This is a genomic window from Bradyrhizobium sediminis (assembly GCF_018736105.1).
Lineage (GTDB): Bacteria > Pseudomonadota > Alphaproteobacteria > Rhizobiales > Xanthobacteraceae > Bradyrhizobium.
In genome coordinates this window covers 560,956-673,880 of the sequence record NZ_CP076135.1, presented here as the reverse complement: position 1 = coordinate 673,880, position 112,925 = coordinate 560,956, and the positions used below count along the sequence as shown (strand labels likewise).

The following is a 112,925-nucleotide window of genomic DNA, read 5'->3' as shown; positions in this document are numbered from 1 at the left end:
CCTCGCGTGCCCGACGGCCCGATCGAGAGTCGGACAGGATTTTCGATGCTCAACCTCGTTCTCGCCTTGCTCGCCGGCGTCGTCACCATCGCCGCGCCCTGCACGCTGCCGGTGCTGCCGATCCTGCTCGGCGCCTCCGTCGGCCAGACCGGCCGGGTGCGCCCGGCGATGATCGCGGCGGGATTTGTCATGTCGTTTTCGGCGACCGCGCTGGCGCTCAGCGCGATCACCCGCGTCCTCGACTTCGATCCCAACAGCCTGCGCACCGCCGCGACCGTGCTGCTGCTCGGGTTCGGCCTGCTGATGATCTGGCCCGGGCCGTTCGAATGGCTGTCGATCCGGCTCAATGGACGGCTTAATTCCGGCGCGGCCGGCAGCACGGCGTCCCGCCAGGGCAATTTCGGCGGTTTTGTGCTCGGCACCACGCTCGGCCTGGTCTGGACGCCCTGCGCCGGTCCGGTGCTCGGCTCGATCCTCACCGTGGTTGCGACCTCGCCGGACACCGCATGGGCGAGCCTGCTGCTGATCGTTTACGCGATCGGCGCCGCGATCCCGATGCTGGCGATCGCCTATGGCGGCCAGGCCGTCACCACCCGCGTCCGCAGCGTCGCAATGATTTCGCCAAGACTGCAGCAGGGCTTCGGCGTCGTCGTGATCGCCTTCGCGGTCGCGTCCTACTTCCAGTACGACACGCTGATCGTGTCGTGGCTGACGGCATTTTATCCGAACGGCCAGATCGGCCTTTAATCAACCCGCGCGAAGGAGACCTCCATGACCCCAAGATCGCTCGCCACCTGCGCCTCGGCGCTCGTCCTCTGCCTGATCGGCGCAGCCAGCCCCGGCGTCAGCGGCGAGGCGGCGCGCGACCAAGCCGCGCCGTTCGCGGTCGCCGCCGTGCAGGGCAGCGCGCCGAACTTCACCGGCATCAACAACTGGTTCAATTCCGCGCCGCTCAACATCGCCGACTTGCGCGGCAAGGTGGTGCTGGTGGATTTCTGGACCTATGGCTGCGTCAACTGCGTCAACACCCTGCCGCACGTCGTCGAGCTCTATGCGAAATACAAGGACCGCGGCCTCGTCGTGGTCGGCGTCCATACCCCCGAATTCCCGTTCGAGCGGTCGGCCTCCAACGTGCAGGCCGCAATGAAGCGGCACCGCATCACCTATCCGGTGGCGCAGGACAATGATTCGAAGACCTGGAACGCGTACCGCAACCAGTATTGGCCGGCGCAGTACATCGTCGACCAGAGCGGCAAGATCGTGTTCCAGCACGACGGCGAAGGCCAGTACGAGCAGATCGACCGCACCATCGCGCGGCTGCTCAGCGCCAATAGCGGTCGTTCCATCAAATTCCGCAGCTGATCTTGTTTTCTAACGCGAGTATGTCGGATATGGGAGGCAGAGCGGAAGTGAAAGTTATCGCTCGCCGCCCGTGCGTCGTCGGAGAGGTGGAGGAGCGCAGCAACCACTTGGCGCAGTTCCAAATGTGAAGCTACCAGTGTGCGGCTCCGGCAATGCGCGCGTCGCTCACATGCCGCCGGGACGCCGCAGAGAATGCGCCCTAAGGCCAGGCGGGCAGTGTCGTCGTCGTGCCGCCGTTGCGCCTCGTCCAACCTGTCATGTCGATCGCGAACATTCGTTCCGGCTCGACCAGCGTATGGGATGCTCCGCGCGGACCAAGAACCCATTCGAGATAACCAGGGCGGGGAAAGGTCCCGCGCCGCGCCAGCGGGTTCTTAATATCGACCATCGCGGTCGCCGGCGCCCACACAATATCCATGCCGCGATGACGATGCTTCCGATACACGTGCTTGTGCCCGCATGCGATCACCTTGACGCCGGCGCTCGCGCAAACATTGAGAAACGTCGCTCTGGCCCTCAAAGGAATGTAGGAAGTGGGGTTCGCCGCTGACAAATGATCGCGTTCGAAGGGAGGCATGTGGACGAAGACCATCGCGTGCAGCGCACCGCGCGCCGCCAAGGCATGTTGCAGAAACTCGCCCTGTTCGGCCTCTTCGGGCAGATTTGATCCCATCAGCGCGGTATCGAGACCGATCAGTCTCCAATGCGGAACATCGCAGTGCCACCACTGAGCTCCGACATGGCCTCGCCAGGCATCAATTCTCTCGCGATTGATCGGCTGGTTGAGGCGGGAATAATCCGGCGCCTCACCGATATCGTGATTGCCTGGAATGGCGTGCCACGGCAGTCCAAGCGCCGCGATTTCTTCAACAGCATAGGCAAGATCATGCGATTCCGACGGACCGTTGAACGCAAGATCACCGCCGTGAATCAAGATATGCGGCGGCGACGCCGACACTGCTTCGCGAAAACATGACCAATTCACTTCGAAATAGCGGTGTGTGCGCGATAGATGCGTGTCGCTGACATGGATCAGCCGGAAGCCAGACCGCTCATCAGTTGAACGAGAGATTGTCATTACGAAGATCCATGAAGTAAAATGTATAGGGACGCCACGCGATGTTGCGCTTCAGGGCATAGAATTCCGCGGGCTGATAGAGCACTGTGCCCGGAGCTTCGTCCTCCCATGCGTCCAGCAGCGCCTTGAATAACGCCTTGCGCTTCGCAGCGTCGGTTTCAGCTTCAAGTGCGCGACCGGCGACGTTGAACGCCCCGACGCTACGAAACGCCCCAGATTTCTGGAAGGCGGAGTCCGGCCCCCATGAAATCCAGAGTGCGCCAAGCGGATCGGGAAGCCTTGTGGAGTTGGAGTTGTTGCCGATCTGCTGGCCCTCAGCGCGCATCTGCGTGAAGTTCTCGACAACCTGAAGGCGCGCGTTGATGCCCACGGCTTTCCACATTTCGATAAGCACCTGCGCTGCACGCAGTGCGTTGGTGTAATAGTTTGGCATCGTCCGATAGACGATCTCCTCGCCGCGATATCCGGCTTCACGCAGCAGGCGCTTGGCGGCATCGGGATCATAGCGAAGGCTGCGCCCTTCAAGGTACATCTGACCGTATTCGGGATAGTTGTGTCCGCCAGGCACAACCGCCGAGCCGTCCCAAAGCGTATCAACAAGCAGTTTTCGATCGATCGCGAGCCCGAGCGCCTGCCGCACACGCTTGTCGCCGAGGCCCGGGCCTCGCTCATCGAATGTCAGAACATGCACATTGGCGAGCACGACGTTGCGGACGTCGATTCCCGGGCTCTTTCTCAGAACGCTTACCTGATCCGGCGGGATGTTCGTGATCATATCTACATCCCCCGCCTGCAGGGCCGCTACCCGTGATGCCAATTCCGGCATCTGCCGGAATTCGACGCTCTCCGCGTTTGGACGTCCCATCCAATATTGGTCGAAGGCGTCAAGAACGATTTTCTGATCCCGTTGATGCGACCGGTATTTGTAGGGCCCGGTGCCGATCGGCTCACGGGAGAAGCCGTCGAAGCCGCGTTCCTCATAGGCACGCTTGCTGACAATCCAGCTGCACCAGGACGCCAGGCGCTGTTCGAGCAACACATCGGGGACCTTTGTGCGGAACCGGACTGTCAGCGGCGCCGGCGAGTCTACGGATGCGAGCGTTGCGAAATACGATCGCGCTTCGGGTATCAGGGCCTTTTCTCCAAACATGCGCGGTGACATGAAAGTATAGACAACGTCTTCAGCGGTCAGACGATCGCCATTGTGAAACAAGACGTCGTCGCGCAGTTTCAGGACCAGCTCTTGTGCGTTCCGCGTCCATGATGTGGCGAGGTGCGGCTTCAGCCTCGAACCACCGCCGTCAGGCGATCCCAGAAAATCACGCCGGATCAATGTGTCGAACATCGAGTAGGTTACACGCGTCCCCACGTTGGAGAGTTCGCGGGCAGGCTCTAGGGTGGGAGGCACTTCCGCAACTGCTATGCGAAGCGGCAGTCGCGTCTTCCCTTGTTCCTTGGGCTGCGCGTAAGCCGTTGGTGCAAGCGCGAGAGCCGCTCCACCAGCCAGAAGGTTACGACGCGATATCGTCATTGCCAGTCCCCTTGCCAGATTGCTTGCCGCTGATAGGCGGCAGTCGATGCGGGTTTTCAACCGCGTGAAGGCGAGCGCAGTATCTGTTCGACGTCGCGCCACGCATAGGTCATTTCAAGGTCGGGTCGAGCCGGTCGCGCAACCAGTCGCCGATCACGGAAACGGCCAGCGTCGTGAGAACGATCGTCGCAGCGGGACACAGCATGATCCAGGGAGCACGCGTCAGATATTCTCTGCCATACCCAACCATATTCCCGAGGCTCGTCATCGGAGGTTGCACGCCCAAGCCGAGAAACGACAGGCCGGACTCCAGCAGGATCACTTCCGGAAACACGAGGGTCATCGAGACGATCAACGTAGAGGCGATGTTCGGCAGGATGTGCCTGAAATAGATCCGCGCCGGTCGCGCGCCCAGCTGGCGAATGGCTGCGGCATAGCCTTGGGCGTTCGCCGAAATGGCGAGTCCGCGCGAAATACGCGCGTAACGCTCCCAGCCAAAAAGGCCCATCAGCCCCACGAGCAGTGGGAGGGAGTTGCCGAAGAATGCCAGCACAGACAGGGCCAGAATCAGAAATGGCATGCTGGCCTGGAAATCCGCCAACATGAGGACGATCTGTTCAACCCAGCGGCGGAAATGCGCCGCGAGAAACCCCAGGATGGTACCTACCGTCGCAGAGATAAGGGTCGCGCCAAATGCAAGGAGCAGAGAAATCCGGATCGAGAACACAAGTCTCGACAGAACGTCGCGGCCGAGCTCATCCGTCCCAAGCCAGTGGTCCATCGAACCGGGTGGCGCTAGCCGGTTTCTGAGGTCCAGCTTCGTGAAGCCATAGGGAGCGATCACTTCGGAAAGGCACGCGAGCAGCAGCATCAATGCGATCCAGCACAACGCGACATTGACGCTTGCCGGCAGCGTCGGCCAAAGCGTCTTCGGCGGCCTCGCCTCCTCATCAGCGACGACGATCTGGGTCATTCGGAGCCCATGCGCGTTTTCAACCTCGGATCAAGAAAGCCATAGAGAAAATCGACGATGAGATTGGATGTGACCATCGTCAGCGCAACAAGAAGCAGGATGCACTGAACAACGGCGAGATCGCGATTTGCGACAGCAACGACGAGGAGCCGTCCGACACCCGGCCAGGAAAATACGCTTTCGACGACGACGGCGCCCGCTATCAGCGAGCCAACCATGAATCCTATGATGGTCACCGTGGGAATTGCGGCGTTCGGCAGAGCGTGGTTCGTGACTACGGCGCGCCAAGGCACGCCTTTGGCGGACGCCGTGCGAATGTAGTGCTGGCCCAGAATCTCCAGCATCGCGCTTCGCGTGAACCGCGCGAGGACAGCCGCCCCCCCCACACCAAGTGTGAAGATCGGAAGGATGGCATGGCGCCAGGAGTCCTGGCCTCCGGAAGGCAGCCAGCCGAGCTGGACCGCGAAGACCAATACCAATAGTAGCGCCAGCACAAAGCTCGGGACGGTAAAGCCGGCAACGGCGGCGATCATCACCGCCCTGTCGATCGCCGAGCCGCGATGCAGCGCCGCGTAAATCCCGGCGGGAATCCCAATTCCGAGCTTGATCAGAAGCGCCGGAACAGTGAGCACGAGCGTAGCCGGAATACGCTCGGCGACAAGAGTCAGGGCGGGGCGGCCGTCTCGCATGGAACGGCCGAGTTCGCCCTGGGCGATCGCGCCGAAGTAGTCGAAGTATTGCATCAAGATCGGGTCATCGAGGCCCCACGCCTTGCGGAATGCCGCGATCACCTCCGGCGGAGCTTCCGGTCCCATGATCATCAAGGCTGGATCACCCGACAATCGCAGAACCACGAAGGCGAACGTGACGACAAGTGCGATCGTCAGCAACGCGCGGCCAATTCTCAGCGCAAAATAGCGGAGCATCAGGCCGCGCTCCTTCCCGACTGTTCACCTGCATAGAGGTGGCAGGCAACGCTGCGTGTCGCGCTCGGCCGCGACAGCGTAGGCTGCGCGATGCGACACTCCGGCAGCGCGCTCGGACAGCGCGGATGAAATGCGCAGCCCGACGGGCGATGGGTGGGATTTGGTGGATCGCCCTGAAGCACAATTCGGCCGGCGCTGCGCCGGCCAGGCGCAGGCGACGCAGAAACAAGCGCACGTGTGTAGGGATGAAACGGCGTCGCAAAGAGATCGTCGGCCGATCCGGTTTCGACGATCTGGCCCAGATACATCACCGCAACACGGCGACTGACCTGACGAACAACCCGCAGATCGTGACTGATGAAGAGCATCGTCAATCCGAGCCGGCCTTGAAGGTCACAAAGCAGGTTGACGACCTGCGCCTGAATAGACACATCGAGAGCGCTGACAGGCTCATCGCAAACAAGGAATTCCGGTCGCGTGGCGAGCGCCCGCGCAAGTACCGCGCGCTGGCGCTGTCCACCGGAAAGCTCGCCGGGATGGCGGCGGCCATGGTCGGCCGACAAATCCACCGACCGAAGAAGTTCAATCGCCATCTGCTCGCGCTCAGACCGTTCGCCGACGCCATGAATGTCCAGCGGCTCGCGAACCTGATCGAGAATGGTCAAACGCCTGTCGAGTGCGCCGAGCGGGTCCTGATAGATCATCTGCGCGCGTGCGCGGTGAGACCGCCAGCCTTCCGACCCGATTGCGGGCATTGGCGCGCCGCCGAACCGGACCTCTCCAGCATCCGTTTCCTCAAGACCGAGCACGAGACGTCCTGTCGTTGATTTTCCGGACCCGGATTCGCCGACAAGGCCCAGGGTCTCCCCCTTCGCAATCTCAAGAGAAACATTGTCGACGGCACAAGTATTCGAGACGCGGCCGAAAATACCACGTCGAACGACGTAGACTTTCCTCAAAGCCCGCGCCTCCACCAGCGGCTCGGTCATTCCGCCGCCTGCCCGACCTGAAACCGGCGCTCCGACGAAACGACATGACAGGCCACGTCACGGCCGTGTCCAACCGGAACGAGCGGAGGAGGTGCAACCTTACACAAGGCGGCTTCGAACGTGCATCTGGGTGCGAATGCGCAGCCGGCGGGCATGCTGCGCGGATCAGGAACCGTGCCGCTGATCGCTGTCAGACGCCGGCGCTCCCCATCGAGCGGTGGCAGCGCACCGATAAGCCCGTTTGAATAGGGATGACAGGGATCGTCGAACAGCTCTCCCGCCTGGGCATTTTCCACCACCCGGCCGGCATACATGACGGCCACGCGGTCGCAATTTTCCGAGACGACGCCGAGATCGTGGCTGATGAGCACCATCGCCATCCCGGTTTCAGCGCGCACCCTCGCAAGCAACTCCAGGATTTGCGCCTGAATCGTCACATCGAGCGCGGTCGTTGGCTCATCGGCGATCAGGAGATCGGGATTTCCCGAAAGAGCCATCGCGATCATGATGCGCTGGTTCTGTCCTCCTGAAAATTCATGCGGATAGGCCGACAGCCTCCGTTCGGCGTCGGGAATTCCGACGAGATCAAGCAGCCTCTTGCATTCGCTCTGCAACGAGCGGCCCGACAGACCGCGATGCAGAGCCAGCGTTTCGGACAACTGGCGGCGGATGGTGAGAACAGGATTCAGCGCGCTGGCCGGATCCTGAAAGATCATCGCAATGCGGCGGCCGCGCACGCTGTCTAGCGTATGCACCGGCGCGCCCAGAATGTCTTGCCCCTCAAGGACGACCTTCCCATCGACTTTCGCCGAACTGGGCAGCAGGCCGAGCGCGGCAAGCCATGTGACGGACTTGCCGGAACCCGACTCGCCGACCAGTCCCAGCGCTTGTCCTTTGCAAATCGAGAAGTTGACGCCGTGGAGAACGCGCGTCTCTCCAAACGAGACCGTCAGGTTCTCGATTGCAAGGAGCGGAAACATCGTCAGGCTCCGAAGCTGCCGGGACGAAAATCCATGGCAAAGGCCGGGGAGGCCTTCCACTTGATAGCCTTGGGCTTCGCCGTGAACGTCGCATTCTGATGCAGCACCGTGTAGGCTGGGTCTTCACGCTCTGCGATTTCGAGCATCCTGCGGAATGCCTTGCGGCGAGCATCGCGGTCCGTCGATGTTTCGAGAAACTCCGAAAGCTGGTTCAGTTCGGCGTTCGTCCACTCGCCGATCTGCTGTTGCTGTCCATTTGGACCATGCTGTGCAACCAGCGACGAGACGGGATCATTGTAAGCGGCTGAATTGGACCAATCGCGCACGCCGCGGGTGTCGTTGCGCTCCATGATCTGGGACCAGTTTTCCTTGGTCTCGATCTGGACGTTCAGCCCAACGGCTTTCCACATCTCGACGAGAACCTGAGCCGTCGCAACCTGGTTGGTGTAGTAGTTGTTCAACAGGCGATACGGGATCTGATCACCCTTGTAGTTGGCCTGCCGAAGCAGCTCCTGAGCGAGCTTAGGATTGAACTCGGGGACATTCCAGTCGCCCTGGAACATGTCCCCGTAGAACTCCCATTGCAGACCGCGCGGCACGCGGGTGCGGCCCGCCCACAAACTGTCGACGATGGCCTGGCGATCAATGGCGTGCGTGAATGCCCGCCGAACCAGAGGATTCGCAAGCTGCGCATGGTTCTTGTCGAATACGGTCAGGCGATGGTTGAGAATGGTTCCGCCCTGAACCTCGAATGCAGCGTTCTTCTCGATTGGCGCAATCTGGTCCGGCGTAATGTCACAAGCGAACTGATACTCGCCGGAAAGAAGACCGTTGATGCGGCTGGCCACTTCCGGAACTTCGACAAAACGAATGCGCTTGAGCGGAGGCCGGCCACCCCAATACTCATCATGCGACTCGAGCGTCAGCGACACATCCGGGCGCATCTCGACAACTTTGTACGGACCCGTCGTGACCGGCTTGCGCGCCCAGTCGAGATAGCTTGCCGCCTCTTCCCACGCACGCCGGTTCATGATGTTGGAGCCGTAACGCGACAGGCGTCCTTCAATCGTGAGGTCCGGCGTCGCGTTGTAGAAACGCACCGTGTACTTGTCGACGGCATCCACACGCAATAGATCCGGCCAGATCCGCCGTGCAACCGCCGGAACCTCGGGTGGAAGTTCCTTGCCCGGACGCGGCGTCGGAATTTTCTCGAATGCCTTGATCGTCGACCTGCCCTTGGCTTCAGTGGCGCCGAACATGCGCTCCCGTCCGAAGCTGAACACAACGTCCTCGGCCGTCAGTTCGTCGCCATTGTGAAACTTGACGCCTTGGCGGATTTTCAGCTCGACCGTCTGGCCATCAATCCGCTTCCATTCAGTCGCCAATCCCGGGACAGCCTCCAGGTTTCCGCGCCAGTTTTTCGCGATCAACCCTTCCCAGAGCGACGAGAAAAAGATGCGTTCTCCGACATTCGACTGTTCACGAAGGACGTCGAGAACGTTTGAGTTCGTCACCTTCTGAACGGCAACCGTAATCGACGGACGGTTGTCGGCTTGGGCGATGGCGAACCGGGGAGCGATCATTGCGCCTGCTGAGGCGGCGCCCATCCGGAGAACGTGGCGGCGGGAATGTCCAGTCATGTTTATTTCCTTGCTGTTCTCAAATCCGATCGTGCCGACCGAAAGGATACCGTTGTTCGGTTAGCCGGCTTTCACGCGGGCTCCTGCAGAGACTACTCAGCCACACCAAGCTCAGTCAGATACTTTGCGCCGGCGAACACCGCCGCGTGGTCGCGCAACTCGATGATGAGCCGCGGATTCGAATTCAACCGGCCCAGCGCACGAAACAATGCGACCCAGGGCATGGCACCCTCGCCCGGCGCCCAATGCCGGTCGGCATATCCATCGCTGTCTTGAAGATGGACGTGCGTCAGCATGTCGCCCGCGGCATCGACGTAGTAATCGACCGGCGGCGCACCGGTCGAACTGTGCGCGTAAAGGGCATGCCCGGTATCGAGTGAGATACGAACGTTCTTGCTGTCCAAGGCCCTGGCGAGGCGCACTCGTTCGTGCGGATCCTTATCCTCGATATTCTCGATGACGATCTCGCAGCCGATCTGCTCGGCTCGGCGGATGACATCCGACAAGGTCGACTGAACGCGCTCGACTACCGCCTCCCTGTTTCCGGGATAGAGATCGAGATTGTTGTGGTCCCACGTCGTGTAAGGCGAATGGACAACCATCTGGGTTGCCCCAACATATTCGGCGGCTTCCAGCGCCTGCAGCAGGCGGGTCGTGACGGCTTTCCTGACGAGCGGATCGTGACTGTCGATCTTGAACCCCCAGAAAGGTCCATGAATTCCAAGCCGTCCTTTGAAACCATCGAGAAGCTGCTTGACCCGGTCGGCGACACCTCGCCAGTCGCCCTCCAGCGCCTCTGCACGGAAGAAATCCTGCAACTCCAGATCGCGCTGCCGCAACAGCAACCACTCGCGATAGGCCGGCAGCGAGTTGATCGACAACGCCGCTCCAAGAACTGGTTTCGCGTAGGCGGGCATCACAAACTCCAGGGGGGGGGGACATGTCCGCGACAAGTAGCGATGTGACGTGACGACCATGTGAACGTCGGCCGCAACCGGCAGTGAATCCTACGGAGAATCACGGATATGCTCGTCCACAAGGTGCTGATGGCAAAGCAAGAGGCCATGGCGGCGCTGGTGGCTTCGTTTCCTCTCATGGTGAGGAGCGATGCGCAGCATCGCGTCTCGAACCATGAGGCCAAGACCGTGCCTATCATCCCTTGAGACGCCTGCTTTGCAGGCTCAGGATGAGGAGGTAGTCATTAGCGGTCTCACTCTATTTCCTTAGCAGACGTCAGCGTTTCGCCGAAATAGCTGACCAAAGCGCTTTCAAAGAAACCGCGTCAGAACAGAAAATTGGGCCTCGATTCCGATCCAGTCGGGATCGAGGCTCAGCCGCGCGAACGGCGCGGTACTCCCGTCGCATCCGGCGTGATATACTTTATAAGAGATCAGCAGCGACGGATGGCTTCGCGATGTTCGAGGGCTGGGATGCCGTGGTACTGGCCCGGGCGCAGTTCGCCTTCACGATGTCGTTTCACATCGTGCTTCCCGCCTTCTCGATCGGGCTGGCCAGCTATCTCGCGGTGCTGGAAGCGCTCTGGCTCGCGACCGGGCGCGAGGTCTTCATCAACCTGTTCAACTACTGGCTGAAGATCTTCGCGGTCGCGTTCGGCATGGGCGTGGTGTCGGGCATCGTGATGTCCTACCAGTTCGGCACCAACTGGTCGGTGTTTTCCGACAAGACCGGCCCGGTGATCGGCCCCCTGATGGCCTATGAGGTGCTGACCGCCTTCTTCCTCGAGGCGGGCTTCCTCGGCGTCATGCTGTTCGGCCTGGAGCGGGTCGGCCACCGGCTGCATTTCATCGCCACCCTGATGGTGGCGGTGGGCACGCTGATCTCGGCGTTCTGGATCCTGTCGGCCAATTCCTGGATGCAGACGCCGGCCGGCTACGCCGTCAATGCCGACGGCCAGTTCGTCGCCGCCGACTGGCTCAAGGTGATTTTCAATCCGTCGTTTCCCTACCGTCTCGTGCACATGGTGCTGGCGGCCTACCTGACGACCGCGCTGGTGGTCGGCGCGGTCGGCGCGTTTCATCTGCTGCGCGACCGGCATCTTGCGGGTCCGCGGGTAATGTTCTCGATGGCGATGTGGATGGCGACCTTGGTGGCGCCGATCCAGATCGTCGCCGGCGACCAGCACGGCCTCAACACGCTGGAGCACCAGCCGGTGAAGATCATGGCGATGGAAGGCCATTTCGAGAGCCACAAGCACGGCGCGCCGCTGGTGCTGTTCGGACTGCCCGACCAGGCCGCGGGCAAGGTGAAATACGCGGTCGAGGTGCCCAAACTCGGCTCGCTGATCCTCAAGCACTCGCTCGATGCGCCGCTCGCCGGCCTCGACACCGTGCCGCGCAAAGACTGGCCGCCGGTGCCGATCGCCTTCTGGTCGTTCCGGATCATGGTCGGCATGGGATTCCTGATGATGGGGCTCGGCCTGCTCAGCCTGTGGGCGCGCTGGCGCGGCACGCTCTATCAATCCCGCCTGCTGCACGTGTTCGCGCTGGCGATGGCGCCTTCGGGCTTCATCGCCGTGCTGGCGGGCTGGGTCACCACCGAGACCGGGCGCCAGCCGTTCACGGTGTACGGGCTGTTGCGGACGGTTGACGCCGCTTCCCCGCTGGCCGCGCCTGCGGTCGCATCCTCCCTGATCGCATTCATCATCGTCTATTTCGCGGTGTTCTCCGCCGGCGTCATCTATCTTCTGCGATTGATGGCGGCGCCGCCGCATCACGGCGAACGGGGACCGGGCGAGGATGCGCCGGCGCGCGCCGCCGGCATCACGCCCGCCGCCGGCGCTACCGCGCGGGGGACCGCCTGATGACCGGCGCCATCGACCTTGCGACCGTCTGGGCCTTCATCATCGCGTTTGCGGTGTTCGTCTATGTGGTCATGGACGGCTTTGACCTCGGGCTCGGCATCCTGTTTCCGCTGTTTCCGAAACGAGAAGATCGCGACGTGATCATGAACAGCGTCGCCCCGGTCTGGGACGGCAACGAAACCTGGCTGGTGCTCGGCGGCGGCGGCATGATGGCGGCGTTTCCGCTGGCCTATGCGGTGCTGATGCCGGCGCTGTACACGCCGATGATCGCGATGCTGATCGGCCTGATCTTTCGCGGCGTCGCCTTCGAGTTTCGCTGGCGCGTAACACAGGGCAAGCGCAATCGCTGGGACATTGCCTTTGCCGGCGGATCGCTGCTGGCGACGCTGGCGCAGGGCATCGCGCTCGGCGCCATCCTGCAGGGCGTGCATGTCGAGGGACGGCATTATGCCGGCGGCTGGTGGGACTGGCTGACGCCGTTCAGCGTCCTGACCGGGATCGCGCTGGCGATCGGCTACGCGCTGTTGGGCGCGGCGTGGCTGGTCATGAAGACCGAAGGCCCCTTGCGCGACAAGGCCTATCATCTCTGCTGGTTTCTGTTGTTCGCGATGATCGGCGCCATCGGCGCGGTCAGCGTCGCCACGCCGTTCCTGCATATCCAGTACACGCAGCGCTGGTTCGGATGGCCGAACGTCATCCTGACCGCGCCGGTACCGATCGCGGTCGCCGCCGTGACCGTTCTGCTGCTGCGCAGCCTCGCCAACAAATGGGACTACCAGCCGTTCTTCCTGACGCTGGCGCTGTTCGCGCTGTCCTATGCCGGGTTGGGCATCAGCATGTGGCCCTATATCGTGCCGCAGAGCATCACCATCTGGCAGGCGGCTTCGCCCGAGAACAGCCAGATCTTCATGCTGTTCGGCGTCGCGGCGCTGGTGCCGCTGATCCTCGGCTATACCGGCTGGGCCTATTGGGTATTCCGCGGCAAGGTCAGGGCCGGGAGCGGTTATCATTGACGCCCGGGGAGCAACAGCCGCGGCCGCTGGCCCGGCGCCTGATGTGGTTTGCCGCGCTCTGGCTCGGCGGCGTCGGCGCCGTGACCCTGCTCTCTTATGGTCTGAGGCTGTGGATTGCACCGAAATAAGGCCGTTCGCCCGAGCTCCGGCGCGGCATCCGCGACAAAAAACCGAAATATCGAAAACAACCCCATGCAAAGTAGCAAGGGATCGCTGGCATGGGTGCTTTACCCGGGAAGAACGCCGGAAAGACCAAGTATATGGGATGTGCCTGCCCAAAACTTGCCATTAAGTTGCCACTGAGATTTGATGGTTCCATGACTTGGCGAAGGCGCCGCGAGGGAGACCGCAAAATGACGAAGTTTCGGTACCTGATCTGGACGATGGCCGCAGCGGCCGGACTGACGTTTTCGGCCGCGCCTAGCTTTGCGCAGAAGCCCGATGTCGGCGACCAGCCGGGCCTCATCGCCGATGACAGCGTCGAACTGGATCCGCAATTCCGGCGCACGGCGGTGCTCTATCGCACCTCGGAAGCCCCCGGCACCATCATCATCGCGACCGCGGAGCGCCATCTCTATTTGATTCAGGGTAACGGCCGCGCGCTGCGCTACGGCATCGGCGTCGGCCGCGAAGGCTTCCAGTGGCAGGGATTGCTGAACATCACCCGCAAGGCGGAATGGCCGGACTGGACCCCGCCGCCGGAGATGATCGCGCGCCAGCCCTATCTGCCGCGCTTCATGGCCGGCGGTCCGGGCAATCCGCTCGGGGCGCGTGCGATGTATCTCGGCACCACCGTCTATCGCATCCACGGCACCAACCGGCCGGATACGATCGGCACCGCCGTTTCCTCGGGCTGCTTCCGGCTGGTCAATGCCGACGTCAGCGACCTCTACGAGCGCGTCCCGGTCGGCACCAAGGTGATCGTGCGGCAGAAGCCGGAATTGTAAGCCACAGCGGCTCGTTTCACGACCGTCCCATTTCCCTGACATTGGTGAGAAAAAATGTTTCGCACTTTTCGAGGCGGCCTCCTGATTGGATTGGCGGTCGCAATCGCGGTCGCGGCTGCCGCCATTACCTACGAGCGCTATGACACCAAGACCCTGAAGCGGACCATCCGTCGCGGCGACGTGCTGTGCGGCGTCAACAAGGGCCTGCCCGGCTTCTCGATTCCGGACGACAAGGGCAACTGGACCGGCTTCGACGTGGATTTCTGCCGCGCGGTCGCGGCGGCGATCTTCGACGATCCCAGGAAGACGAAGTTCGTTGCGCTCGACGCCAGCGAGCGCTTCAAGGAGCTGCAGAGCCGGAAAGTGGATATCCTGTCGCGCAACTCGACCTGGAGCATGTCGCGCGAGACCTCGTATGACCTGTATTTCCCGGCGGTCGCCTATTACGACGGCGAGGGATTCATGCTGCCGGCGAGCCGCAAGATCGATTCCGCGCTCGATTTGAACAACAGCAAGGTCTGCGTCCAGGATGGAACGACGACGCGGCTCAACCTTGCGGACTATTTCCGCGCCAACAACATGAAATACGAGGAAGTGAAGTTCGCCCAACTGGACGAGGTCGTCAAAGCCTACAACGAGGGCAAGTGCGACACCTTCACTGCCGACGTCTCGCAGCTTTATGCGCTGCGGCTCAACCTCGCCAGGCCCAACGATCACGTCATCCTGCCCGACGTCATCTCCAAGGAGCCGCTCGCGCCCGTGGTGCGCCAGCGCGACGACGACTGGATGATGATCGTGAAGTGGACGCTGTATGCGATGATCAACGCCGAGGAGCTCGGCATCACCTCGAAGAACATCGACGAGGCGCTGAAGTCGAAGAAGCCGGACGTGATGCGCCTGGTCGGCACCGAAGGCGCTTACGGCGAGGAGCTCGGCCTGCCCAGGGACTGGGCCGCACGCATCATTCGCCACGTCGGCAATTACGGCGAGGTCTACGAGCGCAACGTCGGCGCCGAATCCAAGCTGAAGATTCCGCGCGGCCTCAACCAGCTCTGGAGCGCCGGCGGCATCCAGTACGCCCCGCCGATCCGGTGAACTTGCGAGACGAACCCGCCAGCGGCGCCACATCCCAACTTGTCGTCGCCCGCGAAAGCGGGCGATCCAGTATTCCAGAGACGGTAGCGATCAACCGATAGGCCGCGGCGTACTGGGTCGCCCGGTCAAGCCGGGCGATGACACCTGTTGTCGTGAGGCGCCCGTGGCTTTCCCTCAATAACTCTTCATCCGCGCCAATTGATCGGCGTGGAAATTGGCGTCGCCGAACAGTTCCTGGCAGACCCGCGCGCGCTTCATGAAGAAGCCGATGTCGAACTGGTCGGTCATGCCCATGCCGCCATGCATCTGCACGCCCTCCTGCACGGCCTGCGTCGCCGTCGCGCCGGCGCGCGCCTTGGCGACCGCGACCGCGGCGGCGGCATTGGCAAAGTCGCCGTCGAGCGTCTGCAGGGCCTTCAGCACCGCGGCGCGGGTGATCTCGATCTCGATATAGAGTTGGGCGGCGCGGTGCTGCAGCGCCTGGAATTCGCCGATCAATTTGCCGAACTGCTTGCGTTCCTTGAGATAGGTGACGGTGCGGCCGAACACTTCCTCGCTTAAGCCAACCATTTCGGAAGCCACCGCGCCGCGGCCGATGTTGAGCACGCCGTCCAGCAAACCATAGCCCTGATCGACCTCGCCGAGCACGCCGTCGGCGTTGACCTCGACGTTATCGAATACAATGCGCGCCGCGTTGTGCGAATCGACCATCGCGGTGCGCTCGGTCGCGATGCCTTTTGTCTTGGGATCGACCAGAAACAACGTCAGTCCCTCGCGCTCGCCGGCTTTGCCGGCGCTGCGCGCCGCCACGATCAAGAGGTCGGCGACATGGCCATCGACCACGAAGGCCTTGTCGCCCGAGAGCCTGAAGCCGTTGCCGGAACGAACGGCCTGCAATCTGGTTTGCAGCGGGCGATGCTTGGCGCCCTCGTCGATCGCCAGCGCCGCCAGCAGCGAGCCGTCGGATATCTTCGGCAGATACTGCGACTTCTGCGCACCGCTGCCGCCGCGCGACAGCGCCGACGCGGCGAGCACCGCGGTTGACAAAAACGGCGACGGCATCAGGGTGCGGCCGATTTCCTCCATCACGATGCCAGCCTCGACGCAGCCGAGCCCGCTGCCGCCGAAATTCTCCGGCACCAGGAGGCCGGAAAACCCCATCTCGGCGAACGCCTTCCACAGCTCGCGGGAAAACCCCGTGGCGTCCTTGGCGTCGCGCAGCTGCCGCAGATGCGACACCGGCGCCTTATCGCTGATGAGCCCGCGCGCGCTGTCGCGCAGCATCGATTGTTCTTCGTTGAGGACGAGTGCCATGAGGGATTCCGGTAGAGTTGGTGTGAGCGACTAAATGAGTTTGAATTCGTCATGCCCGGCCTTGTGCCGGGCATCCACGTCTTGGACTAGCAAGAAAGACGTGGATGGCCGGGACGGGCCCGGCCATGACGGTGTGGAGACATCAAGCCCCCGGCAGATCGAGAATGCGTTTGGCGACGATGCCGAGCATCACCTCGCTCGTGCCGCCCTCGATCGAGTTGGCCTTGGTGCGCAGCCAGGCGCGCGGGCGGGCACCGCCTTTGGAGCGCTCGCTTTCCCATTCCAGCGCGTCGACGCCGCCCGCCGACATCAGGATCTCGTGGCGGCGCTTGTTGAGCTCGGTGCCGTAATACTTCATGGCGGAAGAAAACGCCGGATGCGCTTGCCCGGCCTTGGCGAGATCGACCGCGCGCTCGGCGGCAGCGGCCAGCGCCGCCTCGTCGATCTCGAAGGTCGCGATCTGCCCGCGCAGCATCGCATCCTCCAGCCGGCCCTGCTCGTCGCTGCCGATCGAATCGGCGGCGACCTGGCCGAGCGGCCGGCCGACGCCGCGCTCGCCCATGCCGGAGATCATCGCGCGCTCGTGCTGCAGCAGATACTTGGCGACGTCCCAGCCGCGGTTGACGGTGCCGACGACGTGAGACTTCGGCACCCGCACATTGTCGAAGAAGGTTTCGCAGAACGGCGAGTAGCCGGAGATCAACAGGATCGGCTTGGTCGATACCCCCTTCGAGGTCATGTCGAACAGAATGAAGCTGATGCCATCATGCTTCTTCGCCGTGGGATCGGTGCGCACCAGACAGAAGATCCAGTCGGCGTAATTGGCGTAGGAGGTCCAGATCTTCTGGCCGTTGATGACGTAATCGTCGCCGTCGCTCTCGGCGCGGGTCTGCAGGGAGGCGAGATCCGATCCGGCGTTCGGCTCGGAATAGCCCTGGCACCAGCGGATCAGGCCGGCGGTGATCTTCGGCAGATGCTCCTTCTTCTGCGCGTCGGTGCCGTATTTCAGCAGCGCCGGTCCGAGCATGGAAATGCCGAACGAGACCAGCGGCTGGCGCGCGCCGATCGCCGCCATTTCCTGGCGCACGATCTTTGCCTGCTCCGCGTCGAGACCTCCGCCGCCGTATTCCTTCGGCCAATGCGGCACGGTCCAGCCCTTGTCGCGCATCCGCTCGAACCAGACGCGCTGCGGTTCGGAAGAAAATTTGGCGTTGCGGCCGCCCCAGAACGTATCGGCCTCCGAAGTCATCGGCCGCCGCATCTCCGGCGGACAATTGGCCTCCAGCCAGGCGCGGGTTTCCAGGCGAAATTTTTCCAGATCGGACATGATGGCGTTTCCATATGAGAATGTTGGATCGACCTTAGCCGTCGCCTCGCGGAATTCAATATGTCCGAAGACCGCGCCATGCGGTCGGCGCGGTGGTCACCGGTGGCGATCAGGTGTATTCGCAAAGCGCGTAACGATTGAAAAACAAGAGGAAACGGACATGCGGCTGAAGTTGCTTTCGCCTAGCGAAATGAGCCCCGCACAAAAAGAAACCTACGACGAGTCGATCGCGGGCAAGCGCGGCGCCCCGCCGGCGCCGATGATGGCCTGGCTCAACAGCCCGGAAATGGCCAGGCATGCCACGCGGCTGGGCGAGGTGCTGCGCTTCGACACGATGTTTCCGGCGAAACTGTCGGAGATCGCGATCCTGGTCACGGCGCGGCACTGGACCGCGCATTACGAATGGTATGCGCACAAGCGGCTCGCCCTGAAGGGCGGCATGGATCCCGGGATCATCGACGATATCCGCAACCGCCGCACGCCGACCTTCGACGATCCAAGGGGCCAGTTGATCTACGACGTCGCCAAGTCGCTGCACGAAGGCCGCGGCGTTTCGCAGGCGCTGTATGACGAGGCCGTCAAGGTCCTCACCGTGCGCGGCGTGACCGAGATCATCGGGCTCTGTGGTTACTACACGATGGTGTCGATGACGCTGAACACATTCGACTTCGAACTGCCGGCGGGGGAAGTGTCGGAGCTTGCGTAGCCGATGCGCGATGGGGTAACGGGCCCCGAAGCCCCTCATGGTGAGGAGGCGCGCTTGCGCCGTCTCCGGACGATGCTTGCCATCGCCGGGAGAACCATGAGGCCGTTGCCCATCCTTCGAGACGCGGCCTAACGGCCGCTCCTCAGGATGAGGTCTTCCCGCGCCGCCCGCGGACCATGATCAGTACCGCCGCCACCAGCTCCAGCCCGATGCAGCCGTAGAACGGCAGCGCGTAGCTGCCGGAGGCGTCGCGCAAGAGGCCGATCACGCCGGGGCCGAACGCGTAGGTGATCTGATTGATCGCCGTGATCAGGCTGATCAGGACGCCGAACGAACGCGGGTCGAATTCGCGCTGCACGATCAGCGCCGGCAGCGTGATCAGGTTGCCGACCGAGAAGCCGAACAGCGCGCAGGATCCGATCAACGCGATGTCGTTCTGCACATTGATGATGATGGCGAGCGCGACGGCCTGGCTGACGAACGAGATCGCCGAGGCCAGCCGCTGGTTGAGCCGGTCGATCACGAAGGAGAACAGCACCCGGCCGACCACCGCCATCGCGGTCATCAGCGCAACCGCGAACGCCGCGCGTTCCCGCCCCACCACCGAATCCAGGAACGAGATCAGGTGAACGATGAAGCCGACCTGGGCGAACAGCACCAGCGCGAAGGAGGCCGAGACCGAGAGGAAGCCGACGTCGCGCAAGGCTTGCGCCCGCACCTGCGTCGCCGACGGCGCATCCGCACGGGCCGCAGCGACCGCGGCACTCGGATGCAGCGGCGGCCGTCCGACGAAGACCAGAATGACGGGAACCATCAGCACGACCATCGCAATCGCGGCAACTACCATCGCGCCGGGAAATCCGATACTGCCGATCGCGGCCACCAGCAGCGGCACGCCAGCAATGCCGCCGAAGCTGGCGCCATTCAGCGCCAGGCTGATCGCCATGCCGCGCTTCCTGTCGAACCAGAGCCCGAGCGTGTTGGTGATGATGCCGAGGCTGGTGCCGGCCCAGCCGAATGCCAGCACCGCATTGGCGGCATAGAGCTGCCAGGGTTTTGTCACTTGGCCGATCAGGAAGGCGGCCGCGGCAAGTGCAAAAATCCCCGCGAGCAGGCAGTTGCGCGGACCGACGGACCGGATCGCCTCGCTGACGAAGACAACCAGCAGCGCGCCGAACAGATAAAAGAAGGTGGTACCGCCTGAGATCAGCGACGCCGGCCAGCCGTGCAGCCGATGCAGCTCGGCGACATAGACGCTCTGGCCATAGAAGCCGAGCCCCCAGCCGAACGTCGCCACCAGGAAGCAGACCGCGACGATCCGCCAGCCCTCGTAGCGCGCCGAGGTTTCGTCGATGGATGTTTGCTCGGGAGCGTTCAATGCCCGTCTCTCGTTTCCGTCATGGCCGGGCTCGTCCCGGCCATCCACGTCTTGATGCTTGCTGGGAAGAAAGACGTGGATGCCCGGCATGAGGCCGGGCATGACGATAGCAACTAGCAGATCGGCAAGACCAAGGCTTCGATCGCCGACGAAGTGTCAGCAGTTGTCATCAGGTCTTCGGTCGATGAATTCATCGACACCGGCACGCGACGGCATGAAACCTCCAAGCTTTCCGGCCAGCAAAGGCAATAGCCGGTCAAATACCCGGATCGGCAAATTCCGCCACGGTCCGCGACCTTCGCCGCCTCGCGAACGATGCGAAGGCCAGCACCGCCAATCCCAGCAGCACCGGCGGGAATACCACCATGTTGACCGTGGACCAGCCGTAATTCGCCAGCAACTGGCCCGACGCAAACGATCCCACCGCCATCATCCCGAACACCAGGAAATCGTTGAACGCCTGCACCTTGTTGCGCTCCTGCGGCCGGTGCGTCTCCAGCACCAGCGCGGAGGCGCCGACGAAGGAGAGGTTCCAGCCGACCCCGAGCACGATCAGCGTGGTCCAGAAATGCATCGCAGTGATGCCAGACAATCCGATCGCCGAGCCGACGCCTTCCAGTATCAGCCCGAGCGCGACAATCTTCGGCGCGCCGAAGCGCGTGATCAGCGAGCCGGTAAAGAAGCTCGGCCCGTACATCGCGACGATATGCCATTGAATGCCGAAATTGGAATCGCTGACGCTCAACCCGCACAACTTCATCGCCAGCGGCGCCGAGGTCATCACCAGATTCATCATGGGATAGGAGACGATGCCGCAAAGTGCCGCGGCGATGAACCGCGGCTGCCGCGCGATCTCCAGCAATGGCCGGCCGCCATGCAGATCGGACGGGGCCGGCTTCGGCGCATCGACGCCAGCCAGGATCGCCATTGCCACCAGCGCCACCGCCGCCTGCACCATGAAGCTGAAGGCGAACAGATAGGGCGGCCAGATATCCATCGTCCACTGCACGAGCTGCGGGCCGAGCACGCCGGCGAACACGCCGCCGGCCATCACCCACGACACCGCCTTGGGACGAAACGCCGCGCTGGCGCCATCGGCGGCGGCAAAGCGGTAGGACTGCGAGACCGCGCCGTAGAGGCCGCCGAGGAACGTGGCGAGGCAGAACAGCGCGAACGAACCGCGCAGGATGGCGAAGGCGCCGAGCAGGCCGGTCAGCATGCCGCAGCCGGTGCCGATGATGAAGGCTGTGCGGCGGCCATAGGCCCGCGAGATCGCCCCGGTCGGCAAGGTACCGGCCGCGAGCCCGACCACATACATCGAGAGCGGCACGGTCGCGAGCGAGATATCGGGCGCCAGCGTCGCGCCGACGATCGAACCGGTGGCGAAGATGACAGCCGAATTGGCCCCGGTCAGCGCCTGCGCCGCCGCCAGCCGCGCCACGTTGGATCGCGCGCGGGCATCGTCGGCAATTTCCTCGGCTGCAGTCACGTCGATCATCCGGCAATTCCGCTGATGCGGCCGGATCGATTCCGGCGTCATTGATTCCGTTACTATGGAGGGGGGCGTTCGTTCAATCAACCGATGCAAACGGGCGCAGGCCATGCATCGTTGTTCAGGCTTTCGCGCGCCCGAACACCAGCACCAGATTATTGGCGGGCATCTCGGCGATTTCCATCAGTGCGAGGCCGACGCTTGCCGCCAGCTTTTCCAGATCGCCGATGTCGCGCACGCCCCATTCGGCATTGCCTTCGCGAAGACTGGTGTCGAATATGGCATTGCTGAGCGCGGTGTGTTTGCCGCCGCGCTTGAACGGGCCGTAGAGTAACAGCCGTCCGTCCTCTCGAAGGTAGCGCGCCGCGCCCGCGAACAAGCCCTCGGCCACCCGCCACGGCGCGATGTGGATCACATTGGCGCAGAACACCGCGAGCAATTTTCCCGGCCCGCGCCCGTCGTGCAGCTCGGGGCACCAGTCGGGATCGGATAAATCGATCCGCAGCGGCGGGCGGATATTCGCCAGCGCCGCATGCGCCCGCCACGCCGCGATGCTCTTCAGATGCTGCTCGTTGAAATCGCTCGGCCACCACACGATGTCGGGAAAATGCCGGGCGAAATCCACCACGTGCTGGCCGGTGCCGCTGCCGGCTTCCAGCACGTCGCCGGATTTCCCGGCGAGGAATCGCTGCAGCACGGTGCGGATCGCCTGATGATTGCGGTGGAACGCCGGTGCGTCGAGACGGCCGTCCGGTTCGACCGGCCGGCCATCCCTGCCGAATTCCACGACATACTCAGCCATATCGCTTCACGCCTTGATCGAAACCAGTCCGGATCAAGGCTTATCAGCTTTGAACTGGGATTGCTCCAGTTCCAGGAAGATCCGATAGGCATTGCCGCGATTGTTACTGGCGAAGGCCGGCATGTCCCGGTATTTCGACCAGTCCGCCTGGCTATAGGCGGCATCGAAATCGGTCCAGTTTTGCACGGCCGCGGTCATCGTTTTACGCAAATATCGAATGTAATCCCGCGTGAAGGCGATGGCCTGCTTGGCCCCGGTCGACGGGCTGCCGTGACCGGGAATGATGAATTTCGGGTCGAGTTTTTCGACTTCTCCGAGCGCATCCAGCCATTGCGCGGTGGAGACGTCATCGCTGTTCATGAAGGGGATGCGGCTGTTCTGCACGATATCGCCGGCGAACAGCACGCCATCAGGCTCGACCATCATCATCATGTCGCTGGAGGAATGCGCCGGCCCGGCAAAGAACAGCGTCAGCCGCCGGTCGCCGAGCGCGATCGTCATGCGCTCCCTGAAAGCAATGTCCGGCGGCACCACGCGGGTATTGCCGTCAACCCAGGGAAACAGCGCGCCGCGCCGCTGATCGAGACGCTGGCTCGCCTTCTCGTCGGCGATCCCCTCATTGTCCTTGTATTCGCCGGAGCGTTCCTGCGCGACGATCAGCGCATCGGTATGATCGCGGAACGCCTGCATTCCATAGATGTGATCGGCATGATAATGGCTCGCGACCACGTAGCGGATTTTCTTGTCGGTGAGTTTGCGGATTTGCTGCAACAGCGCCCATCCGAGGCTCGGGGTTCCCAGCGCGTCGAACACCACGACACCGTCGGAGGTGACGACAAATCCGGCATTGGAGGTGTTGCCTTCATTATCCTTGCCGGGAATGCCGGGATTGCCGGTCGAGTACCAGACCGGCTTGCCCGGCACCTGATCGAGCTTCAGGGGGAGAGTGATCGGCGGATAAGGCGGCGCGGTTTGTGCGCCCGAGGTCGAGACCATGCATGCGGCGATCCCCGCCGCTGCCAACAGTCGTTTCATTTGATGGTCCCGCAGAAGATCTCCTTGAGCACCTGCAGCACGCGCAGCGCCCGCTTGTCGACGACGCTGTAGTGCAGCGTCTGCGACGTCCGGCGGAACGTCACCAGCCCGTCGGCGCGCAGCCGCGCCAGATGCTGCGACAGCGCGGACTGGCTGAGCTTCGCCACATCGACCAGTTCCCCCACCGTCATTTCCCCGCGCGCGGCGAGGAAACAGAGGATCAACAGCCGCTTTTCATTGCCCAGCAGCTTCAACAGCCGCGACGCCTGGCCTGCCTGTTTTGCCAGCATTTTCAATGCCGCCACATCGGCAGCATTGATCCCGGCGGACTTGTTTCTTGCGGCAACCGCAACTGCTCTCATGACTTGATGTCCCGATCAGGTAGAGTGCGTATGGAACTCTCATATATCACACTACCGCGCTTTCCATTGTTTAGCATTGACTAAATTAGCGTATGTAGATACGGCTGGGGAAACGATAAAGCTGCGGCCGTCGAGAGCCGCGAGGTGAGGAAACGTGCGGCCACCCCTGGGACGCAATATGCCAGCGGCATCGAAGCCAGCGGATTCATCCGATCCGCGGTTCGCCCGGCGTTCATTTCTCGGCATGGGCGCGGCGCTGACCGGCGGCCTCGCGCTCGGCGCCAGACCCGGCCACGCGGAACCTCAGCCTGCTTCGCCGCCCGCGGACGCGCCGTGGTCGCAATCGATCGGGGCCGGCGTGGTCGACCGGCCGTATGGCCGGCCCGCCGACACCGAGGCCGGCGTGATCCGGCGCAACGTGCCATGGCTTACCGCCGGAACCGAATCCTCCATCAGTTTTTCGCCGCTGCAGAACCTGCACGGCATCATCACGCCGAACGGCCTGTTTTTCGAGCGCTATCATGCGGGCCGGCCGGACGTCGATCCGGATCAGCACCGGCTGATGATCCATGGCCTGGTCGAACGGCCGTTGATCCTGACCATGCAGGACATCGTGCGTTTCCCGTCGGTGTCGCGCATCCATTTCATCGAATGCCCGGCCAATGGCGGCATGGAGTGGCGCGCGGCGCAGCTGAATTCGCTGCAGTTCAACCATGGCATGATCTCCTGCGCGGAATGGACCGGGGTGCGGCTCTCGACCCTGCTGGAAGAGGTCGGCGTCAAGAAAGAGGCGCAGTGGGCCATGGTCGAGGGCGCCGATGGCGCACATATGAACCGCAGCCTGCCGCTCAACAAATGCCTGGACGATTGCCTGGTGGTCTACGCGCAGAACGGCGAGGCGCTGCGGCCCGAGCAGGGTTACCCGTTGCGGCTGGTGGTGCCGGGCTGGGAGGGCAATGTCAGCATCAAATGGCTGCGCCGCATCAAGCTCGGCGACAAACCCTGGCATTCCCGCGAGGAAACCTCGAAATACACCGACCTGATGCCGGACGGCACCAGCCGCGGATTCACCTGGCTGATCGACGCCAAGTCCGTGATCACCTTCCCCTGCCCCGAAAAGCCGCTCAGTGGACCCGGTCTCTACGAAATCCGGGGCCTGGCGTGGACCGGCAACGGCAAGGTCAAGCGGGTCGACGTTTCCGTGGATGGCGGCATCAACTGGCAGACCGCGCGGCTGCACGAGCCGGTACTGTCGAAAGCGCTGACCAAATTCACGCTGCCATGGCGCTGGGACGGCACGCCGGCGCTGCTCGAATCCCGCGTCATCGACGAGACCGGCTATGTCCAGCCGACGATTGCGCAACTGCGAAAGAGCCGCGGGATGAATTCGGTCTATCACAACAATTCGATCCAGACCTGGCAGGTCAAGCCTGACGGAAGCGTGTTCGATGTCCAGCTCGGTTAGGCGATTCCTGCTGCTCGGCGCCGCCGCCATGATCGCCGCCACGGCGGCGGGCGCGGCGGAAACCGGCACTTTCGGCTACGGCAAGCCAGCCTCGCCGGCGGAGATCGCCGGCTGGAACATCGATGTGCGGGGCGAGGATGGCGCCGGCCTGCCGCCGGGAAGCGGCAGCGTCAACAAGGGCGCCGACGTGTTTTCCGAGCAATGCGCCGCATGCCACGGCACTTTCGGTGAAGGCGAGGGCCGCTTTCCCAAGCTGGTCGGCGGCAAGGGAACGCTGAAGGACGACCGGCCGGAACTGACGGTGGGCAGCTACTGGCCGTTCGCGCCGACGCTGTGGGACTATATCAACCGCGCCATGCCGATGCCCGCACCGCACACATTGTCAGCCGATGACGTTTATGCTTTGACCGCCTATATTCTGAACCTGAACGACATCGTTCCAGGCGAATTCGTTGCCGACCGGGACAGCCTGCCCAAAGTCAAGATGCCCAATCGCGACAGTTTTATCTGGACCGACCCAAGACCTGATACGATGGCCAAGCCGTGCATGAGCGCATGTGCCAACCCTGCGGACGTCAAGATCTCGTCCACGGCGGAAGGCAGGGATCTCACGCCGCGCACGACCGGACCGCTCGACACGATGCAACCCAAGTGAACTAATCCAAGTGAACTAGCCGAAGTGAACTAATCCAAGTGATGCAACCCAAACAACGCAAACGGGAAACGCGCCCTTGAAGATCACACATCCGAGGAAGTCCGTCCTGATTCCGGCCTGTGCGTTGGCATTGCTGTTCGGCACGCTCGCATCTTCGCTGCCCGCGGCCGCCCAGTCGGCGGTGGCGGAGGGGCAGAAACTGGCATTCGACCGCAGCAAGGGCAATTGCCTGACCTGCCACGTCATCAAGGGCGGCGATCTTCCCGGCACCATCGGGCCGGCCCTGACCGACATCAAGAGCAAGTATCCCGACCGTAACGATCTCGTCGCCATCGTTTACGACGAAACCAAGCGTAACCCGCTGACCGTGATGCCTCCGTTCGGACGAAACCGGATCTTGACCGACAAGGAGATCAACGCGGTCGTGGATTTCCTGCAGACCCTATGATCGCTGCATCGCAGCCGCGCGCGACCCAAGGAGACTTCGAATGACAAAGACGAACGATGGATTTGCGCTTCCCCGGCGCGTGATCCTGCAAGGCGTGGCATCGGTCGCGCTGGTCGGCCTCGGCAAGCTTGCGCTCGGCGTTGCGCCTGCCTTCGCCGCCAACGACAAATATCCGGAGGAGGCGTTCAAGCAGAAGAACGTCGACGACGCGATCAAGCTGCTGTACGGCAAGACCGCCGAGAAATCCGACAAGGTGAAGCTCGACGCGCCCGAGATCGCCGAGAACGGCGCGGTGGTGCCGATTGCGGCGAGTTCGGCGCTCGCCGACGTGACCTCGATCTCGTTTCTGGTCGCCGAGAATCCGAACGCGCTGGTGGCGTCGTACAGGATCCCCGCGGGGACCGTGCCGAGCGTCGCCAATCGCATCAAGATGGCCAAGACCAGCAATGTGATTGTCGTCGTGGAAGCCGGCGGCAAGCTCTACAGCGCCACCAAGGAAGTCAAAGTCACCGTCGGCGGCTGCGGCGGCTAACGAGATACACAGGGAACATCCTCATGGCATCGACCATTCGCGTACGCGCCACCTCGTCAGGCGATACCACCGAAGTCCAGGCGCTGATCCAGCACCCGATGGATTCCGGCTTCGTCAAGAACGCCAAGGGCGAGATCATTCCGCCGCACTTCATCCAGCAACTGACCTTCGAATATGACGGCAAGGCCGTGTTCGCCGCGAACTGGGGCGGCGGCGTTTCCAAGGACCCCTACGTCAAGTTCGCCTTCAAGGGCGGCAAGAAGGGCGACGAGCTGAAGATCAGCTGGGTCGACAGCAAGGGCGCGACCGATACGACCACGGCGAAGATCCAGTAACGGCTCTTTTGTTTCGACGCGTTTTCTTCACGCGAACCGGTATCCACTTCGCTTGAAAACGCCAATGGTGGAGAAGTGAACGTGCGACCTGCGATCCAATTTGCCTCGGCCGCTCTCGCGTTGGCAGCGCTGACGTTTGCCGCCGCGCCTGCTGCCGTCGCTGCCGACACCCCCGATCCGGTGGCCGACGCCAAGGCGTTCAAGAAATACTTCACCGACAAGTTCCCCAAGGTGAAGCTGGAAGACTTCGTCAACGGTCCCTACTCGATGGACGAGGGCCTGCACAGGCAGTGGCAAGAGAAGGAACAATTCCCGCCTTACGAATTTGCCCTTGAAACGGGCAAGGAGATGTTCTCCAAGCCGTTCAAGAACGGCAAGAGCTACCAAGACTGCTTCCCCAACAAGGGCATCGGCATCCGGCAGAACTATCCCTATTTCGACGAGAAGGAAGGCAAGGTCGTCACGCTCGAGCTGGCGCTGAACCGCTGCCGCGAGGCCAATGGCGAGCCGCCATTCTCCTATGTGAAGGACGAGATGGCCGCGCTGACCGCCTATATGGCGTTCACCTCGCGCGGCAAGCCGTTCGACATCAAGATCCCGAACGATCCGCGCGCGCTACAGGCCTACCAGGCCGGCAAGGAATATTTCTACACGCGGCGCGGCCAGCTTAACTTCTCCTGCGCGACCTGCCATGTGCAGAGCGGCGGCGAGCGGATTCGCGCCGAGGTGCTGGCGCCCGCGCTCGGCATTCTCAATGCGATGCCGATCTATCGTTCCGAATGGAGCGGCATGGGCACCACCAGCCGGCGGTTCACCACCTGTAACAGCCAGATCCGCGGCGTGCCGCTCAGTCCGCAGGACGATGAATACCGCAATGTCGAGTACTACCTGTCCTATGTCAGCAACGGGTTGCCGATATCCGGTCCGGGAGCGCGGCCATGAGCAACAAGATGCTGAAGTCCATCCTGACCGCCGCCCTGCTGATGTCAGGCGCATCATCCGCGCTCGCCGCATCCGAGGCCGACTACAAGGCGGCCTTTGCCGCCGCAGAAGCCGCCAACAAGGAAGCGGCCGGCCTGCGCAACCAATGGACCACGACGGCCGCGACGCTCAACGCCGCCAAGAAGGCCGCCGAGGCCGGCGACTTCGACAAGGCCGTCGCGTCGGCGAAGGAAGCCGAGGCGCTGGCCAAAGCTTCGGTCTTCCAGGCCACCAGCGAGAAGATGCGCTGGAAAGATATGGAAATTCGCTGAGCCTTTTCGAAGGTTGACCGCAAGGGCAGCCTGTTTGAAATCGTCATTGCGAGCGCAGCGAAGCAATTCAGAAGCCTCGCCGGGAGAAGAACTGGATTGCTTCGTCGCTTCGCAATGACGAGGTGAGGACTCCAGTTCTGTTGACAGGAATAGACATCGCATGACCATCCGCCGCCGGGATTTTCTTTCGCTTGCGGGCGCCGCCGCGCTTACCGGCGGGCTGCCGCGGTTCGCGCGCAGCGCCGAGGGCGCCGCAAACTACGATCTCGAGCACTTCGGCAATGCCCGCATCCTGCACATGACCGACACCCATGCGCAGTTGCTGCCGCTGTATTTCCGCGAACCGAGCGTCAATCTCGGGATCGGCGCGATGGCCGGAAAGCCGCCGCATCTGGTCGGCCGCGCCTTTCTCGACCGCTTCGGCATCAAGCCCGACAGCGCCGACGCTTACGCCTTCACTTTTCTCGATTTCGAGAAGGCAGCCGTTCGATTCGGCAAGCTCGGCGGCTTCGCACATCTGAAGACGCTGATCGATCGCCTGCGCAGCGACGTCGGCCCCGGCCGTTCGCTGCTGCTCGACGGCGGCGATCTGTGGCAGGGCTCGGGTCTTTCCAACACCATGCAGGGCGCCGACATGGTCGAGGCCGCCAATCTGCTCGGCATCGAGGCAATGACCGGCCATTGGGAATTCACCTATGGCGAAAAGGCGCTGCGCAGCAACCTCGACCGCTTCAAGGGCGAGTTCCTGGCGCAGAACGTCTTCCTTACCGAGGAAGCCGCCTTCAACGACGCCAAGGCGTTCGATCCGGCCTCGGGGCGGGTGTTCAAGCCGGCCACCATCAAGGAGATCGGCGGCAGCCGCGTCGCCGTGATCGGGCAGGCATTCCCCTATGTGCCAATCGCGCATCCGAAGCGGTTCACGCCGGACTGGAAGTTCGGCATTCGCGACGCCGAATTGCAGAAGCTGGTCGATAGCTTGCGCAACACCGACAAGGTCGACGCCGTGGTGCTGTTGTCGCATAACGGCATGGACGTCGACCTCAAGCTGGCGAGCCGCGTCACCGGCATCGACGTCATCCTCGGCGGCCATACCCACGACGCCGTTCCGCAGCCGATCCCGGTGACCAATGCCGGCGGCACCACGCTCGTGACCAATGCCGGTTCGAGCGGAAAATTCCTCGGCGTGCTCGATCTCGATATCGCCAAGGGCAAGGTCGCCGGCGTGCGCTACCGGCTGCTGCCGGTGTTTTCGGAGCTGCTGAAGCCGGATCCGGCGATGCAGGCGCTGATCGCGAAAATTCGCGAGCCGCATGCCGCCGCTTACGCCGCCAAGGTCGCGACATCGGATCGCCTGCTCTACCGCCGCGGCAATTTCGGCGGCACCGTGGACCAGTTGATCTGCGACGCGCTGCTCGCCGAATTCGACGCCGAAATTGCGCTGTCGCCGGGCTTCCGCTGGGGCAACAGCGTGCTGCCCGGCCAGCCGGTGACCATGGAAGACGTGCTGTCGGAAACGGCCATTGCCTATCCCGAGACCTACGCGCTGAGCATGACCGGCGGCCAGATCAAGGACATCCTCGAAGACGTCTGCGACAATCTCTTCAACGTCGACCCCTATTATCAGCAGGGCGGCGACATGGTTCGCGTCGGCGGCCTCGCCTATTCCTGCGCCCCGACCGAGAGCGTCGGTCGCCGGATTTCCGACCTGAAACTCGGCAACGGCAAGCCGCTCGAAGCCGGCAAGAGCTACAAGGTTGCGGGATGGGCTTCCGTCAACGAGCAGCAAGGCGTGCCGGTGTGGGATGTATTCGCAAAACATCTGCGCTCGGGGAAAACGTCGGCCCAGCGCGGCACCGGCGTTACCCTGAAGGGCGTTGAAGGCAATCCAGGCATTACGGAACAGGGATGAGAACTATCCCGGCACATGGACGATCGGTCGCTCGCGCCTTCGGCAGCGCGGTAATAGCGGCGTCGATGCTGGCAACGATCTCGCCTGCCGCCCCTGCGGAGCAGACGCCGCTCCCGGACAAGCCGTTCGCCGAGCATCGAATCGTGCTGCAGCTTTCGGATAACGACCCGAAGAAACAGGGCCTCGTCATCAGCGTCGCCTATAACCTTCTGAAACTCTACGATCCCGACAAGGTCGCGGTCGAAGTGGTGACCTTCGGCCCCGGCATCGAATTGCTGTTCCCCGGCAACAGCAACCGCAAGCTGGTCGAGAGCCTGGTCGCGCAGGGCGTGCGTTTCGATGTCTGCCTGAATACCGTCGATACGGTCGAGCGCGACACCGGCAAGCGGCCGGAATTCATCGCCGCCGCGACGCCGGTGCAGGTCGGCGTCGGGCAAATCCTGTCGCTCACGGAAAATGGATATACTTTGGTTCGGCCTTAGGGAGTTCTCATCATGCGGAATCTCGTTCGTCGCTTGAGCGTTGCGGTCGTCATGTCACTGTCGCTTGTCACGGCCGGGCTTGCCGCCGATGCCAAGCCGCATCGCCTCGCCCTGCACGTGGATCAGAATGATCCCGCCGTCATCAATCTTGCCCTGAACAATGTGACCAACGTCATCGAGTACTATCGGGCGAAGGGGGAAAGCGTTGATATCGATCTGGTCGCGTATGGCCCCGGACTGAACATGCTGCGCACGGATAAATCCACCGTGCGGGACCGCATCAAGCAGCTCAAGGAACTCGCCTTCCCCGGCAAGATCCAGTTTTCGGCCTGCAACAACACCAAGGTGAACATGGAAAAAGCCGAGGGGCATGCCGTCACCCTGGTGCCTGAGGCAACCATCGTCGACGCCGGGGTGGTTCAGTTGATGGAGTTGCAGGAACAGGGCTGGAGCTATGTCCGGCCATGACGATGAAACACGCAAGACCTGAAAGACCGAAGCTGCGATATCCGGCCATGATCGGCGGGATGATGCTTGCGCTCGGCGCGGCGCCGGCCGCAGCGAGCGACGATGCGCTGGTGGTCTATAAATCGCTGACGCCGGAAGTCGCGCTGGAGGCGGCGCAGGCGGCGCTGAAGAAGTGCCGCGACAACGGCTTTCAGATCGCGGTCGCGGTGGTGGATCGCTTCGGCCAACCGCAAGTGATGCTGCGCGACCGCTTTGCCGGCTTGCACGCCCCGGATACCGCCGTCAGAAAAGCCTATACTTCAGTGAGTTTTCGTACCGCCACCGGCGATCTGGCGAAGTCAGTCCGATCCGGTCAGTTGGACCCCGGCCTCGCCCAATTGCCTCACGTCGCCATGCTCGGTGGCGGGCTGATGATCGAAGCCGCCGGCAGCCTGCTCGGCGGCATCGGCGTCTCCGGCGCGCCCGGCGGCGACAGGGACGACGAATGCGCCAAAGCGGGGCTCGATGCTATCCGCGACAAGCTCGATTTCTGATATGATGCCAAACCACAACGGTAACAGGCGACCATGATCTTCCGGCAATTGTTCGACAGCGTTTCCGGCACCTACAGCTATCTGCTGGCCAGCCGCGCCGGCGGCGAGGCGCTGATCCTCGATCCCGTGCTGGAGAAGGTCGATCGCTATTGCCAGTTGCTCAGGGAGCTCGATCTCCGGCTGGTCAAGGCGGTCGACACCCATCTGCACGCCGACCACGTCACCGGGCTGGGCGAGCTGCGCGACCGCACCCACTGCGTCACCATCATGGGCGAGCAGAGCAAGGCCGACGTGGTGGCGATGCGGGTCGGCGACGGCGACAAGGTGATGATCGAGGGTCTCGGCCTCGACGTGATGTACACGCCCGGCCATACCGACGATTCCTACAGCTTCCTGATGGGCGACCGCGTCTTCACCGGCGATACGCTCCTGATCCGCGGCACCGGCCGCACCGATTTCCAGAACGGCAGCGCGCGGGCGCAATACGATTCTATTTTCAACCGGCTGCTCAAGCTGCCCGACGAGACGATGGTTTTCCCCGCCCATGACTACAAGGGCGATACCGTCTCCACCATCGGCGAGGAAAAGCGCTTCAATCCGCGGCTGCAGGTGCGCTCGGTCGAGGAATACATCGAGCTGATGGGCAATCTGAAATTACCCAACCCGAAATTGATGGACGTGGCGGTGCCGGCCAACATGCATGTCGGCCTGCATCAGGACGATCTGGCCAAGCAGGGCCAGTCGCTGACCGCGCGCGAGGGAATCGACAGCCTCGGCCGGCCGGATATCCTCCTGGTCGACCTCCGCGAAACCAGCGAACGCGCCAAGCATGGCACCTTGCCGGGCGCGCTGCACGCGCCCTATCCCGGCATCGGCGAAGCCTTGAGGCCCGGCGGCATGCTGCGCGAGGTGGCGGCGGCGACCGGACGCCGCATCGTGTTCTTCTGCGCCTTCGGCGAGCGCTCCGCGATGGCTGTGACTGCGGCCAAGGAAGCGGGCCTCGCCAACACCGCGCACATCGCCGGCGGCATCGACGCCTGGAAGAAGGCGGGCGGTCCGGTGCTGACGGGGTAGGGATCGAACGGTTTCCCTCGTCCTGAGGAGCGCGCCCTTGCGCGCGTCTCGAAGGACGTGCGGCCACCCTTCGAGACGCGGTCCTTTGGACCGCTCCTCAGGGTGAGGACCGTACTACCGCCCCACCCGCCTCAACTCCTTGACCAGCACGTCCAGCGCTTCGGCCAGCATCACGCCGCCGCATTCGGTCAGCCGTTCCGGGATGACGATGCGTTTGGCCGCCGGATAGAACCGCTCGAGCGCCGGGTGCAGCAGGAAGGCCTGGCCGTCATCGCGCGCGACGTCGCCGGCCTGCGACACCAGCAGCAGATCGGGCTTCAGCTTCACGATTTCCTCGAGCGAGGCGAAACCACCAGAAGCAAAACCGAATTCGCCGGCGGTGTTCAACAGTCCGGTCTCGGCCAGCAGCGAGCCGACAAAGCTGTCGCGGCCCGCCACCCAGCCGCGCCGCGACAGCGGCAGCACCCGGTAATGCCTGTCGGCGACGGCCTGGCGCGCACGGGCGAGCGCCGCATCGAGCCGGGCGATCTGTTGCGCGGCGCGGTCGGGATGTCCGGCGATGTCGCCGAGCTCGCGAATCTGGCCTTTCACTTCGTCGAGGGTGCGCGGCACGGCAAGCTCGGCGAGACGCAGCCCGTTCGCCTTCAACAGTTCCCGTGTCGAGCGCTTGTCGAACAGGCTGGCGACCACCACGTCGGGCTTCAGCACCAGCACATCCTCGGCGCCGCCCGACAGCGTCGGATAACGGTTGGCATCGCCGGCCACCCAGGCATCCCTGGAAAACCGGCTGAGGCCGAGGATCTGCTCGGGATCGGCCAGCGTCAGCAGCACCTGGTCGGTGCAGACGTTCATCGACACGATGCGTGGGCCCACGGCGGACGCGGGCGGCACAGCGCCGAACGTCGCGAACGAAGCGATGGCGACCGCAACGGCCAACGATCCGAGGCGCGCCGGCATCAGATTTCCGCCCACGGCACGATCACGGGCTCTCGCTGGTATTCCGCGCGATAGGCGCTGATCCTGAACACATCGGCCATCACCTGTTCCGACAGCGCCGCGGCGGGCGTGCCTTGCGCGACCAGGCGGCCCTCGCAGAGCACCAGGACATGATCTGCGAATCGCGCGGCGAGGCCGAGATCGTGGGTCACCACGATCACCAGCACGCCGCGGTCGGCGGCGGCGCGCAGGCCTTTCATGACGTCGAACTGGTGACGCGGATCGAGCGAGGCGGTCGGCTCGTCGGCCAGGATCGCCGGCGCTTCCACCGCCAGCACGCGCGCCAGCGCAACGCGGCTGCGTTCGCCGCCGGACAGCTCGGTGACGCGGCGATCGCCGAAGGCAACGACGTCGGCGGCCTGCATCGCCCGCTGCACCGCCTCGACATCCCCGGGGCTCAATCGCGCCGGATCGGTCGCACCATGCGGATAGCGGCCGAGCGCCACGATATCGCGCGCCGGCAGCGGCCAGTGCACGATGTGGCCCTGCGGCAGATAGCCGAAGCGCCGGGCGCGCTGGCGCAGCGACAGCGACGACAAGGCCTCGCCGCCGATGGAGATGGCGCCGTCCGACGGCAGCAGCCCTGCCAATGCGCGCAACAGCGTGGTCTTGCCGGCGCCGTTCGGCCCGACCAGCGCGACCAGATGCCCCGGCGAAAGCGACAGCGAGATATCGTTGAGCACCGCGCGGCCGGCTAGCTTAACGTTCACACCCTGCGCGGTGAGGAAGGCGGAAGCGGTCATGTGACGCCTCCGCCGAGCGCGCGGCGTTCGCGCATGATCAGATAGAGGAAGAACGGCACGCCGATGATCGAGGTCAAGACGCCGACCTTGATGTCGCTGGTCGATGGAATGATGCGCACCGCGATATCGGCGGCCAACAGCAACGCAGCTCCGGTGAGCGCGCTCGGAACCAGCAGCCGCGTCGGATCGTGCCCGATCAGGGGCCGCATCAGATGCGGCGCGACCAGGCCGATGAAGCCGATGGTGCCTGACACCGCGACCGCGCCGCCGACGCCGAGCGCGACGCCTGCGATCACCACCAGCCGTAGCCGGCCGACATCGACGCCGAGGCTTTGGGCGGTCTCCTCGCCGAGGCTGAGCGCGCGGAAGGCGTTGCGCTGGCTCATCAGGATGAGCGCGCCCGCGGCGATGAACGGGAGCGCCAGCGCAACATGCTGAAAACTGCGGTCCTCCAGCGAGCCGAGCAGCCAGAACGCAATTTCGAGCACCACGAAGGGATTGCTGGAGAGGTTCATCACCAATGCCGTCGCGGCTCCCGCAAGACTCGAGATCGCGAGGCCGGCGAGAATCAGGATCAAGAGGCCGGCATTGCGGCCGGCGATCGCGAGCAGCACGAAAACGGAAGCGAATGCCGCCAGGATCGCCGCGACAGGGAGCGCGTAGGAGCGCACATCGGCGAGCCCGAGCGCGATCACCAGCACCGCCCCGAAGGCCGCCGATTGCGGCGCGCCGAACAACGACGGCGAGGCCAGCGGATTGCGCAGCAATCCCTGCAATGCGGCGCCGGACAGTCCGAGTATCGCGCCGATCGCGAATCCCAAAATCGTACGCGGCAGCCGGATCTCGCGCACGATCACCTGTGCCACATCGCTGCCGCCGCCGAACAGCGCCTCAGCCACGGCCGGCGGCGACAGCCACACTGGACCGGTTCCGAGCGAGATCAGCACCAGCAGCACGACCAGCATCGCGAGCGCGGCCATCACGCCGGCGCGCCGCCGCGCCGCGGTGTCCGCCATCGCCATGACGTTCTGAATGCTCATCAATTCATTCCCGGGGCGGCGAGCCGCGCCGCTTTCCCATGCTCTTACAATGATTGAGGTCGGGCACAAGCGGGGCCACGAACAAAATGCGTGCCCGATCCCGGCTCAGGCGGCGGCCTGAACGATGAGCATTGACTCCGCGCCCGGCAAACTTCTAGATATCCGCGACGGTTCCCTCGTTTGGGGATCAAAAGGGAATGCGGTGCGGGGAGACCTCCCCAATGCCGCGGCTGCCCCCGCAACTGTAAGCGGTGAATCTTTCGTCCTATGCCACTGGGAATCTCGGTCCTGGGAAGGCGACGAAGGGTTACGACCCGCGAGCCAGGAGACCTGCCGTCAACCGTGGTCACACGCGAAGATGTCGGTCGGGGAGTACAGACATTAGCTTCACCAGAAGTGCTTGGAGCACAAAGGTGAGACTTCGTTCGCTGTGACGTGCCACTGACGTCATACCGAGGTCCAACCATGTCTTCCATCTCTCTGGCCGCACAGCGGCGCCGCAGCTGTTGGCTTGCCACCACTTTCCTTGTGCCCGTTCTTTCTCTCGGCGTTTCCGCTGCCCGCGCGCAGCAGGTCGCGGCCGCCCTGCCGCCGATCGAAATCAGCGCCCCCAATGACGAGAACCGGGCCAGGCCCAGGACCGATCAGGAACAGGGTTCGCGCCGCATAGCGCCCGCGCCAACCAACCGGCGCAATGCCGCGCCGTCCGCCGGCGGAACCGCAACCGGCGCCACGGCTATCAGGCAATTCAATGGCATCGTCGGCGCATCCGCGACCGTGATCACCGCGGAGGAGATCGCGCATTCGCCGGCAGCGACGTTGCAGGAAATCATCGCGCAGACGCCGGGCGTGCAGCTGACCAGCCTGTATGGCGGCGTCAACGGCGTGAAGACCAGCGTCGATCTGCGCGGATTCGGCGCCTTTGCCAGCTCCAATACCCTGCTCCTGATCAACGGACGCAGGGTCAGCGACGTCGACATGCAGGGCGTCGACTTCTCCACCATTCCGCGCGATTCGATCGAGCGCATCGAGATCACCCGGGGCAACAGCGGCGCGGTGCTCTACGGCGACAACGCGATCGGCGGCGTCATCAACATCGTGCTGAAAAACGGCGTCGGCGGCCCGCCGGCCGCGATCCGCGCCGAGGCCGGCGCCGGATCCTTCAACGCCCGCATGGTTTCGTTCTCGGCCGCGACCAATTACGGCCCGTGGTCGGCGTCGTTCTACGGCAACGGCATCAAGTCCGACGGCTACCGGGTCAACAATGCGCTGGACCAGCGCAACGGCATCGGCAACCTCAACTACACCACGTCCGATCTCACCGCGTTCCTGACCCTGTCCGGCGACGACCAGAAGCTGGGTTTCCCGGGCGGTCGCACGGTCGATCCGTCGATCGGCCTCGACCAGCTCACCACCAATCGCCGCGGCACCAGCACGCCGTTCGACTACGGCAACCAGCAGGGCGCCAACGCCACCGCCGGCTTCACCAAGACCTTGATGAACGGCGTCGACCTGATCGTCGACGGCGGCGTGCGGGACAAGAAGCAGCAGGCCGGGTTCTTCAATCCCTTCGGCAACAGTTACGTCGACAGCCATCTGCAGACCTGGTCGATCACGCCGCGCCTGAGCATCAAGAACGTGATGTTCGGGCTGCCGTCGTCGATCCTGACCGGCGTCGACTACTACGACGCATCCTTTCACCAGGAGCGCCCGGTAAACAAGGGCACGCCGCCGATCCACACCTATGATCTCCAGCAGCAGACGCTGGCCGGTTACTGGCAGCAGACCATCGGGCTGTTGCCGACGACCGATTTTTCGTATGGCGCGCGTGTGCAGCAAACGACGCTGAAAGCCAGGGATATTCTCAACAACGATCCGAATTGCGCTTTCTTCTTTAGCTGCAGTGCGCAAAACCTGCCGCTGGATAGTCAGGAAGGCCAATATGCCCTGCATATCGGCCTCGAACATCGCTTCAACAATGTCTTCTCGGTATTCGGCCGCGCCGCCCGCGCGTTCCGCACGCCGAATGTCGATGAGAGATTATCCTCCGGCCCCGCTTTCGATCCGTTCTTCAACGCGCTCCCCGGCGACTTCAGGCTGAAGACCCAGACCTCGCACGACATCGAAGGCGGTTTCCGCGTCAAGTCGGGCAGGTTCCAGATGCAATCCAGCATCTACGGCATGGACCTCGAGAACGAGATCCATTTCATCCCGGCGCTGTTCTACAACGTCAATCTCGATCCGACCCGCCGTTACGGCTCGGAGACCAGCGCATCACTGCGCGTCAGCGACGAAGTGCTGCTGCGAGGCGGCATGGCCTATACCCGCGCGGTGTTCCGCGAAGGCCAGTTTGCCGGCAACGACGTTCCGCTGGTGTCCCGCTACACCGCCAGCGGCGGCGTGACCTGGAACATCTGGCAGAAATATCTGGTTGCGGACGCCACCGTGCGCGGCTGGAGCGAACGCTTCATGGACAACGACCAGGCCAACACCCAGCGGCGGATTCCGGCCAGCGCCACCATCGACTTCAAGCTGAGCGGCGAATACGAGCATTTCTTCTGGTCGCTCTCCGTGAACAACATCCTCGACGCGCTGTATTACGACTACGCGGTGGCGAGCAGCTTCACTGCCGGCCGCTTCAGCGCCTACCCGCTGCCGGGCCGTACCTACATGGTGAAGGCCGGCGCGACGTTCTGAGACACCATAGCCGGTCCGGGCTCTGCCCGGACCGGCTTGTACTGATCGAACCAGACGATATTCTGCCGGCCTAAATGCCGGGAGAATATCGAGCGATGACGGCTGCGACGATCGATCTGCTGCACAGGGCGATCGCCGATTCCGATACGCAATGGAGCCTCGGCACCTTCGGCGCCATCGCCGAGTTCGCGCGCGCCCGCGATGAGCCGGTCGCACTGCGGCAGGCCGACGACGCCGTGTCGGCCGTCACGCCGCGCGGCGGCATCATCATCAGGCATCATCCGCGCAACCGGCCGCTCGCCTCCGAGAGCATCACCAAATCGGGCTGGAATCAGCGGATCGCGCTGTGCCTGGCCGACGACGATGGCGCGATGGGCGGCCGGACCGTGCTGACCGAACTCGGCGCCGACCGCGACGCCCTGCGCGCGGAGGATCGCGAATCGGTTCTGTTCGATCTCGGCCTCGGCGCGCCACATGCGGATTTCTGCGTCCGCGTCGGCGATAGCGACACCGCGGCACAATTGCGCCGGCACGCCGGCCGGGCGGTGTTCGAGCCCGGCAATCCCGCGATGGGATTGATTCTGGCCTCCAATCCGTACCGCGTCTTCATCAGCCGGCTCGGCCGGATCGAGGTCTATCAGCCGATTCCGCACGCTTCGGGAAAAAGCCCCGACGGGCCGCACACCCATGTCCTGCCGAAGCTGTTGAAGAGCGGCCGGACCCATCCCGCGACCGAGCCGATCCCCGAGGGCTGGGTTCCCTGCGCGCATCTCTATCCGCCGCATCCGGCGCGCGATGGGTTGGGCGAGCCCCGGCCGTTCGACGCGGCCCGCCATGATTCGTTTCAGGAAATGATCGAGCGGTTCGGACAGCCCGAGACCTCGGCGATCAAGCGGCGCATCGTGGAAGCGATCGATGCCAACGAGCCGCCATCGGCGCTGGCGCAGGACCGCCATGGCCGCACCACGATCCGGATCGCCTTGCGGCAGATGAAGGCCGCCGGACACCTCTCGCCGGCCTTGCAGTCCTGGATCGAGAACTTCGATCCGGCTGGCCTCGAGAGCGACGCGGACGAAGCCGAGCTTCACCACGATCGCTGATTTGGGCCGAAAAGCGGCTCTTTTGCTCCGAAAGGCGGCCTAAACTTGCCCTGTCCAGATGCATATATAGTGTATTGGACAGGTTGCTGCACCCATGCTGGGCGCCGTGAATTTGAGGCACCCGATGAACGACGAACCGAAAACGCCGGCCGAACTGAGAGAGATCAGACTGAGCCGAAAGGCCGCCCAGAATGCCGAAGGCATCAAGGCGATGGCCGATATCGCGGCGGCCGACATCGCGATTCGGAAGCGGACGGCGGACCTGCGCGCGCTGCGACTGGCAAAGGAAGCCGCCGACCGAGAGAACCCGCCGGAGCCGAAGGTAAAGGCCAAGGCCAAACCCAAGAAAAAGAAAACGAGCTAGATGACCAAAGAAGATCGCGACCGCGCCGATGCGCGTTTCAACAAGGCTACGCGCGCAGCAAGCCAGGCCAGGGCCGGCGGCACCGAGCGCGACGCCGCAACGAAAGCCGTGCTCGACAACATGGCCAGGCTGAAAGCACTGCGGCTCGCCCGCGAAGCCGCCGAGCCGCCGCGACCTCCCGCCGCGAAAACGACGCGCGCCAAATCACCGAAGAAGTCGGGCGAAAAAGCCCCGGCGCTGTCGGATTGGCTGGCGAGCCAGCAGAGCGGCGGACGCCGCACTTAAACCACGAGAGCAGATTGCCTGGTCGCACCTGCCCGGCCTCATGGTTCGAGACGCGCGGCGTTGCCGCGCTCCTCACCATGAGGGTCTGGTAGACCTCATCCTGAGGAGGCGCGACGCGCCGTCTCGAAGGATGAGCCCAGCACAGTGCAATGCACTACGCCGGCACCGGCCATTGCACCATCGACCGCGTCTTGGTCGCGGCATCGTAGACCTGCACCTGGAGCATCGGGAACTTGTTCTTCAGTGCCATGCCCGCTTCTTCGGCGGCCTCGACGGTGTCGTGGTGCGACTTGAAGTGACCGTCCACGACCAGCGAGTACCCGGTGGTCGGCGCTTTATCGGCGCGCAGGATCTTGCGAGGCTGCTGTTCTTCGACGGCTTCGATCTTCGGCTTTTTCATCTTGGCTCCAAATCATGATCCGATTGAACGGGATCATGATCTCATCTGTTGTTTGAGCATGCCCGGGGCAAACGCTACGCGTTTGTCCTGAGGGTCTCCATTTTCTGGATCATGCTCGGGGTTATGCCTCCGTTTACACCTAACAACGGAAAAAGGCAGGAAAAATTTGTCGGATTGGGGCTAATATGCCCAGCAAAAGGCGGTGACATTGAGGTCGATCCGCCGATGTGACCGACCCGATCAAAGGGAATGACATGGGTGGAATCGGGAAAATGGGTGGAATCAAGAAAAAGACCGAACGTCCGAACAAGGACGACGGCAAATCGAAGAAGAAGCCACCGCCGGCGCCGGCCGACGATGACGACTTCGAGGATGGCGACATCGCCACGCCGAAGCGCGACCGCAGCGGCGACGACGACGAGCCGTTGTAGAGAAGCCTCCTTAAGTCCGAAATCGGAGGGCGCGGCGAATTTCGATCGCAGCTCAAGCGGCTTAGTCTTCCCGAATTTCGCCGTTCCCGTGCCCCTCGCGAGGGCTGCCATGCAGCCATATTCATGGACAAATAACCGGCCCAGCCGATAATTTGCCCTGCCTTGCCGGGCCGTTCATCTCAAACGGGGTTTCAGTTCAAGATGGCCGACATTCTGGCCGCACCGCAACAAGCGAAGTCGGACACCTCGCTGCGCACGCTGGTGGCGATCTCGATCGCCCATTGGGTCAGCCATTTTCATCTGTTCGTGCTGCCGATGCTGTTCCCGTTCCTCAAGGAGCAGCTCGGCGTCGGCTATATCGAGCTCGGTTTCGCGCTCACCGTGTTCGGCGTCGTCTCCGGCCTGACGCAGGCGCCGACCGGATACCTCGCCGACCATATCGGCGCCCGCAAGGTCCTGCTGATGGGCCTCACGCTCGGCGGCTGCGCACTGATCATGCTCGGCCTGCAGTTGAGCTATTTCTGGCTGATCGTCAGCGCCGCGCTGCTCGGCCTCGCCAACAGCGTCTATCATCCGGCCGATTACGCGATCCTGTCGGCGCATATGGACGAGGCACGTATGGGACGCGCCTTTTCGATCCACACCTTTGCGGGATTCTTGGGCGGCGCGGTGGCGCCCGCCATCATCGCCGCACTGGTGGCGACCGTCGGCGGGCTCGGCGCGCTGATCGTAGCCGGCGCGGTGGGGCCGCTGGCGGCGCTACTGCTGATCGCGATGGGCCTGCCCGACGCCAGCGCCGCCGACCGCAAGATCGATGGCGTGCATGCGCCGAAGCAGAACATCATCACGCCTGCTATCATCGTGCTGACGATCTTCTTCATGCTGCTTGGCCTGTCCAACGCCGGCATCAGCAATTTCGGCGTGGTCGCGCTGATGAGCGGCTATGGCGCGTCGTTCTCGGCAGCCAATATGGCGCTCACCGCCTATCTCGCCGCCAGCGCCATCGGCGTACTGGCCGGCGGCTATCTCGCCGACCGCACGAGGCGTCACGGTCAGGTTGCCGCCGGCTGTTTCGCCATCAATGCGATGATCGTGCTGATCATCGCGACGGTCACGCTGCCGTCGCTGCTGCTGACGGCGATGATGGCGATCGCCGGATTCCTCGGCGGCGTGATCGCGCCGTCGCGCGACATGATGGTCCGCGACGCGGCGCCGCCCGGCGCGGCCGGCCGCGCCTTCGGCATCGTCTCCACCGGCTTCAACTTCAGCGGCATCCTCGGTCCGCTGCTGTTCGGCTGGATCATGGACCAGAGCATGCCGCACTGGGTGTTCGGCGCTTCCGTCGTCTTCATGATCCTGACGGTGCTGCTGGCGCTGGCCACCGGCCGCAAACCGCAGGCCCGCCCCGCCTGACGCATTCCTGAACCTCATCCCGTGCGGTTGACAGCATCGAGCGACAACCCATGATGCGGCAATAACAATTCAAATCCGGGATGAAACGCATGGCCTCCGATCCAGACCTCGTGATTCGTGGCGGCAATATCGCCGACGGCCTCGGCGGCGACCTGTTCGAGGCGGATGTCGCCGTCACCGGCGGCCGCATCACCGAGGTCGGCAAGGTCGCAGGCCGGGGCAAGGAAGAGATCGACGCCCGCGGCAAACTGGTGACGCCGGGCTTCGTCGACGTTCACACCCATTATGACGGGCAGGTCACCTGGAGCCAGGACATCACGCCGTCGTCGCAGAACGGCGTCACGTCAGCGATCATGGGCAATTGCGGCGTCGGCTTCGCGCCGTGCAGACCGTCGGATCATCAGCGGCTGATCCAGCTGATGGAAGGCGTCGAGGACATTCCCGAGCCGGTCTTGAGCGCCGGCATCCCCTGGGCCTGGGAGAGTTTTCCGGACTACATGGACTGGCTGTCGCAGCGCCGCTTCGACATGGATATCGGCGCGCAACTGCCGCACGCCGCGTTGCGCGTCTATGTGATGGGCGAACGCGGCGCACGCCGCGATCCGGCGACCGCCGAAGACAACGCCGCCATGGCGGCGCTGGCCGGCGATGCCGTGCGCGCCGGCGCGCTGGGATTTTCGACCTCGCGCACCCTCAACCACCGCACCTCCACCGGCGACTTCACCCCGACGCTGAAGGCCGGCGAGGACGAACTGACGGCGATCGCCGGCGCCATGCAGAAGACCGGCCGCAGTGTGTTCCAGTTCGTGCTCGATCTGTCGACCATCCATGAAGACCTGCCGATGATGCTGCGGGTGGCCGAGAACACCGGGATCCCGGTGTCGTTTTCCATCACCCAGAACGACAGGGCGCCGCGGCGCTGGCGCCAGACGCTCGACACCATCAACGAGGCTTCCGCGCGCGGGCTGTCGATCACCGCACAGATCGCCGCGCGCCCGGTCGGGCTGCTGCTTGGCCTCGAACTGTCGCGCAACCCGTTCCAGACCCATCTGAGCTATCGCGCGATTGCGAACCTGCCGCTGGCGGAGCGATTGAAGCGCCTGCATCAGCCCGACGTCCGCGCCGCGATCCTGAGCGAGACGCCGACCTCGACCGACGACCCGCTGTTCTTCCGGCCGAACTACGACAAGATGTATCTGCTCGGCGATCCCCCGGATTACGAGCAGCCGCCGGAAAACGCGCTGGGCGCACGGGCCCGCCGCGAGGGCCGTCAGCCGGAAGAACTGGCCTATGAGGCCATGCTGTCGGACGACGGCCGCGGCATGCTCTATGTGCCGTTCCTGAATTACGCCGACGGCAATCTTGATGCCACCCGCGAGATGCTGACCGATCCGAATGCAGTGCCGGGCCTCTCCGACGGCGGCGCGCATTGCGGCATCATCTGCGACGCCAGCTTCCCGACCTATCTGTTGACGCACTGGACGCGAGATCGCAGCCGCGGTGAAAAACTGTCGATCCCGTTCGTGGTGGCCGCGCAGTCGCGCAAGACCGCGCTGTCGGTCGGCCTCACCGACCGCGGCGTGATCGCACCCGGCTACAAGGCCGATCTCAACGTCATCGATTACGACAAACTGCATCTGCATCCGCCGAAGGTGCATTACGACTTGCCCGTCGGCGGCCGCCGTTTGCTGCAGCAGGTCGACGGCTATGACGCCACCATCGTGTCAGGCGTGGTGACGCAACGCGGAGGTGCTGCCACCGGCGCGCGGCCGGGCCGGCTGGTGCGCGGCGCGCAGGGCGGATTGCAGTAGGACGCACACTCGGTGTCGTCCCTGCGAACGCAGGGACGACGCTGTTATGTTCGTGGCCTCAAGCGAACTTCGGCTGCGCGGCCAGGGCCATCAGCCGCGCGCGCTCGGTGTTGGGCCATAGCAGCAGCAGGCCGAGCAATCCCGAGACCACGAGGACCACGGCGTTGATCCTGAAGCCGATCATATAGCCGTCGAGCGGCACCGCGGCGTGCTGGATCACGCTACCCATTACGAACGGCGCCAGGATGCCCGCCAGCGTATAGATCGCGCCGTAGATCGCGATCACGGCGCCGCGCTGCTGCACCGGCGTGAACTCGCCGAGCATCGGCGGACAGACCACATAGATCGAGCCGCAGAGCCCGGAGCCGATCACCAGAAAGGCAATCTGCAGGCCGGCGCCGTTGACATGCGGGAGAGCCGCGAGGATCACGCCGCCGACGATCAGCGGCACCGAACCGAGCACGCCGCGGGCGCCGCGGGTGGTGAAGCCGCGCGTCAGCATCACCTGCGAAATCCACCCCGTCAGCAGCACGACGACGGCGCCGAACACCCATGGCAGCACCGAAATCCACCCGGCGTCCTTCTGCGAGAAGCCGAGGCCCTTGACGATGAAGGGCGTAAACCAGGTCAGCCCGAGCGACAGCGCCCAATAGGCGCCGAAGGTCGCGGCGCAGCAGCCGATGAAGGTGCGCGAGGTCAGGAGCTGGAAATAGGGCACGCGGGGATCGGCCGCCGCCATCGCCACGGTCTGCACCAGCGGGCCTTCCTTGCCCATGACCATCCACGCCACCACCCACATCAGGCCGACGACGCCAAGCGCGCCGAAGGCATAGTGCCAGCTGTGATTGACGATGATCCAGTTCAGCGCCGGCACTGCGAGGATCACGCCGAACGCGGAGCCCTGCGACAGGATCGCGGTCGGCAGCGTGCGCTTCTCGTCGGGAAACCACTTGTAGACCGCATGCGCCGCCACCGAAAACGCCGGCCCCTCGCCGGCGCCGAGGATTACGCGGCAGATCAACAGCGTGGTGAAACTAACGGTGCCGACCATCGGGAACTGTGCCAGCGACCATATCACCGCCATCGCCAGCAGCACCCAGCGGGTGGCAACGCGGTTGACGATGAAGCCGACCACGATCGCCGAAATCGAGAACAGCAGGAAGAACGAGGAGCCGAGCAGGCCGAACTGCTCCGGCTGCAGTTTCAATTCGTCCATGATCGGCGCGCCGGCGAGGCCGACCACGATCTTGTCGGCGAAATTGACCAGCATGAACAGAAACAGGAGAAACGTGATCTTCCAGGCGCCCTTGGGCGTCGTTTGCTCGGTCATGCCTTCTCCCCGATTTTCATTTGCTGGCCTGTTGATCGGCCTGCTGCAATGCTACCTGTGGGACATACGGCAATGCAACCCGGCTTTTTCTGGAGGGATCGCGGGCCCTGGGCGCCTGCCATGCGCGGCACCCCGGCATCGGTTTGCCGGATGCCGCCTGACGCTGTCTCGGACCCGCCCCGCAACCGGATCACGATCGCGTCGCCGCCGCGATTGAGCCCGTGATCTCCCGGCAGGGGCTTGGTATGCTGGATCGTAACCTGGGTATGGACTTTCGAGAGGCTTCGCATCCGCTTGGCATGGCAACCGGCAACCCCATCGTGCTGAGCGTCAGGAACCTGACCAAGACCTATCGCTCTGCCGGCGAGGAGGTGGTGGTGTTGCGCGGGGTCAATCTCACTGTTGCGGCAGGCGAGCGCGTCGCCCTGACCGGCGAATCCGGCAGCGGCAAGAGCACGCTGTTGCACTTGATTGCCGGGCTCGATGCAGCCGACGGCGGCGAGATCACGCTCGCTGATATCTCCGTCTCCGGCCTCGGCGATGCCGGCCGGGCGGCATTGCGGCGCGACCGGCTCGGACTGGTGTTCCAGCAGTTCAACCTGATCCCGAGTCTCAGCGTCGAAGACAACCTCGTGTTTCAGTCCCGCATTGCCGGCCGTCATGATCCGGCCTGGCATGCCGAACTGGTGGAGCGGCTCGGGCTCGGCGCGCTGCTGAAGCGCTATCCCGAGCAATTGTCCGGCGGCCAGCAGCAACGCGTCGCGATCGGCCGCGCGCTCGCCGTCAAGCCGCTGCTGCTGCTCGCCGACGAGCCCACCGGCAACCTCGACGAGGTGACGGCGGATGATGTGCTGGCGCTGACGCGCGACCTGGTGACGCGAACCGGCTGCGGCTTCCTGATGGTGACGCACAGCGAGCGTCTCGCCGCCACGCTCGACCGCCGGATTCATCTCCATGCCGGACTAGTCGCATGAAGCGCGCGGTCTGGACGCTCGCGGTTCTCCTGAGCCACTGGCGGCGGCATCCGATGCAGCTTGCGACCTTGCTGATCGGGCTGATTTCCGCGACCGCGTTGTGGAGCGGCGTGCAGGCGTTGAACGCGCAGGCGCGCATCAGTTACGACCGCGCCGCCGCAACCTTCGGCGGCGCCCGAACCGCCATGCTGGTCGGCCGCGACCGCGCGAATTTCCCGCAGGCGCTGTTCGTCAGCCTGCGCCGCGCCGGCTGGCCGGTGTCGCCGGTGCTCGAAGGCCGTATCCAGATCGGCGGGCGCTCGTTCCGCCTGTTGGGCATCGAGCCGATTACGCTGCCCGCCGAGGTCGGCAATACGCCGGCGATCGGGCGCGCAGGCCTGCAATCCTTTGTCACGCCGCCGGGAGAAATGCTGGTGGCGCCGGAAGTGCTTTCCGATCTCCATCTGCCGGAAGGCGCGCGGCCGTTGGCGAGCGGCGGCACCGAGCTGCCGCCGCTGCGCGTGCAGGCGCAGCTTGCTCCCGGCGTGCTGGTGGTCGATATCGGCGTCGCGCAGCGGCTGTTGAACATGCCGGACCAGCTCTCCCGCCTCGTGGTCGGCAAGATCAAGGGCAAACCCGCGCCGCTGGAGAACGTCGTCGGCGACAGGCTTCACTTGATCAAGGCCGATGCGGAAAGCGACCTCGAACGCCTCACCGACAGTTTTCACCTCAACCTGACGGCGTTCGGCCTCTTGTCCTTCGTGGTCGGACTGTTCATCGTCAATTCGGCGGTCGGCCTTGCCTTCGAGCAGCGCCGGCCGATGCTGCGAACCCTGCGCGCCTGCGGGGTGTCCGCCCGCATGCTGAACGCGGTGCTGGTGATCGAACTGGTATCGCTGGCGCTGGTGGCCGGCGCCATCGGCCTGGTCTGCGGCTACGGCATTGCGGCGTCGCTGCTGCCCGATGTCGCAGCATCGCTGCGCGGACTCTATGGCGCGCAGATCCCCGGCCAATTGACGCTGAAAAGCGAATGGTGGGTTGCCGGCCTCGCCATCAGCGTGCTCGGCGCGCTGGCGGCGGCAACCGCGACCCTGACGAAGGCGATCCGCCTTCCGGTGCTGGTGGCAGCGCAGCCCCAGGCCTGGCAACAGGCGCAGCAGCGCTGGCTGATCGTGCAGAGTGCGGTCGCGCTCGCCGTGTTCGCCGCTGCCGGAGGCTTTCTGTGGTTCGGCGATTCCCTGGTATCGGGATTTGCCGTGCTGGCGGCGTTGATGCTGGCGGCCGCGCTGCTGCTGCCAACGATTCTGGAGCGCGTGCTCACACTCGGCCAGCGCAACGCCCATCGCCCGCTCGCGGTCTGGTTCTGGGCCGACAGCCGCCAGCAGCTTTCCGGATTGTCGCTGGCGCTGATGGCGCTGTTGCTCGCGCTCGCGGTCAATGTCGGTGTCGGCACCATGGTCGAAAGTTTCAGCCGGACTTTTGTCAGCTGGCTCGACGGACGGCTGGCGGCGGATGTCTATGTCAACGCGGCCAGCGACGCCCAGGCCACCGAGATCAAGGCATGGCTGCGGAACCGGCCTGAAGTGCAGGCGATCCTGCCCGGCGGCCGCGCCGAATCGCAAATGGCCGGCGCGCCGATCGAGATATTGGGCCTGCCCGATCATCCCACCTATAGCGAGCACTGGCCGTTGCTGGAATCAACCGCGAATGCCTGGGTTCGCCTCCGCGCAGGCGATGCCGGCCTCGTCAGCGAGCAACTGGCGCGGCGCCTGAAACTTGGAATCGGCGACCGCATCGAAGTGCCCGCCCCCGGAGGCAGCTGGCCGCTCGAGGTGATCGGCATCTACGCCGACTACGGCAACCCGAAGGGCCAGATCGCCGTCAATTACGCGGCGCTGACGCGGCGATTCCCCGCCATCCCCGCCACCCGGTTTGGCCTGCGGGTTCTGCCTGCGGAAATTCCGGCGCTGATCTCCGGCCTGCGCGAACGATTTGGCCTCGACGATCGCAACCTCGCCGATCAGGCCACGATGAAGGCGGAGTCGAAGCGGATCTTCAACCGGACCTTCGCGGTGACGGCAGCGCTCAATACGTTCACCCTCGGCGTCGCCGGCATCGCGCTGCTCACCAGCCTCTTGACCCTGAGCAACTCGCGGCTGCCGCAGCTGGCGCCGTTGTGGGCGATCGGAATCACGCGGCGAGAGCTGGCGTCGATCGAGCTTGTCAAAACCCTGTCGGTGGCGCTGATCACCGCCCTGCTGGCGCTGCCGCTCGGCCTGCTGGTGGCGTGGTGCCTGATCGCGGTGGTGAATGTGAAGGCGTTCGGCTGGCGGCTGCCGTTTCACGTGTTCCCGCTGCAATTGCTGCAACTGCTTGGCGTGGCGATGGCGGCTTCGCTGCTGGCCGCGCTGCTGCCGGTTCTCAAGCTGGCGCGGATGCAGCCGACCAGCCTGATCAAGATCTTTGCCGATGAACGATAGTGTCAGGATATCCCGCCGCGCCTTTGCGGGCGGCCTTGTCTTTCTCGGGCTCGGCCGGGTGCCGGCGCTGGCGCAGGGCTTTGCCGGTCTCGGCGAGAGCGCGGATGGGTTCGCGCCCGTGGTGCCCGGCAAGACCTTCGCGTTTCCCGCCGATCACGGTCCGCATCCGGAGTTTCGCATCGAGTGGTGGTACGTGACGGCCAATCTCAAGGACTCGACCGGCGCGGCCTATGGCGCGCAGTGGACCTTGTTTCGCCAGGCATCGCGGCCGGGCGCGCAACAAGAGGGCTGGGCCAGCCAGCAGATCTGGATGGGCCACGCCGCCGTCACCCGCGCCGACACCCACCGCAGCAGTGAAACCTTCGCCCGCGGCGGCGTCGGCCAGGCCGGTGTCGAACCAAAACCGTTTCAAGCCTGGATCGATTCCTGGGCAATGCGCGGGGGCGAGGCGATGCGCGACACCATGCTGGCGCCGCTCGAACTCACCGCATCGGGCGCCGATTTCAGCTACACGCTGCGGCTCGATGCCGACCGGCCGCTGGTGCTGCAGGGCAACGCCGGCTACAGCCGCAAATCCGAGCGCGGGCAGGCCTCGTATTATTACAGCCAGCCCTTCTTCAAGGCGACCGGCCGCATCGGCATCGGCGACAAAGCCGCCGAGGTCACCGGCCTTGCCTGGATGGACCGCGAATGGAGCAGCCAGCCGCTCGCCCCGGATCAGACCGGCTGGGACTGGTTCTCGCTGCATCTCGACTCCGGTGAAAAGCTCATGCTGTACCGGCTGCGTCAGAAGGACGGCCGCGCCGATCTGTTCGGCAACTGGATCCAGCCCGACGGCCGCTCCAGCGAAATCGCATCCAGCGATAACACGATGACGCCGACGGCATCGACCGAGATCGAAGGCCGCAAGATCCCGACCGCATGGCGCATCGTCATCCCCGCGCGCGGCCTCGCGATCGAGACCACGCCTCTGAACGCGAAGAGCTGGATGGGTACCAGCTTCCCTTACTGGGAGGGACCGATCAGCTTTGCCGGCAGCCACGCCGGACTAGGATATCTGGAACTGACCGGCTATTGAGACGAATCCGTCATTCCGGGGCGCATCGAAGATGCGAACCCGGAATGACTTCGAAAATGGGGAATATGCGATGTACCATTTCACCGCCCTCATCACCTGCCTCGCCATCCTGTTCTACTTGTTCACCGGCATTCAGGTATCGAAGGCGCGCGTTGCATTGGGCGTGAAGGCGCCGGCCACGTCGGGCCATCCCGATTTCGAGCGGGTGTTCCGGGTGCAGATGAACACGCTGGAATGGATGCCGGTTTTCCTGCCCTCGCTCTGGCTGTTTGCGGTCTACATCAGCGATGCCGCCGCGGCCTTATTGGGCCTGGTGTGGATCGCCGGCCGCATCCTCTACTTGGCCGGCTATTCGCGGGCCGCGGCCAAGCGCGGGCCGGGCTTTGCGGTTCAGGGGCTCGCGGCCGGCGTGCTCTGGCTGGGCGCGCTCGGCGCCATCGTCTGGCGTCTCGTTCACACCTGACAGTGGACGCCGCCTGATCAGCGGCGGGTCCGGGCAATGGTCTCGGAGGGGAGTTCGCCAAAGGCCTCGCGATAGTCCCTGGCGAAATGACCCGGGCTTGCAAAATTGCATTTGAATGCGGTCGCCGTCACGCTGATGCCGGGTTCGCCCGACATCAGCGCCTCTCTTGCACGCCGGAGCCGGACCGACTTGGCGAAGGCCATCGGCGAATAACCCCGGCTGCGATCGAAGGCCCTGAAGATCGATCGCGCGCTGACGCCGGCCTCGGCGACCAGCCGGTCGATCGTGATCGCCTCCTGCCAGTTGGCTTCGATGAAATCCTCCAGCCGCCGGACCACGCCGGGCGCCGGTTGCTTTTCCTGACGTTCCAGCAAATGGCTGAAGGTGTGGCGGCTGGCCCACAGAAAGGCGATCTGCACCGCCTGCTCCAGTTCGTGGCAAGCGGCCGCGGGCAAACTGGATGCCGTCGAATCCAGTTGCCGCGACAGAAACTGCAGCAGCTGGCAAAGGCCCTGCGCATGGGGCTGGTCTGCGCCGATCGCGGACTGGAAGACCAATTCGCCCCTCGGCTTGACGCCGATGAGCGCGGTCATCTTCTGCAGCAATGCGCCCTGGTTGAGGCGAAGCGTCAGGCGTTCATGCCCCGCTTCGCAAACCGTCCGCGAGGCGGCGCCGGACGGGGTGATCGCGAGCTGGCGTTGGCTGATATCGGTCGTCAGCCCCGCGGCTGCGGTGGTGGCGTGGCCCTTCAGCGCGATCTGCAGCCGAATGAAGTCGGCCGCCAAATGATCCGCTGCAAGGTCACAGCTGGTGGCGCCAAAGGCCAGGCCGATTTCCGGAAGCGTAATGAGATTGACGCGCGCCTCGAACCTGTCGGTTTCGCCAAGATCGATCCGGGCCGCCCCGAACAATGTCGACCCGAAATGCCTGAGCTCCTCGGGATCGGATGTCCGAAACACCGGAAATCGGTGTAGAGGCTCGGTTCCGGCATCAGTCATCGTGTCCGCCCGCGGGTCAATGAACGCAACGTGTGCCCGGGGGCGCCGCCGCCGAACTGATCTATGTCAAGGGACTGCGGCTTTAACGCACATTCGGGCGGCAAGAGGATGTTCCGTCTCCCCGACGGAACAAGCCTAATCGCGCAATTCAACGTAGAAATATTCTGGCAGGTTCGCGCTCCAAAGAACGGCCGCGGAGGACCGGCGTCATTTTGTGGTTCCCCTCCCCGCGGACTCCGCTAGATTATTCCCCAAGGCCGCAACAAGGCCAAGACGTCCGGGAGGACAGCGTGTACAAGGGCCGCGTCGTTTTCGGCGCCATGGACGAGGTGGTTTTCGGCACTGCCGCCGCCGGGGCCGTGGTCGCGCAGATGAACCGCCTGGGCACGACCCGCGCCTTCCTGATGGTCAGCGGCACGCTCAACCGCCAGACCGACGAGATCGAGAAGATTCGCAGAAGCCTCGGCGCGCGTTGCGTGGGCACTTTCGATGCGATGCCCGCGCACACGCCGCGCCACGCCGTGATTGCCGCTTCCGAACAGGCCCGCGCCGCCAATGCCGATCTCATCGTCACGGTGGGCGGCGGCTCGATCACCGACGGCGCCAAGGCGGTGCAGATCTGCCTCGCCAACGATGTTCGCAGCGTCGAGGATATCGACAGGGTCCGGGCCCACAAGGGCGTCGCGCCGCCGATCAATCCGCCTGTCGTGCGCCAGGTCAGCGTGCCGACCACGATTGCCGGCGGCGAATTCAGCGCAATCGCCGGGGTCACCAACGAGCGCACCAAGGTCAAGGAAATGCTGCGCCACGACCTGGTGATGCCGCGCGCGGCGATCCTCGATCCCGCGTTGACCGTACACACGCCGGAATGGCTGTTTCTTTCGACCGGCATCCGCGCCGTCGACCATTGCGTCGAAGGCCTGTGTTCGCGCGAGGCGCATCCCTACGCCGACGCCCAGGCGATCAAGGGATTGTCGATGCTGGCCGAAGGCCTGCCGCGCGTGAAGGCCGACGCCCGCGATCTCGACGCGCGGATGGACTGCCAGATCGGCACCTGGCTCTCGATGGGCCCGCTGTCTTCGGGGGTGCCGATGGGGGCGAGCCACGGCATCGGCTATGTGCTCGGCGCCGTCTACGACGTGCCGCACGGATATACTTCCTGCGTGATGCTGCCGTCGGTGCTGCGCTGGAACAAATCCGCCAATGCCGGGCGGCAGGCACTGGTCGCCGCAGCAATGGGGCAGCCCGGCAAGGACGCCGGCGACGTGCTGGAGGCCTTCATCCGCGGCCTCGGCATGCCCTGCAGCCTGCAGGACGTCAGAATCGGCCCCGAGCATTTCGACCGCATCGCGGAGCAGGCGATGGGCACACCGTGGATCCCGCGCAACCCGCGCAAGATCGATTCGCCGGCGCAGGTGCGCGAAATTCTTCTTCTGGCCGCATAAGAAAAATTGGAGACACGATGTACACCGGCAAGCATGCTCATCTTCGTCCGCTGCAGCCCGCCTTCATCATGGCGAGTACCGGCGAGGCCGTGACCTATCGGGAGCTCGAGGCGCGCTGCAATCGCCTGGCGCACCTGTTGCGCCAGCGCGGCCTGAAGCGGCTCGACCATTATGCCGTATTCATGGAGAACAACGGCCGCTACCTCGAAGCCTGCGGCGCCGGCGAACGGTCCGGACTGTATTACACTTGCGTCAATTCATATCTGACGCCGGGCGAACTCGCCTACATCGTCAACAACAGTGAATCCCGCATCCTCATCACCTCGGTTGCAAAGCTCGACGTGGCCCGCGAAGCGCTCAAGGAATGCCCCAAGGTCGAACTCTGCATCGTCGCCGATGGTCCGGGCGAGAGCGAGCGCATCGTCGGCCTGCAGGAAGCAACCCGCGGGATGCCGAAGACGCCGATACCGGACGAATGCATCGGCACCGCGATGCTCTATTCGTCGGGCACCACCGGCCGGCCGAAGGGCATTCTGCGCCCGCTGCCGGAACAGCCGGCGACCCAGCAACTGCCGATCTTCGATTTTCTGCAAAAGCTCTGGCAGTACCGCGAAGGCATGATCTACCTGTCGCCGGCGCCGCTCTATCACTCGGCGCCGCAGGCCGCGGTCAATCTCACGATCCGCAGCGGCGGCACCGCCATCATCATGGAGCACTTCGATCCCGAGCGTTACCTCGAGCTGGTCGAGAAATGGGGCGTCACCCATACCCAGCTGGTGCCGACGATGTTCTCGCGGATGCTGAAGCTGCCGGAGGCCGCGCGCAAGCGCCACGATTTGTCGTCGCTCGAAATCGCGATCCATGCGGCGGCGCCGTGTCCGGCGGCGGTGAAGGAAGACATGATCAAGTGGTGGGGGCCGATCATCCACGAATATTACGGCGCCACCGAAGGGCTCGGCTTTACCGCCTGCGACAGCGCGGAATGGCTCGCCCACCGCGGCAGCGTCGGCAAGGTGCTGCTCGGCGACCTGCACATCCTCGACGAAGACATGAAGCCGTGCCCGATAGGTACGCCGGGCACGGTCTGGTTCAAGACCGCCACCCCGTTCGAATATTTCAACGATCCGAACAAGACCAGGGAAGCCCGCTCGCCTGACGGCACCATGAGCACGGTCGGCGACGTCGGTTATGTCGACAGCGACGGCTTTCTCTATCTGACCGACCGCTCGACCTTCATGATCATCTCCGGCGGCGTCAACATTTACCCGCAGGAATGCGAGAACCTCCTGATCACCCATCCCAAGATCGCGGATGCCGCGGTGTTCGGCGTGCCCAATGCCGATCTCGGCGAGGAGGTGAAGGCGGTGGTGCAGCCGATGCCGGGCATTCAGCCGGGCCCCGAGCTTGCCGAGGAACTGATCCAGTTCTGCAGCCAGTCGCTGTCGCGCCAGAAGGTGCCCCGCTCGATCGACTTCGAAGCGGAACTGCCGCGGCTGCCGACCGGCAAGCTCTACAAGCGGCTGCTGCGCGATCGCTACTGGGGCGACAAGACGACGCGGATCGTGTGACGGCGCGGAAGTGACAGGGCCCCTGCCCGTCATTCGCCAATCGGGCAGGCGCCGGGATTGGCGCAGGGCGCGGGCACCGGCCGCGTCGCGGCCGCGGCCTCATCGGAAGCCGGACCTTCGACCCCGTTCACGATCGCCGCGATGCGCCAGCGATAGGCGGTTTTTGGCGTCAGGCCGGAATCGGCGAAACTGGGCCCGGCCACCACCGCCACCGCTGTAAATGGGCCGCCGGCTCCGGCCCGAAAGACGCGGTAGGCTGTCGCCCCAGCCACCGGAACCCATGCCAGATCGGCGCCGGTGTCCGACCGGTCGATGACCCTGAGCATGATCGAAGCCCCGGCGGGTGCAGGTGAGGACGCCGCCGGTGTCGCGCGCGCGGTCAATGCGTCGAGCATCGCCTTGATCGTCCTGACCTGCGCCCCGGACTTGGTGACATAGCTGTCGTCGTAATCGACGTAACCCCACCAGTCCCAGCAAGCGTGGGGATTGTAGGGATACCATTTCGCGGTGGTTTGCGGATAGAGCACGATCAGACGATTGGCATCTGCCCAGGCATTGTATCCGCTACGCTCGATGAAACGCCGCCCGATTTCGGAGCCTACCTGCTGGTTGCAACCGTGCAAGGCGATATGGACGCGGCACGCCTCGCCATTCTCGCATTCCTTGGGCACGAACACGTAGCCGGTCTTGCCCAGGCTCAGCGAACCGGCGCTGCCGGGCTTGGTGTAAAGCGACTGATCGAACGGCTTGATCGTCCCGCTCAACGGACCGGCCTTCGGGCTACTCAACGCACCGTAAATGTGCTGGAGAATGATTCCGGCCTGGTCATAGCCGCATTGATCGATGAACGGGCTGATACTTGCCCTGCATTCATTGAGGTCGGCGCGGGGCGGATCCTGCGCGACCACCAGCGAATGCCCGGCTCCGATCGTGGTCTGGTAGTAGAGGTTGCCGCGGTTGGCCTCGCCGAGATAGTGGCGATAGAAATCCGCAGCCGCATCGGCGACCGATCGTGCCACCACCTTGTCGTTATAGCCGTGGAACAGATAAATTTTCTGCCGCCGCACGAACTGCAGCGAGTCGATCGCGCCGGAAGCCGACTTGGCGTCGGCCTTGGCGAAGAAGTTGCTCATTCCGGGAAGCGGCCCGGACAAGCATGGGCCCGTCGCGTTGGTAATCGAAGACCAGTAGCTGAAGAACCCGTTGGCCTTCGCACACCAATACGGCCCGCCGGCGACCACGCCGACACCCTTGATCACCGAAGACCAGGCGGTGGCGAACTGGACCGCCATGAACGCGCCGGAGGAGATGCCGGATATCGAGCTTTCGCCGATGGCGGCATTGTAGCCGGGGAGCGCCGCGGGCGCTTGAGCCAGCGCCGGCCCGGCGACAAACGCCACGCAGCCAATCGCGATGGAAGTCCGGCGCAACGCTGCAACGACCATGGGGACGCTCCCGTTGAATGGCATGCTATCAGAAGAAGCCTGCCTCAGGGCTCCTGCGGGTTTCATGCCAATTTCATCAAGGGGCCGCGGAACCCGCCTTCAAGGCCGCGTCGCGAACCAGATGACATGGCGCGCGCCGCTGCGCCTGGCGGTGGCGCGCACGGCAACCTCGTTCACCGCGAAGCCGGCGTCGCGAAGCCGTTTGGAGAAGGCCGGATGCGGCCCCGACGACCAGACCGCGAGCACGCCGCCCGGCCGTAGCGCCCGGCGGATCGCCTTCAATCCGCCGGGGTCGTAGAGCGCATCGTTCGCTTTCCGGATCAATCCCTCCGGGCCGTTGTCGACATCGAGCAGGATGGCATCGAACGTGGCGGGGTGAGACTGAATCACCTCGATGACGTCAGCGCACAGAATGGTGGCGCGCGGATCGCTGAGGCTGTCACCAAAAATCTCCGCCATCGGGCCTTTCGCCCAGGCGATCACGGCCGGCACCAGTTCGGCCACCGTGATCCGCGCCTTCGATCCCAGCACGGCGAGCGCGGCGCGCAGCGTGAAGCCCATGCCGAGGCCGCCGATCAACAGGTGCGGCGCCTTGACCGCTTCCAGCCTTCGGCAAGCGAGCGTGGCCAGCGCCTCCTCCGAACCGCTGAGACGGCTGTTCATCAGTTCGTTCGGCCCGATCTTCATGGAGAATTCGGCGCCGCGCTGCATCAGGCGAAGTTCGACCTCGGCGCCGGGCACGCGAGCGGTATCGATCTGCTTCCATGGAATCATGCGATGCTTTTAGCTGCTTTGGCTATCTCGCGCGAGGTGGCCGGCAGAACTCTCTCGCTCAAGCCGTTCGCCGGAAAATGCAAAACTGGAAACGCTGCGTTTGCGTCTACGACCATTTGGTGACATCAGCGACGGCAAATCGATCCCGGCATCGATGCATTATGCTAAAGGCTGAAAGATGATCGCCACAGCCACCGCAATCCCATGAACGCCGACCGGATCTGGAGAACCACGCTTGCCGGACTATGCGGAAGCGTTGCTCACTCCGGCCTCATGTTCCTGAAGTCCGGAATGGGCTGGCTGCCGTCGTTTCAACCCTATGACGAACTGCAGCAGGCCCTGAGCCAGTTGGCAGGAAGCTCGGTTCATCCGTCGATACTATGGGCGCTTTCGTTCCTGAACGGTTCTGTCGTACTCGGCTTCCTGTTCGGCCACGCCTACCCGTTGTTGCCGGGTCAAAGCGGCGCCGCCAAGGGATTCGTCTTCGGTGTGCTCGGCTGGATCTTGATGGGCCTGGTGTTCTTTCCGATGCTGGGGCGCGGCCTGTTCGCCACGCAGGCCGGCCTCGGCTTTCAGCCGGCCGTGTTTTCGCTGCTGATGGTGCTGTCCTACAGCGTGATCCTGGGCCTGATCTATTCCGCACTCAACGCAGGCGGCGCGGCGGAGCAGGACAGCCGCTAGCCGGCCAATATCCTCTCTCGCTCATCCCAGCATCTGGGTATCGCCGCAGACCGAGATCGCCTGCCCGGAAATCGTCTTGCCGCGCGGGCTGCACATGAACAGGATCTGGTCGGCGATCTGCTCCGGCGTCACGTAGTCCTTGATCGAGGTGTAAGAAAACGCCGTGCGTTCCATTTCGGCGTAGGAAATCCCGCGCTGCTGCGCCTTGGCTTCCAGCACCCGGCGCTGCCGGTCGCCGGCGACCAGGCCGGGCAGAATCGCATTGACGCGGATGTTGTCCGGTCCGAGTTCGATCGACAGCGATTTGGTGAAGCCGATCACGCCCCATTTCGCCGCGGCATAGGGCGTGCGCATGGCAAAGCCGAGCCGGCCGGCGGCCGAGGAGATATTGACGATCGATGCGTTCCTGCTCTTGCGCAAATGCGGTACCGCAAGCCTGACGCAGTTGAATTGCCCGGTCAGGCAGATTTCCAGGCAACGGTCCCAGTCTTCCGGATTCATCTCCTCGACCTTGGCGGTCGGGCCGGCGACGCCGGCGTTGTTGACCAGCACGTCGAGGCCGCCGAGCTTTGCCGTCGCTTCCGCGAACAGCTTCTGAACCGCCGCGCGGTCGGAGACGTCGCAGGGTGTCGACGTGATCGCGGGATCGCTGGCGGCCAGCGCCGACAGCGCCATTTCATCGACATCGCAGGTGTGAACCCTGGCGCCTTCGGCTGCGAAACGCCGCGCGATGGCAAGCCCGATGCCGTTGGCGCCGGCGGTTACCAGCACGCGCAAAGCCTTGAGTTCGAGATCCATGGTCGCTCCGAGATGTCGTTTGAAAGAGGGTCAGTCGGCAAGGCCGCCGCGCGACAGGATGAAGTCCGCAGCACTTCTTATGTCGCCGGCAATTCCGGCCTGCGCGGCCTCGCCGTTGCCGGCGGCGATGGCGTTGCGCACATTGGCGTGAAACCGGATCGCATCGCCCTTGGCGAGCCGCTCGGGGTTGGCTCGCAGATCGAGATTGATCACCGGTCCCGCCTTGAGCCAGAGCGCGCGGATGATTTCCACCAGGATCGGCGAATGCGCCGCTTCGTAAACCGCAAAGTGAAAGGTCTTGTTGAGTTCGACCGCGCGCGGCAGGTCGGGCGCGGACGACTCGCTCTCCGTCCGCATCGCTTCTTCCGCGCGGGCGATCGAGTTGAGGTCATCGGCGTCACGATGCAGCGCGGCCTGCGCCGCCGCGTGGCCCTCGATGGCGATCCGCACTTTGGTCAGGTCGCTGAACTGCGCCGCCGACATCAGGGGAACGCGGACCGCGCGGTTCGGCGTTACCTCCAGCGCCTTGTCGGCAACCAGCCGCGACACCGCCTCGCGCACGGGCATGATGGAGACGCCGAGCACATCCGCCGCTGCGCGCAGCGATAATTTCTCGCCCGGCGCGAGCCGGCCGGAAATCAGGAGATCGGCCAGTTTGGCATAGGCGCGCTCGCCCAAGGTCTGACGGTCGAGCGGTTCCACCAGGTTGAGGGCGGTGGGCAAATTCAACGCGGATCTCCCATGCGGCCACGATCTCCCGAGGGGACTCGACAACGGCCCCGACTTTTGCAACTCTAACTGTGATCACAGATCACGGCAAGCGACACAAGGCCGCTTCTCAGGGCGAACCATGCGGCGCCGGCCGAAAGAAGAAACTGCCGCAGCCCACGCGGCCGTACCAGGGAGATGAAGGCCGATGTCCAATAATAATCAATTCACGCGCCGCAGCCTGTTGAAGACCGCCGGCGGCATTGCCCTGATGTCGGGCATCTCAGCGCCGGCGATCCTGCGCGCGCAGACAGCCGAGGTCATCAGGATCGGCCATCTGACGCCGCGCACCGGCTTTCTCGGACCGCTCGGCGAATACGCCGCGATGGCGGCCGATCTTGCGGTCGAGGAGATCAACGCCGCGGGCGGCATGATGGGCCGCAAGGTGGAGCTGTTGAAGGAGGATTCGGTCAATCCGCAGACCGCATCCACCAAGGCCGAGCGCATGATCGAGCGCGACAAGGTGGCCTGCATCATCGGCGAGATTTCATCCGCCTCGTGCCTGACCATCGCGCAGGTCGCCTCGCGCACCAAGACCCTTTACATCAACACCGGCGGCAATTCGGACGCGCTGCGCGGCAAGGATTGCCAGCGCTATATGTTCCATGTCGAGTCGCAGAATTCTATGTATGTGAAGACCGTCGGCCGCTCGTTCCTGCGCGACGGCCTGGTCAAGGGCAAGAAGTGGTACTCGCTGACGGCGGATTATTCCTTCGGCCATGACCTGCTGAAAGTTTCAAAGCGCTTCATGGAAGCCAATGGCGGCCAATTCGCCGGTGACGATCTGGTGCCGACCGACGCCGCCGATTTCTCCGCCTATCTGTTGAAGATCCGCGAAGCCAAGCCCGACCTGGTCGCGATCAATCTCGCGGGCAACCAGACCACCAACTTCCTCAAGCAGTATGCCGAGTTCGGCCTCACCATCCCGGTCGGCGGCTTTGGTTTCGACACCGCATTGGCCTGGGCCGCCGGCAAGGGCAACTTCGTCGGCACCTGGCCGGTGGTCTGGCATCACCTCATCGACACCCCCGGCAGCAAGGCGTTCGTGGCGGCCTTCACCAAGAAATACAACAAGCCGCCGGAGAACCAGGCCTGGGGCGACTACGTCGCCATCAAGATCGTGGCGCAGACCATCAATGAGCTGAAATCGGCGGAATCGCCCAAGATCATCCAGCACTTCGAGAAGGGTGCGAAGTACGACCTGCTGAAGACCCGGCCGGGCTATTTCCGCGCATCGGATCATCAATTGATGCACGAAATGTACGCGGTCACCGCGCTTCCCGCCGACAAGATCAAGAACCAGTGGGACATCTTCGCTTCCAGCCCGGCGGTGCCCGGCCCCAACGAAGATCTCGAAGTGATCGCCGCTACCAAGGAAGAGAACAGCTGCACGTTCCCGAGCTAACCGACTGATATCAGCGTCTCTCCGGGATACCGGGGAGACGCTGTTTTTCTTCCGCCTTCCCCTCGCAGATCTCCCTGGCGCGCAGCCCGCGCTTATTCCAGCAGCGGGACCACAGCCATGTCCGCCATGTTGTTAGCCCAGCAAATCCTCAACGGCCTGCTCGACGGCGTCTATTACCTCCTGATCGCGCTCGGCCTGTCGCTGATCTTCTCGCTCGGCGGCATCGTCAATCTCGCGCACGGCGCGTTCTACGCGCTCGGCGCCTATCTCACGCTGGTGCTGTCGCCCTGGCTCGGCTTCGGCGGCTCGTTCGTGGCAGCGCCCGTGGCGGTGGCGATGCTCGGCATCGTGATCGAGCGCACGCTGTTCCGCCGCTTCTATCGTTCCGACCCGATCCTCTCGCTGCTGATGACATTCGGCCTCGCCATGGTGGCGGAGCAGGCGCTGCGGATGATCTTCGGCGCCCCGCCTCTGTCCTATTCGATCCCGCCATGGCTGCGCGGACAGGTCGCGATCGGCAGCTTCATCTATTCGTTCTATCGCGTGGTGCTGCTCGGCATCGCCGCGACCTGCATCGCCGGACTGTGGCTGCTGCTGCAGAAGACTTCCTTCGGCCGCGTGGTGCGCGCCGGCGTGCAGAATCCCGACATGGTCGGCGCGCTCGGCATTTCGCTGCAGCCTTATATGTCCGCGGTGGCGGCGCTCGGCATCGGGCTTGCCGGCCTCGCCGGCGTGCTGCTGGCGCCGATCTATTCGATCCATCCGGCGATGGGCCAGGAGATCATCACGCCGGCCTTCGTCGTCGTGGTGATCGGCGGGCTGGGATCATTCTGGGGCGTGGTTGCCGCGGCGCTGCTGGTCGGCCTCGTCAAGGGTCTGATGGTCGGCATCGGCTATTCCGCGGCATCGACCGCGGCGATCTATTTGCTGATGCTGCTGGTGTTGCTGTTCCGGCCGCGCGGCCTGTTCGGCGAACGCATCACGCGGTTCGAGTGAGGCGCCGATCATGATGAAGCGCCTGCCCGTTCCGCTGTTGATCGCCGCCCTCGGACTCCTTGTGCTGCCGCCGCTGCTGCTCGCGCTCGGCCTCACCATGACCTCGGCGACCGAGGTCGTCACCTACGCGCTGGCCTGCATGGCGCTGAACATCCTGGTCGGCCATACCGGCCTGGTGTCGTTCGGCCATGGCGCCTGGTTCGGCCTCGCCGCCTATGCGGCGGCGCTGGTCCAGCGCAATGTGATGCCGGGCTCGTTCTTCGGTCCCACCATCGCCGGCGTCCTGATCGTCACCGCCATTGCGGGCACGTTCGGGTTCCTGATCCTGCGGCGGCGCGGGGTATATTTCTCGCTGCTGACGCTGGCGCTGGCGGCGATGCTGTATGCGGTCGCGTTCCGCTGGACCGACGTCACCGGCGGCGAGAACGGCCTCGGCGGCATCACGCGGCCGACGCTGCTCGGCGTCGATCTGGAATCTTCCACCAACTACTACTGGTTCGTCGCTACGATCGCCTTCCTGGTGCTGATCCTGCTATGGCGCTTCCATAACTCGACGGTCGGCAGCGTGCTGGTGGCGATCCGCGAGAACGAGCAACGCGCGCGTTTCCTCGGCTATCCGACCAACCGCTACAAGCTCGCCGCCTTCGTGCTGTCGGCCGGGATCACCGGGCTTGCCGGCATCCTGCTGCTCTACCAGAACCGCATGACCTCGGCCGATCCGATCTCGGTCTCGTTCTCCGGCGATCTCCTGGCCATGGTCGTGATCGGCGGCATGCGCAGTTTCCTGGGGCCGGCCCTCGGCGCGCTGTTCTTCATCCTGTTCCGCGAGTTCCTCGGCATCTACACCGAGAACTGGCTGTTCTGGTTCGGCCTGATATTCGTCAGCTTCATCGTGTTTTCGCCGACCGGCCTGGTCGGCGTCGGCGAACGGCTGATCGCGCCGTTCCGCAAGAAGACGACCGAAGACGCCGCGATGTCGGCGCGCCGCATCGAAGCGCTGCCGCTGCCGGAATTCCTGCGGCCGCAATCCCACATCGCAGGGCCGGTGCTGTCGGCCCGACACATCGTCAAGAATTTCGGCGGCATCAGGGCGGTGCAGGGGATCGATATCTCGATTGCCGACCGCACCCTGCATGCGCTGATCGGGCCCAATGGCGCGGGCAAGACCACCGCGTTCAACCTGTTGTCCGGCATGTTCCCGCCGGACCAGGGCACGGTGTCGCTGATGGGCCAGCCGATCGCCGGCGAGACGCCGGAGGAGATCGCCCGCGCCGGCATCGGCCGCTCGTTCCAGATCACCAACCTGTTTCCGGCCCTGAGCGTCGGCGAAAACATCAGGCTTGCGGTGCAGGCGCGGCACCCCCGCCGCTTCGATCCCATCACGTCAGCGCTTTCGATCGATGCGATCAATGCCGAGACGGACGCCACCATCCGCTATCTCGGCCTTGCCGGCATCGAGAAGGCCGAGGCGGGCAACTTGTCCTATGGCGGCCAGCGGCTGCTCGACATGGGCGTGGCGCTTGCGACCGCGCCGCGCGTGCTGCTGCTCGACGAGCCCCTCGCCGGGCTTGCCGCTGCCGAGCGTGAGCGGATCGGCGCCATCATCAAGCGGATCTCGTCGGATCTGCCGGTGCTGCTGGTCGAACACGACATCGACCGGGTGTTCCAGCTCGCCGACCATGTCACGGTCATGAATGAAGGCCGGGTACTGCTCGACGGCACCGTCGAGCAAGCCCGCACCAGCCCGAAGGTGCAGGAGGTCTATATCGGCTCCGGCGCGACGGAAATTGCCGCGCGTCCGCGCGAAACCGCCGCCCGCGTCAACGCGCTGCTGACGGTCGGCAACGTCGATACCTTTTACGGCAAGAGCCACATCCTCAACGACGTCAATTTCACGCTGCACGAGAACGAGATCATTGCGCTGTTGGGCCGCAACGGCGCCGGCAAGTCGACGCTGCTGAAGACGCTGGTCGGCATCGCGCCGGCATCGAACGGGTCGATCAAACTCGCCGACAGCGAGCTGATCGGCCATTCGTCGGCGCAGAACGCCCGGCTCGGTATCGGCTACGTGCCGCAGGGCCGCGGCCTGTTCGCCGGCATGAGCGTGGAACAGAACCTCGAGCTGGGCGGGCTGAAGCGCCAGACCGGCAACGGCGTGCACTGGACGCGGGAACGCATCTACGAATATTTTCCGCGGATTCGCGAACGGCTCGACAGCCCCGCCGACTATCTTTCCGGCGGCGAGCAGCAGATGGTCGCGGTCGCCCGCGCGCTGTCGGGCGACGTCCGGGTATTGCTGCTCGACGAGCCCTTCGAGGGCCTGGCGCCGACCGTGGTGGAGCAATTGTTCGAGACCTTCGACCGGCTGCGCAGGGAAATCGCCATCATCATCGTCGATCACCATCTCGATCTGGCGCTGGCGCTGTCCGATACCACGGTGGCGCTGGAGCGCGGCCGGGTGATCCACCAGGGGCCGTCGAAAGACCTGCGCGACGATCTCGACTTGCGCCGCAAGGTGCTCTGGCTGTGAGATGAAGGTTACGGGAACAGGAAATGGCAAGCACTGAACGCAACGTCGCCATCGTCGGAAGCGGTCTGATCGGACGCGCCTGGGCCGCCATCTTCGCGCGTGCGGGGTGGAACGTGCGGCTCACCGATCCGCATATTCCGACACTGAAGGCGGCGTCCCGCCTGATCCGCGACGAGTTGCAGGCATTGGCCCGCCATGGGCTGGCCGACGACCCCGACGGCGCCGTGGCGCGGGTCTCGATTGCAGGGAGCCTGCAGGAAGCGCTGCTGGACGTCGAATTCGTCCAGGAAAACGGGCCGGAGATCGTCGAGGACAAGAAGACCATCTTTGCCCAGCTCGACAAGCTCGCGCCATCAGACGCGCTGCTGGTGTCGTCGACCTCGGCGATCACGGCATCGCGCTTCACCGAGACGCTGCCGGGCCGGGCGCGTTGCCTGGTCGGCCATCCCGTCAATCCGCCGCATCTGGTGCCGCTGGTCGAATTGTGCGGCGCGCCGTGGACCTCGCCCGACGCCATCGACCGCGCGCGAAAAATCTATCGCGAGATCGGCCAGGTGCCGGTCACGATCAACCGCGAGATATCGGGCTTTGTGCTGAACCGGCTGCAGGGCGCGCTGCTGGCGGAAGCCTTTCGTCTGGTCGGCGAAGGCTACATCTCCGCGGAAGACCTCGATCACACCGTCAAGGACGGCCTCGGGCTGCGCTGGTCGTTTCTCGGACCGTTCGAGACCATCGAGCTCAATGCGCCCGGCGGCATTCCCGATTATTGCGCGCGCTATACCGGATTCTACAAGGAGCTGGCCTCGGCCTGCGCCGGTCCCGAAGTCTACCAAAGCCCGAATGTGGACCGGGTGATCGCGGCATGGCCGCATCAGCCGACGCCGGAGCGCATCGCCGCGCTGACGCAGCGGCGCAACGAACGCCTGGCGGCGCTGGCCGCGCACAAGGCCAGACAGAACGACGAATCCTGAAGTATCGACTGCCAAGAAAGTGAGCAAGACATGAGCCGCAAAGTCATCATCACCTGTGCCGTGACCGGCGCGATCCACACCCCCTCGATGTCGAAGGCTCTGCCGGTGACGCCGCAGGAAATCGCCGACGCCGCGGTCGATGCCGCCGAAGCGGGTGCGGCCATCGTGCATCTGCACGCGCGCAATCCCAAGACCGGCCAGCCCGACCAGAGCCCCGAGGCCTTTGCGCCGTTCCTGAAAATCATCAAGCAGCGCTCGAACTGCGTGATCAACCTCACCACCGGCGGCGCGCCGACCATGACGGTGGACGAGCGCGTTCGTCCCGCCGCGGTCTACAAGCCGGAAGTCGCGTCGCTGAACATGGGCTCGATGAATTTCGCCTTTTTCGGCATGCTGAACCGTTTCAAAAAGTTCGAGCACGACTGGGAACTGAAGCATCTGCAGAACAAGGACATCGTGTTCCGCAACACCTTCCAGGACATCGAATATGTGCTGAAGACGCTGTCGGAGACCGGCACCCGCTTCGAATTCGAGTGCTACGACACCGCGCATCTCTACAACCTCAACTACTTCCTCGAGCAGGGCATGGTGAAGCCGCCTTTGTTCGTGCAGACCGTGTTCGGCCTGCAGGGCGGCACCGGCGCGCATCCGGAAGATGTGCTGCACATGAAGCGCACCGCCGACCGGCTGTTCGGCGACAAGATGGTGTGGTCGGTGCTGGGCGCGGGCCGCAACCAGTTGCCGATCGCGGCGATGGCCGCCGCCATGGGCGGCAACATCCGCGTCGGGCTCGAGGATTCGCTGTGGGCGGCGCCCGGACGGATGGCGGCCTCGAACGCCGAGCAGGTCGCGCTCGCGCGCAAGATCATCGAGGGGCTCGGCCTTGAGGTGGCGACCCCGGACGAGGCCCGCGAGATTCTCGACCTGAAGGGCGGCGACAAACTGGAGGTTTGACCGGTTCAGTCAAGCCTGCAGCACCAACCCAGCACCCGACGTCTGCGGAAGTGGCCGCTGCTGCATGTGTTCGTGACCGGCATATATTGAGTGCAGATCGAGAGGCGCGGCGTTGAGCCCCGCCTTTCGACGCGATACGCAATTTTGTCAGAAGGCAACCCCAAGGCGGCGGCCGCAGTTCCAGACAATCCGGCAACGTTTCTTGGTGCCGCCGAATAGCAGCTCAAATCGATTGGGCAATCTGGGCTGTCCGAACACTTCGAGGCACGCGCCGCCAGGTGAATAGTCTATGACCCTGCAATCAATGACGGGATCCTTCGGGCCAACGATCAATTTGGCCACATCGGCATTTCTGCCTGTCGGCCGAACTCGTGTGAAGCGTCTCGGGTGCATCGATGCTTCCTGTGACTGAATCTCACACAGAGTTTCGCAGAATGGTCTAAACGCTTCGTGGAGCTTTATGGTTAGGAAAATGCATAGGGTGCACTTGCCTTCTTATCCTGGGATAACACGTCCCACGACAAGTCTCATCGCCCGAGGCAGGTGATCGCAGCCTCATTGCACGGCTTCAAGATGACCAGCTTGATCGAGGAATCACTGGCGGCCAGGAAGGTTGTTTGACGAAATTTCAGCAGGCCCCACTGGGGATGATTGTATGACTTTTCGATCCCGTCCGAAGACAGAACCCGCTGTTCTTGCCACAATTTCCGAAAGTGATCCGACTCCTCGCTTAGCTTGCTGACCAGATCAAGCATCTTCTGATCATCAATATACTTGCCGAAATCAACCCGGAACTGTGCCAGGAGGCTGCGCGCCCGAGGCTCCCAATCGACGACAAGCGTTCTCGCATTCAAATTGAGAAACATAAGTCGCAGCAAATTCCTTTCCGGATCGTTCAGCCATGGCGGGAACAGTTCCGCCAATTCGTCATTCCAGAACAGCATCGTCCAATATCTGTCGAGCACAAAGGCCGGGTACGCGATGGAACGGACACAGCTCTCGATTGTTTTGCCGACGAGATCATCGGCGAAGTTCGAAGCATCGTTCGGATCAACTCGTCGGCCCAATTCGAAAAGGTAAGCCCGCTCTGCGGGTGCCAACTGCAGCACGTCGGCAATGCGTCCGAGCGCAGCGCTGGAAGGTGCTACTTCTTTTCCCTGCTCCAGCCGCGTGTACCAGGTGGAACTGATCGCGGCCATCTCGGCAACTTCTTCGCGGCGAAGCCCGACCGTTCTTCGTCTCCTTTCGCCGGCGTGTTTGTCATCAACCGGCTTGCTGATTGACTCCCGATGCTTGCGCAGGAAATCGGCGAGGGCCTGCTGCCGCATCGAAGCGTGTATCCTAGGATATTTTGTACCCGGATGATTTTTCGGAGAGCATGTCATGCCTAAATTCTCCGGGAGCAAACCAAATTACTTCTCACAATTCGCGCGACTGTAATCGATATGATCCAGGCGATTTACTGAACGTTGTATTTTAGAGAGCATTCTACAGAGATTGTCGAGTTCTAGTTGTGAATACGGCTCCGGCTGGAGCTGCATAGCGTAGCGAGGGCAACGATGCCCCCCGCTGACAATTTTGGATAGCAGTGCTGCAAGGCGGCCATTGGAAAGACGCGAGGCCATACTGCGCTAAGTAGCTGACCCGCCCGCGACCGCTGCGAGTTTTCGCAGGTCCGCAAAGTAAATCCAAGGAGCGCCTGACCAGGAGATTTTATCGATCGGATTTTGCAGATGGCTTTTGGAGACAGAAAGAGCGAGCGCGTCAATTTCGAACGCGGCATCCATGTTTATGTCATGGGAATTGACGGCACTTGGCGGCGAGACTGCGTGATGATCGACGTTTCGCAGACCGGCGCGCGCCTGTGCATCGATGGGTCCATCGAAGGATTGGACCTCAAGGAATTTTTCCTGCTGCTTTCGTCCACGGGCAGCGCGTTCCGCCGCTGCAAACTGGTGCGGGTCGCCGGTGACCAGATCGGTGTCGAATTCCTGGAGCGGGACAAGCTTGCCAAGAAGAGACCTCTGAAACCCCAAACAACCAAAGAGTCAGCCTGAGATGAGCGACCCACACAAGATTACTGAGATCTTCGTCTTGACCAAATCGACCCAACCGCTTTGCGGCATCGTGCAGGTCAATACCGCCGACGAAGAAATACGGTTCGAAATCACGGAAGATCTGGCCCACCGGATATGCACCGAACTCGAGCGTTTTCTTACACGATGACTGCAATCATCGTCACCTTGGATGACGACAGACAGAAGTGAGATCTGACGTTCCATGCCCGTCCATGTTGTCGCAGATACCGTTAGCAAGCTTACGGACCTCCGCGCCGTGCTGGAGCAACATTACGCCGTGACATCCGAATTGCTGAGCGACGCCAACACCCGCTGCAGCGAATCCGACGCTGTCGTCGTCACGGCGGATTTGCGGGCCGTTGACAATATTGCGGCCCTCAAGGGAATGCTTGGAAGATCAAGTCACCTGCGCAAGCGCATCTTCATCATCGATCACAAGGCGCGCTTGTTCACCGTTCAGGCATATGCGCTTGGGGCGACACGCGTACTTGTCAATCCCGTCGATCAGGCAAGCTTGTTGGCCGCACTGATCGATGGCAATCATTCCCCGACGATCTCCATCGAGGCTTTGCCGGGTGCCCACGAAGCCGCAATGGCCGGTGCGACCGCCCTGTCTTCGATGTTCTCGGCGGTGTTGAGCGGCAAGGCCATCGATATCAGAGGCGCGAAAGGCGCCGCCGGCAAGATTGCCGACAGCATCGCCGAGGATGGGCTGTCCAGCTGGCTCGAGACGGTTCGCCGTCATCACGAGGGCACATATCAACACTGCCTCCTGGTTACGGGCATAGCTGTCGATTTCGGACTGAGCCTGGGCGTGCCGAGAGCGGACATCGAGCGGCTGTATTCGGCCGCGATGTTTCATGACATTGGCAAGGCCAAGATTCCGCTCGCGGTCCTGGACAAGCCTGGGCGCCTCGACGATCAGGAGCGTGCGCTGGTCGAAACCCATCCCGCAGCTGGATACGACGTGTTGAAGGGGAATGCCGGTATTTCCCCGGAGATCCTTGATGCAGTGCGGCATCACCACGAGTATCTCGATGGAAGCGGTTATCCCGACGCGCTTTGTAGCAGCAGCATTTCCGACATCGTTCGGATATTGACCATTTCCGATATCTTTGCGGCATTGATCGAACACCGCAGCTACAAGCCGACCATGCCCCGGGAACAGGCCTATGAAATCCTTCGCAGCATGGAAGGAAAGCTGGAGAGGCCGCTCGTAACCGCCTTCAGGGAAGTAGCGCTCAACCGCTGAAGAGATCGGGTCGGATCGCAAGTGGCGCCCCCGGACGACGCCCGCGAGATTCTCGACCTCAAGGGCGGCGACAAACTGGAGGTTTGACCGGCTCCGGCAGGTCAACCCCGCTTGCGCGCTGCACCAATGGCCCCGCCATCGATTTAGCCGCCGCGCGGAATTACATCTAATCCGAAGGATCGATGCCCGCCCCGGCCTTGCCGGTTGCGTGGACGCACCGTCATGGGTAACCTCCCGCGCAATCGGCCCGATGAGGCTGAAATATGAGGGAGGGGAACATGCGGAGCGTGCGTGCGCTTGCTGCCGTCGTGACGTCGTTGCTGACTGTCTCTGGTTCTGCGCTCGCTGGAGAGCCGAAGCAGGGCGGCATCCTGAAGGTCTATCACCGCGACAGTCCGGCCAGCGCCTCGATCCACGAGGAGGCTACCTACTCAGTCAACATTCCCTTTATGCCCATTTTCAACAACCTCGTCATGTACAAGCAGGACGTGAAGCAGAACAGCCTGGAGTCGATCGTCCCCGATCTCGCGGAGAGTTGGGCCTGGGTCAACGGCGGCAAGACGCTCAATTTCAAGCTCAGGCAGGGCGTCAAATGGCACGACGGCAAGCCTTTCACGTCCGCCGACGTCAAATGCACATTCGACATGCTGATGGGCAAGTCCGAGCAGAAGTTCCGCAAGAACCCCCGCAAATCCTGGTACAATCAGGTTGCCGACATCACGCCGAACGGCGACTTCGAGGTCGCGTTCAACCTGAAGCGGCCGCAACCGGCGCTGCTGGCGTTGCTGGCCTCGGGCTATACGCCGGTTTATCCCTGCCATGTTTCGCCCGGCGACATGCGCACCAAGCCTATCGGCACCGGTCCGTTCAAGTTCGTCGAGTTCAAGGCCAACGAATCGATCAAGATCACCCGCAATCCGGATTACTGGAAGAAGGGCCTGCCGCATCTCGACGGCATCGAGTACACCATCATTACCAACCGGTCGACCGCCATTCTCGCCTTCATTGCCGGGAAGTTCGATATGACATTTCCGACCGGGATATCGATCCCGCTTCTCAAGGACGTCAAAACGCAGGCGCCGAACGCGGTATGCGTGGTCGAGCCGGTCAATGTCAGCACCAATATCATTGTCAACTCGTCGTCGCCGCCGTTCGACAATCTGGACATTCGGCGTGCGATGGCGCTGGCACTCGATCGCAAGGCGTTCATTTCGATCATGTTCCAGGGTCAGGCCGATATCGGCGGCACCATGCTTCCCGCGCCGGGGGGGTTGTGGGGCATGCCGAAGGAAATGCTGGAGACGATACCGGGCTACGGCCCCGACGTGAACGCCAACCGCGAGGAAGCCCGAAAACTGATGCAAAAGGCGGGCTACGGCCCGGACAAGCATCTCGCGGTCAAGGTCTCGACGCGCAATATAGCCGAGTATCGCGACCCCGCCGTGATCCTGATCGATCAGCTCAAGGGCATCTATATCGATGGCGAGCTTGACGTGGTCGAGACCGCCAACTGGTTCTCGAAAGTCGCGCGCAAGGACTATTCGCTCGGCCTCAACCTGACCGGCAATGCCGTCGACGATCCCGACCAGTCGTTCTACGAGAACTATTCCTGCGGTTCGGAGCGGAACTACACCAACTATTGCAACAAGGACATCGAGAAGCTGATCGACCAGCAATCCCAGGAGGCCGACGCCGCCAAGCGCAAGAAACTGGTCTGGGAAATCGACAAGAAGCTTCAGGAGGACGTCGCCCGTCCCATTGTCTACCACAGCCACGCCGGTTCGTGCTGGCAGCCCTATGTCAAGGGCATCACCATCATGGTGAACAGCTCCTACAATGGCTACCGCTACGAGGATGTGTGGATGGACAAGTAGCATCCGCCGTCAGCGGAAGAAGCTGGCAGCCACTCATACGCGTTAACAGGAGCAGCCAGGTTGTTTGCTTATATCGTGCGGCGCCTCGCCTTGATGCTCGTGACCCTGTTCGGGATCTCGGTCATCATCTTCGTGCTGCTGCGCGTCGTGCCGGGCAATATCGTCGACATCCTGTTTGACGCCGCGGGATTCGTCGACCAGGCCGACAAGGCCAACCTGGAAAAAGAGCTCGGCCTCAGCCAGCCGATTGCAGTGCAGTATCTGCAGTGGATCGGCGGGCTTCTGCATGGCGACCTCGGCTACTCCTACGTTTCCGAGAAGCCGGCGCTGCAGGAGATCCTGCCGCGAATTCCGATCACCGCGCGGCTGGCCGGCCTCGCGCTGTTGTTCTCCGCCTCGATCGGCATTCCCTTGGGCGTCATCAGCGCGGTCCATCAGGGCACGCGGCTCGATTATGCCCTGCGCGTCGTCAGCCTGAGCGGCCTGTCGCTGCCGTCATTCTGGCTCGGCCTGTTGATCCTGATGGCGTCGGTCTCGCTGTTCGGATCGATGCCGATCTTCAACCCGAACCCGGCAACGTGGACCGAGGCCTTCGCGATCTATTGCGTGCCGGCGATGGCGGTCGGCTTTCGCAGCGCCGCGCTGACCATGCGAATTACCCGCTCCTCGATGCTCGAAATCCTGCGGCAGGATTACATCCGCACCGCGCGCGCCAAGGGCGCTTCCGAAACGGCGGTGAACTATCATCACGCGCTCAAGAACGCCATCCTTCCTGTCATCACCGTGATCGGCATCGAGGCCGCGTTCCTGATCGGCGGATTGATCGTCACCGAAACAGTATTCAATATTCCCGGCGTCGCCCGCTTCCTGGTCGAGGCGCTGCGCTGGCGCGACTATCCGATCGTGCAGAACCTCGTGATGCTGATCGCGGTCGTGGTCGTGGTCGCCAACTTCACCGTCGACATGCTCTACGCCGCGATCGATCCACGCATCCGGTATACCGACTGACTTTTGGGAAGATTTGGAGACGCCGCTTGGCCGTGATCAACTACGACAGCGAACTGAGGCGGGCCGGCGCCCACGCGACGCATGGCTGGCGCCGGCTGGCGTTCCTCGGGCAGCGGTACCTGCTCGGCACCATCGGCCTGTTCATCATGCTGACATTCGTGTGGGTGGCGGCGGCGGCCGACCTGATCTGCCGCTTTGATCCGCTCAGCGTCGATTCCGCGCATCGCCTGGCGGCCCCCAGCGCGCAGCACTGGCTGGGAACCGACTCGTTCGGCCGCGACGTCTGGAGCCGGATCGTACACGGCGCGCGCATATCGCTCGCCGTGGGTATCGGCTCGACGGCGCTGGGATCGTCGATCGGCGTACTGGTCGGGCTCGTGTCCGGCTATTTGTCGGGCTGGGTCGATCTGGTGTTCCAGCGGGTGACCGACATCCTGCAGGCCCTGCCACTCCTGGTTCTCGCCCTCGTCATGACGGCGGCGCTGGGACCGTCGCTTCCCAACGTGATCCTCGCGATCGCGATCCCGCTGATCCCGACCGTTTCCCGCGTGATCCGCGCCAATACGCTGGCGCTGCGCGAGCTGCCGTTCGTCGAAGCCGCCAAATCGATCGGGATGAGCGAAACACGCATCGCGATACGCCATGTGCTGCCCAACACGCTGGCGCCGCTGATCGTGCTGGCCACCGCACAGCTCGGTTCCACCATCCTCACCGAGGCCTCGCTGTCGTTTCTCGGCCTCGGTATTCCCGAACCCTACCCGTCGTGGGGACGCATGCTGTCCGAATCGGCGGCGGAATATGTCCGCACCGCGCCGTGGCTGGTGATCTTCCCGGGAATCGCCATCAGCCTCGCGGTGTTCGGCACCAATCTGTTCGGCGACGCGCTGCGCGACATTCTCGATCCGAGGCAGCGCGGCTGATGACCGGGATGCAAGCGGAAGAGGCGGTTCTCGACGTGAAGAACCTGCAGACGGTGTTCTTCACGAACTCCGGACTGTTCAAGGCGGTCGACGACGTCTCCTTCAGCGTCCGCCGCGGCGAGACGCTGGCGATCGTCGGCGAGTCCGGCTGCGGCAAGAGCGTAACCGCGCTGTCGGTGATGCGGCTGGTCCCCGATCCGCCCGGCCGCATTGTCGGCGGCTCGGTGACGCTGGAAGGAACCGATCTGCTCGATCTGGACGATGCCGCGATGCGCGCGATCCGGGGCAACCGCATCTCGATGATCTTCCAGGAGCCGATGACCTCGCTCAACCCGGTGATGCGGATCGGCGACCAGATCACCGAAGCGGTGCGCCTGCATCGGAACACGACCCGCAAGGAAGCCTGGGCCAAGGCCGTCGAAATGCTGCGCCTGGTCCGGATTCCGGAACCGGAGCGAAGGGCGACCGAGTATCCGCATCAGCTTTCCGGCGGCATGCGCCAGCGCGCGATGATCGCGATGGCGCTGGCATGCCGGCCGGCGCTATTGATCGCCGACGAGCCGACCACCGCGCTCGACGTCACCATCCAGGCCCAGATCCTGGCGCTGATCGTCGAACTGCAGAAGGAACTCGGCACCGGCCTGCTCCTGATCACGCACGATCTCGGCGTGGTGGCGCAGACGGCGCAGCGCGTCATCGTCATGTATGCCGGCAAGAAGGTCGAGGAGGCCACCGTCGAGGCGCTGTTCGAGAACCCCAAGCATCCCTACACCCGCGGCCTGATGGCATCGATGCCGGCCGTGATTGCGCTCGGCTCGAAGAACGACGCCCGGCTGGTGGAAATTCCCGGCATGGTGCCGTCACTGACCAACCTGCCGGCGGGTTGCGCCTTCGCGCCGCGCTGCGCCCTGGCGATCGACCGTTGCCGCGCCGAATATCCGCCGTTGCAGGACTGGGGCGACAACCATTTTGCGGCGTGCTGGCGCGCGGCGGAAACGGCGGTGCCGCTATGACCGATGCGCGTCCCCTGCTCGAGGTCACCGACCTCGTCAAGCATTACGCGGTGCGGGGCGGTATCCTGCGCCGCCGCGTCGGCACGGTGCATGCCGTCGACGGCGTCAGCTTTTCGGTCGGGGTCGGCGAAACGCTGGGGATGGTCGGCGAATCCGGATGCGGCAAATCGACGGTGGCGCGCAGCGTGCTGCGGCTGGTCGAGCCGACCAGCGGCAGCATCCGCCTCAATGGCGTCGATGTTACCCACCTCGGCAAGACGGACCTACGTCCGCACCGGCGTTCGATGCAGATCGTGTTCCAGGACCCGTTCGCATCGCTGAACCCGCGCATGACGGCCGGCGATATCGTCGGCGAGCCGCTCAGCGTGCACGGGCTGGCGTCGGGCCGCCAGAAGCAGGAACGGGTCGCCGAACTGTTCCAGCAGGTCGGCTTGAGACCGGACCAGATGAAGAACTATCCGCACCAGTTCTCCGGCGGGCAACGGCAGCGCATCTGCATCGCCCGCGCACTGTCGCTCGGACCAAGCCTGATCGTATGCGACGAGCCGGTATCGGCGCTCGACGTCTCGATCCAGGCCCAGGTGATCAATCTCCTGATCGACCTGCAGCGCAAGCACGGCTTTTCCTATCTGTTCATCGCCCACGACCTCGCCGTGGTCGCCCATATCAGCCACCGCGTTGCCGTGATGTATCTCGGCCGCATCGTCGAAGTAGCCGAAAAAGCCGAGCTGTTCGCCAACCCGCGCCATCCGTATACCCAGGCCTTGCTGTCATCGGTTCCGGTGGCCAATCCCAAGACGAAGCGGTTGAAGCCGCTGATCGACGGCGACGTGCCGAGCCCGATCAATCCGCCCTCCGGCTGCGCCTTCCACACCCGCTGCCGCTACGTGATGGATCGCTGCAAGGTCGAACGGCCCGTGCTGGCGGAAGCCGGGACCAAGCACCAGGTGGCGTGTTTCCTCAATGAGGGCACGGGGCGAGAGGCTGAAATCGTTCTATCAACGTCGTCCCGGCCTTGAGCCGGGACCCATAACCACCGGCCTTCGTGGTTACGACAGGTCGTCGAGCGGCTTTCCAAAATCGATAAATCACGCGGTATGGATCCCGGCTCGGCGCTCGCGATGCTCGCTTGGCCGGGACGACGGAGAACTATGTTGCTGCCGCCTCGATCTCGACGACAATCTTCCCCGTCGTCACCTGCTCGCCCTCCGCGACATCGATCGCGGAGATGGTGCCCGCGATGCCCGCGGTGTGCACATGCTCCATCTTCATCGCTTCCAGCGTCATCACGGGCTGGCCGGCCGCGACCTTGTCGCCCGGCTTGACCAGCACCGCGACCACGCGTCCGTTCATCGCGGCGCGGACCTTGCCGTCGCCGCCGGTTGCCGCCGCCGTCGCCGGCGCGGCCAAAGTGAGATCGCGCACCGCGATTGTAGTACCCCGGTGCAGAAAATAGAGCCGGTCGTCGTTGCGCAGGAACTTCGCGGTCTCCATCACATCGTTGCTGCGGAAGCGGATGGTATCGCCGCCGAGTTCGTCGATCTCGAACCGATGCGCTTCGCCGCCGAGGCTCGCGACATAGCCGCCGTCGCGCTCGCGCACGACTTCGAGATCATAGCTGCCATGGTCGAGTTCGAGACGGACGGGAAGCGGAAACGCGGTCGCCAGTGTCCGGCCCTTGCGCCACGGCGGCGCGTCAGGGGCGGTTACGTAGAGCAGCAACGCCGCCAGCGCCGCCTCGGAAGACGGATCCTTTGGTCCCGCCAACAGTTCGTCGCGATGCTCTCCGATGAACGCGGTGGTCGCCTCGCCCCCGGCAAAGACGGGATGCCGCAGGCAGTCGATCAGAAATCCCTGATTGGTGGTGACGCCGAACGCCGCGACCTGCGCGAGACCGCAAATCAGCTTGCCCCGCGCCTGGTCGCGGCTTTCCCCTCGGCTGATCAGCTTGGCGATCATCGAATCGTAGAACGGCGGAATCTCGGAGCCGGATTGCAGCGCGTGCTCGACGCGGATGCCGTCCGGCATCTGCCACAGCGCCATCCGGCCGGATTGCGGCATGAAGTCGTGGCCGGCATCCTCCGAACACAGCCGCACCTCGATGGCGTGGCCGGAGAATTGGATGTCGTCCTGCTTGAGCCCCAGCGGTTCGCCGCCGGCGACCCGCAATTGCAGCTCGACCAGATCGAGCCCGGTGATCGCCTCGGTGACGGGATGCTCGACCTGCAGCCGCGTGTTCATTTCCATGAAATAGAATTCGCCGCTACGGTCGAGCAGGAACTCCAGCGTGCCCGCACCCTCGTAGCCGATCGACTTGACTGCGGCCACCGCGACCGCACCCATCCGCGCCCGCAATTCCGCTGACACCGCCGGCGACGGCGCCTCCTCGATCAGCTTCTGGTGCCGCCGCTGCACCGAACAGTCGCGCTCGCCGAGATGGATGGCGTTGCCATGACGATCGCCGAACACCTGGATCTCGATGTGGCGAGGATCGGCGATGGCCCGTTCCAGGATCACGGTCGGATCGCCGAACGCGCCTTGTGCCTCGGACCGCGCGCTGCGCAACGTATCGAGAAACATTGCGGCGTCCGTGACCAGCCGCATGCCGCGCCCGCCGCCGCCGGCGACGGCCTTGATCATGACGGGAAAACCGATCCGCTCGGCTTCGGCGAACATCGCGCCGTCGCCCTGGTCGGCGCCCTGATAGCCGGGCACGCAGGGCACGCCCGCCGCCTGCATGATGTCCTTGGCGCCGGCCTTGTTGCCCATCGCCTTGATGGCTTCCGGCGACGGCCCGATGAACACCAATCCGGCATCGCGGCAGGCCTGCGCGAAATCCTCGTTCTCGGCGAGAAAGCCATAGCCGGGATGAACCGCGTCGGCGCCGCTGGCCTTGGCCGCCGCGATAGCAGCCTCGATCCGCAAATAGGATTGCGCCGGCAGCGCCTCGCCGATGCAGATGGCCTGATCCGCTTCGCGCACATGCAACGCCTCGCGGTCGGCGTCGGAATAAACAGCCACCACGCCATGGCCGAGGCGGCGGGCGGTGCGCATGATCCGCAGTGCGATCTCGCCGCGATTGGCGATCAGGATCTTGTGGAACGGCGTCTTCTTCATCTGGGCATTATTCATGGCCGCGCGACCGAAAACTGCATGCGCTGGGGCTCTCGCGCCTCAGCCTCGCGGCAGATCGCCAGCACCTCGGCCAGTACCTTGCGGGTGTCGCGCGGATCGATGACACCGTCGTCGAGCACCCGCGCGCTGGTCGAGAACACGTCCATCTGGCCGTCGAACACGCCCGTTATCTGCGCCTTCATCGCCTCGATCTTTTCCTTCTCGATCGGCTTGCCGCGCCTGATGGCGGCGGCTTCCGTGACGATCGCCATGGTTTCGGCGGCCTGCTCGCCGCCCATGACCGCGGTCTTGGCATTCGGCCACGAGAAGCAGAAGCGCGGATGGAAGCCGCGGCCGCACATGCCGTAATTGCCGGCGCCGAACGACGCGCCGCAATAGATCGTGATCTGCGGCACGGTGGCCGAGGTCACCGCCTGGATCATCTTGGAGCCGTGCTTGATCATGCCGGCCTCTTCATAGGCTCGGCCTACCATGTAGCCGGTGGTGTTGTTGAGATAGAGCAGCGGGGTGCGCGACTGGCAACAAGCCTGGATGAAATGCGTGGCCTTGTTGGCGCCGGGAACATCGAGCGGGCCGTTGTTGGTGATGATGCCGATGGCCTGACCTTCGATACGGGCGTGGCCGCACACGGTGGCGGGGCCGTAATTGGCGCCGAACTCGGTGAAGTCGGAATCGTCGATGAACCGGGCGATCGCCTGGCGCATGTCGACCGGCCGCTTGTGATCCATCGGCATGATGCCGAGCAGTTCCTCGGGATCGTGGCGCGGCGGACGGTGCGAGGTCTGGTCCGGGGCCGGCCGGTCCCATTGCAGATTGGCCATGATGTCGCGCGCGATGCGCAGCGCATCGCGGTCGTCCTCGGCCAGATAATCGCCGAGCCCGGAAATGCTGGTGTGCATCTCGGCGCCGCCGAGTTCTTCCTCGGTGGCGATCTCTCCGGTCGCCGCCTTCAGCAGCGGCGGCCCTGCCAGGAACGCGCGGGTACGGCCGCGCACCATCACGATGTAATCGGACAGGCCGGTCTGGTAGGCGCCGCCCGCGGTCGATGAGCCGTGGGTGACCGTGACCACCGGCAGGCCTGCCGCCGACAGCCGCGCCAGGTTGCGGAAGATGTTGCCGCCGCGGACGAAATCCTCGACCCGGTAGCGCAACAGGTTGGCGCCGGCGCTCTCGACCAGCTGCACGAAAGGCAGCTTGTTCTCCAGCGCCAGTTCCTGCACCCGCAAGGTCTTGTCGAGGCCGAACGGCTGCAACGCGCCGGCATCGATGCCGGAATCATTGGCTGAGACCATGCAGCGGATGCCGGCGACGAAGCCGATGCCCGCGATCAGGCCGCCGCCGGGAACGCTCCTGGCGGCATCGGGCACGTCGAACATGTAACCGGCCAGCGTCGACAGCTCGATGAACGGCGTGCCGGGATCGAGCACCAGCGCCACCCGCTCGCGCGGCAGCAACTGCCCGCGCTTGTGAAAGCGGTCCTTGGCGGCGGCCGAGGCGGTGCGCGCCCGCTCCTCGAGGCTGCGCATCCGCGCAATCAGCGCCAGCATGCCTTCGCGGTTGGCCTTGTAGGCAGCGCTGCCCGTGGCGATGGTCGATTCAATGACGGCCATGGATGTCGATCATTCCTGTTGCCCCGTCATTCCGGGGAAGCCCGCAGGGCTGAACCCGGAATCCAGAGATGATTAGCTCGAGATTCCGGGTTCGCGCTGACGCGCGCCCCGGAATGACGACAAGTGATGCTGTTCCTCACTAAGCACTCTTCTTCGCAAAATGCTCGCTGTAAGCCTGCCGCAGTTCGACCTTGCGCAATTTGCCGGTCGCCGTCATCGGCATTTCATCGACGATCTTGATGAATTTCGGCACCTGGAAGCCGCCGAGATGCTTGCGGCAATGCTCGGCTATTGCGGCCTCGTCGGCGACAGCCCCCGGCTTCAACTTGACGAAGGCCGACACCGCCTCGCCCCATTGCGGATGCGGCAGGCCGACCACGGCGGCGTTCTGCACCGCGGGATGGGCAAGCAGCGTCTCCTCGATCTTGACGGAAGCGATGTTCTCGCCGCCGGACTTGATCATGTCCTTCTTGCGGTCGAGGAACAGCACCTCGCCGTTCTCGTCGATGACCGCGAGATCGCCGGTGTGGTGCCAGCCGAACTTGCGCGCCTCTTCGGTCGCCTTCGGATCCTTGTAATAGCCCATCATCACATTGGGTCCGCGATGCACGAGTTCGCCGGCCTGGCCGCGCGGCAACAGATTGCCGTCGTCGTCCATGATCGCGGTTTCGTTCACGATCAGCGATTCGCCCCAGTAGTTGCCGAAGCGGTTGAGCTGCACCTCCGGCCGCGACATCGTGGTGGCCGGATACATCTCGGTCTGGCCGCTCGACAGAACGAAGTTCGGACAGAGGTCCGCCATGGCGCGCTCCAGCAGCGGGCGACCCATCGGCGCCATGGTGTAGATGCAGGTGCGCAAGCCCGAGAGATCGTATTCCCTGCGGCGGGGGTGATCGAGGATAGCCTGATACATCAGCGACAGCCCGACGAAGACGGTTAGCTTGTCGCGCACGATGGCTTCCATGCAGACCACCGGATCGAAGCCGCGCATCAGCGCCATGCGCCCGCCGACCGAGAGGTAACTCAGGAGCAGCACATGGCCCGCACAATGGAACAGCGGGAATTGCCCGGTGATGCCGTCGGTGCGGTCGAGATGCATCTCGACACAGTTGCTCATCACCGCCATCACCACCGCGAGATGGCAATGCATCGCGCCCTTCGGGCGCGAGGTGGTGCCCGAGGTGTAGATGATCATGGCGAGATCGCGATCGTTGATCTCGATATCGGGCTCGATCTCGGGCTGGCCTTTCAGGAGATCGTTGAAATCCTGCAGACCCTGTGCGGCGGCGGTGCCGGCGAGGTCGACCGCGATCAGGTCCGTGCCGCGCTTCTGCAGCGCTGCGCGCCGATCTCCTTGCGCATGCAGGTTGTCGTCGATCAGCGCGAAGCCTACCCCGGCATGATCGAGGATGTAATCCATGTCGGCCGGGCCGAGCATGGTGTTGATGGGCACCCAGACCAGGCCGGCGCGATGGATGCCGAACAGCGCTTTGACGAATTCGACCGAATTGTTGTTGATGGTGGAGATCTTCTCGCCGGGCTTGAGACCCCTCGCCACCAGGTAATTGGCAAACCGATTGGCGTCGCGCTCGAGCTCGGTGAAGGTCACGCGCCGCGCGCCGTCGGTCAGCGCGACCCGGTCCGGAAAACGCGCCGCGGCGCGTTTCAGGAGATCGCCGATCGCCACCCGCCCGATGCGGCCCGGTCCCGGCACGCCGCCGGTGGCTGCGAGATTGGTCATGCTGTTTGCTCCCTCATTTTCGTCATTGCGAGAAGCGAAGCGACGAAGCAATCCATTCTTTCTTCCCGCGGCGGGATGGATTGCTTCGCTTCGCTCGCAATGACGATCAGCTGACTAATGCCTGATCCCGAAAATCTGCCGCGCTTCCGCCGGGCTCGCGATTTCGCGGCCGGCGTTGCGCGCACAGGCGGCGATGCCCTCGATCAGCTGGCCGTTCGAGGTCACCTTGGTGCCGTCGCCGAGATAGAACGTATCCTCCAGCCCGGTGCGCAGATGGCCGCCGAGATCGGCGCAGCGCTGGTGCAGCGGCCAGATTTCGGCGCGCCCGATCGCGGTGACCTGCCAATGCGCTTCCGGCAGTTTCAGCTTCAGCAGGATCGGCAACAGTTCCGGATCGGCCGGCATGCCGGAGGCGACGCCCATGACGAAATTGTATTCCAGCGGCCCGGAATACATGCCGGTCTGCCGGTACATCCCGACACAGCGCACGATGCCGACATCGAAGCATTCGAATTCCGGAATGGTGTTCGCCTGCTTCATGACGTCGAGATAGTCCTGCACCTTCTCGACCGCGTTATCGAACATCATCGGCGGCCACGCCCAGGTGTTGTCGGCCTTCACCTTGAGATAGTTCAGCGAGCCGGCGTTGCAGGCCGCCATTTCCGGCCTGGTCTCGCGCACGCAATCGAGCGCGCCCTGGTAGTTGGGCCCCGAGGTGCCGGTGGTGTGGTTGATGATCACGCCCGGGCAGGCCTCGCGGATCGCCTGCTGGATCTCGCGGGACACCCCGACCTCCCAGGACGGCAGATGCCCCTTGCCCGGCGCCTGCTGGCGCAGATGGATATGCATCACGCTGGCGCCGGCGTTGAAGGCAGCCCTGGCTTCGCGCGCCATTTCCTCCGGGGTGACGGGAACGTGGTGCTGTTTCGGATCGGTCAGCACGCCGTTCAGCGCACAGGTGATGACAGCCTTGTCGCTCATGGATCAGCCTTCGGTCGGTTCAGCTCGCGGGGTGCGCGCGCATGCACGATGTTCGCGGCGGATCATGCGTCGCGCCGTCACCGGCTTCTTGCGTCAACCCGCTATTGCCTAGAGGCTTCGTTCTGATTGCATCAGACCCGAGCCTCTATTCTTTTGTTTGACGCGTTTTCTTCACGCGAACCGGTTTCCACTTCGCTCGAAAACGCTCCAATGACGACCGCTGTCAGGGCCGTCCCTGACGGAATCCGGCGCTGTCGAGCACGCCCGCGTCGCTGCGATAGATCGCCAGATCCCTGGAGCCCGAAAAGATCGCGCGCGGCTGCAGGCCGTAGAACCGGCGGATCGAATGGCTGAAATGGGTCGAATCGGGATAGCCGATGTCCTGCGCCAGATGCGCGAGGTTGATGTCCTCGTTGACGAAATGCAGCAAATGCCGTGCCCGCTTCCAGGCGCGAAACGCGCGGAACGATACGCCGGTCTGTTCCTTGAACAGATGCAGGAAGCGCGACGGCGACAGGCTGACCGATGCGGCGCAGTCGGCTGCGGTCATCTTGACGCCGGAGAAATCGTTGAGTTTTGCGGCCGCACGGCGGATGCGGCAATCGATGTTGCGGTCCGGCAGATTCTCGCCGAAACAGAGCTGGTCGAAATCGGCAGTGGTAAAGCCGCCATTGCGCTCGCCAAGGCGCAGGGCCTCGTAGGCATCGCGAATTCGCCGCGCGAAGTCGGGCGCCTCAAGCCCGGAAATCCTGGCGCTCAGCGCAGCCATCGCCGCAGGATCGACCGTTTCCGGTTCGATCACGAGGCAGATGATCGAGGTGTGATCGCTCTCGACGCTGTGGGTCGAATAGGGCGACACCATCGCCACCTCGCCCATTACCTCCGACTTGCCTTCGGTGATTTTGAGCTGCCCGCGCATCGCGACGTAGATGTTGTATCCGCCACTGGTGCGCTTTCGCGGCCTGCCGAGCAGGCCCGCATAGAACACCCGTTCGGGGCTGATCAGCATCAGCCGCCCGGATTCGCGGCGGTCGTCATCGTTCATAAGCGTTCCCTCCCGGGAGCGAGATCTGGTTCTTGCCGCGGTGGTGCGGGCTCTCTGACGGAGCTTGCGGCAGAATACAGAAATCACGGCGGATGTCACCCGCGACAAATACCGGGGAATGCTCAGGATTCGGCCGATCTGAACGCTCCGGGGGGAACCCGTTCAGGAGCGCCGCGCGACCTTCTGCTGCTCGCCGGCCAGCGTCTCGGCGGCGACTGCCCTTCTGTAGCCGTCGCGCGCCTGCAGGCGCTGCCAATAGGCGGCGACGTTGGGCCCGAAATCCTTGGATAGCCCGATGTTTTCGGCCAGCCGCAACGCATAGCCGATGACGATATCGGCCGCGGTGAAGCGGCCGGCGACCAGCGTCTCGGCGTTCGCCGTGGCGGCTTCGACCGCCCGCAGCCTCCCCAGAAACCATTTGGCGTAATCTCCCGCCACCTGCGGATTGCGCCGTTCCTCGGGCTCGAGCTGGCTGTAGCGGAGCACCAGCGTCTGCGGAAAGGTCAGCGTCGCGTCGCTGAAATACATCCAGTTCAGGAACGCGCCGTAGGCCGGCTCGTCGACGCCGACGATCAGCGGCGTCGGTCCGTGCCTGGTGCCGAGATAGTGGCAGATGCCCGAGGACTCCGTCATTTTGGTATCGCCGTCGATCATGAACGGAATGGTGCCGAGCGGATTGATGGCGAGATATTCCTTGGCCAATACCCGCGGCGGAAACGGCAGCATTTTGAGGTCATAGGCCAAGCCCATCTCTTCCAGCATCCACAGCGGCCGGAACGAGCGCGCGGCATGGCAGTGATAAAGCGTGATCATCCGGCGGTTTCCTTGTCCCAAACCTCATGGTGAGGAGCGCGCTCTTCGCGCGTCTCGAACCATGAGTAACACAACTCATCCTTCGAGACGGCGCAAGAGCGCCTCCTACGGGTGAACGCAATTGCGTTCATCCCGGGGATGAGGACGCTAATTCTGGCAGCTCGCCGCGGTCAGAGCGCCGCCCCCTCGATGATATTGCCGAACCGGACGTAACCCTGCCCCTCCCAGCGTTGCAGCTGCATCTGCTGCAGCGGGCGGTGGTTGGTCGGGCTGGTGTTGACGCGAACGCCCGGCAGCAGCGTCGGAACCTCGACGTTCCTGAGATTGTTGGCCTGGGCCATGATGCTTTCCCGGGAGAAGTCTCCCTTGCATTGCTCCAGCAATATCCGCAGCACCGACGTGACGGTGTACCCATAGGCGTTGAGGAACTCCTTCGGATTTCCGTCGCCATAGTACTTCGCCATGAACTTCATGTAGTCCTTCATCCCGGCGTCTTCGGCCCATGTCGGATCGGACGGATCCTTGATGTACACCGAGGTGATCAGACCCTGGGCGCGCTCGGGCCCGACGGGAATGATCGTGGAGGCGACCGACGCCGCCCCGCTGGTGACGAAATGAATCGGCTTCCAGCCGAGCTCAAAGACCTTGCGGATCGCCTGCGCGGCAAATCTTGCGGTGACGCCCGATATCAGCACGTCGGCGTTGCTGGCGCGCAAGGTGACGACCTGCGAATCGATGGTGGGATCGGTGACCTCATAGGACACCGCCTTGACCAGAGAATCATACCGCGCGCCCAATACGTCGCGCAGGCCGTTGACGAAATCCTTGCCGAGATCGTCGTTCTGGTAGAGCAGCGCGAATTTCGCGTCCGGCTTCTGGCTGAGGGCATACTTGGCGAAGATCTGCGCCTCGGTCCTCGAACTCGGCGCGAAGCCCATGGTCCAGGGATAGGTCTGGTAATCGCCCCACTTGTCGCCGTTCACCGACAGGAACAGATGCGGCACCCTGTTGGCGTTGATGTACTTCACCACGGCCGAATTCGGCGCGGTGCCGAGCATCGAAAACAGGAAGGCGACATTGTCGCTCTCGATCAGCTTCCTGGTCTGCTCGACAGTCTTCGCCGGATTGAAGGCGTCGTCATAGAAGATGAAATTGATCTTGCGGCCGGCGATGCCGCCCTGCTCGTTGATCATCCGGAAATAGGCATCCGAGCATCTGGCGATGGTGCCCAACGCCGAGACCGGGCCGCTCAGCGACGTGGTGCAGCCGATCTTGATCTCGGTGGCGGTAACGCCGGGGGCGTCTGCGGCGCGGGAAGGTCCGGCAACAGCGACAACACCGGCAGCGGCCGAGCCGGCCAACAGCGAACGACGGTTGAGCGAAGTCATGCATTCCTCCCGGGTTACGTCGAACCTTCAGCTCGCGAACTCTGCGCAGTCGTCGGATTCAGCGTCGGAGAAAGCTGCGCTTGCATCTTGCGTTAACACGCTGATCGCCGCGACGGACTGGCGCGTACACCGATTCACGCGCACAATAAGGAGGCTGTCTCTGGACATCCTTCTTCCTTCTCCCCTTGTGGGAGGAGGTGGCGCGGACAAAGTCCGCGCCGGATGAGGGGTCTCCATCCGCGGAGACAGACCCCTCACCCGTCGCCTCACTTCGTGAGGCGCCACCCTCTCCCGCAAGGGGAGAAGGGAAGAAGAAGGACCGCGAAAATGGATTTCGAGCACAGCCCCAGGGCGATCGAGCTGCAGGCGAAGCTGTCGGCCTTCATGGCCCGGCACGTCTATCCCGTGGAAAACCTCTATCAGGAGCAGGTCGAGAACGGGCATCGCCATCACCGCCCGCCGATCCTGGAAGACCTGAAGCGCCTTGCCCGCGCCGAAGGGCTGTGGAACCTGTTCCTGCCCGGCGATCATGGCGCCGGCATCGGCAATCTCGAATACGCGCCGCTGGCCGAGATCATGGGGCGGATTTCCTGGGCCTCCGAAATCTTCAATTGTTCGGCGCCCGATACCGGCAACATGGAAGTGCTTTCGCTCTACGGCACCCCGGAGCAGAAGAAGCGCTGGCTCGAGCCGCTGCTGTCAGGCGACATCCGCTCGGGCTTCTCGATGACCGAGCCCGAGGTCGCATCCAGCGACGCCACCAACATCCAGTGCAGCATCCGCCGCGACGGCAACGACTACGTCATCAACGGCCGCAAGTGGTTCACCTCGGGCGCGATGAGCGAGGATTGCAAGATCCTGATCGTGATGGGCAAGACCGATCCCGACAATCCCAACAAGCATTTGCAGCAGTCGATGGTGCTGGTGCCGCGGGAGACGCCGGGGATCCGCATCGTGCGCGACATGCGCGTGTTCGGCTATGACGACGCGCCGGTCGGCCATCCCGAGATCGTCTACGACAATGTCCGGGTTCCCGTCAGCAACATGCTGCTCGGCGAAGGCCGCGGCTTTGAAATTGCGCAGGGCCGTTTGGGTCCCGGTCGCATCCATCATTGCATGCGGCTGATCGGCTGCGCGCAGCGCGCGCTGGAACTGATGTGCGCCCGCGCGCAATCGCGCATCGCCTTCGGAAAAGCCCTTGGCGAACAGGGATCGGTGCGCGAGGACATCGCCCATTCCTGGTGCGAGATCGAACAGGCCCGCCTATTGACGCTGCGGGCCGCCGAGAAGATGGATCGCGAAGGCAACAAGGCGGCGCGCGACATGATCGCGGCGGCGAAAGTCGTGGTGCCGAGCATGGCCGCCCGCGTCATCGACCGCGCCATCCAGATCCATGGCGGCGCCGGCGTTTCACAGGACACCTTCCTGGCCGAAGCCTATACCTATGCGCGCTTCATGCGGCTCGGCGACGGGCCGGATCAGGTCCACCTCGCGCAACTCGGGCGAGGATTGCTGAAACGCTATGGCACGCCAGCGTGAGAACACCTCGCCGCTGGCGGGGCTCCCCTTCTGTTGTCCTCATGGTGAGGAGCGCGACCTCCGACCTCATCCTGAGGAGCGCGCCCTTGCGCGCGTCTCGAAGGATGGCGGCAGGCTCGCTCTCTCCTCTCATCCTTCGAGACGCGGCCAAAAGGCCGCTCCTCAGGATGAGGACATCCTACGGCTTCACTCCCGGCAGCGTGCCCATCATCTTGCACAGCACCGACAGCATCACCTCGTCGGCGCCGCCGCCGATCGAGGTCAGGCGGCTGTCGCGATAGGCGCGGCTGACCGGCGTTTCGTTCATGAAGCCCATGCCGCCCCAGAACTGCAGGCAGGCGTCGGTGAGTTCGCGCCCGAGCCGGCCGGCTTTCAGTTTTGCCATGGTCGCCAGCCGCGTTACGTCCTCGCCGGCGACCAGCGCTTCGGCGGCGCGATAGATCAGCGCGCGCAGCAGTTCGACCTCGGTCTGCATTTCCGCCAGCTTGAAGTGGACGGTCTGGTTGTCGAGGATGCTCTGGCCGAACGCCCTGCGGTTGCGGGTGTATTCGATGGTCTCGTTGATGATGAATTCATGCGCCTTGAGGCAGGCCGCGGCGCCCCACAGCCGCTCCTCCTGGAACTGGATCATCTGGTAGGTGAAGCCCTTGCCTTCCTCGCCGATGCGGTTGCGCTTCGGCACCCGCACATTGTCGAAGAAGATCTGCGCGGTGTCGGAGGAGCGCATGCCCATCTTGTCGAGCTTGCGCGCGACCTCGACGCCCTTGCTTTTCATCGGCACGCAGATCAGCGACTTGTTGCGATGGACCGGCCCGTCGCCGGTATTGGCGAGCAGGCAGATCCAGTCGGCCTTGACGCCGTTGGTGATCCACATCTTGCCGCCGTTGATGACGTAATCGTCGCCGTCGGAACGCGCACTGGTCTTGATCGACGCCACGTCCGAGCCGGCGCCCGGCTCCGACACGCCGATGCAGGCCACCGCATCGCCTGATATCGCCGGCGCCAGGAATTCACGCCGCACCTCGTCGGAGCCGAACCGCGCCAGCGCCGGGGTGGCCATGTCGGTCTGCACCCCGATCGCCATCGGCACGCCGCCGCAACGGATCGCGCCGAGCTCTTCCGCCATCATCAGCGCATAGCTGTAATCGAGCCCCTGGCCGCCGAACTCGACGGGCTTGTTGAGGCCGAGAAAGCCGAGATTGCCGAGCTTCTTGAACAGCTCATGCGAGGGGAACTGTTCCGCCTTCTCCCATTCGTCGACGAATGGATTGATCTCGGCCGCAATGAATTTCTGCAGGATGCGGCGGGGTTCTTCGTGGTCTGCGGTGAAGAGCATTCTTTCTCCTGTCATTCCGGGCTCGCCCGCTTCGTTTCGCGCGAGATCTGCTCCCCTCCCCCCCCCCGCGCAGCGGCGGGGAGGGGAGCTAATCGTTCACAATCCCATCTGCCTTGAGGCCAGATCCTTCATGATCTCCTCGGTGCCGCCGCCGATGGCGTTGACCTTGACCTCGCGGTAGATGCGCTCGACCTTGACGCCGCGCATGAAGCCGGCGCCGCCGAAGATCTGCACCGCTTCGGAGGCGCAGAACGCCATGGTCTGCGTCGCCTGGTTCTTCATCATGCAGATCTCGGCAACCGGGCTTTCGCCCTGCCCGAGCCGCCACGCCAGCATTTCCAGCATCGCTTGCGAGGCCGCGACCTTCTGCGCCATGTCCACCAGCTTGTGGCGGATCACCTGGTGCTGGGCGATCGGCTTGCCGAAGGTCTGGCGCTGCTTGGCATATTCGATCGCCTCCTCGACGCAGACCCGGGCATAGGCCGTGCAGCTCGCCGCCATGCCCATGCGCTCGCTGTTGAAATTCTGCATGATGAGCTTGAAGGCCTGGCCTTCCTCGCCGATCAGGTTCTCGGCCGGCACGCGGCAACCGTCGAAATGCAAGGTCGCGGTATCCGACGCCCACCAGCCCATCTTCTTCAGCTTGGTGCGCGACAGGCCCGGCGTATCGCCTTCGATCAAGAGCAGGCTGACGCCGCCCGGGCCCTCGCCGCCGGTGCGCACCGCCACCGTCAGATAGTCGGCGCGCATGCCCGAGGTAATGAAGGTCTTTTCGCCGCTGACGACGTAATGGTCGCCGTCGCGGCGCGCCTTGGTCCTGAGATTGGCGACGTCGGATCCGCCGCTCGGTTCGGTGATCGCGAGCGCGGAGATTTTCTGGCCCGACAGCACCTGCGGCAGCACGCGCGCCTTGATTTCGGGACGGGCGGCGCGCGCGATCGGCGGCGAGCCGATGGTGTGGCTCATCAGGCTTGCACTGACCCCGCCGGCGCCGGCCCGGGCCAGCTCCTGCGAGGCCACGATTTTCATGAACTGGTCGGCGTCGACGCCGCCATATTCTTCCGGGAATCCAAGGCCCAAGAGGCCGATGGCCGAGGCCTTCGCATAGAGCTCGCGGGGAAACTCGCCCGCCTCATCCCATTCATGGGCGTAGGGCTCGATTTCCTTGTCGACAAAGCGGCGCATCACGTCGCGATAGGCTTCGTGTTCGGCGGTGTAGAACGGGCTGGCCATCCGCTTCGCTCCGTTGATTCTTGTGCGGCGCACGATGTCCGGAAACCGGCGATCTAACTTGCGTCGAGTGGCTGGGGCCGCGGAGTCCGCAAAGCTCGGGCGACAAGAACCGCGAGATCGCGAAGCTGTGTCTACACCCTCAACCGTCGTCGCCCGCGAAAGCGGGCTGGTCGCGCCACAGCCCAGCGCCTCGACGCAAGACTGTATCCCGATACGGCCGCCAACTGAAAGATAGGGCGTAAAATCAAGCAATGCGCGGCGCAAGACCGCCACATCCCAGGAGGAGACTTTGCCGGTTCGCCATTACGACTGGATCGCGCATTTCGGCCGCCGCACGCCGGACAAGCCGGCGGTGGTCGATCTCGGCAGCGGACGCAGTTACACCTACGCGCAGTTCGATTCCCGGATTTCGCGCCTCGCCGCGTATCTGCGCGACCGGTTGAAGGTCAAGCGCGGCGACCGCGTCGCCGTGCTGGCGCTGAACACGACCGATACGCTGGAAGTGCAGTTCGCCTGTGGGCGGATCGGCGCGGTGTTCCTGCCGCTGAACACCCGCCTCACCGTCCCCGAGCTGCAATACATCGTCGGCGACGCCGCGCCTGTGCTGATGATCCACGACACAGAGCTGGCCGAGGTCGCGCTTGCGGTGGCGAAAAAGTGCAACGTGGCCTCCGCGCTGCTGCTCGGACCCGGCGGGTCCTATGAGGCGGCGATCACCGCCGCCATGCCGCTCGACAATGCCGAACTCGTCACGCTCGATGACATCTCGACCATCATGTACACCTCGGGCACCACGGGCCAGCCCAAGGGCGCCATCATCACCCACGGCATGACGTTCTGGAACTGCGTCAATCTCGGCGGCCCGGCCTATGTCTCGCCGTCGACGGTGCTGCTCACGGTACTGCCGCTGTTCCATACCGGCGGGCTCAATTGCTACACCAACCCGGTGCTGCATGCCGGCGGCACCGTGCTGATCATGCGCGCCTTCGATCCCGGCGCAGCGCTGCAGCTGATCAGCGATCCCGCGCGCGGCATCAACCAGTTCTTCGGCGTGCCCTCGATCTACCAGTTCATGGCGCAGCATCCTTCGTTCGCGACGTCCGACTTCAGCCGCCTCATCATCGGCGGCGTCGGCGGCGCGCCGATGCCGGTGCCGCTGTTGAAAGTGTGGGAAGAGCGCGGCGTCGCGCTGCAGCAGGGCTACGGCATGACCGAGACGTCGCCGGCGGTATTGACGCTCGACAAGGAGGACGCCGCGCGCAAGGCCGGCTCCTCCGGCAAGCCGGTGCTGCATACCGAAGTGCGGATCGTCCGGCCCGACGGGTCGGATGCCGGCGTCGGCGAACTCGGCGAATTATGGGTGAAGGGACCGAACATCACGCCCGGCTACTGGAACCGGCCGGACGCCAATGCCTCGTCGTTCACCGATGGCTGGCTGCATACCGGCGACGCCGCGCGGATCGACGAAGAAGGGTTCTACTACATCGTCGACCGCTGGAAGGACATGTACATCTCCGGCGGCGAGAACGTCTATCCGGCCGAGGTCGAGAACGTGCTGCACCAGCTCACCGCGATTGCCGAAGCCGCCGTGATCGGCATCCCAAGCGAGCAGTGGGGCGAAACCGGCATGGCGATCATCGCGGTGAAGCCCGGCCACAGCATCACCGAAGCGGAGATTCACGCGCATTGCGAGAAGAACCTCGCGCGCTTCAAGCGCCCGCGCCTGATAAAATTCATCGACGCGCTGCCGCGCAACGCCACCGGCAAGATCCACAAGCCGACCTTGCGCGCGAATTTCGGCGCGGCGAAGGTTACGGATCAGGCCGTCGCGTCGTAGGAACTCACGATACTCTCTCCGTCGTCCCGGCCTCGAGCCGGGACCCCAGCGTGAGCGCAAGCGCTCATCGCGGCGCCGCGGCTTATCGTTTGAGCTCCGGACTAGAGACCTTCATCCCACAACAGACGACCGGGGTTACGGGTCCCGGCTCAAGGCCGGGACGACGATTGTTGATGCTGTTCCTAATCGTATACGAACGCCGCATCGTCGAGGTCGATCGCCGGGATTTCATCCTTCTCGGCCCAGTAATCCTGGCTGTGCTGCCATTCCGGCTTGTCGCCGCGCTTGGGCAACAGATGCATATTGCGCATCATATAGCCGGGATTGAAATTCTCCGGATCGATCCAGGAATGCAACGGCATATTGCCTTCCTGCGGCCGTAGCGCCGGCACCACCTTCTTCGCGCCCTTCTCCTTCATGTGCGCCAGCAGCCGGCAGACGAAGTCCGCCACCAGATCGGTGCGCAGCGTCCAGCTGGCGCGGAAATAGCCGAACACCCAGGCCATGTTCGGGATGCCGGTGAACATCATGCCGCGATAGGTCACGGTATCGGAGAAATCGAGCGGCTTGCCGTCGATCTCGAAGGCGATGTCGCCGAGCACATTGAGGTTGAACCCGGTCGCGGTGACGATGATGTCGGCTATGAGCGTCTCGCCGGATTTCAGCAGGATGCCGTCCTTGGTGAAGCGGTCGATCTCGTCGGTCACCACCGAAGCCTTGCCGCTCTTGACCGCCTCGAACAGGTCGGCGTCGGGCACGAAGGCGATGCGCTGCCGCCACGGCCGGTATTTCGGGGTGAAATGCTTCTCGACGATGTCGTCCGAACCGGGCCCGAGCGCGGCGCGAATGCCGTTGAGCAGTTCCTGCTTGATCTTCTCCGGCTCGGTAAAGGAGAGGCGGGTGAACAGGTCCTGATCGAACAGGATCTTGCGGCGCACGATCTCGTGGATCCATTCCTCCTTGACCTGCAACTGCCGGAGCTGCTCGGCCAGTTCGATGGCGTTGCGGCCGGTTCTGAAATAGGTCGGCGAACGCTGCAGCATGGTGACATGTTCGCACTTGTCCGCAATTGCCGGGATCAACGTCGCCGCGGTCGCGCCGGAGCCGATCACCACGACCTTCTTGCCCGACAGGTCCAGATCCCCGGGCCAGCGCTGCGGATGGATGATGCGGCCCTTGTAGTCCGCCATCCCCTGCCATTCAGGGGTGTAGCCTTCCGAATGACGGTAATAGCCCTGGCACATCCAGAGAAAGTTCGCGGTGAAGGTTCGGGCCTCGCCGCTGGCCTGGTCGACCGCTTCGACGGTCCATCGATTGGTTTCGCTCGACCACTTCGCCGAATTGATGCGATGGCGGTAGCGGATGTGCCTCGCGAGATCGTTCTCGTCGATCACCTCGCCCATATAGGCGCGGATTTCGTCGGCGGTCGCGATCGGCGGGCCGACCCAGGGCTTGAAGCGATAGCCGAAGGTGTGCAGGTCGCTGTCGGAGCGGATGCCCGGATATTTGTGGGTCAGCCAGGTGCCGCCAAAACTCTCCTGCTCTTCCAGAACGACAAAGGTGGTGCCCGGGAGCTGCTTGGTAAGGTGATAGGCGCTGCCGACGCCGGAAATGCCGGCGCCGACGATCAGGACATCGAAATGCTCGACCGCCTGCGCGGCGGACATGGTGCGGAGGGGTGCGGTTACATTCATGGTTTTTGTTTCTCTCCCGATTTGCAACTCGTTAGCAGCTTGCCTCTGGAGCCTTTTCCGTTCCGATTGAAGCGGAACGGGGCTCCATCTTTTTGTTTTGACGCGTTTTCTTCACGCGAACCGGTATCCACTTCGCTTGAAAACGCTTTGGTGACCCTTTTCCGTTCCGATTGAAGCGGAACGGGGCTCCATCTTTTGTTTTGACGCGTTTTCTTCACGCGAACCGGTATCCACTTCGCTTGAAAACGCTCTAGTGACCAATGATCGGCCGCGCAATGCGCCAGATCAATCCGCGAATTCACAGCACAGAGCCCCATTGGCGCGCGGTCTGCAAAATCCAGTCCCGGTAGAGCGTCAGCGGCGTGACGCCGGTGAGTCCGCCGCAGCCCGCGGCGCCGTTCGCCCCGGTCGACCAGCTGACGATGCCGACGATGGCCGGGCCGCTCTGCTTGTCCTCGAACACCGGTCCGCCGGAATCTCCGGTGCAGGCGCCAAGTCCGTCGCGCGTGCCCTGCCCGGCCGGATCGACCAAACGAATTTGCAGCGTCCCCGGCTTGCCGGTCGCGACCAGACCGGCGGCACGAATGGTCCCGCCGCTCTTGCCGTCGCCGCGAACGGCGACGCCGATGCCGGCGATGGTGAAGCGGCTGCCGACGACAATGGGAATCGCGGGTATGCCAAGCAGCGCCGGGCTCTTTCCCTTCGCAGCCGCATCGAGCTGCAGCAACGCCACGTCGGCAGTGGCGCGATGCGAAGTCATGGCCTTCATACTGAAGGCGGGATGGATGGCTACACTCTTCACGTCCTGCAGTTGCGGCTGCCGGTCCGCACCATAGTCGACGATCTTGTAGGTCGCGCCCGGCTGCACGCAATGCGCCGCGGTCAACACCAGTTTCGGTGCAATCAACGCGCCCGTACAAAAATTGCCGCGCGAGCCGACAATGGTGACGACGGCGCGGCCGACGCCCTCGGCCGACGGCACGCCGCCGCCGACGATGGCGTGGGCCGGCGAGGCCAGCAGCAGCGCCAGGCCCGCGATCATCGCGGCCGGGATTTTCATCGCAGCAGGCGTCACGCGTAGAGCTCGCTATGTTCCTTCCGATACGGCGAATAGGAATCCTTGATGCTGGCCATGTTCAGCAGCATGATGGCGACCGGCAAATCGCCGGACGCAAACACCGTGGTCGCGCCTGCACCTCCTCGCCCTCGAAGGAGGGATTGCGATAATGCGCGGAGATGCATCCGGTCTCGAACCAGGCATTGCCCCACACGCTCACGCACAGCGGCGCGAACTGGCTGAAATGCGTCGGCCCCTCGATGGTGCCGCCTTGGAATCCCAGTTTCTGCGCCGTCGCATCATCGTGAATCGAGGCATGGGAATCGTAGACCTGCGCATGCAGCATCTGGCGCGGCCGCCGCCACGGCCCGGCAATGGAACCCGCAGATTCGGTAATGATGGTGTCAAAGGCTTTCATGGCGTTCCCTCGCGGCAGGACGGCGGCGGCAACTTACAGGAAGGCGCCAGCCACTCCAAATTCTGCGGGGCGGCAAAACCACCGGCGGGCTGGCCCTGCCCCGGGGGCCGTGTTAGCCGTCATGCAAAATCGGCGTTCGCATTGGCGGGAAAAAGATGATCGAGGCAGTAATCTGGGATTTTGGCGGGGTGCTCACCACTTCGCCGTTCGAGGCCTTCGCGCGGTTCGAGACCGAACGCGGGCTGCCCGCCGACATCATCCGGCGCACCAACGCCCATAATCACTGGGAGAACGCCTGGGCGAAGTTCGAGCGCGCCGAGGTGGACCTCGAAACCTTCGACCGGCTGTTCGCCGCGGAATCGTTGGCGCTCGGCGCGGAGGTGCGCGGCAAGGAGGTGTTGCCGCTGCTGTCGGGCGATCTGCGGCCCGAAATGGTCGAGGCGCTGACGCGGGTGAAAGCCCGGTTCAAGACCGGCTGCATCACCAACAACCTTCCCGCCAACGCGATCGGCAGCCACAGCGGCCGCTCGCTTTACGTCGCGGAGGTGATGGCGCTGTTCGATCACATCATCGAGTCCGCCAAGATCGGCCTGCGCAAGCCCGATCCGCGCATCTATCAGATGATGGTGGCAACGCTCGGCGTCGATCCCAGGCGTTGCGTCTATCTCGACGATCTCGGCGTCAACCTGAAGCCGGCGCGCGACATGGGCATGACCACGATCAAGGTCGCCAACGCGCCGCAAGCCATCGCCGAACTCGAGGCGGCGACGGGACTGGTGTTGCGCTAGCGCTGATGCACCTCTTCCCGGCGATAGAGGCGTCGGCGCTATTCACCGCAGCGCGGCGGCGATGTTGCCGCCGTCGACGGTGGTGACGTCGGCGGTGGTCTTGAGCGCCAGCGCCTGGGCCAGGAACGCCTGCGCGACATCCTCGGCCGCCACTTCGCGGCCGAGCAGGTTGCCGCGCATATAGGCCTGCTCGCTCAGCCCGCGAACCTTCGAGCGCGACGTGATCATCTCTTCGGTCAGAAGACCGGAGCGGATCCGGTCGGCATTGACGGCGTTGGCGCGGATACCTTCGTTGCCGTAATCGACCGCGTATTGCCGCACCAGGAACAGCGTCGCCGCCTTGGGCAGGCCGTAGGGACCGAAGTCCGGGCCGGGATTGACCGCCTGTTTGGAGACATTGAACAGCAGGCAGCCGCCGGTGCCCTGCGCCCGCATGATCTTGACCGCGGCCTGCGCCACGCGCTGGTGGCCGTAGAAATTCAGCTCGAAACTTTTTCGCAGCACCGTCTCGTCGACCTCGCCGATCCGGCCCTGCCAGGCGGCGCCGGCATTCGATATGGCGATGTCGACGCCGCCGAAGATGGATGCGACCTGCGCGAACGCGTCACGCACCGATGCGGCATCGGTGACGTCGCATTTCAGCCCAAGCGCCGCGCCGCCGATCGCCTTGGCTTTGGCCTTTGCTGCGGCCTCGTCGACATCGAGCAACGCCACTTCGGCGCCGGCTGCCGCGAACGCCCTGGCGGTTGCGAATCCGATCGCGCCGGCCGCGCCGGTGATGACGGCGACCTGCCCGGCGAGCGGCGGCTCCTTGGCGCTGCCGAGTTTGGCCTGCTCCAGCGACCAGTATTCGACGTCGAACAGATCGGATTCCGGCAGCGGCTCGAAACGGCCGACCGCTTCCGCATCCGTGATGGTGGCAATCGCCGCCTCGGCGAGGTCGGCGGCAACCCTCGCATCCTTCTTGCTGCGGCCGAGCCCGAACAGGCCGACGCCGGGCACCAGCACCACGCGCGGCGAGGGATCGAGCATGGTCTTGATGCCGCCGACGCGGGCGTTGTTACGGGCAAAATAATCCTTGTAGGTTAAGCCATAGGCTGCGACCGCATCGCGGACCGCGGTCCTGAAACCGGTGAGATCGCCCTCCCCGGGCGCCGCAACCACCAGCGGCTTGTTCTTGATGCGGATATTGTGGTCCGGCGTCACCACGCCGGCCTGGCCGTAGCGCGCCACGTCGGCGCCGTTGACGAAATTCATCACCGCAGCATCGCCGCGGAAATCGAGCACGAAGCGTTTCCAGGCGCCATCCGACTTGCCATCCGGCAGACTGCAGGCGCCGCGGATGATCGGCGCGACCGCCGCGACCGGCGCCGGACGGGCCGGCAGCCTGGCGCTGACGAAAGCAGGCTTGCGATTCTTCGCCAGCCGCGCTTCGGCCAGGCCCACCAGCGCGATCATGCGCTCATAGGCTTCCCGCGCATCGGCGCCGAAGCTGAAGATGCCGTGCTTGACCAGGACCAGGCCCTCGACCGAAGGGTCCGCGGCGAACACGTCAGCCGCGGCCTTTGCCAGACCGAAGCCCGGCATGATGTAGGGCACATAGCCGACACGCTTGCCATAGACTTCACGGCATAGCGCCTCGCCGTCCGGCTGGTCGGTCAGCGCCAGCACCGCGGTCGAATGGGTGTGATCGACGAATTTGTACGGGATGAAGGCGTGCAGCAGCGCCTCGACGGAAGGGTTCGGCGCCATCGGGTCGATCAGATTGGCGCGCTGCAGCCGCACCATTTCCTCGTCGGAAAGTTTTTCGCGGGCACGAAGTTTTACAAGCGGCGCCAGCCGCACCGCCGGCAGGCCGGCCGGCTCGATCGAGCCCATGTCCCAGCCGGAGCCCTTGACGCAGAGCACGTCCACCATATCGCCGTTGAGATCGGCGACTTCCGTCTTCACCGAGGTATTGCCGCCGCCATGCAGCACCAGCCGCGGATCCTGGCCCAACAGCCGGGTGGTATAGACCCGCAGCGCCACGTCGCGGCCGAGGTTTTCGTAGCGGGCCACCGCCGCTTCGGCGTCGCGATCGTTCCAGGCGCTCTGCATGGGTTTTCTTCCCTCTCGCTATTCGGCCGCTGCCGCTGTCCGCTCGGGGAACGCGGCAGCCAGCGCGGCGCGATCGGGCTTCAGCACCCCGCGCTCGGTGATCAGCCCCGTCACCAGCCGCGCCGGCGTGACATCAAAACCATAATTCGCAACCGGCGAACCGTCAGGCACGATCCGCACCGTCTCGATCCTGCCATCGGCGGTCTGCCCCGTCATGTGCGTGACTTCCTCGGCGCCGCGCTGCTCGATCGGAATCTCCCTGACCCCGTCGGCGACGCTGAAATCGATGGTCGGCGACGGCAGCGCCACATAGAACGGCACGCCATTGTCATGCGCGGCGAGTGCCTTCAGGTAGGTGCCGATCTTGTTGCAGACGTCGCCGTCGGCGGTGACGCGGTCGGTGCCGACGATCACGAGATCGACCATGCCATGCTGCATCAGATGCCCGCCGGTGTTGTCGGGGATGACGGTATGCGGCACGCCGTGATGGCCGAGCTCCCAGGCGGTCAGCGAGGCGCCCTGATTGCGCGGGCGGGTCTCGTCGACCCAGACGTGGATGGAGTGGCCGCGGTCGTGCGCCAGATAGACCGGCGCGGTCGCGGTGCCCCAGTCGACCGTCGCCAGCCAGCCGGCGTTGCAATGGGTCAGCACGTTGATGCGCTCGCCCTGTTGCTTGGTGGCGGCGATCTTTTCGATCAGCTCGAGGCCGTTCCGGCCGATGCCCTGGTTGATGGCGATGTCTTCTTCGGCAATAGCGGTCGCGCGCGCGTAGGCGGCTGCGGTCCGCTGCTGCGGCGGCAACGGCCGCAACAGGGTCCGCATCTCGTCGAGCGCCCACCGCAGGTTGATCGCCGTCGGCCGGGTCGCCATCAGCGTCTTGCAGGCCTGATCGAGTGCTATATCCGACGGGTCGGCCCGCATCGCCAGCGCGACCCCGTAGGCCGCGGTCGCGCCGATCAATGGCGCACCGCGCACCAGCATCGACCGGATCGCATCCGCCGCGGCACCGGAGGTCGCGAGCCGGACCGTGACAAAATCGTGCGGCAGCCGGCGCTGGTCGATCGCGCCGACCGACCAGCCGTCCTGCTCGAGCCAGATGCTGCGGAAGTGCCTGTCTCCGACCCTCATGACACACTCATCGACGGTTCAATTCTCACGCGCGCAAGATCCTTCCCGCCACCGCATCGAGCTTGCTCAGAAGCTCCGGATCGCGCGCTTCCGGGGCGGTGATCAAGGCGGTATCGAGCGCGCGGTCTGAACCGATCGGGCACGGCTCGTGCTCCCGGGGGAATTCGCGGGCAAGCCGCGCCACCAGGCTCTTCGCCTTCTCGGCGTTGGTGGACAGCACGCGGATGATGTCCTGCACCGACACCGCATCATGGTCGGGATGCCAGCAATCGAAATCGGTCACCATGGCGACGGTGGCGTAACAGATCTCCGCCTCGCGGGCGAGCTTGGCCTCCGGCATGTTGGTCATGCCGATTACGGAATAGCCCAGGTTCTTGTAGGTCATGCTCTCGGCATAGCTGGAGAATTGCGGACCCTCCATGCAGACATAGGTGCCGCCGCGCGCGATCGCGATGCCCTCGGCCTCGGCGGCGGCGGCCAGATGGATGCGCAGCCGCGGCGACACCGGGTGCGCCATCGAGACATGCGCGACGCAGCCCTTGCCGAAGAACGAACTCTCGCGCTTGTGGGTGCGGTCGACGAACTGATCGACCAGCACGAAGGTGCCCGGCGGCAAGTCCTCCCTGAACGAACCGCACGCCGACAACGAGACCAGGTCGGTGACCCCGGCGCGCTTCAGCACGTCGATATTGGCGCGGTAGTTGATGTCGGAGGGCGACAGCCGATGGCCCTTGTCGTGGCGCGGCAGAAACACGACCGGAAGGCCGGCGATGGAGCCGCGGCGCACCGGCGCCGACGGCACGCCCCAGGGACTCGAAATCGCCTCCTCGTGCGCATTCTCCAGCCCCGGCAGGTCATAAATGCCGGAGCCGCCGATGATGCCGAGCACCGCCTTGGTCATGATTCTCTTCCGCCTCTTTGGTGGCGATTCAGCATGCCGGCGAAGCGCTCACAATGTATCCATGTCTCTGCAATATCGGGCATTTTCGCGGGCTTGTCGACAACGGCAAATCAGTCGCCCCGATGACGAATCCCGGTGCTAGATTGCCGCCAACATAAGGACCGGCCATGAACAAAATTTGTCTCGCGCTGTTGCTGACGGTGGTCTGGAGCCAGGCCGCCCATGCCCTCGACCGCGAGCAGCGACATGGCAAGGCCCTGCTCGAATCCATGTGCGCCCGCTGTCACGCGGTCGGTGCAACCGGCCGAAGCCCTCTTGCCGAGGCGCCGCCGTTCCGCACGTTCGGGGATAAGCTGTACGACACCGACTTCGTGCAACGACTGCAGGACGGCCTGACCACCATTCACCCGGGCATGCCGACGTTCCGGTTCGACCGGCCTGACGCCGAGGCGGCGGTCAACTACCTCAAGGCCATCCAGCAGCGCAAAAAGCCTAAATAGCTCGATTGCTGCGGCTTGCCCGCGACCGTTCCATTCGCGACATTTCAAGGGAAACAGCCATGAGCACCAACGAGCAGATCGTACGGGATTTCATCGCCGCGTGGTCGCGGCTGGATGTCGACGAGATCGTCGCATTCTTCACTCCCGACGGCACCTATCACAACATGATGAACAAGCCGGTCAGCGGTCACGACAACCTGCGCAGGTTCATCGGCGGGTTCATCAAGGATTGGACACAGACGAATTGGGACGTCCTGAACATCGTCTCCCAGGGCGACATCGTCATGGCCGAGCGTCTCGACAGAACCCGCCTCGGGACCAGGAGTGTCGATCTGCCTTGCTGCGGCGTGTTCGAATTGGCAGACGGCAAAATCAGGATCTGGCGCGACTACTTCGATCTGGCAACCTACACTCGTTCGATGGTCGAGCCGAAATAGTGCCGCAAAATCGGGCTTCTTGGCCGCCTTTGGCCAGAATTTCCTCGCCGCCGGCCTGGAAGTGAATAGGGGCCGCCGTCCGAATCAAATAGACCTTGATCGCCTCTATTGAGCTCCGTCATTTCGGCACACCGGCCCCGAAACCCGGCCTTCGCAAGCAATCGAACCACCTGTCCCGCATGCCCGTTCCCGCCAAGGCCGCAGCCCGTAACGCCAAGTCCGACGCGGTCCCCGACGCGCTCTCGGTGCTCAATCACGTGTTCGGCCTGCCGGGTTTTCGCGGCGCGCAGGAAGAGATCGTGCGGCACGTCACCGGTGGCGGCAATTGCCTGGTGCTGATGCCGACCGGCGGCGGCAAGTCGCTGTGCTATCAATTGCCGTCACTGCTGCGAAAGGGCTGCGGCATCGTGGTTTCGCCGCTGATCGCGCTGATGCGCGACCAGGTCGCCGGCCTGCTCGAGGCCGGCGTCAAGGCGGCGGTGCTGAATTCCACGCTGTCCTATGAGGAAGCCTCGGCAGTCGAGGCGCAACTCGTGGCCGGCGAGCTTGACCTGCTCTACGTCGCGCCGGAGCGGTTGTTGACGCCGCGCTGCCTCGCCTTGCTCGGCCGCGCCGACATCGCGCTGTTCGCGATCGACGAGGCGCATTGCGTGTCGCAATGGGGGCATGATTTTCGCCCCGAATATATCGGGCTCACGGTGATTCCGGAGCGTTTTCCCGGCGTACCGCGGATTGCGCTGACCGCGACCGCCGATGAACTCACCCGCAAGGAGATCGTCGACCGGCTCGGGCTTGGCGGCGCGCCGAGTTTCGTTGCCAGCTTCGACCGCCCGAATATCCGCTATGAAATCGTCGAGAAACAGAACGCACCGGCGCAACTGAAAGCCTTCATCGCCGAGCGTCACCCGGGCGATGCCGGCATCGTCTATTGCCTGTCGCGCGCCAAGGTGGAGGACACCGCGGCCGCGCTGAACAAGGCCGGCATCCCAGCGCTGCCCTATCACGCCGGGCTCGACGCCAGCACTCGCACCCGCAACCAGGACCGCTTCATCAACGAGGACGGCGTGGTGATCGTCGCCACCATCGCGTTCGGCATGGGCATCGACAAGCCCGACGTGCGCTTCGTGGCGCATCTCGATCTGCCGAAAAGCATCGAGGCCTATTACCAGGAGACCGGGCGCGCCGGCCGCGACGGCAAGCCGTCCAGCGCCTGGATGGCCTATGGCCTCTCGGACATCGTGCAGCAGCGCCGCATGATCGAGGAGTCCAGCGGCGCCGAAGCGTTCAAGCGGGTGTCGATCGGCAAGCTGGAGGCGCTGGTCGGCCTCGCCGAAACCGCGGACTGCCGGCGCACCCGCCTGCTCGGCTATTTCGGCGAGACGCCTGCGGCCGCCAAATGCGGCAATTGCGACAACTGCCTGTCGCCGCCGGTGGTGCGCGACGGCAAGGTCGTCGCGCAAAAGCTGCTGTCCTGCGCCTACCGCACCGGGCAGCGTTTCGGCGCCATGCACCTGATCGACGTGCTGGTCGGCCGCATGACCGAACGGGTCACGCAGTTCGGTCATGACAGGCTGTCGGTGTTCGGGATCGGCGCCGAACTCAATGAAAAGCAGTGGCGCGGCGTGATCCGCCAGGTGGTGGCGATGGGCCACCTGGCAGCCAACTCGGAGGCCTTCGGCGCGCTGAAACTGACGGAGAGCGCGCGCAGCGTCTTGAAAGGCGAGACCGCGGTGATGCTGCGCGAGCAGGCCGCCGGTACCCGCGTCCGCGCGACGCGAACCAAATCGAGGCGCGGCGATATTGCACCCGATATCGCCGGCCGGGGCGCCGCCGCCAACCCGACTTTGGTTGGCGCGCTGCGGGCGTGGCGTTCCGAAGTGGCGCGCAAGCGCGGCGTGCCGGCCTATGTGGTGCTGCACGACGCCACCATCGACGGCATCGCCGCCTCGCGGCCCGCAACGCTGACGCAACTGCGCGACATCCCCGGCATCGGCGACAAGAAGCTCGAACATTACGGCGATGAACTGATCGCGCTGGTGAAGGCTGGTAGCGCCGAGGCGTAAACTAGTACCAAGCCTAGTTCGTCCCGGCGCCAACCGGAGCGGCCGAGCCGGGGGACGCCAGGATACTCAGCGCGACATCGCCTACCGGATGCGGATCGGCCTTGCGGCCGGCGCCGAGGGCGAGCTCCATGGTGAAGGCGCCGAGTTCGCACATCACCTGCGAGGCGACATCGCCGGCGAAGGTGAATTCGTTGGCGAGATATTCGAACTGGGAACGCACCTGGCGCAGCGTGGCGCGCGGCACCACCACGTCGGATTCGCCGACGACGAGCGCCGGTCGCGGCGGCGCTTCCGGCCCCGGCGCTGCGGAAACGGCCCGGCCGGCGCCGTCCTGGGGTTCGACGGCCTGGTTCTTGATCTGGCTGATCCGATCGAATGCCGAGCGAAGTTCGGCGCGCTTGGCTTCGAGCGATGCGAGCTTGGCCCTGAGCGCTTCGTGTTCCCGCTCGGAGACGATGCGAAGCGCCGCGAGTTCATCGCCGCTCACCTTCAGCCGCGCCGCGAGATCGTCGCGTTCGCCGGCAAAGTCGCGACGAAGCTCCGCGAGTTCCGTCTCACGCGCCCTCGCCTGTTCGGCGAGTTGCTGGCGAAGCTGGTCGAGTTCCTTGCCGCGCGTCTCTGCCGCGGCGTTCAGCGCCTGGCGCTCCCTGTCGAAAGCACCACGGATCTCGGCCAGCGCATCCTGATGCGCTTGCGATTTCGCCGCGATCTCGGCGCGGAGCCCGGAGAGCTCCGTCTCTCGCCCCTGCAGCGTTGCCTTCAGCGTATCGCGCTCGGATACGGTCGACGAAAGGATCTCCAGGTGCCCGTCGATGTCGTTCTTGAGCGCCCCGCACTCGGTTTCCAGCTCGTCGGCGTGTTGGGCGATGGTCTCATACTTGTAGCGCCAGAGCTGTTCTTCATCCAATGCCGCGGTCAGGCGGGCCGTCAGGTCTTCGAGCAGAACCGCGGCGTGGTGCAGATAGGTCGCGTTTTGCCCGACGGACATCATGTCGGCAAAACGCCGGAGGAAATGTGCGGTTTCGGCAATACCGGGTGTCTCAGGCGTCATGGAGGGATCCGTCATGAAGCTTGCTTTCCTGGGGCGCACGAACTGATACGCCGTGCGTGGAGACAGAACGCGTCACCCATCCGTCTGGCTCTCTGCAATGCGGACGGGAATATACTCCCGAGAGCTCGATCGGTAGGCCGGACGTGCCGATGGTTCTCTAGATCGGCGGCGGCAAAAATAGGGCGTCCGTATCAGATCCGGAATCTCTAGACGCGGAGACGTCGTTTGGCGAGGCCGATGGCGCCGTGAATTCCCGCGCGAGGGGAACGCGCTTGCGCAGGAAGCTTTGCTACGCCATTGCGAACAAAGCGGGAATCAGTGACGGTCGAGCCAACCTCGGAGGACGATTCGGACGTGCCAGCGGCGGCAAGCTATCTCGAAAGCCTCAATTCCGAGCAGCGGCGCGCCGTCGAGCACGGCGTCGTGGCGAAGGATGGCGGCCGTCCCGGTATGCCGCTACTGGTGATTGCCGGCGCCGGATCGGGCAAGACCAACACTTTGGCGCATCGGGTCGCCCATCTGATCGTCAGCGGCGCCGATCCGCGGCGCATTCTCTTGATGACGTTTTCGCGACGGGCCGCCGCCGAAATGACCAGGCGCGTCGAACGGATCGCCCGCAAGGTGCTCGGCGACAATGCCGGCGTCATGACCGACGCCCTGCACTGGGCCGGTACCTTCCACGGCATCGGCGCGCGTCTGCTTCGCGACTATTCGGACCAGATCGGCATCGATCCCGCCTTCACGATCCACGATCGCGATGACTCCGCCGATCTGATCAACCTGATCCGGCACGAACTCGGCTTCTCCAAAACCGCGAGCCGGTTCCCGACCAAGGGGACGTGCCTTGCGATCTACTCGCGATGCGTCAATGCCGAAACGCCGATCGAGCAGGTGTTGGGTGCATCGTTTCCCTGGTGCGCCGGCTGGGCGGACGAACTGAAGCAATTGTTCGCGGCCTATGTCGAGGCCAAGCAGAAGCAGAACGTGCTCGATTACGATGACCTGCTGCTGTACTGGGCACAGACGATGAGCGACCCCGGCCTGGCCCGCGAGATCGGCGGCCGGTTCGACCATGTTCTGGTCGACGAGTACCAGGACACCAACCGGCTGCAATCCTCGATCCTGCTGGGGCTGAAGCCCGATGGCCGCGGGCTGACGGTGGTCGGCGACGATGCCCAGTCGATCTATTCGTTTCGCGCCGCGACCGTGCGCAATATTCTCGACTTCCCCGGCCAGTTCAGTCCTCCGGCCGGCATCATCACGCTGGACCGCAACTACCGCTCGACGCAGACCATTCTCGCCGCCGCCAATGGCGTCATCGATCTCGCCCGCGAGCGCTTCACCAAGAACCTGTGGACCGACCGGACATCCGGCTTCAAGCCTCAGCTCGTCACTATCAGGGACGAAGCCGACCAGGCCCGCTGCATCGTCGAACGCGTGCTGGAAAACCGCGAATCCGGCACGCTGCTGAAGCAGCAGGCGGTGCTGTTTCGAACCTCCAGCCACAGCGCGCCGCTGGAACTCGAACTGGTCAGGCGCAACATACCCTTCGTCAAGTTCGGCGGACTGAAATTCCTCGACGCCGCTCACATCAAGGACATGCTGGCATTGCTGCGCTTCGTCGAGAATCCGCGCGACCGCGTCGCCGGTTTCCGCTTGATGCACCTGATCCCGGGGGTCGGCCCCGCCTCGGCGCAGAAGGTTCTCGACGACATGGCCGGCAGCGCCGATCCGCTGGCCGCGCTGGCGTCGTCACCCGCCCCGCGCCGCGCCGGCGACGACTGGACCGATTTCATCGCCGCCATCGCGGATATCGGCCGTTGCGGCTGGCCGGCCGATATCGGGCGGGCCCGCCTGTGGTACGAGCCGCATCTCGACCGCATCCACGAGGATGCCGAGACCCGGCGGGCCGATCTGATCCAGCTCGAACAGATCGCCGGCGGCTATCCGTCACGCGAGCGCTTCCTGACCGAGCTGACGCTCGATCCTCCCGATGCGACCAGCGACCAGGCCGGCGTGCCGCTGCTGGACGAGGACTACCTGATCCTCTCGACCATCCATTCCGCCAAGGGACAGGAATGGAAATCGGTATTCGTGCTCAACGTGGTCGACGGCTGCATGCCGTCCGATCTCGGCGCCGGAACCTCCGCCGAACTCGAAGAGGAGCGCCGCTTGCTCTATGTCGCGATGACCCGGGCCAAGGACGACCTGCATCTGATGGTGCCGCAGCGCTTCTTCACCCACGGCCAGAGCGCGCAGGGCGACCGCCATGTCTATGCTTCGCGGACCCGATTCATCCCGGACCGGCTGCTCCATCTGTTCGAAAAGGCGACCTGGCCGCAGGCGGCGGCCGGGACTGCGGCCCGCACCGCCAGCAGCGGCCCGCGCATCGACGTCGGCGCGCGCATGCGCGGCATGTGGCGCTGATCCTGCGCCACGCTTCTCCTTTTACGCACCCCGTTCCAGCATCGCCCTGAAATCGGCACGGGCGCGTTGCGCCTCGCGACGCGCGATTTCCGACGCGTCGCCGAGGCCGAAATAGCCGTGGATCAGGCCGGCGCCATGGTGGTACCTGGTCGGAACATCGGCGGCGGCCAGCGCATCGGCATAGGCCTTGCCCTCGTCGCGCAGGGGATCGAACCATGCCGTGCACACCACCGCCGGCGCCAGCCCGGCATGGCTCGTCGCGCGCAACGGCGAAACCCGCCAATCCGCGCCTTGCCCCAAATCTTCGAGATAGTGACCGGAGAACCACTCCATCACCGCGCGCGACAGGAAATAGCCTTCGGCGTTTTCCGCGCGCGAGGGAAAGCGTGCGTTTTCTTCCGCGTCCGCGAAATTGCCGGCGACGTCGGTGACGGGATAGACCAGCAATTGCGCGGCAAGATCGAGGCCGGCGTCGCGGCAGGCGATCGCAACCGTCGCCGCCAGATTGCCGCCGGCGCTGTCACCGGCCACGCCGACGCGCGCAGGGTCTCCGCCGAATTCGGCGATGCGCGCGACAACGTCGCGCACGGCGGCGAAGGCGTCCTCGAACGCGCCGGGAAAGCGCGTTTCCGGCGGGCGCCGATAATCGACGGAGACGACCACGGCGCCGGTCTCGATCGCGAGCAGCCGGGCCTGCCGGTCATGCGTTTCGAGATCGCCGGCGACCCAGCCGCCGCCGTGGAAGAACACCACGGTCGGCGATTTCTCGTCCGATACACGATAGACGCGGGCGGCGAGCGGCCCGGCCGCGCCCTGCACTTCCGTATCGATCGCGCTCGCGACCGGCGGCGGCGGAACGGCGGCGCGCGCGGCGGCCAGTGCGCGGAGCGCATCGCGCGCACTTTGCGGCGTCATCGCATCGGGATCGCGCAGCGGCAGCTTCGGAATGATCTCGGCGATGACGGGATCGAGCGGTGTAATCATGGTGTTCCCCCGGGGCGCGCTGGAATTTTGCCGCAGCATAGTTTCGGTTCGCCGCGGCGGCAACGATGCGGCTTCGACGGCTTCGTGCGGGAAGGCGCGCCAGCCAGCAGCGCCGCGCCGCCAGTGCCTTACACGCACGCTGGCGGGTGCCTATCGATATCGACGTCATTTCACCGGCGGCGGTCGCGGCGAGGCGGTGCCGGTGGTGTGAGGGTATGATAGCATCTGGCTGCCACTCAGCTTACTCGGCCAAATGCGAAATCATCCCCCGGCCCCCTCGGCATCGCTGCAATTCGAAGTGCCTCGAACTGAACCGGTATATCTGACCAATGACTCTGCGCAGATCGATTCAGTTCAGTCATGATATTGGAATCTACAATCAAAGGATGAATTGACGGCGCCAATAGCACTGCGCGAATGCTTGAACAATTCATGATGTCACTTCTGGTGATCGCGCAATTCTGCGCTGGAGTCTGATTGCCAAATTTGAAAATGCCCCTAAGGGCATCACGCATCACGCTGGAATAGAACAGGAGCTCAGACAGGGCACCAACCTTGCTATTTCCGTCTTTCTTCAGCTCAATAAGGACGAGCGTTTCCTTCCTGATTCCGATCAAATCAATCGCACTCTTGACGCCGGAGAAAATTCGTTGCGCGTCGGCAACCCTCCCGTCAAAAAGGCCAACCGGCCATTGGCGCATTAGCTTGTCCAAGCCGAGTTCCTTGCGAAAGGCACTAGAAACCTCAAGCGCCATTTCGAGGTCCCGCTCTGAATGGGTTTCCGGCTTCGAGACTATGGCCTCGAAACGCTCCTCTAACTGATTTTCGACGGAACTACGTTTGTTGCCCGGTTCATTCAGGAAGAGGCCCTTACTACCCAGAGCACGAGCACGCCTTGCGACAGAATCGTCTATGAGAATTCTTGGTTGGAATAATTCGGCGAATCGCACGAGCCGATACAGCAACCGCTCGAAGTGCGGATCCCCTTCAGGCTTATCGACTTCTCCTTCAAGACGGATAGCGACGAATCTTACGCCGCAATGATAAATCAGGGCGAGCGACCAAGCCTCGAAGGCTGCGGCGTCGCTTTGCATATTCCCGTAAAGGCCCTTCGTCCTGATCGTAATCGTGACCTGATCCTGACTTCCTTCGATGCCTATGTCACCAAATTTCGGGAACCTACAGTTCTTGAACTTCTTATGGTTGACGTCCTGAAGTCTTGCCTGCCATCCGCTGTTATCAAGCATCGAAACCGCTTTCCCTTGAGCCGCTAGATTGTGATACTTTCCGATAAGGAATTGAGTTGATTACCTAGGCTTCCGTCCATTGCTTGTCGTCAATCAAGGTCACATTCTCGAAGAGCGATGGAAATTTCTCCCGCTCAAACGTGTGGATCGGGATCAGCCGCTTCGGCGCGACGGCCGCGGCGAGGCGCTTCAGGTCCCCCGGACTGGCATGCCCCGAAGTATGAATGACCTCGAACGGAATCCCGCGGCTCTCGCAATCGGCCTGGAGCGCCGCCCCCGGGGTGCCCGCGCCGAGGTAGCCGTCCCATTGCGACCAGAACACGCTGGCGCCGGCGAGAGCCTCGGCGCGATCGAGGTCGCGCATCATCCAGCCGCGAAACAGCATGACCGAGCCCGGCGCATATTCTGCCAGCTGCTCGGGCCACAGGCGGAATCCCCGATAGCTATCCACGATCGACGCGATGTTCTTCTTCACCAGCTGGACCCGCTGACCCTGGGGAATGAAAACCGCCAGATTTGACCACCCCACGACGGGTTTGGGGATGCTGTCCTGGTCGGTCGCCTTCAGGATTTCGGCGGCGTAGGCATCGACGATCAGCGTACGCCCGGTCCGCTTGGCGGCACGATAGATCGTGACCACCCTGTCGATGTTCTGCGCAGAGCATGCCACCAGGGCCATGCCGGCGGTATCCTTGAAGCGATCAACGAAGATCTCTTCCAGGTCGGCTTCCGAGGGAAACGACTGGTCCTCGGCCAGACGTCCCAGGCTGGAGCCTTCCATCAGCATGGTGTCGATGTTGCGCGGCGGATGATTGATGAGCGCCTCGAACAGGCCCCCCTTGCGGCCATGCGCCCTCAGGTCCCCGGAATAGAAGATCCGCTTGCCGCCCGCCTCGACTTCCATGGCGTAGGCGTCGAAGCCCGAGTGGTCGACCAGGCGCGGGGTGATGGCGAAAGGACCGATATCGAGCCGTTTGCCATGCTCGAGATAGTGCGCGGCGTGCAGCGCGATTGCGTCCGGGACAAAGTCGGCCGCCGCCCTGATAATGCTCTCGGTCACCTTTCCCATGACCAGGGGAATCCGGTCGCCAACTTTGGGCACCAGTCCCCAATGGTCGCGGTGACCGTGGGACAGCACGATTGCAAGAAGGCTCGCATCCTCCCTGCCCAAGCCGTCGACCTCCGGAAGCGGCGTAGAGGCCAGATCCGACGCATTCAGGGGCAGCCCGAGATCGAGCAGAACTCGGGCGCCCGCGCTTTCCAACTCGATGCATGTGCCGCCGATTTCCCGCGTCCCGCGATGAATTCTTATCCGCACTCAAAATCCCTAAGGTAACGCCGGAAGCCCTATGTTGGCGCGGCTACGGTATTGCCTGTCGATCGACACCACAAGTTGAGCTCTCGGCGGGCGCCAATTCATCAACACCGTTGTGACGAATAACCCACGCGACAGCTTCTGATCGATGTAAAGCCGCCATTGATCCGTGTGCTCCTGCCACTCGAGCCGTCCGCGCGGAAAATGATCGAACTCGAACGACGCCAGCGCCGGACTCAGCCTCCGGGCGTGAGTCCAGCCGTCTTCGTGGTCGATAGCCAGCCTTCTGGCGCCTGCGATCACGGCCGTGCCGGCCCAGGCACGGGAAACCCCGACGAAGGTCGAGCGTTTCCGGCCTTCGCCACAGAACCAGAAAATGCCGACGCGCCGGGTCGGCTGATATCGGGAGTGCAGGGTCATTTGATAGATTCAAATGACGGCCTCGGAAATTTACACGTTATGGAATATTCTGGAAAAATATTTATCTCGCATTCGGCCGACCGGCCGTGTCACTTGCCCGGAACGCGCTACGGGTTCGCTCAATGGTCTATTCGATCACATTCGCTATCGGCGACATCCACGGTTGCTTTGACGAGCTGGAATCCCTCGTTGCGGCCTGCGATCTGTTGAGCGAGGGAAAGAATGCTCGCTTTGTCTTTGTCGGCGATTACGTCGATCGAGGACCGGACACAAGGAAGGTGATCGACTTCCTGATGGAGAGCCAGCATCGCGAGCCGGATCGCTTCATCTGTCTGCGCGGCAATCACTAGGCCATGCTGATCGACGCCGCAAACAAGGACCGTTCGGACCGTGATCTCATGAACTGGTGGGCCAATGGCGGCGAACAGACACTCGACAGCTACGGCGCCAGCGATCCCGGCGAGATCCCCGCCGATCACCTGGCCTGGATGAAAGCGCTTCCGCTGACGTTTTCCGATCGGAAGCGGCTCTACGTGCACGCCGGCGTTCGGCCCGGCGTTTCCGTCGCAGACCAGTCCGAGAAGGACCTGCTCTGGATACGCGAGCCGTTTCTATCGTGCGACGATGACTACGGTGCGTTGGTTGTTCACGGACATACCCCGACCAGATCGGGCCTGCCCGACCTGCGGTCGAACCGGCTCAACATCGACACCGGGGCCTGTTTCGGCAGGCCCTTGACCGCCGCCCTGTTCACGCCGGCACAGCGGATGCCGAGCCTGTATTGCAACAACGGCGGGCAATTCTGGCGACCGCGCCCTTGCTGACGAGGGCGGCCTGCCATCCACGCCTCACGGCGAAGGCATGGCGGAGAGAGTGTCAGTCAACTCCCATTGAAAGATCATGAATTTTCGGCCTTCCCAGACCAAAACCCACTATTTGAGCAACAGCCTGAAGAGGCCTGTGCGGCTTCAGGAGGGCGCCGTCGCGCCGGGTCGCCGCGGCTCCCTATCAAAAATATCGAAAACAACCCCATGCAAAGTAGCCGGCGGCCGCCGCAATCGACGGTTTGGACCGAATACTTGACACGTCGGGCAAATCGGCAGCACAATTTCATCATCCCAAAATCCGCTAAACGACTACGGGCGCGCAATGGATGTTGTCCGCTGTGACGTCAGGCGAAAGCTGGTTCACGACTTATCCGGGGAATCGCACACAGATGCAGTTTGATGACGTTATTCTCGGTCGCCGGAGTATCCGCGGTTACAAACCTGATCCCGTACCCAAGGCGCTGATTGCGGAAATCATTGGTTTGGCGATGCGCGCCCCGTCGTCGATGAACACCCAGCCCTGGAATTTCTACGTCATTTCCGGCGAACCGCTGGATCGAATCCGCGCCGGCAACACCGAGCGGATGGTGGCAGGCATACCGCAGTCGCGCGAGTTCCGCACGGGCCAGGCCTTTGCAGGCAAGCACCGCGACCGGCAGGTCGGCGTCGCCAAGCAATTATTCGCCGCGATGGGGATCGAGCGCGACAACAAGGACAAGCGCCAGGACTGGGTGCTGCGCGGCTTCCGCCAATTCGACGCGCCGGTATGCGTGATCATTACCTATGACAGGGTGCTGGATGGCAGCGACGACACGCCCTTCGATTGCGGCGCCGTGGCGACCGCCCTGGTCAATGCCGCCTGGTCTCGCGGGCTGGGCGCCGTAATCAACAGCCAGGGCATCATGCAATCACCCGTGGTGCGCGAGCACGCGGGAATAGCCGACGATCAGATCATCATGAAAAGCATCGCGCTGGGCTGGCCGGATGAAACGTTTCCGGCAAATGCGGTCGTGTCGGAGCGAAAGTCCGTCGAGGAAGCTACGGTGTTCGTCGGGTTTGATAAGTAGGCGCGCGCAGGCGTTTCCCGGTCGAAAACCCATGTCGTAATGTGGCTCAACATTCCGGGTGCGAAAAATGTTGAGTTTCAAATCTTCCGACTATCGTACGCCCAGTGCAACAGAGCTTGCCGTTGCCGCGGGCGGCAAAACGGATCGCCAGGCTCGCAGTTCATTTTGATTTGACTGACGTGGCGGCGAAATGCCTTCCAGCGCTTGATCTGCCGTCTGTCCTCATCAGGCATCCTCCTACCCATGTAGTAGCGGCAGTACCATTGAAACCAGCCGCGCGGATCATCGTCATGAAGCCAGCCTTTGGAGCGCCATTCCGATAGCGGCCGGCTGGCGTCGACGCCAAAATAGTTGAGCGAGCAGTCGCGGCCTTTCGGCGACAGTTTTGCTTTCTTGAACCAGCTCGCGGGGAACTCCTTGCGGCAGTCGGTCATGTACTTGCCGCAGAACACACCAAGCGCGAGCATTTCTGCGGGCGTCAGTTCAGGCTTGAATTCCGGATCGAAGTTGCGACCGACGGGATCGGTCAGCTCGTAGCGATATCCCGTCTGCATACGGTCATTCACGGTCACCCATTTCTTTCTGCTCAGGCGCGACCGTTTGACGCTTCGCTTCACGGGTTCAGCTTCCAGCTCGCAAAGTTACGAGCGGTCGCAAAGCAAACCCATGCCGCCAGAGGCATGAGGCACCAGCCCGCCATCCGGTCAATCCGAGAGAAGGCCACGATGGTTGCAATGTTCACCAGAACTTGCGGAACGATATTGATAAGACCCAGCAGCGGATTATGGGCAGCAAAAAACGTCCACGACCAAGCGGCAGAATGCTGGCGGAGAGAGTGTCAGTCAGCTCCCATTGAAAGGCAAAGCATTTTCGACCTTTCTGGAGCAAAACCCACTATTTGAGCAACGGCCGGAAAATGGAGTTTCGTCTGCCGAAGATGGCCCGACCGAGCCTGTTTCGGGGGCGATCTTCCTAGCGCCATCATCTGAAAAGCTGCGTAACTATCAAGGCGCCACCACCCCACGCGCCGAACCAGATGAGCGATCGCAGGTACTTGATGCCTGCGATGTACACGAAGAGGTGCGCCACGCGCCCCCAAAAGAAGATTGTCGCTCCGAGCGCGGTCGCAGCGTTGGCCTTGCCGGATACCTGGGCCGCCAACACCAGGATGGCAAAGGGAGCCAGGTTCTCAACCAAGTTAGCGTGAGCTTGGACGGCGCGTTGGGTCCAGGCTGGGATGTCCAGCTTCGACTCACGATTGCCCGCCGCCCAAGCGAAACCACCGGGTTGAAGAAATCGTCCTGCCCCATAGATCAACGGTATTCCAAGGCAGAGCAGCGCTGTTGCTACGAGCGAAATAACGTCGGTTGTCATTGTGGAGAAGTCCTCGGAGGAAAACCGCCTCTGGCTCAATGCCTCGCGCGTGTTGGCTTAGGTGGCGTTGCGGTGTTCGCCAGGAGTCTGATATTCCCTTCCCCGACGAGATAGAATGGAAACGACACTGCCGGTGGGGAACGCATGGGAAGGCCACAGTTTCCGGAACACTCTGAGCCTTGCGCCATATTCTCACCGCGCCCGTCGGTCGCGCACAACATTTTTGCTGGGTTTGTTCGTGATACTCGCGGTCGGGAGCTAGCGCCGAACGAGAGATTCAACTTTTATCCGGCTTTCCCGTTCTGTGTGCTGACGCTGTTTTTCGAGGGGGCAGGCTTCAAGCTCAAAGGCTCAACCGCACAGACGAGCCTCCAGGTTCAGAAGCCTTTGCCACGGATTTACCTCAGCGGTCCGCAGACAAACTCCTCGGTCATTTGGAACCCCTCGGGCGTGGTCTCTCTGTCGGTCGGCCTTTATCCGGCGAC

General features: G+C 63.8%; 108 protein-coding genes, 1 pseudogene and 1 riboswitch (1 of these 110 running past the window's edge). Of the genes and pseudogenes, 59 read left to right on the top strand and 50 right to left on the bottom strand.

Annotated features, from left to right (window positions below; translation table 11 throughout):
• Positions 1–45 precede the first annotated feature (45 nt).
• A complete protein-coding gene (locus KMZ68_RS03250; protein ID WP_215614469.1) occupies positions 46–747 on the top strand; it encodes a cytochrome c biogenesis CcdA family protein in 702 nt (233 codons plus the stop codon).
• 24 nt (positions 748–771) lie between these two features.
• Positions 772–1,362: a thioredoxin family protein gene (locus tag KMZ68_RS03245; RefSeq protein ID WP_215614468.1), complete on the top strand. Its 591-nt coding sequence runs from the start codon at positions 772–774 to the stop codon at positions 1,360–1,362.
• A gap of 199 nt (positions 1,363–1,561) precedes the next feature.
• Here the strand turns inward: KMZ68_RS03245 and KMZ68_RS03240 are convergent, their stop codons facing one another.
• From KMZ68_RS03240 to KMZ68_RS03205, 8 genes are all read right to left on the bottom strand, one after another.
• A complete protein-coding gene (locus KMZ68_RS03240) occupies positions 1,562–2,440 on the bottom strand; it encodes a metallophosphoesterase family protein (protein ID WP_215614467.1) in 879 nt (292 codons plus the stop codon).
• Complete coding sequence (locus tag KMZ68_RS03235; protein WP_215614466.1) at positions 2,418–3,971, bottom strand: ABC transporter substrate-binding protein; 1,554 nt, start codon at positions 3,969–3,971, stop codon at positions 2,418–2,420. The genes KMZ68_RS03240 and KMZ68_RS03235 overlap by 23 nt, the downstream gene beginning before the upstream one ends.
• 109 nt (positions 3,972–4,080) lie before the next feature.
• A complete protein-coding gene (locus tag KMZ68_RS03230) occupies positions 4,081–4,944 on the bottom strand; it encodes an ABC transporter permease (protein WP_215614465.1) in 864 nt (287 codons plus the stop codon).
• Complete coding sequence (locus KMZ68_RS03225) at positions 4,941–5,870, bottom strand: ABC transporter permease (RefSeq protein ID WP_215614464.1); 930 nt, start codon at positions 5,868–5,870, stop codon at positions 4,941–4,943. The genes KMZ68_RS03230 and KMZ68_RS03225 overlap by 4 nt, the downstream gene beginning before the upstream one ends.
• A complete protein-coding gene (locus KMZ68_RS03220) occupies positions 5,870–6,859 on the bottom strand; it encodes an ABC transporter ATP-binding protein (protein ID WP_215614463.1) in 990 nt (329 codons plus the stop codon). Before KMZ68_RS03220 ends, KMZ68_RS03225 begins: the two co-directional genes overlap by 1 nt.
• Entirely contained in the window at positions 6,856–7,839 is a 984-nt protein-coding gene (locus tag KMZ68_RS03215) for an ABC transporter ATP-binding protein (protein ID WP_215614462.1), read from the bottom strand. Before KMZ68_RS03215 ends, KMZ68_RS03220 begins: the two co-directional genes overlap by 4 nt.
• A 2-nt stretch (positions 7,840–7,841) precedes the next feature.
• Positions 7,842–9,446: an ABC transporter substrate-binding protein gene (locus KMZ68_RS03210; protein ID WP_371741458.1), complete on the bottom strand. Its 1,605-nt coding sequence runs from the start codon at positions 9,444–9,446 to the stop codon at positions 7,842–7,844.
• A gap of 125 nt (positions 9,447–9,571) precedes the next feature.
• Positions 9,572–10,396 carry a sugar phosphate isomerase/epimerase family protein gene (locus KMZ68_RS03205; protein WP_215614460.1) on the bottom strand — a complete coding sequence of 275 codons (825 nt, stop codon included), beginning with the start codon at positions 10,394–10,396 and terminating at the stop codon, positions 9,572–9,574.
• A gap of 108 nt (positions 10,397–10,504) precedes the next feature.
• Between KMZ68_RS03205 and KMZ68_RS03200 the strand changes: the two genes are divergently transcribed.
• The 6 genes from KMZ68_RS03200 to KMZ68_RS03180 all read left to right on the top strand — a co-directional run bounded on the left by KMZ68_RS03200 (position 10,505) and on the right by KMZ68_RS03180 (position 15,355).
• Positions 10,505–10,642, top strand: a complete 138-nt coding sequence (locus tag KMZ68_RS03200) for a hypothetical protein (protein ID WP_215614459.1) — start codon at positions 10,505–10,507, stop codon at positions 10,640–10,642.
• Between the two features lie 251 nt (positions 10,643–10,893).
• Positions 10,894–12,300: a cytochrome ubiquinol oxidase subunit I gene (locus KMZ68_RS03195; RefSeq protein WP_215614458.1), complete on the top strand. Its 1,407-nt coding sequence runs from the start codon at positions 10,894–10,896 to the stop codon at positions 12,298–12,300.
• On the top strand, positions 12,300–13,313 hold the full coding sequence (gene cydB, locus KMZ68_RS03190) for a cytochrome d ubiquinol oxidase subunit II (RefSeq protein ID WP_215614457.1): 1,014 nt from the start codon (positions 12,300–12,302) through the stop codon (positions 13,311–13,313). The genes KMZ68_RS03195 and cydB overlap by 1 nt, the downstream gene beginning before the upstream one ends.
• Positions 13,310–13,441: a DUF2474 domain-containing protein gene (locus KMZ68_RS25960; RefSeq protein ID WP_249779508.1), complete on the top strand. Its 132-nt coding sequence runs from the start codon at positions 13,310–13,312 to the stop codon at positions 13,439–13,441. Before cydB ends, KMZ68_RS25960 begins: the two co-directional genes overlap by 4 nt.
• A 225-nt stretch (positions 13,442–13,666) precedes the next feature.
• Complete coding sequence (locus KMZ68_RS03185; protein ID WP_215614456.1) at positions 13,667–14,260, top strand: L,D-transpeptidase; 594 nt, start codon at positions 13,667–13,669, stop codon at positions 14,258–14,260.
• Between the two features lie 54 nt (positions 14,261–14,314).
• Positions 14,315–15,355, top strand: a complete 1,041-nt coding sequence (locus KMZ68_RS03180; protein ID WP_215614455.1) for an amino acid ABC transporter substrate-binding protein — start codon at positions 14,315–14,317, stop codon at positions 15,353–15,355.
• 174 nt (positions 15,356–15,529) lie between these two features.
• On the opposite strand, the gene KMZ68_RS03175 is transcribed toward KMZ68_RS03180, so the two are convergent.
• Both KMZ68_RS03175 and KMZ68_RS03170 read right to left on the bottom strand, forming a co-directional pair.
• A complete protein-coding gene (locus KMZ68_RS03175; RefSeq protein ID WP_215614454.1) occupies positions 15,530–16,669 on the bottom strand; it encodes an acyl-CoA dehydrogenase family protein in 1,140 nt (379 codons plus the stop codon).
• Positions 16,670–16,811: 142 nt separating this feature from the next.
• On the bottom strand, positions 16,812–17,996 hold the full coding sequence (locus tag KMZ68_RS03170) for an acyl-CoA dehydrogenase family protein (RefSeq protein ID WP_215614453.1): 1,185 nt from the start codon (positions 17,994–17,996) through the stop codon (positions 16,812–16,814).
• 160 nt (positions 17,997–18,156) lie between these two features.
• On the opposite strand from KMZ68_RS03170, the gene KMZ68_RS03165 reads away from it, so the two are divergent.
• Positions 18,157–18,702, top strand: a complete 546-nt coding sequence (locus KMZ68_RS03165; protein ID WP_215614452.1) for a carboxymuconolactone decarboxylase family protein — start codon at positions 18,157–18,159, stop codon at positions 18,700–18,702.
• A gap of 142 nt (positions 18,703–18,844) precedes the next feature.
• On the opposite strand, the gene KMZ68_RS03160 is transcribed toward KMZ68_RS03165, so the two are convergent.
• From KMZ68_RS03160 to KMZ68_RS03140, 5 genes are all read right to left on the bottom strand, one after another.
• Positions 18,845–20,080, bottom strand: a complete 1,236-nt coding sequence (locus tag KMZ68_RS03160) for an MFS transporter (RefSeq protein ID WP_249779507.1) — start codon at positions 20,078–20,080, stop codon at positions 18,845–18,847.
• A gap of 256 nt (positions 20,081–20,336) precedes the next feature.
• The gene (locus KMZ68_RS03155; RefSeq protein ID WP_215614451.1) at positions 20,337–21,578 is read right to left on the bottom strand and encodes an MFS transporter; all 1,242 of its coding nucleotides are present in this window, start codon (positions 21,576–21,578) and stop codon (positions 20,337–20,339) included.
• 115 nt (positions 21,579–21,693) lie between these two features.
• The gene (locus tag KMZ68_RS03150) at positions 21,694–22,374 is read right to left on the bottom strand and encodes a DUF938 domain-containing protein (protein WP_215614450.1); all 681 of its coding nucleotides are present in this window, start codon (positions 22,372–22,374) and stop codon (positions 21,694–21,696) included.
• A gap of 33 nt (positions 22,375–22,407) precedes the next feature.
• A complete protein-coding gene (locus KMZ68_RS03145; protein ID WP_215614449.1) occupies positions 22,408–23,409 on the bottom strand; it encodes an MBL fold metallo-hydrolase in 1,002 nt (333 codons plus the stop codon).
• Positions 23,406–23,699 carry an ArsR/SmtB family transcription factor gene (locus tag KMZ68_RS03140; protein WP_215606536.1) on the bottom strand — a complete coding sequence of 98 codons (294 nt, stop codon included), beginning with the start codon at positions 23,697–23,699 and terminating at the stop codon, positions 23,406–23,408. Before KMZ68_RS03140 ends, KMZ68_RS03145 begins: the two co-directional genes overlap by 4 nt.
• Before the next feature lie 250 nt (positions 23,700–23,949).
• Here KMZ68_RS03140 and soxC point away from each other — a divergent pair, with 250 nt between their 5' ends.
• The 12 genes from soxC (at position 23,950) to KMZ68_RS03080 (ending at position 32,925) form a co-directional block, all read left to right on the top strand.
• On the top strand, positions 23,950–25,236 hold the full coding sequence (soxC, locus tag KMZ68_RS03135; protein ID WP_215614448.1) for a sulfite dehydrogenase: 1,287 nt from the start codon (positions 23,950–23,952) through the stop codon (positions 25,234–25,236).
• Positions 25,220–25,891, top strand: coding sequence for a c-type cytochrome (locus KMZ68_RS03130; protein ID WP_215614447.1), 672 nt, complete (start codon positions 25,220–25,222; stop codon positions 25,889–25,891). Before soxC ends, KMZ68_RS03130 begins: the two co-directional genes overlap by 17 nt.
• Positions 25,892–25,997: 106 nt before the next feature.
• Positions 25,998–26,339 (top strand): sulfur oxidation c-type cytochrome SoxX, encoded by a 342-nt coding sequence (gene soxX / locus KMZ68_RS03125; protein ID WP_215616171.1) that lies wholly within the window; start codon positions 25,998–26,000, stop codon positions 26,337–26,339.
• A 40-nt stretch (positions 26,340–26,379) separates the two neighbouring features.
• Complete coding sequence (soxY, locus tag KMZ68_RS03120) at positions 26,380–26,871, top strand: thiosulfate oxidation carrier protein SoxY (protein ID WP_215614446.1); 492 nt, start codon at positions 26,380–26,382, stop codon at positions 26,869–26,871.
• A 23-nt stretch (positions 26,872–26,894) separates the two neighbouring features.
• Positions 26,895–27,206 carry a thiosulfate oxidation carrier complex protein SoxZ gene (gene soxZ, locus KMZ68_RS03115; protein WP_215614445.1) on the top strand — a complete coding sequence of 104 codons (312 nt, stop codon included), beginning with the start codon at positions 26,895–26,897 and terminating at the stop codon, positions 27,204–27,206.
• Between the two features lie 75 nt (positions 27,207–27,281).
• Positions 27,282–28,148, top strand: coding sequence for a sulfur oxidation c-type cytochrome SoxA (soxA, locus tag KMZ68_RS03110; RefSeq protein WP_215614444.1), 867 nt, complete (start codon positions 27,282–27,284; stop codon positions 28,146–28,148).
• Entirely contained in the window at positions 28,145–28,459 is a 315-nt protein-coding gene (locus KMZ68_RS03105; RefSeq protein ID WP_371741404.1) for a hypothetical protein, read from the top strand. Before soxA ends, KMZ68_RS03105 begins: the two co-directional genes overlap by 4 nt.
• A gap of 160 nt (positions 28,460–28,619) precedes the next feature.
• Positions 28,620–30,368 carry a thiosulfohydrolase SoxB gene (gene soxB, locus KMZ68_RS03100; protein ID WP_215614443.1) on the top strand — a complete coding sequence of 583 codons (1,749 nt, stop codon included), beginning with the start codon at positions 28,620–28,622 and terminating at the stop codon, positions 30,366–30,368.
• A gap of 65 nt (positions 30,369–30,433) precedes the next feature.
• Positions 30,434–30,850 carry a DsrE family protein gene (locus KMZ68_RS03095; protein ID WP_215614442.1) on the top strand — a complete coding sequence of 139 codons (417 nt, stop codon included), beginning with the start codon at positions 30,434–30,436 and terminating at the stop codon, positions 30,848–30,850.
• Positions 30,851–30,862: 12 nt separating this feature from the next.
• Positions 30,863–31,318 carry a DsrE family protein gene (locus KMZ68_RS03090; protein ID WP_215614441.1) on the top strand — a complete coding sequence of 152 codons (456 nt, stop codon included), beginning with the start codon at positions 30,863–30,865 and terminating at the stop codon, positions 31,316–31,318.
• A 59-nt stretch (positions 31,319–31,377) separates the two neighbouring features.
• Complete coding sequence (locus KMZ68_RS03085) at positions 31,378–31,851, top strand: GlcG/HbpS family heme-binding protein (protein ID WP_371741457.1); 474 nt, start codon at positions 31,378–31,380, stop codon at positions 31,849–31,851.
• Positions 31,852–31,884: 33 nt separating this feature from the next.
• Entirely contained in the window at positions 31,885–32,925 is a 1,041-nt protein-coding gene (locus KMZ68_RS03080; RefSeq protein WP_215614440.1) for an MBL fold metallo-hydrolase, read from the top strand.
• A gap of 114 nt (positions 32,926–33,039) precedes the next feature.
• Here KMZ68_RS03080 and KMZ68_RS03075 read toward each other — a convergent pair whose 3' ends face one another.
• Genes KMZ68_RS03075 through KMZ68_RS03065 form a run of 3 tightly spaced genes read right to left on the bottom strand, consistent with a single transcriptional unit; the run spans position 33,040 to position 35,704 of the window.
• Complete coding sequence (locus KMZ68_RS03075) at positions 33,040–33,882, bottom strand: ABC transporter substrate-binding protein (RefSeq protein ID WP_215614439.1); 843 nt, start codon at positions 33,880–33,882, stop codon at positions 33,040–33,042.
• On the bottom strand, positions 33,882–34,664 hold the full coding sequence (locus tag KMZ68_RS03070; RefSeq protein ID WP_215614438.1) for an ABC transporter ATP-binding protein: 783 nt from the start codon (positions 34,662–34,664) through the stop codon (positions 33,882–33,884). Before KMZ68_RS03070 ends, KMZ68_RS03075 begins: the two co-directional genes overlap by 1 nt.
• Positions 34,661–35,704: a FecCD family ABC transporter permease gene (locus tag KMZ68_RS03065; RefSeq protein ID WP_215614437.1), complete on the bottom strand. Its 1,044-nt coding sequence runs from the start codon at positions 35,702–35,704 to the stop codon at positions 34,661–34,663. The genes KMZ68_RS03070 and KMZ68_RS03065 overlap by 4 nt, the downstream gene beginning before the upstream one ends.
• Before the next feature lie 151 nt (positions 35,705–35,855).
• Positions 35,856–36,056: riboswitch (cobalamin riboswitch) on the top strand.
• Positions 36,057–36,169: 113 nt separating this feature from the next.
• Between KMZ68_RS03065 and KMZ68_RS03060 the strand changes: the two genes are divergently transcribed.
• The 4 genes from KMZ68_RS03060 (at position 36,170) to KMZ68_RS03045 (ending at position 40,150) form a co-directional block, all read left to right on the top strand.
• Entirely contained in the window at positions 36,170–38,401 is a 2,232-nt protein-coding gene (locus KMZ68_RS03060) for a TonB-dependent receptor (protein WP_215614436.1), read from the top strand.
• Between the two features lie 95 nt (positions 38,402–38,496).
• The gene (locus KMZ68_RS03055) at positions 38,497–39,501 is read left to right on the top strand and encodes a DUF6925 family protein (RefSeq protein WP_215614435.1); all 1,005 of its coding nucleotides are present in this window, start codon (positions 38,497–38,499) and stop codon (positions 39,499–39,501) included.
• 124 nt (positions 39,502–39,625) lie between these two features.
• The gene (locus KMZ68_RS03050) at positions 39,626–39,865 is read left to right on the top strand and encodes a transcriptional regulator (protein WP_215614434.1); all 240 of its coding nucleotides are present in this window, start codon (positions 39,626–39,628) and stop codon (positions 39,863–39,865) included.
• The gene (locus KMZ68_RS03045; protein WP_249779506.1) at positions 39,866–40,150 is read left to right on the top strand and encodes a hypothetical protein; all 285 of its coding nucleotides are present in this window, start codon (positions 39,866–39,868) and stop codon (positions 40,148–40,150) included.
• A gap of 154 nt (positions 40,151–40,304) precedes the next feature.
• Here the strand turns inward: KMZ68_RS03045 and KMZ68_RS03040 are convergent, their stop codons facing one another.
• Positions 40,305–40,550: a hypothetical protein gene (locus KMZ68_RS03040; protein ID WP_215614433.1), complete on the bottom strand. Its 246-nt coding sequence runs from the start codon at positions 40,548–40,550 to the stop codon at positions 40,305–40,307.
• 272 nt (positions 40,551–40,822) lie between these two features.
• Between KMZ68_RS03040 and KMZ68_RS03035 the strand changes: the two genes are divergently transcribed.
• The 3 genes from KMZ68_RS03035 to KMZ68_RS03025 all read left to right on the top strand — a co-directional run bounded on the left by KMZ68_RS03035 (position 40,823) and on the right by KMZ68_RS03025 (position 44,205).
• Complete coding sequence (locus tag KMZ68_RS03035) at positions 40,823–40,981, top strand: hypothetical protein (protein WP_215614432.1); 159 nt, start codon at positions 40,823–40,825, stop codon at positions 40,979–40,981.
• A 201-nt stretch (positions 40,982–41,182) separates the two neighbouring features.
• Positions 41,183–42,394 (top strand): MFS transporter, encoded by a 1,212-nt coding sequence (locus KMZ68_RS03030; protein WP_215614431.1) that lies wholly within the window; start codon positions 41,183–41,185, stop codon positions 42,392–42,394.
• Between the two features lie 89 nt (positions 42,395–42,483).
• A complete protein-coding gene (locus KMZ68_RS03025; RefSeq protein WP_215614430.1) occupies positions 42,484–44,205 on the top strand; it encodes an N-acyl-D-amino-acid deacylase family protein in 1,722 nt (573 codons plus the stop codon).
• 58 nt (positions 44,206–44,263) lie between these two features.
• Here the strand turns inward: KMZ68_RS03025 and KMZ68_RS03020 are convergent, their stop codons facing one another.
• Positions 44,264–45,535, bottom strand: coding sequence for an MFS transporter (locus KMZ68_RS03020; protein WP_215614429.1), 1,272 nt, complete (start codon positions 45,533–45,535; stop codon positions 44,264–44,266).
• A gap of 320 nt (positions 45,536–45,855) precedes the next feature.
• Between KMZ68_RS03020 and KMZ68_RS03015 the strand changes: the two genes are divergently transcribed.
• The 4 genes from KMZ68_RS03015 (at position 45,856) to KMZ68_RS03000 (ending at position 50,509) form a co-directional block, all read left to right on the top strand.
• Complete coding sequence (locus tag KMZ68_RS03015; protein WP_215616168.1) at positions 45,856–46,509, top strand: ABC transporter ATP-binding protein; 654 nt, start codon at positions 45,856–45,858, stop codon at positions 46,507–46,509.
• Positions 46,506–48,968 (top strand): FtsX-like permease family protein, encoded by a 2,463-nt coding sequence (locus KMZ68_RS03010; protein WP_215614428.1) that lies wholly within the window; start codon positions 46,506–46,508, stop codon positions 48,966–48,968. The genes KMZ68_RS03015 and KMZ68_RS03010 overlap by 4 nt, the downstream gene beginning before the upstream one ends.
• Complete coding sequence (locus tag KMZ68_RS03005; protein ID WP_215614427.1) at positions 48,958–50,046, top strand: lipocalin-like domain-containing protein; 1,089 nt, start codon at positions 48,958–48,960, stop codon at positions 50,044–50,046. The genes KMZ68_RS03010 and KMZ68_RS03005 overlap by 11 nt, the downstream gene beginning before the upstream one ends.
• Positions 50,047–50,116: 70 nt before the next feature.
• Positions 50,117–50,509 (top strand): MAPEG family protein, encoded by a 393-nt coding sequence (locus KMZ68_RS03000; RefSeq protein WP_215614426.1) that lies wholly within the window; start codon positions 50,117–50,119, stop codon positions 50,507–50,509.
• Positions 50,510–50,526: 17 nt separating this feature from the next.
• Here KMZ68_RS03000 and KMZ68_RS02995 read toward each other — a convergent pair whose 3' ends face one another.
• Positions 50,527–51,507, bottom strand: a complete 981-nt coding sequence (locus tag KMZ68_RS02995) for an AraC family transcriptional regulator (protein ID WP_215614425.1) — start codon at positions 51,505–51,507, stop codon at positions 50,527–50,529.
• Positions 51,508–51,797: 290 nt separating this feature from the next.
• On the opposite strand from KMZ68_RS02995, the gene KMZ68_RS02990 reads away from it, so the two are divergent.
• Both KMZ68_RS02990 and KMZ68_RS02985 read left to right on the top strand, forming a co-directional pair.
• A complete protein-coding gene (locus KMZ68_RS02990; RefSeq protein WP_215614424.1) occupies positions 51,798–52,952 on the top strand; it encodes an iron-containing alcohol dehydrogenase in 1,155 nt (384 codons plus the stop codon).
• A gap of 17 nt (positions 52,953–52,969) precedes the next feature.
• Positions 52,970–54,520: an AMP-binding protein gene (locus tag KMZ68_RS02985; RefSeq protein WP_215614423.1), complete on the top strand. Its 1,551-nt coding sequence runs from the start codon at positions 52,970–52,972 to the stop codon at positions 54,518–54,520.
• 29 nt (positions 54,521–54,549) lie between these two features.
• Here KMZ68_RS02985 and KMZ68_RS02980 read toward each other — a convergent pair whose 3' ends face one another.
• Positions 54,550–55,965, bottom strand: a complete 1,416-nt coding sequence (locus tag KMZ68_RS02980; RefSeq protein ID WP_215614422.1) for an extracellular catalytic domain type 2 short-chain-length polyhydroxyalkanoate depolymerase — start codon at positions 55,963–55,965, stop codon at positions 54,550–54,552.
• 99 nt (positions 55,966–56,064) lie between these two features.
• Positions 56,065–56,739 carry a spermidine synthase gene (locus KMZ68_RS02975; protein WP_215614421.1) on the bottom strand — a complete coding sequence of 225 codons (675 nt, stop codon included), beginning with the start codon at positions 56,737–56,739 and terminating at the stop codon, positions 56,065–56,067.
• 204 nt (positions 56,740–56,943) lie between these two features.
• Here KMZ68_RS02975 and KMZ68_RS02970 point away from each other — a divergent pair, with 204 nt between their 5' ends.
• Positions 56,944–57,420, top strand: coding sequence for a DUF6789 family protein (locus KMZ68_RS02970; RefSeq protein WP_215614420.1), 477 nt, complete (start codon positions 56,944–56,946; stop codon positions 57,418–57,420).
• A 21-nt stretch (positions 57,421–57,441) separates the two neighbouring features.
• Here the strand turns inward: KMZ68_RS02970 and KMZ68_RS02965 are convergent, their stop codons facing one another.
• Together KMZ68_RS02965 and KMZ68_RS02960 are read right to left on the bottom strand one after the other, a co-directional pair.
• On the bottom strand, positions 57,442–58,218 hold the full coding sequence (locus KMZ68_RS02965; RefSeq protein ID WP_215614419.1) for an SDR family oxidoreductase: 777 nt from the start codon (positions 58,216–58,218) through the stop codon (positions 57,442–57,444).
• Positions 58,219–58,248: 30 nt separating this feature from the next.
• Positions 58,249–58,947, bottom strand: coding sequence for a GntR family transcriptional regulator (locus KMZ68_RS02960; RefSeq protein WP_215614418.1), 699 nt, complete (start codon positions 58,945–58,947; stop codon positions 58,249–58,251).
• 187 nt (positions 58,948–59,134) lie between these two features.
• On the opposite strand from KMZ68_RS02960, the gene KMZ68_RS02955 reads away from it, so the two are divergent.
• The 5 genes from KMZ68_RS02955 to KMZ68_RS02935 all read left to right on the top strand — a co-directional run bounded on the left by KMZ68_RS02955 (position 59,135) and on the right by KMZ68_RS02935 (position 65,842).
• The gene (locus tag KMZ68_RS02955) at positions 59,135–60,391 is read left to right on the top strand and encodes an ABC transporter substrate-binding protein (RefSeq protein ID WP_215614417.1); all 1,257 of its coding nucleotides are present in this window, start codon (positions 59,135–59,137) and stop codon (positions 60,389–60,391) included.
• A 117-nt stretch (positions 60,392–60,508) separates the two neighbouring features.
• Complete coding sequence (locus tag KMZ68_RS02950) at positions 60,509–61,387, top strand: branched-chain amino acid ABC transporter permease (RefSeq protein ID WP_215614416.1); 879 nt, start codon at positions 60,509–60,511, stop codon at positions 61,385–61,387.
• Between the two features lie 10 nt (positions 61,388–61,397).
• A complete protein-coding gene (locus KMZ68_RS02945) occupies positions 61,398–63,917 on the top strand; it encodes a branched-chain amino acid ABC transporter ATP-binding protein/permease (protein WP_215614415.1) in 2,520 nt (839 codons plus the stop codon).
• 23 nt (positions 63,918–63,940) lie between these two features.
• Entirely contained in the window at positions 63,941–64,888 is a 948-nt protein-coding gene (locus KMZ68_RS02940; RefSeq protein WP_215614414.1) for a 3-hydroxyacyl-CoA dehydrogenase, read from the top strand.
• A gap of 30 nt (positions 64,889–64,918) precedes the next feature.
• On the top strand, positions 64,919–65,842 hold the full coding sequence (locus tag KMZ68_RS02935; RefSeq protein WP_215614413.1) for a 3-keto-5-aminohexanoate cleavage protein: 924 nt from the start codon (positions 64,919–64,921) through the stop codon (positions 65,840–65,842).
• Positions 65,843–65,989: 147 nt separating this feature from the next.
• Here the strand turns inward: KMZ68_RS02935 and KMZ68_RS25955 are convergent, their stop codons facing one another.
• Complete coding sequence (locus KMZ68_RS25955; RefSeq protein WP_249779504.1) at positions 65,990–66,235, bottom strand: PilZ domain-containing protein; 246 nt, start codon at positions 66,233–66,235, stop codon at positions 65,990–65,992.
• Between the two features lie 134 nt (positions 66,236–66,369).
• Positions 66,370–67,170, bottom strand: coding sequence for a helix-turn-helix transcriptional regulator (locus tag KMZ68_RS02930; RefSeq protein WP_215614412.1), 801 nt, complete (start codon positions 67,168–67,170; stop codon positions 66,370–66,372).
• 405 nt (positions 67,171–67,575) lie between these two features.
• Between KMZ68_RS02930 and KMZ68_RS02925 the strand changes: the two genes are divergently transcribed.
• The 8 genes from KMZ68_RS02925 (at position 67,576) to KMZ68_RS02890 (ending at position 75,006) form a co-directional block, all read left to right on the top strand.
• On the top strand, positions 67,576–67,899 hold the full coding sequence (locus KMZ68_RS02925; protein ID WP_215614411.1) for a PilZ domain-containing protein: 324 nt from the start codon (positions 67,576–67,578) through the stop codon (positions 67,897–67,899).
• A gap of 1 nt (position 67,900) precedes the next feature.
• A complete protein-coding gene (locus KMZ68_RS02920; RefSeq protein WP_215614410.1) occupies positions 67,901–68,068 on the top strand; it encodes a hypothetical protein in 168 nt (55 codons plus the stop codon).
• 54 nt (positions 68,069–68,122) lie between these two features.
• Positions 68,123–69,172: an HD-GYP domain-containing protein gene (locus tag KMZ68_RS02915; RefSeq protein WP_215614409.1), complete on the top strand. Its 1,050-nt coding sequence runs from the start codon at positions 68,123–68,125 to the stop codon at positions 69,170–69,172.
• A gap of 278 nt (positions 69,173–69,450) precedes the next feature.
• The gene (locus tag KMZ68_RS02910; RefSeq protein ID WP_215614408.1) at positions 69,451–71,046 is read left to right on the top strand and encodes an ABC transporter substrate-binding protein; all 1,596 of its coding nucleotides are present in this window, start codon (positions 69,451–69,453) and stop codon (positions 71,044–71,046) included.
• Positions 71,047–71,106: 60 nt separating this feature from the next.
• On the top strand, positions 71,107–72,054 hold the full coding sequence (locus KMZ68_RS02905; RefSeq protein ID WP_215614407.1) for an ABC transporter permease: 948 nt from the start codon (positions 71,107–71,109) through the stop codon (positions 72,052–72,054).
• 26 nt (positions 72,055–72,080) lie between these two features.
• The gene (locus KMZ68_RS02900) at positions 72,081–72,974 is read left to right on the top strand and encodes an ABC transporter permease (RefSeq protein WP_215614406.1); all 894 of its coding nucleotides are present in this window, start codon (positions 72,081–72,083) and stop codon (positions 72,972–72,974) included.
• Positions 72,975–72,982: 8 nt separating this feature from the next.
• Positions 72,983–73,987 (top strand): ABC transporter ATP-binding protein, encoded by a 1,005-nt coding sequence (locus KMZ68_RS02895; protein WP_215616167.1) that lies wholly within the window; start codon positions 72,983–72,985, stop codon positions 73,985–73,987.
• Positions 73,984–75,006: an ABC transporter ATP-binding protein gene (locus tag KMZ68_RS02890; RefSeq protein WP_215614405.1), complete on the top strand. Its 1,023-nt coding sequence runs from the start codon at positions 73,984–73,986 to the stop codon at positions 75,004–75,006. The genes KMZ68_RS02895 and KMZ68_RS02890 overlap by 4 nt, the downstream gene beginning before the upstream one ends.
• Before the next feature lie 130 nt (positions 75,007–75,136).
• Here KMZ68_RS02890 and KMZ68_RS02885 read toward each other — a convergent pair whose 3' ends face one another.
• The 7 genes from KMZ68_RS02885 to KMZ68_RS02855 form a co-directional block, all read right to left on the bottom strand.
• A complete protein-coding gene (locus KMZ68_RS02885) occupies positions 75,137–77,119 on the bottom strand; it encodes an acetyl/propionyl/methylcrotonyl-CoA carboxylase subunit alpha (protein ID WP_371741402.1) in 1,983 nt (660 codons plus the stop codon).
• On the bottom strand, positions 77,116–78,732 hold the full coding sequence (locus KMZ68_RS02880; protein ID WP_215614404.1) for an acyl-CoA carboxylase subunit beta: 1,617 nt from the start codon (positions 78,730–78,732) through the stop codon (positions 77,116–77,118). The genes KMZ68_RS02885 and KMZ68_RS02880 overlap by 4 nt, the downstream gene beginning before the upstream one ends.
• 139 nt (positions 78,733–78,871) lie before the next feature.
• Positions 78,872–80,473, bottom strand: coding sequence for an AMP-binding protein (locus tag KMZ68_RS02875; RefSeq protein WP_215614403.1), 1,602 nt, complete (start codon positions 80,471–80,473; stop codon positions 78,872–78,874).
• A 114-nt stretch (positions 80,474–80,587) separates the two neighbouring features.
• On the bottom strand, positions 80,588–81,454 hold the full coding sequence (locus KMZ68_RS02870) for a 3-keto-5-aminohexanoate cleavage protein (protein ID WP_215614402.1): 867 nt from the start codon (positions 81,452–81,454) through the stop codon (positions 80,588–80,590).
• Between the two features lie 223 nt (positions 81,455–81,677).
• Complete coding sequence (locus tag KMZ68_RS02865; protein ID WP_215614401.1) at positions 81,678–82,499, bottom strand: helix-turn-helix domain-containing protein; 822 nt, start codon at positions 82,497–82,499, stop codon at positions 81,678–81,680.
• A gap of 162 nt (positions 82,500–82,661) precedes the next feature.
• On the bottom strand, positions 82,662–83,312 hold the full coding sequence (locus tag KMZ68_RS02860; protein WP_215614400.1) for a glutathione S-transferase family protein: 651 nt from the start codon (positions 83,310–83,312) through the stop codon (positions 82,662–82,664).
• Between the two features lie 170 nt (positions 83,313–83,482).
• A complete protein-coding gene (locus KMZ68_RS02855) occupies positions 83,483–84,700 on the bottom strand; it encodes an ABC transporter substrate-binding protein (protein ID WP_215614399.1) in 1,218 nt (405 codons plus the stop codon).
• Positions 84,701–85,027: 327 nt separating this feature from the next.
• Between KMZ68_RS02855 and KMZ68_RS02850 the strand changes: the two genes are divergently transcribed.
• Complete coding sequence (locus tag KMZ68_RS02850) at positions 85,028–86,239, top strand: acyl-CoA dehydrogenase family protein (RefSeq protein WP_215614398.1); 1,212 nt, start codon at positions 85,028–85,030, stop codon at positions 86,237–86,239.
• A gap of 178 nt (positions 86,240–86,417) precedes the next feature.
• On the opposite strand, the gene KMZ68_RS02845 is transcribed toward KMZ68_RS02850, so the two are convergent.
• On the bottom strand, positions 86,418–87,575 hold the full coding sequence (locus tag KMZ68_RS02845; RefSeq protein ID WP_215614397.1) for an acyl-CoA dehydrogenase family protein: 1,158 nt from the start codon (positions 87,573–87,575) through the stop codon (positions 86,418–86,420).
• A 96-nt stretch (positions 87,576–87,671) separates the two neighbouring features.
• Positions 87,672–88,808, bottom strand: coding sequence for an acyl-CoA dehydrogenase family protein (locus KMZ68_RS02840; protein ID WP_215614396.1), 1,137 nt, complete (start codon positions 88,806–88,808; stop codon positions 87,672–87,674).
• Between the two features lie 289 nt (positions 88,809–89,097).
• Between KMZ68_RS02840 and KMZ68_RS02835 the strand changes: the two genes are divergently transcribed.
• Positions 89,098–90,645 carry an acyl-CoA synthetase gene (locus KMZ68_RS02835; protein ID WP_215614395.1) on the top strand — a complete coding sequence of 516 codons (1,548 nt, stop codon included), beginning with the start codon at positions 89,098–89,100 and terminating at the stop codon, positions 90,643–90,645.
• Positions 90,646–90,827: 182 nt separating this feature from the next.
• Here KMZ68_RS02835 and KMZ68_RS02830 read toward each other — a convergent pair whose 3' ends face one another.
• The 3 genes and pseudogenes from KMZ68_RS02830 to KMZ68_RS02820 form a co-directional block, all read right to left on the bottom strand.
• Positions 90,828–92,339, bottom strand: a complete 1,512-nt coding sequence (locus tag KMZ68_RS02830; protein ID WP_215614394.1) for a flavin-containing monooxygenase — start codon at positions 92,337–92,339, stop codon at positions 90,828–90,830.
• A gap of 298 nt (positions 92,340–92,637) precedes the next feature.
• Positions 92,638–93,399, bottom strand: coding sequence for a S1 family peptidase (locus KMZ68_RS02825; RefSeq protein ID WP_215616165.1), 762 nt, complete (start codon positions 93,397–93,399; stop codon positions 92,638–92,640).
• A 127-nt stretch (positions 93,400–93,526) separates the two neighbouring features.
• Positions 93,527–93,814, bottom strand: a pseudogene (locus tag KMZ68_RS02820) (hypothetical protein); the annotation flags it as partial.
• A gap of 155 nt (positions 93,815–93,969) precedes the next feature.
• Here KMZ68_RS02820 and KMZ68_RS02815 point away from each other — a divergent pair.
• The gene (locus tag KMZ68_RS02815; protein ID WP_215614393.1) at positions 93,970–94,602 is read left to right on the top strand and encodes an HAD-IA family hydrolase; all 633 of its coding nucleotides are present in this window, start codon (positions 93,970–93,972) and stop codon (positions 94,600–94,602) included.
• A gap of 42 nt (positions 94,603–94,644) precedes the next feature.
• Here KMZ68_RS02815 and KMZ68_RS02810 read toward each other — a convergent pair whose 3' ends face one another.
• The 3 genes from KMZ68_RS02810 to KMZ68_RS02800 are packed head-to-tail and all read right to left on the bottom strand — an operon-like array spanning position 94,645 to position 98,728.
• Entirely contained in the window at positions 94,645–96,699 is a 2,055-nt protein-coding gene (locus tag KMZ68_RS02810) for a bifunctional aldolase/short-chain dehydrogenase (RefSeq protein WP_215614392.1), read from the bottom strand.
• 18 nt (positions 96,700–96,717) lie between these two features.
• Positions 96,718–97,827, bottom strand: a complete 1,110-nt coding sequence (mtnA, locus tag KMZ68_RS02805) for an S-methyl-5-thioribose-1-phosphate isomerase (RefSeq protein ID WP_215614391.1) — start codon at positions 97,825–97,827, stop codon at positions 96,718–96,720.
• Positions 97,828–97,852: 25 nt separating this feature from the next.
• A complete protein-coding gene (locus tag KMZ68_RS02800; RefSeq protein ID WP_215614390.1) occupies positions 97,853–98,728 on the bottom strand; it encodes an S-methyl-5'-thioadenosine phosphorylase in 876 nt (291 codons plus the stop codon).
• A 167-nt stretch (positions 98,729–98,895) separates the two neighbouring features.
• On the opposite strand from KMZ68_RS02800, the gene KMZ68_RS02795 reads away from it, so the two are divergent.
• The 3 genes from KMZ68_RS02795 to recQ all read left to right on the top strand — a co-directional run bounded on the left by KMZ68_RS02795 (position 98,896) and on the right by recQ (position 101,728).
• Entirely contained in the window at positions 98,896–99,228 is a 333-nt protein-coding gene (locus KMZ68_RS02795) for a c-type cytochrome (RefSeq protein ID WP_215614389.1), read from the top strand.
• Positions 99,229–99,287: 59 nt separating this feature from the next.
• Positions 99,288–99,665: a limonene-1,2-epoxide hydrolase family protein gene (locus KMZ68_RS02790; protein WP_215614388.1), complete on the top strand. Its 378-nt coding sequence runs from the start codon at positions 99,288–99,290 to the stop codon at positions 99,663–99,665.
• Between the two features lie 179 nt (positions 99,666–99,844).
• Positions 99,845–101,728 (top strand): DNA helicase RecQ, encoded by a 1,884-nt coding sequence (gene recQ / locus KMZ68_RS02785; RefSeq protein WP_215614387.1) that lies wholly within the window; start codon positions 99,845–99,847, stop codon positions 101,726–101,728.
• A 13-nt stretch (positions 101,729–101,741) separates the two neighbouring features.
• Here the strand turns inward: recQ and KMZ68_RS02780 are convergent, their stop codons facing one another.
• Positions 101,742–102,794, bottom strand: coding sequence for a hypothetical protein (locus KMZ68_RS02780; RefSeq protein WP_215614386.1), 1,053 nt, complete (start codon positions 102,792–102,794; stop codon positions 101,742–101,744).
• A 339-nt stretch (positions 102,795–103,133) separates the two neighbouring features.
• On the opposite strand from KMZ68_RS02780, the gene KMZ68_RS02775 reads away from it, so the two are divergent.
• Positions 103,134–105,206: an ATP-dependent helicase gene (locus KMZ68_RS02775; protein ID WP_215616164.1), complete on the top strand. Its 2,073-nt coding sequence runs from the start codon at positions 103,134–103,136 to the stop codon at positions 105,204–105,206.
• A 21-nt stretch (positions 105,207–105,227) separates the two neighbouring features.
• Here the strand turns inward: KMZ68_RS02775 and KMZ68_RS02770 are convergent, their stop codons facing one another.
• From KMZ68_RS02770 to KMZ68_RS02755, 4 genes are all read right to left on the bottom strand, one after another.
• Entirely contained in the window at positions 105,228–106,190 is a 963-nt protein-coding gene (locus tag KMZ68_RS02770) for an alpha/beta hydrolase (RefSeq protein ID WP_215614385.1), read from the bottom strand.
• A gap of 236 nt (positions 106,191–106,426) precedes the next feature.
• On the bottom strand, positions 106,427–107,437 hold the full coding sequence (locus KMZ68_RS02765; protein WP_215614384.1) for a hypothetical protein: 1,011 nt from the start codon (positions 107,435–107,437) through the stop codon (positions 106,427–106,429).
• A gap of 64 nt (positions 107,438–107,501) precedes the next feature.
• A complete protein-coding gene (locus KMZ68_RS02760; RefSeq protein ID WP_249779502.1) occupies positions 107,502–108,701 on the bottom strand; it encodes an MBL fold metallo-hydrolase in 1,200 nt (399 codons plus the stop codon).
• Positions 108,702–108,764: 63 nt separating this feature from the next.
• The gene (locus KMZ68_RS02755) at positions 108,765–109,172 is read right to left on the bottom strand and encodes a hypothetical protein (protein ID WP_215614382.1); all 408 of its coding nucleotides are present in this window, start codon (positions 109,170–109,172) and stop codon (positions 108,765–108,767) included.
• A gap of 122 nt (positions 109,173–109,294) precedes the next feature.
• On the opposite strand from KMZ68_RS02755, the gene KMZ68_RS25950 reads away from it, so the two are divergent.
• The 3 genes from KMZ68_RS25950 (at position 109,295) to KMZ68_RS02745 (ending at position 111,066) form a co-directional block, all read left to right on the top strand.
• On the top strand, positions 109,295–109,522 hold the full coding sequence (locus KMZ68_RS25950; RefSeq protein ID WP_249779501.1) for a metallophosphoesterase: 228 nt from the start codon (positions 109,295–109,297) through the stop codon (positions 109,520–109,522).
• A 3-nt stretch (positions 109,523–109,525) separates the two neighbouring features.
• A complete protein-coding gene (locus KMZ68_RS02750; protein WP_249779500.1) occupies positions 109,526–109,996 on the top strand; it encodes a hypothetical protein in 471 nt (156 codons plus the stop codon).
• Between the two features lie 392 nt (positions 109,997–110,388).
• On the top strand, positions 110,389–111,066 hold the full coding sequence (locus KMZ68_RS02745) for a nitroreductase (RefSeq protein WP_215614381.1): 678 nt from the start codon (positions 110,389–110,391) through the stop codon (positions 111,064–111,066).
• A gap of 77 nt (positions 111,067–111,143) precedes the next feature.
• Here the strand turns inward: KMZ68_RS02745 and KMZ68_RS02740 are convergent, their stop codons facing one another.
• From KMZ68_RS02740 to KMZ68_RS02730, 3 genes are all read right to left on the bottom strand, one after another.
• The gene (locus KMZ68_RS02740; RefSeq protein WP_215616163.1) at positions 111,144–111,620 is read right to left on the bottom strand and encodes a hypothetical protein; all 477 of its coding nucleotides are present in this window, start codon (positions 111,618–111,620) and stop codon (positions 111,144–111,146) included.
• 59 nt (positions 111,621–111,679) lie between these two features.
• A complete protein-coding gene (locus tag KMZ68_RS02735) occupies positions 111,680–111,826 on the bottom strand; it encodes a tryptophan-rich sensory protein (protein ID WP_249779680.1) in 147 nt (48 codons plus the stop codon).
• 221 nt (positions 111,827–112,047) lie between these two features.
• Positions 112,048–112,440 (bottom strand): MAPEG family protein, encoded by a 393-nt coding sequence (locus KMZ68_RS02730; protein WP_215614380.1) that lies wholly within the window; start codon positions 112,438–112,440, stop codon positions 112,048–112,050.
• A gap of 144 nt (positions 112,441–112,584) precedes the next feature.
• On the opposite strand from KMZ68_RS02730, the gene KMZ68_RS02725 reads away from it, so the two are divergent.
• Positions 112,585–112,925, top strand: partial view of a helix-turn-helix domain-containing protein gene (locus tag KMZ68_RS02725; RefSeq protein ID WP_215614379.1) — the beginning only. Its footprint extends 571 nt past the window's final position; the window shows 341 of its 912 coding nt (coding positions 1–341); its start codon is at positions 112,585–112,587; its stop codon lies off the right edge, out of view.

Bases quoted from the DNA above. Each gene is read 5' to 3' on its own strand.
- KMZ68_RS03250 (WP_215614469.1), top strand. From the start codon at position 46: ATGCTCAACCTCGTTCTCGCCTTGCTCGCCGGCGTCGTCACCATCGCC.
- KMZ68_RS03245 (WP_215614468.1), top strand. From the start codon at position 772: ATGACCCCAAGATCGCTCGCCACCTGCGCCTCGGCGCTCGTCCTCTGC.
- KMZ68_RS03240 (WP_215614467.1), bottom strand. From the start codon at position 2,440: ATGACAATCTCTCGTTCAACTGATGAGCGGTCTGGCTTCCGGCTGATC.
- KMZ68_RS03235 (WP_215614466.1), bottom strand. From the start codon at position 3,971: ATGACGATATCGCGTCGTAACCTTCTGGCTGGTGGAGCGGCTCTCGCG.
- KMZ68_RS03230 (WP_215614465.1), bottom strand. From the start codon at position 4,944: ATGACCCAGATCGTCGTCGCTGATGAGGAGGCGAGGCCGCCGAAGACG.
- KMZ68_RS03225 (WP_215614464.1), bottom strand. From the start codon at position 5,870: ATGCTCCGCTATTTTGCGCTGAGAATTGGCCGCGCGTTGCTGACGATC.
- KMZ68_RS03220 (WP_215614463.1), bottom strand. From the start codon at position 6,859: ATGACCGAGCCGCTGGTGGAGGCGCGGGCTTTGAGGAAAGTCTACGTC.
- KMZ68_RS03215 (WP_215614462.1), bottom strand. From the start codon at position 7,839: ATGTTTCCGCTCCTTGCAATCGAGAACCTGACGGTCTCGTTTGGAGAG.
- KMZ68_RS03210 (WP_371741458.1), bottom strand. From the start codon at position 9,446: ATGGGCGCCGCCTCAGCAGGCGCAATGATCGCTCCCCGGTTCGCCATC.
- KMZ68_RS03205 (WP_215614460.1), bottom strand. From the start codon at position 10,396: ATGCCCGCCTACGCGAAACCAGTTCTTGGAGCGGCGTTGTCGATCAAC.
- KMZ68_RS03200 (WP_215614459.1), top strand. From the start codon at position 10,505: ATGCTCGTCCACAAGGTGCTGATGGCAAAGCAAGAGGCCATGGCGGCG.
- KMZ68_RS03195 (WP_215614458.1), top strand. From the start codon at position 10,894: ATGTTCGAGGGCTGGGATGCCGTGGTACTGGCCCGGGCGCAGTTCGCC.
- cydB (WP_215614457.1), top strand. From the start codon at position 12,300: ATGACCGGCGCCATCGACCTTGCGACCGTCTGGGCCTTCATCATCGCG.
- KMZ68_RS03185 (WP_215614456.1), top strand. From the start codon at position 13,667: ATGACGAAGTTTCGGTACCTGATCTGGACGATGGCCGCAGCGGCCGGA.
- KMZ68_RS03180 (WP_215614455.1), top strand. From the start codon at position 14,315: ATGTTTCGCACTTTTCGAGGCGGCCTCCTGATTGGATTGGCGGTCGCA.
- KMZ68_RS03175 (WP_215614454.1), bottom strand. From the start codon at position 16,669: ATGGCACTCGTCCTCAACGAAGAACAATCGATGCTGCGCGACAGCGCG.
- KMZ68_RS03170 (WP_215614453.1), bottom strand. From the start codon at position 17,996: ATGTCCGATCTGGAAAAATTTCGCCTGGAAACCCGCGCCTGGCTGGAG.
- KMZ68_RS03165 (WP_215614452.1), top strand. From the start codon at position 18,157: ATGCGGCTGAAGTTGCTTTCGCCTAGCGAAATGAGCCCCGCACAAAAA.
- KMZ68_RS03155 (WP_215614451.1), bottom strand. From the start codon at position 21,578: ATGATCGACGTGACTGCAGCCGAGGAAATTGCCGACGATGCCCGCGCG.
- KMZ68_RS03150 (WP_215614450.1), bottom strand. From the start codon at position 22,374: ATGGCTGAGTATGTCGTGGAATTCGGCAGGGATGGCCGGCCGGTCGAA.
- KMZ68_RS03145 (WP_215614449.1), bottom strand. From the start codon at position 23,409: ATGAAACGACTGTTGGCAGCGGCGGGGATCGCCGCATGCATGGTCTCG.
- KMZ68_RS03140 (WP_215606536.1), bottom strand. From the start codon at position 23,699: ATGCTGGCAAAACAGGCAGGCCAGGCGTCGCGGCTGTTGAAGCTGCTG.
- soxC (WP_215614448.1), top strand. From the start codon at position 23,950: ATGCCAGCGGCATCGAAGCCAGCGGATTCATCCGATCCGCGGTTCGCC.
- KMZ68_RS03130 (WP_215614447.1), top strand. From the start codon at position 25,220: ATGTCCAGCTCGGTTAGGCGATTCCTGCTGCTCGGCGCCGCCGCCATG.
- soxY (WP_215614446.1), top strand. From the start codon at position 26,380: ATGACAAAGACGAACGATGGATTTGCGCTTCCCCGGCGCGTGATCCTG.
- soxZ (WP_215614445.1), top strand. From the start codon at position 26,895: ATGGCATCGACCATTCGCGTACGCGCCACCTCGTCAGGCGATACCACC.
- KMZ68_RS03105 (WP_371741404.1), top strand. From the start codon at position 28,145: ATGAGCAACAAGATGCTGAAGTCCATCCTGACCGCCGCCCTGCTGATG.
- soxB (WP_215614443.1), top strand. From the start codon at position 28,620: ATGACCATCCGCCGCCGGGATTTTCTTTCGCTTGCGGGCGCCGCCGCG.
- KMZ68_RS03095 (WP_215614442.1), top strand. From the start codon at position 30,434: ATGCTGGCAACGATCTCGCCTGCCGCCCCTGCGGAGCAGACGCCGCTC.
- KMZ68_RS03090 (WP_215614441.1), top strand. From the start codon at position 30,863: ATGCGGAATCTCGTTCGTCGCTTGAGCGTTGCGGTCGTCATGTCACTG.
- KMZ68_RS03085 (WP_371741457.1), top strand. From the start codon at position 31,378: ATGATGCTTGCGCTCGGCGCGGCGCCGGCCGCAGCGAGCGACGATGCG.
- KMZ68_RS03080 (WP_215614440.1), top strand. From the start codon at position 31,885: ATGATCTTCCGGCAATTGTTCGACAGCGTTTCCGGCACCTACAGCTAT.
- KMZ68_RS03075 (WP_215614439.1), bottom strand. From the start codon at position 33,882: ATGCCGGCGCGCCTCGGATCGTTGGCCGTTGCGGTCGCCATCGCTTCG.
- KMZ68_RS03070 (WP_215614438.1), bottom strand. From the start codon at position 34,664: ATGACCGCTTCCGCCTTCCTCACCGCGCAGGGTGTGAACGTTAAGCTA.
- KMZ68_RS03065 (WP_215614437.1), bottom strand. From the start codon at position 35,704: ATGAGCATTCAGAACGTCATGGCGATGGCGGACACCGCGGCGCGGCGG.
- KMZ68_RS03060 (WP_215614436.1), top strand. From the start codon at position 36,170: ATGTCTTCCATCTCTCTGGCCGCACAGCGGCGCCGCAGCTGTTGGCTT.
- KMZ68_RS03055 (WP_215614435.1), top strand. From the start codon at position 38,497: ATGACGGCTGCGACGATCGATCTGCTGCACAGGGCGATCGCCGATTCC.
- KMZ68_RS03050 (WP_215614434.1), top strand. From the start codon at position 39,626: ATGAACGACGAACCGAAAACGCCGGCCGAACTGAGAGAGATCAGACTG.
- KMZ68_RS03045 (WP_249779506.1), top strand. From the start codon at position 39,866: ATGACCAAAGAAGATCGCGACCGCGCCGATGCGCGTTTCAACAAGGCT.
- KMZ68_RS03040 (WP_215614433.1), bottom strand. From the start codon at position 40,550: ATGAAAAAGCCGAAGATCGAAGCCGTCGAAGAACAGCAGCCTCGCAAG.
- KMZ68_RS03035 (WP_215614432.1), top strand. From the start codon at position 40,823: ATGGGTGGAATCAAGAAAAAGACCGAACGTCCGAACAAGGACGACGGC.
- KMZ68_RS03030 (WP_215614431.1), top strand. From the start codon at position 41,183: ATGGCCGACATTCTGGCCGCACCGCAACAAGCGAAGTCGGACACCTCG.
- KMZ68_RS03025 (WP_215614430.1), top strand. From the start codon at position 42,484: ATGGCCTCCGATCCAGACCTCGTGATTCGTGGCGGCAATATCGCCGAC.
- KMZ68_RS03020 (WP_215614429.1), bottom strand. From the start codon at position 45,535: ATGACCGAGCAAACGACGCCCAAGGGCGCCTGGAAGATCACGTTTCTC.
- KMZ68_RS03010 (WP_215614428.1), top strand. From the start codon at position 46,506: ATGAAGCGCGCGGTCTGGACGCTCGCGGTTCTCCTGAGCCACTGGCGG.
- KMZ68_RS03005 (WP_215614427.1), top strand. From the start codon at position 48,958: ATGAACGATAGTGTCAGGATATCCCGCCGCGCCTTTGCGGGCGGCCTT.
- KMZ68_RS03000 (WP_215614426.1), top strand. From the start codon at position 50,117: ATGTACCATTTCACCGCCCTCATCACCTGCCTCGCCATCCTGTTCTAC.
- KMZ68_RS02995 (WP_215614425.1), bottom strand. From the start codon at position 51,507: ATGACTGATGCCGGAACCGAGCCTCTACACCGATTTCCGGTGTTTCGG.
- KMZ68_RS02985 (WP_215614423.1), top strand. From the start codon at position 52,970: ATGTACACCGGCAAGCATGCTCATCTTCGTCCGCTGCAGCCCGCCTTC.
- KMZ68_RS02980 (WP_215614422.1), bottom strand. From the start codon at position 55,965: ATGGTCGTTGCAGCGTTGCGCCGGACTTCCATCGCGATTGGCTGCGTG.
- KMZ68_RS02975 (WP_215614421.1), bottom strand. From the start codon at position 56,739: ATGATTCCATGGAAGCAGATCGATACCGCTCGCGTGCCCGGCGCCGAG.
- KMZ68_RS02970 (WP_215614420.1), top strand. From the start codon at position 56,944: ATGAACGCCGACCGGATCTGGAGAACCACGCTTGCCGGACTATGCGGA.
- KMZ68_RS02965 (WP_215614419.1), bottom strand. From the start codon at position 58,218: ATGGATCTCGAACTCAAGGCTTTGCGCGTGCTGGTAACCGCCGGCGCC.
- KMZ68_RS02955 (WP_215614417.1), top strand. From the start codon at position 59,135: ATGTCCAATAATAATCAATTCACGCGCCGCAGCCTGTTGAAGACCGCC.
- KMZ68_RS02950 (WP_215614416.1), top strand. From the start codon at position 60,509: ATGTCCGCCATGTTGTTAGCCCAGCAAATCCTCAACGGCCTGCTCGAC.
- KMZ68_RS02945 (WP_215614415.1), top strand. From the start codon at position 61,398: ATGATGAAGCGCCTGCCCGTTCCGCTGTTGATCGCCGCCCTCGGACTC.
- KMZ68_RS02940 (WP_215614414.1), top strand. From the start codon at position 63,941: ATGGCAAGCACTGAACGCAACGTCGCCATCGTCGGAAGCGGTCTGATC.
- KMZ68_RS02935 (WP_215614413.1), top strand. From the start codon at position 64,919: ATGAGCCGCAAAGTCATCATCACCTGTGCCGTGACCGGCGCGATCCAC.
- KMZ68_RS25955 (WP_249779504.1), bottom strand. From the start codon at position 66,235: ATGCACCCGAGACGCTTCACACGAGTTCGGCCGACAGGCAGAAATGCC.
- KMZ68_RS02930 (WP_215614412.1), bottom strand. From the start codon at position 67,170: ATGCGGCAGCAGGCCCTCGCCGATTTCCTGCGCAAGCATCGGGAGTCA.
- KMZ68_RS02925 (WP_215614411.1), top strand. From the start codon at position 67,576: ATGGCTTTTGGAGACAGAAAGAGCGAGCGCGTCAATTTCGAACGCGGC.
- KMZ68_RS02920 (WP_215614410.1), top strand. From the start codon at position 67,901: ATGAGCGACCCACACAAGATTACTGAGATCTTCGTCTTGACCAAATCG.
- KMZ68_RS02915 (WP_215614409.1), top strand. From the start codon at position 68,123: ATGCCCGTCCATGTTGTCGCAGATACCGTTAGCAAGCTTACGGACCTC.
- KMZ68_RS02910 (WP_215614408.1), top strand. From the start codon at position 69,451: ATGCGGAGCGTGCGTGCGCTTGCTGCCGTCGTGACGTCGTTGCTGACT.
- KMZ68_RS02895 (WP_215616167.1), top strand. From the start codon at position 72,983: ATGCAAGCGGAAGAGGCGGTTCTCGACGTGAAGAACCTGCAGACGGTG.
- KMZ68_RS02890 (WP_215614405.1), top strand. From the start codon at position 73,984: ATGACCGATGCGCGTCCCCTGCTCGAGGTCACCGACCTCGTCAAGCAT.
- KMZ68_RS02885 (WP_371741402.1), bottom strand. From the start codon at position 77,119: ATGAATAATGCCCAGATGAAGAAGACGCCGTTCCACAAGATCCTGATC.
- KMZ68_RS02880 (WP_215614404.1), bottom strand. From the start codon at position 78,732: ATGGCCGTCATTGAATCGACCATCGCCACGGGCAGCGCTGCCTACAAG.
- KMZ68_RS02875 (WP_215614403.1), bottom strand. From the start codon at position 80,473: ATGACCAATCTCGCAGCCACCGGCGGCGTGCCGGGACCGGGCCGCATC.
- KMZ68_RS02870 (WP_215614402.1), bottom strand. From the start codon at position 81,454: ATGAGCGACAAGGCTGTCATCACCTGTGCGCTGAACGGCGTGCTGACC.
- KMZ68_RS02865 (WP_215614401.1), bottom strand. From the start codon at position 82,499: ATGAACGATGACGACCGCCGCGAATCCGGGCGGCTGATGCTGATCAGC.
- KMZ68_RS02860 (WP_215614400.1), bottom strand. From the start codon at position 83,312: ATGATCACGCTTTATCACTGCCATGCCGCGCGCTCGTTCCGGCCGCTG.
- KMZ68_RS02855 (WP_215614399.1), bottom strand. From the start codon at position 84,700: ATGACTTCGCTCAACCGTCGTTCGCTGTTGGCCGGCTCGGCCGCTGCC.
- KMZ68_RS02850 (WP_215614398.1), top strand. From the start codon at position 85,028: ATGGATTTCGAGCACAGCCCCAGGGCGATCGAGCTGCAGGCGAAGCTG.
- KMZ68_RS02845 (WP_215614397.1), bottom strand. From the start codon at position 87,575: ATGCTCTTCACCGCAGACCACGAAGAACCCCGCCGCATCCTGCAGAAA.
- KMZ68_RS02840 (WP_215614396.1), bottom strand. From the start codon at position 88,808: ATGGCCAGCCCGTTCTACACCGCCGAACACGAAGCCTATCGCGACGTG.
- KMZ68_RS02830 (WP_215614394.1), bottom strand. From the start codon at position 92,339: ATGAATGTAACCGCACCCCTCCGCACCATGTCCGCCGCGCAGGCGGTC.
- KMZ68_RS02825 (WP_215616165.1), bottom strand. From the start codon at position 93,399: ATGAAAATCCCGGCCGCGATGATCGCGGGCCTGGCGCTGCTGCTGGCC.
- KMZ68_RS02815 (WP_215614393.1), top strand. From the start codon at position 93,970: ATGATCGAGGCAGTAATCTGGGATTTTGGCGGGGTGCTCACCACTTCG.
- KMZ68_RS02810 (WP_215614392.1), bottom strand. From the start codon at position 96,699: ATGCAGAGCGCCTGGAACGATCGCGACGCCGAAGCGGCGGTGGCCCGC.
- mtnA (WP_215614391.1), bottom strand. From the start codon at position 97,827: ATGAGGGTCGGAGACAGGCACTTCCGCAGCATCTGGCTCGAGCAGGAC.
- KMZ68_RS02800 (WP_215614390.1), bottom strand. From the start codon at position 98,728: ATGACCAAGGCGGTGCTCGGCATCATCGGCGGCTCCGGCATTTATGAC.
- KMZ68_RS02795 (WP_215614389.1), top strand. From the start codon at position 98,896: ATGAACAAAATTTGTCTCGCGCTGTTGCTGACGGTGGTCTGGAGCCAG.
- KMZ68_RS02790 (WP_215614388.1), top strand. From the start codon at position 99,288: ATGAGCACCAACGAGCAGATCGTACGGGATTTCATCGCCGCGTGGTCG.
- recQ (WP_215614387.1), top strand. From the start codon at position 99,845: ATGCCCGTTCCCGCCAAGGCCGCAGCCCGTAACGCCAAGTCCGACGCG.
- KMZ68_RS02780 (WP_215614386.1), bottom strand. From the start codon at position 102,794: ATGACGGATCCCTCCATGACGCCTGAGACACCCGGTATTGCCGAAACC.
- KMZ68_RS02770 (WP_215614385.1), bottom strand. From the start codon at position 106,190: ATGATTACACCGCTCGATCCCGTCATCGCCGAGATCATTCCGAAGCTG.
- KMZ68_RS02765 (WP_215614384.1), bottom strand. From the start codon at position 107,437: ATGCTTGATAACAGCGGATGGCAGGCAAGACTTCAGGACGTCAACCAT.
- KMZ68_RS02755 (WP_215614382.1), bottom strand. From the start codon at position 109,172: ATGACCCTGCACTCCCGATATCAGCCGACCCGGCGCGTCGGCATTTTC.
- KMZ68_RS25950 (WP_249779501.1), top strand. From the start codon at position 109,295: ATGGTCTATTCGATCACATTCGCTATCGGCGACATCCACGGTTGCTTT.
- KMZ68_RS02750 (WP_249779500.1), top strand. From the start codon at position 109,526: ATGCTGATCGACGCCGCAAACAAGGACCGTTCGGACCGTGATCTCATG.
- KMZ68_RS02745 (WP_215614381.1), top strand. From the start codon at position 110,389: ATGCAGTTTGATGACGTTATTCTCGGTCGCCGGAGTATCCGCGGTTAC.
- KMZ68_RS02740 (WP_215616163.1), bottom strand. From the start codon at position 111,620: ATGCAGACGGGATATCGCTACGAGCTGACCGATCCCGTCGGTCGCAAC.
- KMZ68_RS02730 (WP_215614380.1), bottom strand. From the start codon at position 112,440: ATGACAACCGACGTTATTTCGCTCGTAGCAACAGCGCTGCTCTGCCTT.